This is a genomic window from Mesorhizobium montanum (assembly GCF_033977145.1).
Taxonomy (GTDB): domain Bacteria; phylum Pseudomonadota; class Alphaproteobacteria; order Rhizobiales; family Rhizobiaceae; genus Mesorhizobium; species Mesorhizobium montanum.
Genome location: NZ_JAVIJF010000005.1, coordinates 1 through 115,343, shown reverse-complemented (window position 1 = coordinate 115,343; position 115,343 = coordinate 1). Strand labels below are relative to the sequence as shown.

At 63.2% G+C, this 115,343-nt stretch carries 101 protein-coding genes, 1 tRNA gene and 1 riboswitch (1 of these 103 running past the window's edge); of the genes, 43 read left to right on the top strand and 59 right to left on the bottom strand.

Going from position 1 to position 115,343, the window contains the following annotated elements:
* The 9 genes from glgX to RFM68_RS08365 form a co-directional block, all read right to left on the bottom strand.
* A protein-coding gene (gene glgX / locus RFM68_RS08405) for a glycogen debranching protein GlgX (protein WP_320232258.1) crosses the window boundary here: on the bottom strand, window positions 1-1,275 show its 5' portion. Its footprint begins 726 nt before the window's first position; only the first 1,275 of its 2,001 coding nucleotides appear in the window; its start codon is at window positions 1,273-1,275; its stop codon lies beyond the left edge, outside the window.
* A 199-nt stretch (window positions 1,276-1,474) separates the two neighbouring features.
* Window positions 1,475-3,103: an alpha-D-glucose phosphate-specific phosphoglucomutase gene (locus RFM68_RS08400; RefSeq protein ID WP_320232257.1), complete on the bottom strand. Its 1,629-nt coding sequence runs from the start codon at window positions 3,101-3,103 to the stop codon at window positions 1,475-1,477.
* Window positions 3,104-3,106: 3 nt separating this feature from the next.
* Window positions 3,107-4,552, bottom strand: coding sequence for a glycogen synthase GlgA (gene glgA / locus RFM68_RS08395; protein WP_320232256.1), 1,446 nt, complete (start codon window positions 4,550-4,552; stop codon window positions 3,107-3,109).
* Window positions 4,553-4,609: 57 nt separating this feature from the next.
* Window positions 4,610-5,875, bottom strand: coding sequence for a glucose-1-phosphate adenylyltransferase (gene glgC / locus RFM68_RS08390; RefSeq protein ID WP_320232255.1), 1,266 nt, complete (start codon window positions 5,873-5,875; stop codon window positions 4,610-4,612).
* A gap of 63 nt (window positions 5,876-5,938) precedes the next feature.
* Window positions 5,939-8,152, bottom strand: coding sequence for a 1,4-alpha-glucan branching protein GlgB (gene glgB, locus RFM68_RS08385; RefSeq protein WP_320232254.1), 2,214 nt, complete (start codon window positions 8,150-8,152; stop codon window positions 5,939-5,941).
* 108 nt (window positions 8,153-8,260) lie between these two features.
* Window positions 8,261-10,723, bottom strand: a complete 2,463-nt coding sequence (locus tag RFM68_RS08380) for a glycogen/starch/alpha-glucan phosphorylase (RefSeq protein ID WP_320232253.1) — start codon at window positions 10,721-10,723, stop codon at window positions 8,261-8,263.
* A gap of 132 nt (window positions 10,724-10,855) precedes the next feature.
* Complete coding sequence (locus RFM68_RS08375; protein ID WP_320232252.1) at window positions 10,856-11,650, bottom strand: ATP-binding cassette domain-containing protein; 795 nt, start codon at window positions 11,648-11,650, stop codon at window positions 10,856-10,858.
* On the bottom strand, window positions 11,647-12,723 hold the full coding sequence (locus RFM68_RS08370) for an ABC transporter permease (RefSeq protein ID WP_320232251.1): 1,077 nt from the start codon (window positions 12,721-12,723) through the stop codon (window positions 11,647-11,649). The genes RFM68_RS08375 and RFM68_RS08370 overlap by 4 nt, the downstream gene beginning before the upstream one ends.
* Before the next feature lie 192 nt (window positions 12,724-12,915).
* On the bottom strand, window positions 12,916-13,944 hold the full coding sequence (locus RFM68_RS08365) for a sugar ABC transporter substrate-binding protein (protein ID WP_320232250.1): 1,029 nt from the start codon (window positions 13,942-13,944) through the stop codon (window positions 12,916-12,918).
* Between the two features lie 211 nt (window positions 13,945-14,155).
* Between RFM68_RS08365 and RFM68_RS08360 the strand changes: the two genes are divergently transcribed.
* From RFM68_RS08360 to RFM68_RS08345, 4 genes are all read left to right on the top strand, one after another.
* Window positions 14,156-15,379, top strand: coding sequence for an ROK family transcriptional regulator (locus RFM68_RS08360; RefSeq protein ID WP_320232249.1), 1,224 nt, complete (start codon window positions 14,156-14,158; stop codon window positions 15,377-15,379).
* A gap of 2 nt (window positions 15,380-15,381) precedes the next feature.
* Complete coding sequence (locus tag RFM68_RS08355; protein WP_320232248.1) at window positions 15,382-15,828, top strand: RbsD/FucU family protein; 447 nt, start codon at window positions 15,382-15,384, stop codon at window positions 15,826-15,828.
* Window positions 15,825-16,748: a carbohydrate kinase family protein gene (locus RFM68_RS08350; protein WP_320232247.1), complete on the top strand. Its 924-nt coding sequence runs from the start codon at window positions 15,825-15,827 to the stop codon at window positions 16,746-16,748. The genes RFM68_RS08355 and RFM68_RS08350 overlap by 4 nt, the downstream gene beginning before the upstream one ends.
* Window positions 16,749-17,054: 306 nt before the next feature.
* On the top strand, window positions 17,055-18,224 hold the full coding sequence (locus RFM68_RS08345; RefSeq protein WP_320232246.1) for a DegT/DnrJ/EryC1/StrS family aminotransferase: 1,170 nt from the start codon (window positions 17,055-17,057) through the stop codon (window positions 18,222-18,224).
* A gap of 209 nt (window positions 18,225-18,433) precedes the next feature.
* On the opposite strand, the gene cysQ is transcribed toward RFM68_RS08345, so the two are convergent.
* From cysQ to cysD, 3 genes are read right to left on the bottom strand one after another with little or no spacing between them, the layout of a single operon-like run.
* A complete protein-coding gene (gene cysQ, locus RFM68_RS08340) occupies window positions 18,434-19,216 on the bottom strand; it encodes a 3'(2'),5'-bisphosphate nucleotidase CysQ (RefSeq protein WP_320232457.1) in 783 nt (260 codons plus the stop codon).
* A gap of 10 nt (window positions 19,217-19,226) precedes the next feature.
* Window positions 19,227-21,164 carry a sulfate adenylyltransferase subunit CysN gene (gene cysN, locus RFM68_RS08335; protein ID WP_320232245.1) on the bottom strand — a complete coding sequence of 646 codons (1,938 nt, stop codon included), beginning with the start codon at window positions 21,162-21,164 and terminating at the stop codon, window positions 19,227-19,229.
* A 2-nt stretch (window positions 21,165-21,166) separates the two neighbouring features.
* Complete coding sequence (gene cysD, locus RFM68_RS08330) at window positions 21,167-22,072, bottom strand: sulfate adenylyltransferase subunit CysD (protein WP_320232244.1); 906 nt, start codon at window positions 22,070-22,072, stop codon at window positions 21,167-21,169.
* Between the two features lie 467 nt (window positions 22,073-22,539).
* Here cysD and RFM68_RS08325 point away from each other — a divergent pair, with 467 nt between their 5' ends.
* Window positions 22,540-23,832, top strand: a complete 1,293-nt coding sequence (locus RFM68_RS08325; protein WP_320232243.1) for an O-antigen ligase family protein — start codon at window positions 22,540-22,542, stop codon at window positions 23,830-23,832.
* Window positions 23,829-24,758 carry an NAD-dependent epimerase/dehydratase family protein gene (locus RFM68_RS08320; RefSeq protein ID WP_320232242.1) on the top strand — a complete coding sequence of 310 codons (930 nt, stop codon included), beginning with the start codon at window positions 23,829-23,831 and terminating at the stop codon, window positions 24,756-24,758. The genes RFM68_RS08325 and RFM68_RS08320 overlap by 4 nt, the downstream gene beginning before the upstream one ends.
* Before the next feature lie 121 nt (window positions 24,759-24,879).
* Here RFM68_RS08320 and RFM68_RS08315 read toward each other — a convergent pair whose 3' ends face one another.
* The 8 genes from RFM68_RS08315 to RFM68_RS08280 all read right to left on the bottom strand — a co-directional run bounded on the left by RFM68_RS08315 (window position 24,880) and on the right by RFM68_RS08280 (window position 33,118).
* A complete protein-coding gene (locus tag RFM68_RS08315) occupies window positions 24,880-25,416 on the bottom strand; it encodes a sugar transferase (protein ID WP_430694831.1) in 537 nt (178 codons plus the stop codon).
* Window positions 25,417-25,418: 2 nt separating this feature from the next.
* Window positions 25,419-26,330, bottom strand: a complete 912-nt coding sequence (locus RFM68_RS08310) for a glycosyltransferase family 2 protein (RefSeq protein ID WP_320232241.1) — start codon at window positions 26,328-26,330, stop codon at window positions 25,419-25,421.
* 191 nt (window positions 26,331-26,521) lie between these two features.
* On the bottom strand, window positions 26,522-28,540 hold the full coding sequence (locus RFM68_RS08305; RefSeq protein ID WP_320232240.1) for a UDP-N-acetylglucosamine 4,6-dehydratase: 2,019 nt from the start codon (window positions 28,538-28,540) through the stop codon (window positions 26,522-26,524).
* A gap of 342 nt (window positions 28,541-28,882) precedes the next feature.
* A complete protein-coding gene (rfbD, locus tag RFM68_RS08300) occupies window positions 28,883-29,776 on the bottom strand; it encodes a dTDP-4-dehydrorhamnose reductase (RefSeq protein WP_320232239.1) in 894 nt (297 codons plus the stop codon).
* The gene (rfbB, locus tag RFM68_RS08295) at window positions 29,773-30,855 is read right to left on the bottom strand and encodes a dTDP-glucose 4,6-dehydratase (RefSeq protein WP_320232455.1); all 1,083 of its coding nucleotides are present in this window, start codon (window positions 30,853-30,855) and stop codon (window positions 29,773-29,775) included. Before rfbB ends, rfbD begins: the two co-directional genes overlap by 4 nt.
* 14 nt (window positions 30,856-30,869) lie before the next feature.
* Window positions 30,870-31,424, bottom strand: coding sequence for a dTDP-4-dehydrorhamnose 3,5-epimerase (gene rfbC / locus RFM68_RS08290; RefSeq protein WP_320232238.1), 555 nt, complete (start codon window positions 31,422-31,424; stop codon window positions 30,870-30,872).
* A complete protein-coding gene (gene rfbA / locus RFM68_RS08285) occupies window positions 31,417-32,307 on the bottom strand; it encodes a glucose-1-phosphate thymidylyltransferase RfbA (protein WP_320232237.1) in 891 nt (296 codons plus the stop codon). The genes rfbC and rfbA overlap by 8 nt, the downstream gene beginning before the upstream one ends.
* Before the next feature lie 220 nt (window positions 32,308-32,527).
* Entirely contained in the window at window positions 32,528-33,118 is a 591-nt protein-coding gene (locus tag RFM68_RS08280) for a biotin transporter BioY (protein WP_320232236.1), read from the bottom strand.
* Between the two features lie 221 nt (window positions 33,119-33,339).
* On the opposite strand from RFM68_RS08280, the gene RFM68_RS08275 reads away from it, so the two are divergent.
* The gene (locus RFM68_RS08275; protein ID WP_320232235.1) at window positions 33,340-34,248 is read left to right on the top strand and encodes an MBL fold metallo-hydrolase; all 909 of its coding nucleotides are present in this window, start codon (window positions 33,340-33,342) and stop codon (window positions 34,246-34,248) included.
* On the opposite strand, the gene RFM68_RS08270 is transcribed toward RFM68_RS08275, so the two are convergent.
* The gene (locus RFM68_RS08270) at window positions 34,249-35,034 is read right to left on the bottom strand and encodes a DUF1499 domain-containing protein (RefSeq protein WP_320232234.1); all 786 of its coding nucleotides are present in this window, start codon (window positions 35,032-35,034) and stop codon (window positions 34,249-34,251) included. It abuts the gene before it with no gap.
* 82 nt (window positions 35,035-35,116) lie between these two features.
* Window positions 35,117-36,745 (bottom strand): fatty-acid--CoA ligase, encoded by a 1,629-nt coding sequence (locus RFM68_RS08265; RefSeq protein ID WP_320232233.1) that lies wholly within the window; start codon window positions 36,743-36,745, stop codon window positions 35,117-35,119.
* A gap of 190 nt (window positions 36,746-36,935) precedes the next feature.
* Between RFM68_RS08265 and RFM68_RS08260 the strand changes: the two genes are divergently transcribed.
* Window positions 36,936-37,292: a hypothetical protein gene (locus tag RFM68_RS08260; RefSeq protein ID WP_320232232.1), complete on the top strand. Its 357-nt coding sequence runs from the start codon at window positions 36,936-36,938 to the stop codon at window positions 37,290-37,292.
* Between the two features lie 106 nt (window positions 37,293-37,398).
* Window positions 37,399-37,788, top strand: coding sequence for a DUF427 domain-containing protein (locus tag RFM68_RS08255; RefSeq protein ID WP_320232231.1), 390 nt, complete (start codon window positions 37,399-37,401; stop codon window positions 37,786-37,788).
* Window positions 37,789-37,860: 72 nt separating this feature from the next.
* Here RFM68_RS08255 and RFM68_RS08250 read toward each other — a convergent pair whose 3' ends face one another.
* From RFM68_RS08250 to ppdK, 4 genes are all read right to left on the bottom strand, one after another.
* Window positions 37,861-38,598 (bottom strand): polysaccharide deacetylase family protein, encoded by a 738-nt coding sequence (locus tag RFM68_RS08250; RefSeq protein WP_320232230.1) that lies wholly within the window; start codon window positions 38,596-38,598, stop codon window positions 37,861-37,863.
* Window positions 38,599-38,717: 119 nt separating this feature from the next.
* On the bottom strand, window positions 38,718-39,869 hold the full coding sequence (locus tag RFM68_RS08245) for a glycosyltransferase family 9 protein (RefSeq protein ID WP_320232229.1): 1,152 nt from the start codon (window positions 39,867-39,869) through the stop codon (window positions 38,718-38,720).
* A gap of 133 nt (window positions 39,870-40,002) precedes the next feature.
* Window positions 40,003-41,106 carry a glycosyltransferase family 9 protein gene (locus RFM68_RS08240; RefSeq protein ID WP_320232228.1) on the bottom strand — a complete coding sequence of 368 codons (1,104 nt, stop codon included), beginning with the start codon at window positions 41,104-41,106 and terminating at the stop codon, window positions 40,003-40,005.
* 134 nt (window positions 41,107-41,240) lie between these two features.
* A complete protein-coding gene (ppdK, locus tag RFM68_RS08235) occupies window positions 41,241-43,925 on the bottom strand; it encodes a pyruvate, phosphate dikinase (protein ID WP_320232227.1) in 2,685 nt (894 codons plus the stop codon).
* Between the two features lie 252 nt (window positions 43,926-44,177).
* On the opposite strand from ppdK, the gene RFM68_RS08230 reads away from it, so the two are divergent.
* The 10 genes from RFM68_RS08230 to RFM68_RS08185 all read left to right on the top strand — a co-directional run bounded on the left by RFM68_RS08230 (window position 44,178) and on the right by RFM68_RS08185 (window position 55,481).
* Entirely contained in the window at window positions 44,178-44,522 is a 345-nt protein-coding gene (locus tag RFM68_RS08230; protein WP_320232454.1) for a VOC family protein, read from the top strand.
* A gap of 91 nt (window positions 44,523-44,613) precedes the next feature.
* On the top strand, window positions 44,614-46,041 hold the full coding sequence (locus tag RFM68_RS08225) for a phosphomannomutase (protein WP_320232226.1): 1,428 nt from the start codon (window positions 44,614-44,616) through the stop codon (window positions 46,039-46,041).
* The gene (locus tag RFM68_RS08220) at window positions 46,038-47,453 is read left to right on the top strand and encodes a mannose-1-phosphate guanylyltransferase/mannose-6-phosphate isomerase (protein WP_320232225.1); all 1,416 of its coding nucleotides are present in this window, start codon (window positions 46,038-46,040) and stop codon (window positions 47,451-47,453) included. Before RFM68_RS08225 ends, RFM68_RS08220 begins: the two co-directional genes overlap by 4 nt.
* A gap of 80 nt (window positions 47,454-47,533) precedes the next feature.
* Window positions 47,534-48,517 (top strand): GDP-mannose 4,6-dehydratase, encoded by a 984-nt coding sequence (gmd, locus tag RFM68_RS08215; protein ID WP_320232224.1) that lies wholly within the window; start codon window positions 47,534-47,536, stop codon window positions 48,515-48,517.
* Window positions 48,518-48,692: 175 nt separating this feature from the next.
* Window positions 48,693-49,667 (top strand): NAD-dependent epimerase/dehydratase family protein, encoded by a 975-nt coding sequence (locus tag RFM68_RS08210; protein ID WP_320232223.1) that lies wholly within the window; start codon window positions 48,693-48,695, stop codon window positions 49,665-49,667.
* Between the two features lie 42 nt (window positions 49,668-49,709).
* Entirely contained in the window at window positions 49,710-50,954 is a 1,245-nt protein-coding gene (locus RFM68_RS08205) for a class I SAM-dependent methyltransferase (protein ID WP_320232222.1), read from the top strand.
* 54 nt (window positions 50,955-51,008) lie between these two features.
* Window positions 51,009-51,701, top strand: coding sequence for a hypothetical protein (locus RFM68_RS08200; protein ID WP_320232221.1), 693 nt, complete (start codon window positions 51,009-51,011; stop codon window positions 51,699-51,701).
* 94 nt (window positions 51,702-51,795) lie between these two features.
* On the top strand, window positions 51,796-52,605 hold the full coding sequence (locus RFM68_RS08195; protein WP_320232220.1) for an ABC transporter permease: 810 nt from the start codon (window positions 51,796-51,798) through the stop codon (window positions 52,603-52,605).
* An 8-nt stretch (window positions 52,606-52,613) separates the two neighbouring features.
* Window positions 52,614-53,354: an ABC transporter ATP-binding protein gene (locus RFM68_RS08190; protein ID WP_320232219.1), complete on the top strand. Its 741-nt coding sequence runs from the start codon at window positions 52,614-52,616 to the stop codon at window positions 53,352-53,354.
* Window positions 53,355-53,810: 456 nt separating this feature from the next.
* Entirely contained in the window at window positions 53,811-55,481 is a 1,671-nt protein-coding gene (locus RFM68_RS08185) for an FkbM family methyltransferase (RefSeq protein WP_320232218.1), read from the top strand.
* Here the strand turns inward: RFM68_RS08185 and RFM68_RS08180 are convergent.
* On the bottom strand, window positions 55,478-56,656 hold the full coding sequence (locus RFM68_RS08180; protein ID WP_320232217.1) for a glycosyltransferase: 1,179 nt from the start codon (window positions 56,654-56,656) through the stop codon (window positions 55,478-55,480). The two genes, RFM68_RS08185 and RFM68_RS08180, sit on opposite strands and share 4 nt — an antisense overlap.
* Entirely contained in the window at window positions 56,625-58,964 is a 2,340-nt protein-coding gene (locus RFM68_RS08175; protein WP_320232216.1) for a glycosyltransferase, read from the bottom strand. Before RFM68_RS08175 ends, RFM68_RS08180 begins: the two co-directional genes overlap by 32 nt.
* Window positions 58,965-59,091: 127 nt before the next feature.
* Between RFM68_RS08175 and RFM68_RS08170 the strand changes: the two genes are divergently transcribed.
* The 4 genes from RFM68_RS08170 (at window position 59,092) to RFM68_RS08155 (ending at window position 64,152) form a co-directional block, all read left to right on the top strand.
* Window positions 59,092-61,572 (top strand): glycosyltransferase family 4 protein, encoded by a 2,481-nt coding sequence (locus tag RFM68_RS08170; protein ID WP_320232215.1) that lies wholly within the window; start codon window positions 59,092-59,094, stop codon window positions 61,570-61,572.
* Window positions 61,573-61,736: 164 nt separating this feature from the next.
* On the top strand, window positions 61,737-62,861 hold the full coding sequence (locus tag RFM68_RS08165; RefSeq protein ID WP_320232214.1) for a glycosyltransferase family 4 protein: 1,125 nt from the start codon (window positions 61,737-61,739) through the stop codon (window positions 62,859-62,861).
* Entirely contained in the window at window positions 62,858-63,976 is a 1,119-nt protein-coding gene (locus RFM68_RS08160; RefSeq protein ID WP_320232213.1) for a glycosyltransferase family 4 protein, read from the top strand. The genes RFM68_RS08165 and RFM68_RS08160 overlap by 4 nt, the downstream gene beginning before the upstream one ends.
* 101 nt (window positions 63,977-64,077) lie before the next feature.
* Window positions 64,078-64,152, top strand: a tRNA-Gln gene (locus RFM68_RS08155).
* Window positions 64,153-64,238: 86 nt separating this feature from the next.
* On the opposite strand, the gene RFM68_RS08150 is transcribed toward RFM68_RS08155, so the two are convergent.
* On the bottom strand, window positions 64,239-64,748 hold the full coding sequence (locus RFM68_RS08150; RefSeq protein WP_320232212.1) for an anthrone oxygenase family protein: 510 nt from the start codon (window positions 64,746-64,748) through the stop codon (window positions 64,239-64,241).
* A 258-nt stretch (window positions 64,749-65,006) separates the two neighbouring features.
* Between RFM68_RS08150 and RFM68_RS08145 the strand changes: the two genes are divergently transcribed.
* Window positions 65,007-66,719, top strand: coding sequence for an HAD family hydrolase (locus tag RFM68_RS08145; protein WP_320232453.1), 1,713 nt, complete (start codon window positions 65,007-65,009; stop codon window positions 66,717-66,719).
* Window positions 66,720-66,723: 4 nt separating this feature from the next.
* Here the strand turns inward: RFM68_RS08145 and smc are convergent, their stop codons facing one another.
* The 3 genes from smc to RFM68_RS08130 form a co-directional block, all read right to left on the bottom strand.
* Window positions 66,724-70,182 (bottom strand): chromosome segregation protein SMC, encoded by a 3,459-nt coding sequence (smc, locus tag RFM68_RS08140; protein WP_320232211.1) that lies wholly within the window; start codon window positions 70,180-70,182, stop codon window positions 66,724-66,726.
* Window positions 70,183-70,245: 63 nt separating this feature from the next.
* Window positions 70,246-70,992: a DsbA family protein gene (locus tag RFM68_RS08135; protein ID WP_320232210.1), complete on the bottom strand. Its 747-nt coding sequence runs from the start codon at window positions 70,990-70,992 to the stop codon at window positions 70,246-70,248.
* A 154-nt stretch (window positions 70,993-71,146) separates the two neighbouring features.
* The gene (locus RFM68_RS08130; RefSeq protein ID WP_320232209.1) at window positions 71,147-71,656 is read right to left on the bottom strand and encodes a DUF721 domain-containing protein; all 510 of its coding nucleotides are present in this window, start codon (window positions 71,654-71,656) and stop codon (window positions 71,147-71,149) included.
* Between the two features lie 32 nt (window positions 71,657-71,688).
* Here RFM68_RS08130 and mutY point away from each other — a divergent pair, with 32 nt between their 5' ends.
* Together mutY and RFM68_RS08120 are read left to right on the top strand one after the other, a co-directional pair.
* Window positions 71,689-72,843: an A/G-specific adenine glycosylase gene (gene mutY / locus RFM68_RS08125; protein ID WP_320232208.1), complete on the top strand. Its 1,155-nt coding sequence runs from the start codon at window positions 71,689-71,691 to the stop codon at window positions 72,841-72,843.
* A 10-nt stretch (window positions 72,844-72,853) separates the two neighbouring features.
* Window positions 72,854-73,465, top strand: a complete 612-nt coding sequence (locus RFM68_RS08120) for an HAD family hydrolase (protein ID WP_320232207.1) — start codon at window positions 72,854-72,856, stop codon at window positions 73,463-73,465.
* Window positions 73,466-73,501: 36 nt separating this feature from the next.
* On the opposite strand, the gene RFM68_RS08115 is transcribed toward RFM68_RS08120, so the two are convergent.
* The gene (locus tag RFM68_RS08115; RefSeq protein ID WP_320232206.1) at window positions 73,502-74,635 is read right to left on the bottom strand and encodes a site-specific DNA-methyltransferase; all 1,134 of its coding nucleotides are present in this window, start codon (window positions 74,633-74,635) and stop codon (window positions 73,502-73,504) included.
* Window positions 74,636-74,744: 109 nt separating this feature from the next.
* Window positions 74,745-75,044: a DUF6678 family protein gene (locus tag RFM68_RS08110; RefSeq protein WP_320232452.1), complete on the bottom strand. Its 300-nt coding sequence runs from the start codon at window positions 75,042-75,044 to the stop codon at window positions 74,745-74,747.
* A 97-nt stretch (window positions 75,045-75,141) separates the two neighbouring features.
* Here RFM68_RS08110 and RFM68_RS08105 point away from each other — a divergent pair, with 97 nt between their 5' ends.
* The gene (locus RFM68_RS08105) at window positions 75,142-75,402 is read left to right on the top strand and encodes a hypothetical protein (RefSeq protein WP_320232205.1); all 261 of its coding nucleotides are present in this window, start codon (window positions 75,142-75,144) and stop codon (window positions 75,400-75,402) included.
* A gap of 177 nt (window positions 75,403-75,579) precedes the next feature.
* Window positions 75,580-76,269, top strand: coding sequence for an HAD family hydrolase (locus RFM68_RS08100; protein WP_320232204.1), 690 nt, complete (start codon window positions 75,580-75,582; stop codon window positions 76,267-76,269).
* 17 nt (window positions 76,270-76,286) lie between these two features.
* On the opposite strand, the gene RFM68_RS08095 is transcribed toward RFM68_RS08100, so the two are convergent.
* Entirely contained in the window at window positions 76,287-76,748 is a 462-nt protein-coding gene (locus RFM68_RS08095; RefSeq protein ID WP_320232203.1) for a cupin domain-containing protein, read from the bottom strand.
* Between the two features lie 109 nt (window positions 76,749-76,857).
* Between RFM68_RS08095 and RFM68_RS08090 the strand changes: the two genes are divergently transcribed.
* The gene (locus tag RFM68_RS08090; RefSeq protein ID WP_320232202.1) at window positions 76,858-78,420 is read left to right on the top strand and encodes a winged helix-turn-helix domain-containing protein; all 1,563 of its coding nucleotides are present in this window, start codon (window positions 76,858-76,860) and stop codon (window positions 78,418-78,420) included.
* Between the two features lie 51 nt (window positions 78,421-78,471).
* Here the strand turns inward: RFM68_RS08090 and RFM68_RS08085 are convergent, their stop codons facing one another.
* Window positions 78,472-79,224: a hypothetical protein gene (locus RFM68_RS08085; RefSeq protein WP_320232201.1), complete on the bottom strand. Its 753-nt coding sequence runs from the start codon at window positions 79,222-79,224 to the stop codon at window positions 78,472-78,474.
* Window positions 79,225-79,352: 128 nt separating this feature from the next.
* Here RFM68_RS08085 and thrC point away from each other — a divergent pair, with 128 nt between their 5' ends.
* From thrC to RFM68_RS08065, 4 genes are all read left to right on the top strand, one after another.
* A complete protein-coding gene (gene thrC / locus RFM68_RS08080) occupies window positions 79,353-80,750 on the top strand; it encodes a threonine synthase (protein ID WP_320232200.1) in 1,398 nt (465 codons plus the stop codon).
* Window positions 80,751-80,764: 14 nt separating this feature from the next.
* Window positions 80,765-82,057: a M16 family metallopeptidase gene (locus RFM68_RS08075; RefSeq protein ID WP_320232199.1), complete on the top strand. Its 1,293-nt coding sequence runs from the start codon at window positions 80,765-80,767 to the stop codon at window positions 82,055-82,057.
* 118 nt (window positions 82,058-82,175) lie between these two features.
* Window positions 82,176-82,772 carry a GNAT family N-acetyltransferase gene (locus tag RFM68_RS08070; protein WP_320232198.1) on the top strand — a complete coding sequence of 199 codons (597 nt, stop codon included), beginning with the start codon at window positions 82,176-82,178 and terminating at the stop codon, window positions 82,770-82,772.
* A 2-nt stretch (window positions 82,773-82,774) separates the two neighbouring features.
* Entirely contained in the window at window positions 82,775-85,663 is a 2,889-nt protein-coding gene (locus tag RFM68_RS08065) for an EAL domain-containing protein (protein WP_320232197.1), read from the top strand.
* A gap of 274 nt (window positions 85,664-85,937) precedes the next feature.
* Here RFM68_RS08065 and RFM68_RS08060 read toward each other — a convergent pair whose 3' ends face one another.
* Complete coding sequence (locus RFM68_RS08060; protein ID WP_320232196.1) at window positions 85,938-86,546, bottom strand: YqgE/AlgH family protein; 609 nt, start codon at window positions 86,544-86,546, stop codon at window positions 85,938-85,940.
* 127 nt (window positions 86,547-86,673) lie between these two features.
* Between RFM68_RS08060 and RFM68_RS08055 the strand changes: the two genes are divergently transcribed.
* From RFM68_RS08055 to RFM68_RS08045, 3 genes are all read left to right on the top strand, one after another.
* Window positions 86,674-87,480: a protein-disulfide reductase DsbD domain-containing protein gene (locus tag RFM68_RS08055; protein ID WP_320232195.1), complete on the top strand. Its 807-nt coding sequence runs from the start codon at window positions 86,674-86,676 to the stop codon at window positions 87,478-87,480.
* A gap of 137 nt (window positions 87,481-87,617) precedes the next feature.
* Window positions 87,618-88,100 (top strand): peroxiredoxin, encoded by a 483-nt coding sequence (locus RFM68_RS08050; protein WP_320232194.1) that lies wholly within the window; start codon window positions 87,618-87,620, stop codon window positions 88,098-88,100.
* Complete coding sequence (locus RFM68_RS08045; RefSeq protein ID WP_320232193.1) at window positions 88,100-88,576, top strand: DUF2938 domain-containing protein; 477 nt, start codon at window positions 88,100-88,102, stop codon at window positions 88,574-88,576. Before RFM68_RS08050 ends, RFM68_RS08045 begins: the two co-directional genes overlap by 1 nt.
* A 212-nt stretch (window positions 88,577-88,788) precedes the next feature.
* Here the strand turns inward: RFM68_RS08045 and rnhA are convergent, their stop codons facing one another.
* The 11 genes from rnhA to coxB form a co-directional block, all read right to left on the bottom strand.
* Window positions 88,789-89,328 (bottom strand): ribonuclease HI, encoded by a 540-nt coding sequence (rnhA, locus tag RFM68_RS08040; RefSeq protein WP_320232192.1) that lies wholly within the window; start codon window positions 89,326-89,328, stop codon window positions 88,789-88,791.
* On the bottom strand, window positions 89,325-90,287 hold the full coding sequence (locus RFM68_RS08035; protein WP_320232191.1) for a homoserine kinase: 963 nt from the start codon (window positions 90,285-90,287) through the stop codon (window positions 89,325-89,327). The genes rnhA and RFM68_RS08035 overlap by 4 nt, the downstream gene beginning before the upstream one ends.
* A 6-nt stretch (window positions 90,288-90,293) precedes the next feature.
* Entirely contained in the window at window positions 90,294-91,298 is a 1,005-nt protein-coding gene (ispH, locus tag RFM68_RS08030; protein WP_320232190.1) for a 4-hydroxy-3-methylbut-2-enyl diphosphate reductase, read from the bottom strand.
* A 240-nt stretch (window positions 91,299-91,538) separates the two neighbouring features.
* The gene (locus RFM68_RS08025; protein ID WP_320232189.1) at window positions 91,539-92,294 is read right to left on the bottom strand and encodes an SURF1 family protein; all 756 of its coding nucleotides are present in this window, start codon (window positions 92,292-92,294) and stop codon (window positions 91,539-91,541) included.
* Entirely contained in the window at window positions 92,291-92,677 is a 387-nt protein-coding gene (locus tag RFM68_RS08020; protein ID WP_320232188.1) for a DUF983 domain-containing protein, read from the bottom strand. Before RFM68_RS08020 ends, RFM68_RS08025 begins: the two co-directional genes overlap by 4 nt.
* A gap of 138 nt (window positions 92,678-92,815) precedes the next feature.
* On the bottom strand, window positions 92,816-93,697 hold the full coding sequence (locus tag RFM68_RS08015) for a cytochrome c oxidase subunit 3 (protein ID WP_320232187.1): 882 nt from the start codon (window positions 93,695-93,697) through the stop codon (window positions 92,816-92,818).
* A 1-nt stretch (window position 93,698) separates the two neighbouring features.
* On the bottom strand, window positions 93,699-94,328 hold the full coding sequence (locus RFM68_RS08010) for a cytochrome c oxidase assembly protein (RefSeq protein WP_320232186.1): 630 nt from the start codon (window positions 94,326-94,328) through the stop codon (window positions 93,699-93,701).
* A gap of 8 nt (window positions 94,329-94,336) precedes the next feature.
* The gene (locus RFM68_RS08005) at window positions 94,337-94,519 is read right to left on the bottom strand and encodes a cytochrome c oxidase system small membrane protein (protein ID WP_320232185.1); all 183 of its coding nucleotides are present in this window, start codon (window positions 94,517-94,519) and stop codon (window positions 94,337-94,339) included.
* Window positions 94,516-95,460 carry a heme o synthase gene (locus RFM68_RS08000; RefSeq protein ID WP_320232184.1) on the bottom strand — a complete coding sequence of 315 codons (945 nt, stop codon included), beginning with the start codon at window positions 95,458-95,460 and terminating at the stop codon, window positions 94,516-94,518. Before RFM68_RS08000 ends, RFM68_RS08005 begins: the two co-directional genes overlap by 4 nt.
* A gap of 75 nt (window positions 95,461-95,535) precedes the next feature.
* On the bottom strand, window positions 95,536-97,188 hold the full coding sequence (gene ctaD / locus RFM68_RS07995) for a cytochrome c oxidase subunit I (RefSeq protein WP_320232183.1): 1,653 nt from the start codon (window positions 97,186-97,188) through the stop codon (window positions 95,536-95,538).
* Window positions 97,189-97,226: 38 nt separating this feature from the next.
* Window positions 97,227-98,111 (bottom strand): cytochrome c oxidase subunit II, encoded by an 885-nt coding sequence (gene coxB / locus RFM68_RS07990; RefSeq protein WP_320232182.1) that lies wholly within the window; start codon window positions 98,109-98,111, stop codon window positions 97,227-97,229.
* A gap of 327 nt (window positions 98,112-98,438) precedes the next feature.
* On the opposite strand from coxB, the gene RFM68_RS07985 reads away from it, so the two are divergent.
* From RFM68_RS07985 to RFM68_RS07970, 4 genes are all read left to right on the top strand, one after another.
* Entirely contained in the window at window positions 98,439-98,978 is a 540-nt protein-coding gene (locus RFM68_RS07985; protein ID WP_320232181.1) for an invasion associated locus B family protein, read from the top strand.
* A gap of 77 nt (window positions 98,979-99,055) precedes the next feature.
* Window positions 99,056-99,523 (top strand): YbjN domain-containing protein, encoded by a 468-nt coding sequence (locus RFM68_RS07980; RefSeq protein WP_320232180.1) that lies wholly within the window; start codon window positions 99,056-99,058, stop codon window positions 99,521-99,523.
* Between the two features lie 124 nt (window positions 99,524-99,647).
* Window positions 99,648-101,060 carry a metalloprotease TldD gene (gene tldD / locus RFM68_RS07975; RefSeq protein WP_320232179.1) on the top strand — a complete coding sequence of 471 codons (1,413 nt, stop codon included), beginning with the start codon at window positions 99,648-99,650 and terminating at the stop codon, window positions 101,058-101,060.
* Between the two features lie 360 nt (window positions 101,061-101,420).
* Window positions 101,421-102,095, top strand: a complete 675-nt coding sequence (locus RFM68_RS07970) for a transglutaminase-like cysteine peptidase (RefSeq protein WP_320232178.1) — start codon at window positions 101,421-101,423, stop codon at window positions 102,093-102,095.
* A 146-nt stretch (window positions 102,096-102,241) separates the two neighbouring features.
* On the opposite strand, the gene RFM68_RS07965 is transcribed toward RFM68_RS07970, so the two are convergent.
* From RFM68_RS07965 to RFM68_RS07955, 3 genes are all read right to left on the bottom strand, one after another.
* Window positions 102,242-104,719, bottom strand: a complete 2,478-nt coding sequence (locus RFM68_RS07965; protein WP_320232177.1) for a caspase family protein — start codon at window positions 104,717-104,719, stop codon at window positions 102,242-102,244.
* 166 nt (window positions 104,720-104,885) lie between these two features.
* Window positions 104,886-106,130 (bottom strand): class I SAM-dependent RNA methyltransferase, encoded by a 1,245-nt coding sequence (locus tag RFM68_RS07960; RefSeq protein WP_320232176.1) that lies wholly within the window; start codon window positions 106,128-106,130, stop codon window positions 104,886-104,888.
* The gene (locus RFM68_RS07955) at window positions 106,127-106,900 is read right to left on the bottom strand and encodes a TlyA family RNA methyltransferase (RefSeq protein WP_320232175.1); all 774 of its coding nucleotides are present in this window, start codon (window positions 106,898-106,900) and stop codon (window positions 106,127-106,129) included. Before RFM68_RS07955 ends, RFM68_RS07960 begins: the two co-directional genes overlap by 4 nt.
* 108 nt (window positions 106,901-107,008) lie before the next feature.
* Between RFM68_RS07955 and RFM68_RS07950 the strand changes: the two genes are divergently transcribed.
* Complete coding sequence (locus RFM68_RS07950; protein ID WP_320232174.1) at window positions 107,009-107,410, top strand: GFA family protein; 402 nt, start codon at window positions 107,009-107,011, stop codon at window positions 107,408-107,410.
* On the opposite strand, the gene RFM68_RS07945 is transcribed toward RFM68_RS07950, so the two are convergent.
* From RFM68_RS07945 to RFM68_RS07920, 6 genes are all read right to left on the bottom strand, one after another.
* A complete protein-coding gene (locus RFM68_RS07945) occupies window positions 107,407-107,694 on the bottom strand; it encodes a hypothetical protein (protein WP_320232173.1) in 288 nt (95 codons plus the stop codon). The two genes, RFM68_RS07950 and RFM68_RS07945, sit on opposite strands and share 4 nt — an antisense overlap.
* Before the next feature lie 150 nt (window positions 107,695-107,844).
* Window positions 107,845-109,815, bottom strand: coding sequence for a 1-deoxy-D-xylulose-5-phosphate synthase (gene dxs, locus RFM68_RS07940; protein WP_320232172.1), 1,971 nt, complete (start codon window positions 109,813-109,815; stop codon window positions 107,845-107,847).
* A 64-nt stretch (window positions 109,816-109,879) separates the two neighbouring features.
* On the bottom strand, window positions 109,880-110,800 hold the full coding sequence (locus RFM68_RS07935) for a pirin family protein (protein WP_320232171.1): 921 nt from the start codon (window positions 110,798-110,800) through the stop codon (window positions 109,880-109,882).
* A gap of 9 nt (window positions 110,801-110,809) precedes the next feature.
* Window positions 110,810-111,076 (bottom strand): DUF2277 domain-containing protein, encoded by a 267-nt coding sequence (locus RFM68_RS07930; protein ID WP_320232170.1) that lies wholly within the window; start codon window positions 111,074-111,076, stop codon window positions 110,810-110,812.
* A 37-nt stretch (window positions 111,077-111,113) separates the two neighbouring features.
* Window positions 111,114-111,365: an exodeoxyribonuclease VII small subunit gene (locus RFM68_RS07925; RefSeq protein WP_071035501.1), complete on the bottom strand. Its 252-nt coding sequence runs from the start codon at window positions 111,363-111,365 to the stop codon at window positions 111,114-111,116.
* 3 nt (window positions 111,366-111,368) lie between these two features.
* The gene (locus RFM68_RS07920) at window positions 111,369-112,295 is read right to left on the bottom strand and encodes a histone deacetylase family protein (protein ID WP_320232169.1); all 927 of its coding nucleotides are present in this window, start codon (window positions 112,293-112,295) and stop codon (window positions 111,369-111,371) included.
* A 116-nt stretch (window positions 112,296-112,411) separates the two neighbouring features.
* A riboswitch (cobalamin riboswitch) is annotated at window positions 112,412-112,588 on the top strand.
* 43 nt (window positions 112,589-112,631) lie between these two features.
* Here RFM68_RS07920 and bluB point away from each other — a divergent pair.
* Window positions 112,632-113,363 carry a 5,6-dimethylbenzimidazole synthase gene (gene bluB, locus RFM68_RS07915; RefSeq protein WP_320232168.1) on the top strand — a complete coding sequence of 244 codons (732 nt, stop codon included), beginning with the start codon at window positions 112,632-112,634 and terminating at the stop codon, window positions 113,361-113,363.
* A gap of 31 nt (window positions 113,364-113,394) precedes the next feature.
* On the opposite strand, the gene RFM68_RS07910 is transcribed toward bluB, so the two are convergent.
* Entirely contained in the window at window positions 113,395-114,378 is a 984-nt protein-coding gene (locus tag RFM68_RS07910) for a hypothetical protein (RefSeq protein ID WP_320232167.1), read from the bottom strand.
* Between the two features lie 205 nt (window positions 114,379-114,583).
* Window positions 114,584-114,889, bottom strand: a complete 306-nt coding sequence (locus tag RFM68_RS07905; protein WP_320232166.1) for a LexA family protein — start codon at window positions 114,887-114,889, stop codon at window positions 114,584-114,586.
* Between the two features lie 44 nt (window positions 114,890-114,933).
* Between RFM68_RS07905 and RFM68_RS07900 the strand changes: the two genes are divergently transcribed.
* Window positions 114,934-115,343: helix-turn-helix domain-containing protein (locus tag RFM68_RS07900; RefSeq protein WP_320232165.1), on the top strand; the 410-nt coding region annotated here is incomplete at its 3' end.

The window sequence follows — 115,343 nt, the reverse complement described above, 5'->3', positions numbered from 1 at the left end:
ATTGACCGTGCGGCTCGTCGGCTGGCCGTCCCTGCCGAAGACATCGGAGGACCCGGCAAGCCGCGTCGCAAGCGCACCGATCGTACCGGTATCGCCGCGCCAGAAGCGCCTGACATCGTCGCGGCAGCGGTCGTTCCACTCCAGGTATGGCGGGCGGAAATTGCCGAGCTGGTAGCCGTTCGGGCCGATGTCCCAAGGCTCTACGATCAACACCCGGTCGGCGAGAACAGGATCGCCGGCGATGGCCTGGAGCAGCGGCGCATCCGGATCGAAGGCTCCGTCGACCCGTCCGAGCACTGGCGCCAGATCGAAGCGGAAGCCGTCGACGCCGGCGAAGCGGACGAAATGGCGCAGCGTGTCGAGCACCATCTCGCGCATCACCTGATGGTCGCAGGCGATCGTGTTGCCGGTTCCGGTGTCGTTGACCAGCCTGCCGTCGGGCTGATGCCGGTAATAGGCCTGCGCGTCGAGGCCGCGCAGCGACAGCGTCGGGCCGAGCCGGTCGCTCTCGCCGGTGTGGTTGAAGACGAGGTCGAGGATGGTGCCGATGCCCGCCTTGCGCAGCGCGGCGACGGCATCACGCAATTCCTCGAGGCCGCCGGGCGCCAGGCGCGGGTCGAGCGCCATGAAGGTGACGGGATTGTAGCCCCACGCATTGGTCAGGCCCAGCGGCGGCAGGTGCCGCTCGTCGATCGACGCCGTGACCGGCATCAGCTCAACGGCGGAGACGCCGAGACGTTTCAGGTGCTCGACGACGGCAGGATGAGCGAGCGCCGCGATGGTTCCGCGCTGCGTTTCCGGCACGTCCGGATGCAGCTTGGTGAAGGAGCGGACATTGAGCTCGTAGATCAGGCCGCCTGGCTGAAAGAGAGGTGGCTTGGCCGGCACTGGCTTGGGCAGGGACCGGGCTATCGCCTTCGGCATCAACAAAGCAGTGTCGGCGCCTTCATTGCGTTTGGCGGCAAGCCGCCAGTGATATTGGTAGGGACGATCGATCTCGACGGCATAGGGGTCGGTGAGCAGCTTGTCCGGGTCGAACCACAGCCCGCGGTCCGGCGCATAATCACCGTCGCCGCGAAAGCCGTAGCGCGTGCCCGATGCAGGGCCGGAGACCAAGAGCGCGTGCACGCCGTCGCCTTCGGAATTGAGCTCCAAACGGTCGAGTTCGCGCGCGCCGCTGTCGTCGAAAAGCGAGACCCACAGGCGCCTCGCCGATGACGACCAGACGGCGAAGCGGATGCCTTCGGGGGTGATGGTGGCACCGAGCTGGGTCATGGGCGCGCCTCACCTTCTCCCCTTGTGGGAGAAGGTGGATCGGCGCGGAGCGCCGAGACGGATGAGGGGTGTTGGAAGGAATGAGGCGCCGGTGTTCTGGGCGCCGGTTTGCGCCAAGCTGGAGCACCCCTCATCCGTCCGAGCTTCGCTCGGCCACCTTCTCCCACAAGGGGAGAAGGGAAAGCCTCCTCTTGCACCCTCAAGTAATCACGCTTGGCTTGTTGCGGCCGGTGTGGCCCTTGATGCCGGCGATGTCGTCCGCCGCGGCGATGAGGTCGGCGAGGGCTTCCTGGGTGTCGAGATCGTGCCTGGCCTTGTCCGGCTCGTAGCGCTCGATATAGACCCGCAGCGTCGCGCCCGACGTGCCGGTGCCGGAGAGGCGCAGGACGACGCGCGAGCCGCCCTCGAACAGAATCCTGATGCCCTGGTTCTTGCTCACCGAGCCGTCGACCGGATCGTGATAGGCAAAATCGTCGGCCTTGGCGATCTTGAGGCCGCGCACGCTTGTGCCGGGCAGCGAGCCGAGCTTGGCGCGCAATTCGTCGACCAGTGCGTTGGCGCGATCGCTCTCCACCTCCTCATAGTCGTGGCGCGAATAGTAATTGCGGCCGTAGGTCGCCCAGTGCTCGGTGACGATGTCCTTGCAGCTCTCTGCGCGCACCGCGAGGATGTTGAGCCACAGAAGCACGGCCCACAGCCCGTCCTTCTCGCGCACATGGTTAGAGCCCGTGCCGGCGCTTTCCTCGCCGCAGATCGTCGCCATGCCGGCGTCGAGCAGGTTGCCGAAGAACTTCCAGCCGGTCGGCGTCTCGTAGATGCCGATACCAAGCTTTTCGGCGACGCGGTCGGCGGCGCCGCTGGTCGGCATCGAGCGCGCGATGCCTTTCAAACCTTCCTTGTAGCCCGGCGCCAGGCTAGCATTGGCGGCAAGCATCGCCACCGAATCGGACGGCGTGACGAAGATGCCCTTGCCGATGATCAGGTTGCGGTCGCCGTCGCCGTCGGAGGCGGCGCCGAAATCCGGCGCGTCGGGGCCCATCATCTCGTCATAGAGATGCTTTGCGTGCACCAGGTTCGGATCCGGATGATGACCGCCGAAATCCGGCAGCGGTTTGAAGTTGCGGCAGGTGCCGTTGGGCGCGCCGAGGCGGCGCTCGAAGATCTCCTTGGCGTAAGGACCGGTCACCGCATGCATGGCGTCGAAGCGCAGGCGGAAGCCATATTTGAAGTTGGCGCGGATGGCGTCGAAGTCGAACAGGCTTTCCATCAGCTCGGCATAGTCCTTGACCGGGTCGAATATCTCGACGGTCATGTCGCCGGCCTTGGCGGTGCCGATGGTGTCGATGTCGATGGCGCCGATATCGGCGATCTTAAAGCTCTTGATCTCCTTCGACTTGGCAAAGATCGCGTCGGTGATCCTTTCCGGCGCCGGGCCGCCATTGCCGGCGTTGTACTTGATGCCGAAATCCTCGTGCGGGCCGCCGGGATTGTGGCTGGCCGAGAGGATGATGCCGCCGAAGGTCTTGTATTTGCGGATGATGTTGGAGGCGGCCGGCGTCGACAAGATGCCGCCCTGGCCGACCATCACCTTGCCGAAGCCGTTGCCGGCGGCGATGGCAATGGCCTTCTGGATGACTTCCCGATTGTAGAAGCGGCCGTCGCCGCCGATCACCAGCGTCTTGCCCTGGAAACCGTCCAGCGCATCGAAGATCGACTGGATGAAGTTCTCGGCATAGTGCTCCTGCTGGAACACGGGCACCTTCTTGCGCAGGCCGGACGTGCCGGGCTTCTGGTCGGTGTAGGGTTTGGTCGGGACGGTTCTGATCATGCCTCAGGCAGCCCTTTTCGAAAGCAGCAAGCGATAGAGTTCGACGTATTTTTCGGCGCTCTTGTCCCAGGAGACATCGGCCTTCATGCCCTGGCGCTGGATCGATGCCCAGACAGCCGGCCTGGCGTGGACCTCGACCAGACGCTGGATGGCATGCAGCATCGCGCCGCCATTGTTGGGCGCGAACTGGAAGCCGGTGGCGACACCGGCTGTCAATGCAGCTTCATTGGCGTCGATGATGGTGTCGGCAAGGCCGCCGGTACGGGCGACCACCGGCACGCAGCCATAGCGCAGGCCATAAAGCTGGGTCAGCCCGCAGGGCTCGAAGCGCGACGGGATAACGATGGCGTCGCAGCCACCCTGCATGGTGTGCGAAAGCCCCTCGTCATAACCGACGACGACGCCGACACGGCCGCGATGGCGGGCAGCGGCGGCGAGCAGCGTGCCTTCGAGGCCGGCGTCGCCCGAGCCCAGGATCGCCAACCGCGCGCCGGCGGCGACGATGCCGTCGACGACCGCGGCCAGAATATCCATGCCCTTCTGCCAGGTCAGCCGGCTGACGACACAGACGATCGGGCTGCCGTCCGCCTCCAGGCCGAAACGCTCTTCGACCGCCTTGCGGTTCTTGGCGCGCGCTGCCAGCGTATCGGCGGAATAATTGGCAACCAGATGCTTGTCGGTCTCGGGATTCCAGATGTCGACATCGATGCCGTTGACGATGCCGTGGAGATCGGTGGCGCGCATATTGATCAGCCCGTCGAGGCCCATGCCGAATTCCGGCGAGCGGATTTCCTGCGCATAGGTCGGGCTCACCGTTGTGATCGCCCAGGCGGCCTGGAGGCCGGCCTTCAGATAACCGACGCCGCCATAATATTCGACGCCGTCGAGCTGCATGGCCACGGCCGGCAGGCCGAGCTCGCCGAAGATGCCGGCGCCGAACTGACCCTGGAAGGCAAGGTTGTGCACGGTGATCAGCGACGGCACGCCGACCGCCTTGCCGTAGCGCATGTAAGCGAGCGTCATCGCCGACTGCCAGTCATGGGCATGGACAATGTCGGGCTGGTAGCCGGAGATCGCGCCGCCGGCGATGTCGCCGCCGGCCTGGCTGAGCGCCGCGAAGCGCCGCCAATTGTCGGGCCAGTCGGCGCCGGAAGCGGTGCCGTAAGGGCCGCCCTGGCGACCGAAGAGATGCGGTGCGTCAAGCACGAAGAGGTCGAGATCGCCGATCTTGACGGCATGGATCGAGGCTTTGCCGCCCTGCAGCAGCGGGTATTGGTAGACGGCCTTCTTCTTGGCGAAGGCTGCCATCACCACGGGATAGCCGGGAACCAGCGTGCGGATCGCCACGCCCTTGGGGCCAAGCGCGATCGGCAAGGCGCCGGTCACGTCGGCAAGCCCGCCGGTCTTGATCAGCGGAAAGATTTCGGGCGTGACCGAGAGAACCTGCATTCGCCTACGATCCACTGCTAAAGTGACAACTTGGTGATCAAACTGACAGCTTGCGGATCAGAGAGAAAGCTTGTTGATCATGTCCTGGGTGATCAGGCTGATCCCCTTTTCCGAGACGCGAAAGCGCTTGGCGTCGAGCGCCGGGTCCTCGCCTACCACCAGTCCCTCCGGGATTTGCACGCCGTGGTCGATGACGACGCGCTTGAGACGCGCGTTGCGGCCGACCTGGACGTCGGGCAGCATCACCACTTCCTCGAGCTTGGAATAGGAATTGATGCGGGCGCCGGTGAAGATCAGGCTGCGGCGCAGCGAGGCGCCGGAGACGATGCAGTCGCCCGACACCAGCGAAGAGATGGCCTCGCCGCGGCGGCCGTCCTCGTCATGCACGAATTTCGCCGGCGGCTTCAATTCGGCATAGGTCCAGATCGGCCAGTCGCGGTCGTAGAGGTCGAGCTCGGGGGTGATGTCGGTGAGGTCGATATTGGCTTCCCAATAGGCATCCACCGTTCCGACGTCGCGCCAGTATGGCTCGGACTCATGCGAGGAGCGCACGCAGGACTTGGCGAAGCGGTGGGCGATCGCCTTGCCGTGCTGGACGATGTAGGGGATGATGTCCTTGCCGAAGTCGCGGCTGGAGCCGGGCTCGGCGGCGTCGCGGCGCAGCTGCTCCATCAGGAACTTGGTCTTGAACACGTAGATGCCCATCGATGCGAGCGCGATTTCCGGTTTGTCGGGGATGCCCGGCGGATCGGCCGGCTTTTCGACGAAAGCGATGATGTTGTCCTTCTTGTCGACATGCATGATGCCGAATCCGGTCGCCTCCATGCGAGGCACTTCGAGGCAGCCGACGGTGACGTCGGCGCCGGCATCGACGTGCTGGCGCAGCATCAGCTCGTAGTCCATCTTGTAGATGTGGTCGCCGGCGAGGATGACCATGTATTCCGGACCATAGGCCTCGATGATGTCTATGTTCTGGTAGACGGCGTCCGCCGTGCCTTCGTACCACTGCGTTTCCGAAACGCGCTGCGAGGCGGGCAGGATGTCGAAGCTTTCGTTTCGCTCGGGCCGCAGGAAGTTCCAGCCGCGCTGCAGGTGGCGGATCAGCGAATGCGCCTTGTACTGGGTGGCGACGCCGAGGCGGCGAATGCCGGAATTCAGTGCGTTGGAGAGGGCGAAGTCGATGATGCGCGTCTTGCCGCCGAAATAGACGGCGGGCTTGGCGCGCCGGTCGGTCAGCTCCCTGAGGCGGCTGCCGCGGCCGCCGGCCAGCACATAGGCCATGGCATCGCGTGCCAGCGGCTGGGTTCTTTTGATCTCTGCCATTTTGTTACCCTCCCAAACAAGCTGCCCGGACCAAACCTCTAGCAAGGTGAGTTATCATCTGCTTCAGTCCGCGACGAATTCCAGCATGATCGTCGACAGCGGCGGCAGAAGCATCGTCGCCGATACGCCGCCCCCTTCCCCGCTCGCCTCGACCGTGCCGCCATTGCCCATGCCGGAGCCGCCATAGTCGGCGGCGTCCGTATTGATGATTTCGCGCCACTTTCCCGCCTTCGGCAGCGGCACGCGATAGTTCTCGCGCGGCACCGGCGTGAAATTGGAGATAACGGCGATCGGGTTGCCGTCCGGCGCGCTGCGCAGCCAGGCGAAAACCGAATTGTCGCGGTCGTCGACGATCAGCCAGGAGAAGCCGTCCGGCTCGCAGTCGCGCGCATGCAGCGCCGGGCGCGAACGGTAGAGGTAGTTCAAGTCCCGCACGGTCTGCCAGACGCCGCGATGCGGCGCGAATTCCAGCAGGTTCCAGTCGAGCGCGCGTTCCTCGCTCCATTCGCGACGCTGGGCGAATTCCTGGCCCATGAACAGCAGCTTCTTGCCGGGATAACCCCACATGAAGGCGTAATAGGCGCGCAGCGTCGCAAACTTCTGCCAGTCGTCGCCGGCCATCTTGTTGAGCAGCGTGCCTTTGCCGTGCACGACCTCGTCATGCGAGAGCGGCAGCACGAAATTTTCGGAGAAGGCGTAGGTCAGGCCGAAGGTGATGTCGTTGTGGTGGTGCTTGCGGAAGATCGGCTCCTTGGAGAGATACTCCAGCGTGTCGTGCATGAAGCCCATGTTCCACTTGAAGCCGAAGCCGAGGCCGCCTTCGTGCACGGGACGCGACACTTTCGGCCATGAGGTCGATTCCTCGGCGATCGTCATCACGCCGGGATGGTGGCCGTAGAGCTCCTTGTTCATCTTCTGCAGGAAACTGACGGCCTGCAGATTCTCGCGCCCGCCCTTCTCGTTGGGGATCCACTCACCGGCCTTGCGCGAATAATCGAGGTAGAGCATCGAGGCGACCGCGTCGACGCGCAAGCCGTCGACATGGTATTTCTCGGCCCAGAACAGCGCATTGTTGACGAGGAACGACACCACCTCGCGGCGGCCGAAATTGTAGATCGCGGTGTTCCAGTCGGGGTGAAAACCCTGGCGCGGATCGGCATGCTCGTAGAGCGCGGTGCCGTCGAAATGGACAAGGCCGTGCTCGTCGACCGGGAAATGCGCCGGCACCCAGTCGAGGATGACGCCGACGCCGGCGCGGTGCGCGCCGTCGACGAAGCGGGCGAAGCCATCCGGATCGCCGAAACGGGCGGTCGGCGCATAGAGGCCGGTGGTCTGGTAGCCCCAGGATGGATCGTAGGGGTGCTCGGAGATCGGCAGGAACTCGATATGGGTGAAGCCGGTGTCGACCACATAAGGGATGAGCCGCGCTGCGAGTTCGTCCCAGGACAAGAACGTGCCGTCGTCGCGGCGCTGCCAGGAGCCGGCGTGGACCTCGTAGATCGACATCGCCTCGCGCCGAGGGTCGGCCTTGCGCCAGTAGCTGCGATGCGCCTCGTCGCCCCACTCATGCGCCAGCGGCGGCGCCGTCACCGAGGCAGTCGCCGGGCGCAGCTCGGATTCGAAGGCGAAGGGATCGGCCTTGAGCGGCAACCTTACGCCATCCGGCGCAATGATCTCGAATTTGTAGGGCTGGCCGCCGCCGATATCGGGAATGAACAATTCCCAGATACCGGTGTCGCGGCGGTCGCGCATGGTGTGGCGGCGGCCGTCCCAGTCGTTGAAGGCGCCGACCACCGACACGCGCCTGGCGTTCGGCGCCCAAACGGCGAAATGCACCCCGGTAGCGCCCTCGTGGTCGATAATGTGGGCGCCGAGCTTGTCGAAGAGCCGCAGATGCGAGCCTTCGGCGATGTAGTAATCGTCCAGCGGACCGAGCACCGGCCCGAAGGAATAAGGATCGGTCAGCCACCAGTCGCCGCTGGCATTTTTTGCGTGATAACGCAGCGGCTGGCGCTTGCGGATCGAAACCTTACCCTCGAAGAAACCGGCATCGTCACGGCGGGAGAGCTCGCCGGCTTCCTTGCCGGTCAACGTGTAGGCGGTGACGAATTCTGCATTCGGCACGAAGCAGCGGGTGACGAAACCTTTGCCGGCTTCATGCACGCCCAGAACCGCGAAGGGATCGCCATGCGTTCCTGCGACAATCGCCGCGACATCACCGGCTGGCGCCAGTCCGTCCGGCCCGCTTGTCGCAGCGGTCGCGCGCGGCTTCCTCATCAGGCGGTGTTCCCTCCCCGGGCAACTATCTCATTTGCGCATGCCGTTGCCCCAAAACCGCTACGCACTTTTGGGCGACCACATTGTTCGTGACCTCATGCAATCACATCAGACAGGCACGTTCCAGATTTCTTTCGCATATTGGCGGATGGTGCGATCGGACGAGAACCAGCCCATGCGGGCAACGTTTCGGATGGCGCGCGCGTTCCAGTCGGGGCTGTCGCGCCACACCGCATCGACTTCGCGTTGACAGTCGGCGTAGGAATCGAAATCCGCTGCAACCATGAACCAGTCGCTCTGGTAGAGGCCGTTCATCAGGTCGCGGTAGCGGCCCGGATCGTCGGGCGAGAAGACGCCGGACGAAATCGCCGCGACAGCCTGCGCCAGTTCAGGGGACGCCTCGATAACCGCACGCGGATCATAGCCATTGTTGCGCCTTTCGGCGACTTGCGACGTGGTGAGGCCGAAGATGAAGATGTTGTCGTCGCCGACATGTTCCTTCATCTCGACATTGGCGCCGTCGAGCGTGCCGATGGTGAGCGCGCCATTCATCGCGAACTTCATGTTGCCGGTACCCGACGCCTCCATGCCGGCGGTCGAGATCTGCTCGGAGAGGTCGGCGGCCGGCATCAGCACCTCGGCCAGGCTGACATTGTAGTTCGGCACGAACACCACTTTCAGCAGGCCGCGCACCGACGGATCGCCGTTGATGACTTTTGCGACGTCGTTGGCCAGTTTGATGATCAGCTTGGCGTTGTGATAGCTGGGCGCCGCCTTGCCGCCGAAGAATTTCACTCGCGGCATCCAGTCGCGCTCGGGATGCGAGCGTATCTGGTCGTAGAGCGCGATCGCCTCCAGGATATTGAGCAGCTGGCGCTTGTATTCGTGGATGCGCTTGACCTGGATATCGAACAGCGCCGACGGGTCGAGCCTGATACCGAGCCGGTCGGCGACGAGGTTGGCGAGCCTGGCCTTGTTCTGCCGCTTCACGGCGGCGAATTTTTCGCGGAAAGCGGCATCATCGGCGAGAGGATCGAGCTCTTTGATGGCTTCGATGTCGTCCATGAAGCGATCGCCGATCGCCTCGCGGGCAAGCGAGGTCAGCCCCGGATTGCACTGGATCAGCCAGCGCCTGGGCGTGATGCCGTTGGTCTTGTTGTTGATGCGGTCGGGATAGAGCTTGTGGAGATCGGCGAACACCGTCTCCTTCATCAGCTCAGTGTGCAAGGCCGAGACGCCGTTGATCGAATGCGAGCCGACGAAAGCCAGATTGCCCATGCGCACGCGGCGATCGCCATTTTCCTGGATCAGCGAAATCCGGGCGATCTGCTCACCCGAGAACTGGTTGGTCGCGCGGGCCTCGAGCAGCACCTGTGCATTGATGGCATAGACGATCTGCATGTGGCGCGGCAGCAAGCGTTCGAACAGCGGAACCGGCCAGCTTTCCAGCGCCTCGGGAAGCAGCGTATGGTTGGTGTAGCCGAAGGTGCGCTTGGTGACGTCCCAGGCCTGGTCGAAGTCCATGCCGTGGACATCCATCAAAAGCCGCATCAGCTCCGGCACGGCGACCGCGGGATGGGTGTCGTTGAGATGAATCGCTGCCTTGTCGGGCAGCGACTTGAGGTCGCCATACTGGCTCAAATGACGCTGGACGATGTCCTGCAGCGAAGCGGTCGAGAAGAAATATTCCTGCCTCAGCCTCAGCTCCTGCCCGGCCATATGGGAATCGGCCGGATAGAGCACGCGCGACAGCGCGTCGGCCTTGTTGCTTTCGGCAAGCGCGCCGATGTGGTCGCCGGCATTGAACTTGTCGAGCAGGATAGGGTCGATCGCCATGCCGGACCACAGCCGCAGCGTGTTGACGCGGTTGGCGCGCCAGCCCGCCACCGGCGTGTCGTAGGCAACGGCCAGCACATGCTCGGTCGGTTTCCAGACATGGCGTTCGAGCCGGCCGTCCTTGGAGGTGACCGATTCCACCGAGCCGCCGAAGCCGACCTCGAAGGAGCGCTCGCGCCGCTCGAACTCCCACGGATTGCCGTGGTCGAGCCAGGTCTCCGGCAGTTCGACCTGCCAGCCGCCGTGGATTTCCTGGCGGAACATGCCGTTGGCGTAGCGAATGCCGTAGCCATGGGCCGGGATATCGACGGTCGCCATGCTCTCCATGAAGCAGGCGGCAAGCCGGCCGAGACCGCCATTGCCGAGCGCTGCGTCCGGTTCCAGGGTCGCTATCAGGTCGAGGTCGACGCCGAGCGAGGACAGCGCCTCGCGCATGTTCTCCATCAGGCCGAGATTGGAGAAGGCGTCGCGCATCAGGCGGCCGATGAGGAATTCGAGCGAGAGATAATAGACCCGCTTTTCCTGCTGGTCGTAGGCTTCCTTGGTCGCCTCCATCCAGTGGTCGACGATGCGGTCGCGCACCACCTTGATCGAAGCGGTCAGCCAGTCATAGGGGGTGGCAACGGCGGTGTCCTTGCCGACCCGGTATTTGAGCGACATCAAGACTTCTTCGGCAAGCGTCTTGGGATCGGAATTTTCGAGAGCGGGAACTTCGGTCGTCATAGCGCGCGTCATGTTGCCTCTCGTTCAATTGGCCTGATCATACCGGCTTTCACCATTCCTCCCAGCCCTATCCTAGTGCATCGCAGCATATCTTCAATCGATTTAGGCGACTGCGACTGCGTCTGCCGCGGCATTAGGGCGCGACTATGCCGCCAGCACCTCCGGCGGCGACTTCGCGCCGGTCATGAAGGCGACGGCGTCGGACATTGTATATTGCTTCGGATCGATGACGGCGAGGCGACGACCCAGGCGATGGATATGGATGCGGTCGGCCACCTCGAAGACATGCGGCATGTTGTGCGAGATGAGCACGATTGGCAGGCCGCGTTTCTTGACATCGAGCATCAATTCCAGCACGCGGCGGCTTTCCTTGACGCCAAGCGCCGCCGTCGGCTCGTCCATGATGACGACGCGGCTGCCGAAGGCCGCGGCACGCGCCACCGCGACGCCCTGGCGCTGGCCGCCCGACAGCGTTTCGACCGACTGGTTGATGTTCTGGATGGTCATCAGCCCGAGTTCGGACAGCTTTTCGCGGGCGATGCGCGCCATGGCCGAGCGGTCGAGCCGGCGCAGCCATTGCCCGGCAAACCCGGGTTTGCGCAGCTCGCGGCCGAGGAACATGTTGTCGGCGATCGACAGCGCCGGCGACAGAGCCAGGTTCTGGTAGACGGTCTCGATGCCGGCCATGCGCGCCTCGATCGGCGAGCGGAAATGCACCGGCTGGCCGTTGAGCTCGATCGTGCCGGAGTCCGGGATGACAGCTCCGCAGAGCGCCTTGACCATCGTCGACTTGCCGGCGCCGTTGTCGCCGATGACGGCGAGGATCTCGCCCGGCATCAGGTCGAAATCGGCATTGTCGAGCGCGACGACCCGGCCGTAGCGCTTGTTGAGGCCTTTCCCTTGAAGGATGGGGACCTGAGGAATGGACTGGGTGCTCATGCCGAAATCTTCCTGATCCACTGATCGATCGTGACGGCGAGGATGATGAGGATGCCCACGGTGAACTCCTGCCACAGCGAATCGACGCCGGCGAGCGCCAGACCGTTGCGGAAGACGCCGACGATGAGCGCCCCGAACAGCGTGCCGACGATCGAGCCGCGGCCGCCGAACAGCGAGGTGCCGCCGATCACCACGGCGGTGATGGCATCGAGATTGGCGGTCTGGTTGCCGAGCGGGCTCGCCGCACCGATGCGGCCGATAAGCGCCCAGGCGGCAATAGCGCAGATGAAGCCGGCAAGCGTGTAGACGGCAATGAACACGCCGCGCGTGTTGATGCCGGCCAGGCGAGCGGCCTCGTCGTCGTCACCAGTGGCGTATACATGGCGGCCGAAGGCCGTGCGGTTCAGCACATACCAGATGATGATTGCTGTCAGGATCATGGCGATGGCGCCGTAGGTCAACACGGCACCGCCGCCCAACCTGATCGTGTGTCCCAGCCACTGCAGCAGCGGTCCGGCCGCCTCGATGTCCTGGGCGCGCACGGTTTCGGAATGCGAGACGTAGATGACCATCGCGCCGTAGACGCTCCAGGTGCCGAGCGTGACGATGAACGGCGGCAGCTTGATCACCGCCACCAGCACGCCGTTGATCAGGCCGCAGACAAGACCCGTAAGCAGGCCCAGCACAAAACTCAATTCGACCGGCACGCCGTAAGTGACGGTCAGCCTGCCCATGACGATGGACGACAGCACCATCATGGCGCCGACCGAAAGATCGATGCCGGCTGTCAGGATGACCAGCGTCTGGGCGATGCCCAGGAAGGCGATGATGGTGACCTGTTGCAGCACAAGCGAAAGATTGAACGGCGCAAAGAACCGTCCGCCCGCGGCAACCGAAAAAATCAAAATGCCGATGACCAGCACGATGAAGGGAATGGCCGTAGGATATTCATGCAGGAAGCGTTGGACGTTCTTCAGGGCCGAGCCCCGGTCTTCGTCGAAGCTCGCCACGGAATGGTCGCTGCCGTGAAGGCCGCGCTCGGCGGAGACCGAGCCGGTTGCGTCGTCGCTCATTTCTATCCCTCCCAAGGGTCCCGTTTCGGGAAAGGGCGGCCGGAGCCGCCCTTTCAGTGAGTTTAGTCCGTTATTGCGGGTGAGATCAGGACGAAATTTGGTTGAATTGTCATCCTGATCTAACTCATTGTTGGAGCATGATCTTTTCCGAAAACCGGTTCCCACTTTTCGGGATCATGCTCTGGGAAGGCATCAGCCCCAGCAAAGTTCCGCGCCCTTCTTGCTGTCGATCGACTCGACCCCCTTGACGGGCTTGTCGGTGATCAGCGTGGCGCCGGTGTCGAAGAACTCCTTGCCGGGGGTCGGCTTCGGCTTCTCGCCGGTCTTGGCGAATTTCTCGATCGCTTCCATGGCCATGGCGGCCATCTTCAGCGGATATTGCTGCGAGGTCGCGCCGATGACACCGGCCGCGACGTTCTTGACGCCCGGGCAACCGCCGTCGATCGAAACCACCAGCACCGAGCCGTCATCCTTGCCGGCCGCCTTGAGCGCCTGGTAGCCGCCGGCCGCCGCCGGCTCGTTGATCGTGTACATCACGCTCACGTCCGGGCATTTCTGCAGCAGCGTTTCCATGGCGGTGCGGCCGCCGTCCTCGGCGCCGCCGGTCATCTCATGGCCACAAATGCGCGCATCGCTCTCGTCGCCGTATTTCTTCGGATCCTTGATGTCGATGCCGAAGCCCTTCATGAAGCCCTGGTCGCGCAGGTAGTCGACGGTCGGCTGGTTGGTGGCGAGATCGAGGAAGGCGATCTTGGCACTCGAGGCCTTGTCGCCCAGCGTGCCCTTGGCCCACTGTCCGATCAGCTCGCCGGCCTTGAAATTGTCGGTGGCGAAAGTCGCGTCGGCGGCATCGATCGGATCGAGCGGCGTATCGAGCACGATGACCAGAAGGCCGGCGTCGCGCGCCTTCTTGATGGTCGGCACGATGGCGCTGGAATCGCTCGGCACGATGGCGAAGCCCTTGGCGCCGGCCGAGATCAGGTTCTCGATTGCGGCGACCTGGCTGTCATTGTCGCCGTCGAATTTGCCGGCAAAGGTCTGCAGCGTGAGGCCGAGTTCCTTGGCCTTGGCCTGCGCGCCCTCTCGCATCTTGACGAAGAACGGGTTGCCTTCGGTCTTGGTGATCAGGCCGACGATGTCGGCGGCATACGAGGCCGTGGCCATCGCGCCATAAAAGGCAAGGCCGGCAACGGCTGCCTTCAGGATAGTCCATTTACGCATGATTTCCTCCCAGTGAAACACTCCAGCGCCGGCCAACCGGCGCCTGCGGAGCGCTCACCGAATTTTTCCCAGCGTGAGCGCAATGTCAAAACAATACCAGTCCGCAACATCTGTCAATAATTAAATCACTCTTATTTATTATTGACACTCTTGCGCTGTTCACTCATTCTGAACGAAAAGCATCGAAGGGGAAACCGACGGGAGGAACAGGGTGGAGACCGGCATTGCGAGGCGCGGTTCGCCCAAGGCTTTGGAAAGCCGGCTGCATCGCGGCACCAACCAGAGCGGCATGCGCGACCACAATGAGCGGCTCGTGCTATCCCTGGTGCGCCAGCATGGCAGCCTGGCCAAATCCGACATTGCGCGCATGACCGGCCTGTCGGCCCAGACGGTGTCAGTCATCATGCGCGAGCTCGAGGAAGACAAGCTGCTCGTGCGCCAGGCGCCGCTGCGCGGCAAGATCGGCCAGCCTTCGATCCCGATGGCGCTCAACCCGGAAGGTGCCTTTTTCATCGGCCTCAAGATCGGCCGCCGCAGCGCCGAGCTGGTGCTGATCGACTTTCTCGGCAATGTGCGCGCCATGCTGCAGAATTCCTATCGCTATCCAGCACCGCGCGAGACCGTCGAGTTCGTCACCGATGGGATCAAAAAGATGCGTGGCGAACTGACGCCGGCGCAGGACAAGCGCATTGCGGGTCTCGGCATCGCCATGCCGTTCGAGCTGTGGAACTGGGCCGATACGGCCGGCGCGCCGCGCGACATCATGGACGAATGGCGCCATCGCGACATCCGCACCGACATCCAGGCGCAGTGCGACTTTCCCGTCTACCTGCAGAACGACGCGACTTCGGCCTGTGGCGCCGAGCTCGTCTTCGGCCAGGCGGGTGCGGCGCGCGACTTCGTCTATTTCTACATCGGCGCCTTTGCCGGCGGCGGCATCGTGCTCAACGGCCGCCTTTACAGCGGACCGAAAGGCAATGCCGGCGCGCTGGGCTCGATGCCGGTCCCGGGGCCGGACGGCAAGCCGGCGCAGCTCATCGACGTCGCCTCGATCGCGATGCTGGAGAAGGCGCTTTCCGCCAAGGGCATCGACGGCTCCTATCTGTGGACCTCGCCGCAGGAATGGGGCGAGATCGGCGCCGAGCTCGACGCGTGGATCGCCAGCGCCTCGCGGGCGCTTGCCTATGCTATCGTCGCGGCCTCGTCGGTCATCGATTTCGAAGCGGCGGTGATCGACGGCTGGATGCCGCTCGATGTTCGGCGCCGGCTCGTCGAGGCAATCAGGCAGGCCATTGCCGGCATCGACGCCGAGGGGCTGAAGCTGCCCTTCGTGCGCGAGGGAACCGTCGGTATCCACGCGCGGGCGCTCGGCGGCGCCAGCCTGCCGCTTTCCGAACGCTTCCTGATCGGACCGAACACGTCCGGGGGCGCCTGACCATGCTGATCGGCATCCCGCCGCTGCTTGGCCCCCAGTTCCTGGCGACGCTGCGGGCAATGGGCCATGGCGACGAGATCGCCATCGTCGACGGCAATTATCCGGCCGAGGAACAGGCGCGGCGGCTGATCCGCGTGGACGGCCACCATGTCATTGCCGTCCTTGACGCCGTGCTCAGCGTGCTGCCGGTGGATGAGGCGGTGCCGGAGGCTTTGTTCCGCGCCTCGGTGAAGGGCGACCCGGCGCTGGCCGACCCCGTGCATCGCGAGATGGAAGCGGTTTGCGCCAAACGCGCGCCGGGCCATAAGGTGGTTGCGCTGGCCGGGCCCGACTTCTATGCACGCGTCAAGGCTGCGCACGCAATCGTTGCGACCAGCGAACCCAGGCTGTTTGCCAACATCATCATCCGCAAGGGCGTGATCCATCCGCCGGAGACCAAGACGACATGATCCTTTGCTGTGGCGAAGCCCTGATCGACATGCTGCCGCGCATAACGACGGAAGGCGAAGCGGCCTTCGCGCCTTATGTCGGCGGTGCCGTGTTCAATTCGGCGATCGCGCTCGGCCGGCTCGGCGCTCCCGCAGGCTTCTTCTCCGGCCTCTCCGCCGACCTGTTCGGCGGCCAGTTCCGCGAGGCGCTCGGCGCGAGCAAGGTGAGTTCCACCTATGCGCATACCTCGCCGCGTCCGACGACGCTCGCCTTCGTGCGGCTTACCAACGGCCAGGCGACCTATACTTTTTATGACGAGAATACCGCCGGGCGTATGCTGACCATCGAGGATCTGCCGAAACTAGGCACCGAAATCGAGGCGATGCTGTTCGGCGCCATCAGCCTGATCTCGGAGCCGGCGGGATCGGCCTATGAGGAGTTCATGCGGCGCGAATACGAGAACCGGGTGATGATGCTCGACCCCAACATCCGGCCGGACTTCATCCCGGACAAGGCCAAGCATCTGCGGCGCATCCGCGAGATGATGGCGATGGCCGACATCGTCAAGCTGTCCGACGAGGACCTCAAATGGTTCGATGAAGCGGGCTCGCATGAGGACGTCGTCCGCAACTGGCTCGATCGCGGGCCGAAGCTGATCGTCGTCACCCATGGCAGCGAAGGCGCCGTCGGCTACAGCCAGGAGCACAAGGTCACGGTCGTGCCGCAGAAGGTCAAGGTGGTCGACACGGTCGGCGCCGGCGACACGTTCAATGCCGGCATCCTCGCCTCGCTGCACGAGCAGGGCCTGCTCAACAAGGCGGCGATCGGCAACCTGCCTGAGGACGCGATCCGCAAGGCGCTGGAACTCGGCGCCAAGGCGGCCGCGGTGACGGTGTCGCGGGCGGGCGCCAACCCGCCGTGGCGGCATGAAATCGCCTGATCCGGCATCGGGATGGGCGTGAAACCGCCCTCCCCGACCGATCACTTTATGTTTCCCAACAACGGAACGCTGCTATTAAGAGAGCCCGCAAGCGCCTCGCAAAGCTCGGATTTCCGGCTTTTTCAAGCATTGCGCCGGCAAGATCGGTAACAGGCTGCGGCGCATAAGTAATTTGCCCCGGACCCGGTCGGCTTTCTCAGCCGCGCCAAGTCTGTTACCAGCGGGCCGTTTTATTGGAGCGACGTGCGTCCGACCGGCCGCACGGAAGTGACGCTCCAAGACTTTGTGAACCCATTCGAGGCCAACATGCAGTTCATCGATCTTGGCGCGCAGCGCGAACGAATCCGCGACCGGCTGAAAGCCGCTATCGACCACGTCGTCGAGGACGGCCGCTATATCCTGGGGCCGCAGGTCACCGAATTCGAGAACAAGCTCGCGGCCTATATCGGCGTCAAGCATGTCGTCGCCTGCGCCAACGGCACTGATGCGCTGCTTCTGCCGCTGTTTGCCGCCGGCATCGGTCCGGGCGACGCGGTGTTCGTGCCGAGCTTCACCTTTGCCGCGACGGCAGAGGTGGTGGCGCTGGCCAAAGCCGAGCCGGTCTTCGTCGACGTCGACCGCGACACCTACAACATCGACATCGCCAGCCTCGAGGCAGCGATCGAGATGATCAAGAAGGAAGACCGGCTGAAGCCGAAGGCGATCATCCCGGTCGACCTGTTCGGCCTCTCCGCCGACTATGAGGCGATCATGGCGATCGCCAAGCGCGAGAACCTCCTGGTGATCGAGGACGCCGCGCAGTCGATGGGCGGTTCGGCCGACGTCCAGGCGATCGGCGGTTCCGCCGACGCCAAGATGTGCGGCGCCTTCGGCCATGTCGGCTCGACCAGTTTTTACCCTGCCAAGCCGCTCGGCTGCTATGGCGACGGCGGCGCGATGTTCACCAATGACGGTGCGCTGGCCGACAAGCTCAGGTCCTTCGCCTTCCACGGCAAGGGCGAGACGCAGTACGACAATGTCCGCGTCGGCATCAATTCGCGCCTCGACACGCTGCAGGCGGCGATCCTGATCGAGAAGCTCGCCATCCTCGAGGACGAGATGGTGGCGCGCCAGGCGGTCGCCGACCGCTATGCCAACGGCCTCGGCGACATCGTCAAGGCGTCGCGCAATCTGGGCCACGGCCGCTCGGCCTGGGCGCAATACGCCATCGAGACGCCGAAGCGCGACGGGCTGAAGGCGCATCTCGGCGAAAAAGGCATTCCGTCGGTGATCTATTACGTGAAGCCGCTGCATGAGCAGGTGGCCTATCGCGATTATCCGCGCACGCCGACCGGGCTTGCCATCTCGGAGGAGTTGCCGAAGCAGATCCTCTGCCTGCCGATGCACGCCTATCTCAGCGAAGCCGACCAGGACCGTATCATCGAGACGATCCGCAATTACATTGGGTCGAACTCGGCGCATGAAGCGGCGGCTTAAAGAGCGGCCGCGCACCCTTCCTTCGTCATCCTCGGGCTGACCCGAGGATCCATGGCGTGACCTACATGCAGCGCGCGGCGGAGCAGAATTCTATAACCATTGCAACGCCTTAGCGTCACGGCATGGATCCTAGGGTCTGCGCGCGTCGCTTCGCTCCTTGCTTCGCCCTAGGATGACGAAGCGATGGTAGGCTGCCGTTCGCAGGCGCTTTAAGCAGCACTCTTCCCCATCGCGATAAAATGCGGATTGGCGAAATCGCTGTCGCTCGCCTGGTTGCGCTTGCCGTAGACGAGCGGCTCGCCGTCCAACGTGCGCGTCATGCCGCCAGCGGCGCGCAGCACCGCGTCACCCGCGGCCGTATCCCATTCCATGGTGCGGCCGAAGCGCGGATAGACATCGGCTTCGGCGGCGGCAAGCAGGCAGAACTTCAGCGACGAGCCGATTGAGACGATCTCGGCGGCGCCGAGATCGCGGATGAAGGCTTCGGTTTCCGGCGTGTTGTGCGAGCGGCTGGCGACGACGGCGAGCGGCGTGGCTCCTTCCCGCACGCTGATCGACCGGCGACCGGCAATGCGATAGTCGCCGTCGATTTCCAGCGCCTCGGCCTTGCCCGGCCGTCCGCTGAAGAAGCGCCGCGTGCACGGCGCGAAGACGACGCCGACTTCCGGCACGCCATGGCGGACCAGCGCGATGTTGACGGTGAAGTCGGTGCGGCGGTTGACGAATTCCTTGGTGCCGTCGAGCGGATCGATCAGGAAGAAAGCACCATCGAGATCGGGCGTGGCGATGCCCGCCGCCACCTCCTCCTCGGCCACGCAAGGGATATCTGGATAGGCGGCGCGCAGGCCGGCAAGGATGATCTTCTCGCTTTCGCGATCGGCTTCCGTGACCGGCGAGGAATCGGCCTTGCTGTCGACGGCGCATCCTTCATGGAAGACGCGCATCACCTCGCGCCCGGCTTCGAGTGCCAGGCGCTCGAAGAGGCCGAGCATCATTTCGTCGTCAGATACCGCCGCCATTGTCATACTGCTCTTCGGCAATGTCTCGCTCGGTCAGCCAGTGTTCCAGGGCTTCCGCCATCTCCTGCGGGCTCCGGCCGAGCGTCTTGAGGTGGATTTCGGGTTTCTCCGGCGCTTCATAGGGTGAATCGACGCCGGTGAAATTCTTGATCTCGCCGCTCAAGGCGCGGGCGTAAAGGCCTTTCGGATCGCGCCTTGCGCATTCCTCGAACGGCGTGTCGACGAACACTTCGACGAACTCGCCCTCGGCCATCAGCTCGCGCGCCATGCGCCGCTCGGCGCTGAAGGGCGAGATGAAGGAGACAATGACGATCAGCCCGGCATCGGCCATCAGCTTGGCCACTTCGGCGACGCGGCGGATGTTTTCCACGCGGTCGGCGTCGGTGAAGCCGAGATCGCGGTTGAGGCCGTGGCGGACATTGTCGCCATCGAGGATATAAGTGTGGCGTCCCGATGCGAACAGCTTCTTCTCGAACAGGTTGGCGATGGTCGACTTGCCGGAACCGGACAGCCCGGTGAACCAGAACACGGCCGGGCGCTGGTTCTTCAGATCGGAGCGACCGCGCTTGCCGACATCGAGCGACTGCCAGTGGATGTTTTCAGCGCGGCGCAGCGAATGCAGGATCATGCCGGCGCCGACAGTGGCGTTGGTGATCCGGTCGATAAGGATGAAAGCGCCGGTGGTGCGGTTCTCCGCGAAGGGATCGAAAGCGATCGGCGCCCTGGTCGAAAGGTTGCAGACGCCGACCTCGTTCATGTCGAGCGACTTTGCCGCTTCATGCGCGAAATCGTTGACGTTGACCCGGTATTTCAGATCCGTGACGGTGGCGCTGATCTGGTCGGTCTCGGTGCGCAGGATGTAGGAGCGGCCGGGCAGCAAGGCCTGCTCGTCGAACCAGACGATGTTGGCGGCGAACTGGTCTGCGACCTGCGGACGTGCCGCCGGCGAGACCAGCAGATTGCCGCGCGACACCTCGACCTCGTCTTCGAGAACGAGCGTGATCGCCTGGCCGGCAACCGCCTGCTCGAGGTCGCCGCCATGCGCGACGATGCGCTTGACCCGGGACGCCTTGCCCGACTTGGCGACGACAACCTCGTCTCCTTCAGAGACCGTGCCCGAGGCGATGGTGCCGGCAAAGCCGCGGAAGTCGAGGTTCGGGCGGTTCACATACTGGACGGGGAAGCGGAACGGCAGTTCGACCGCGACCTCGTCGACCGACACGGTTTCGAGATGCTCGATCAGCGACGGCCCCGAATACCAGGGCGTGCGCTCCGAGCGGCTGGTGACATTGTCGCCGAAGCGCGCCGACATCGGGATCGGCACAATGCTGACGAAGCCCAGCTCCTGGGCGAACGCGCCGTAGTCGGCGACGATCTGGTCGAACACGGCCTTGTCGAAGTCGACAAGGTCGATCTTGTTGACCGCAAGCACGATGTGGCGGATGCCGAGCAGCGAGGCGATGATGGAATGGCGCCGGGTCTGGCGCAGCACACCCTGGCGCGCGTCGATCAGCACGATGGCGAGATCCGCGGTCGAGGCACCGGTCGCCATATTGCGCGTATACTGCTCGTGGCCGGGCGTGTCGGCGACGATGAACTTGCGCTTCGGCGTGGCGAAGAAGCGGTAAGCGACGTCAATGGTGATGCCCTGCTCGCGCTCGGCCTCCAACCCGTCGACCAAAAGCGCGAAGTCGATGTCGTCGCCGGTGGTGCCGTGCTTGCGCGAGTCCTTCTCGAGCGCGGCAAGCTGGTCCTCGAAAATCTGCTTGGTGTCGGAAAGCAGCCGGCCGATCAGCGTCGACTTGCCGTCGTCGACCGAGCCGCAAGTTAGAAAGCGCAGCAGCGACTTCTTCTCCTGCGTGGCCATGTAGTCGCGGATCGAGTCGGTCTGGGCGAGGCTCTTGGCCATGATGTGGCGCATTATCAGAAATAACCCTCGCGCTTCTTCTTTTCCATCGAACCTGTCTCGTCGCGGTCGATGAGGCGGCCCTGGCGCTCGGAGGTGCGGGCGGTCAGCATCTCGCCGACGATTGCTTCCAGCGTGTCGGCGTCCGATTCGATGGCGCCGGTCAGCGGGTAGCAGCCCAGCGTGCGGAAGCGCACCAGACGGTTCTCGACCGCCTCGTCGGGGCGCAGTTGCATGCGGTCGTCGTCCTTCAGGATCAGCATGCCGTCGCGTTCGACAACCGGCCGCTCCTTGGCGAAATAGAGCGGCACGATCGGGATGTTCTCCTGCAGGATGTACTGCCAGATGTCGAGTTCGGTCCAGTTGGACAGCGGGAACACGCGGATCGACTCGCCCGGCGCGACGCGGGTGTTGAATATCTTCCACATTTCCGGCCGCTGGTTCTTCGGGTCCCAGGCGTGCTGGGCATTGCGGAAGGAAAAGATGCGCTCCTTGGCGCGCGACTTCTCCTCGTCGCGGCGGGCGCCGCCGAAAGCCGCGTCAAAGCCGTATTTGTCGAGCGCCTGGCGCAGCGCCACCGTCTTCATCACATGGGTGTGGGTGTTGGAACCATGGTCGAAGGGATTGATGCCGTCGCGAACGCCATCCTCGTTGACATGGACCAGGAGGTCGAAGCCGAGCTTCTGCGCCATCTGGTCGCGAAAGGCGATCATCTCGCGGAACTTCCAGGTGGTGTCGACATGCAGGAACGGAAAGGGCGGCTTGGCCGGATAGAAGGCTTTCATCGCCAGATGCATCAGCACCGAGGAATCCTTGCCGACCGAGTAAAGCATCACCGGCTTGGAGAAAGAGGCCGCGACCTCGCGGAAGATGTGGATGGATTCGGCCTCGAGCCGCTGCAGATGCGTGAGCGCGATATTCATGGACTGTCGAGCGTTCTCTCGTGCCGTCGGGCTGAAATCTTGCATTGCAGGCGCGATTTTATGCCGCCCGGGCGCAAATTTCACTTTGGACAAACTGTTTCGTGCGGGCGTTTTAACAGATCGGCGCCGCCGATAACAATGCAAGGCGCGCCCGGCGTGAGGTGATTAGGGAACGAATTTTCCAAGCGAGGCCGGCAACGCGGAAAATCCTGCCAGAGCCATCGGAAAGCGGAGGTGAGGAAGAAAACCATGGCTTGGAAATCGTAGCTTCCGGGAATCCCGGCTGCCCGGTCTTTGCCAGGGCCGAGGATTTTTGTCGGAACATCATCAACCGCCCTATCGTGGGACGGCGCCAGCGGCTATACGGGCTCGGGGACCGGGCAAGGCGCGGCAAACGGAGTTCATGAGGCGCCTTTCGGCTGGCTCCTTGGATCCGGGCGCAAGCTGGAAATTGCGAAGCAAAGCATTTGAACCCGTTTACAACGCTCCGGCGCCACCTCACGCCCGCACAGATCAACGTCTATTTCTCGATCGTCTGCTTTTTTTCGCCGCCGGTGCTCGGGTCGCTGGTCAGCATCGCCTTCAATGCCGGCGGAGTGTGGTCCGCGATCCTGCTCGCCACGAAACGGCGGCGGTTCAACATCGACCGGCCGATGCTCGCCTTGACGGCGGCGATCTATGCCTATTGCGCGGCCATGTTCCTCGCTTCGATCGTCAACGGCACGCTGGCAGCCGATCTGCGATTGTTCCTGCCTTTGATCACCTTGCTGCTCTTTCCCATCTCCTATTCGACCTGGAGCATCACCGAGAAGACCACGCTGGCACGCATCGCCATCCTGGCAAGCGCCGCGGCCTGCTTCGGCGCGCTGGTGATCGCCGTCATCCAGTATCACTGGCTCGGCGTGAGGGCCGAGGGCGGCGCTGGAAACGCGATCGTCTTTGCGACCGTCACCTGCCTTGCCGTCATGATATGCCTTGCCGGCGCCCTGTCAGGCATCGAGAAACGCTGGAAGCTGATGGTCCTGGCGGCGATAGCCGGAGCGATGGCGGTCGTCTATTCGGCGTCGCGCATGATCTGGGTGGCCGTGCCGATTGCCGGCATCGTCGTCCTTCTCATCAATCGTCGCCGGTTCACCAGCGCCAGCGTGGCGCGCTTCGCGGTGATTGGCGTCGCGGTCGCCCTGGTGATTGCCGCTATCGGCTCTCGCGTCATCCTTGATCGAACCGACTTCCTGGTCAGCGACTGGGATGCGCTGAATGCCAATGGCGACCATTCGACGGCGCTCGGCCTGCGCGTGGCGATGTGGGAAATGGGCTTCAGCGCATTTCGCGAAATGCCGATTTTCGGCCACGGCATCTCGGCAAGCCGAGCGCTGATGAAACAGGGCTTTCAGGACCAGTTCGGCCTGAACCAGGGTTTCAGCCATTTCCATAACGGCTTCCTGACGGCGCTGGTCGAGGCCGGCTTGCTTGGGGGGCTGGCCCTGGCGTCGATCTTCGTCATTGCCGTCTCGAACGCGGCAAGGACGCTGCGCGTCAGCGCCGATCCGGTCGAGTGGTTCGGCGCCACGGTGGTCCTTGTCGCGGTCATTACCTATCTCACCGGCGGAATGACCGGCATCCTCATCGGTCACGATATCCTCGACTCGACGCTAATGGTGTTCCTGATTTCGGGAACCTACCTTGCGTCGGGACGAACGATAGCGCCGACCGGGAAAAGCGCGCCTGCCACGGCGCCGGGCGCCAGCCCGCAACCATGAAGGTCCTGGTCACCGGCGCGACGGGTTTTATCGGACGCCGGGTTGTCAGCCGGTTGCGCGAGGCCGGATTTGACATAAGGGTCGCCTTCCACGCGCCGCAACCACCGGCGGGCGCAAACGATGCCGTCGCGCTGCCCGGCTCCGACGCGCCGGAGGAAGCCTTTCTGGCGCTGATGCGCGATGTGGCGCATGTCGTGCACTGCGCGGCGCTCAACAATGATCGCAGCGCCGGCGAGGCCGACTTCCGAGCCGTCAATGCGACGCTGACCGGACGGCTTGCGCAGGCAGCCGCAACGCGCACCGCCGGGCGCTTCATCTATCTCTCCTCGATCCGCGCGGTCGTCGGACCGGGTTTCAGCGACACCATCGACGAGACCACGCCCCCCGCCCCGCAATGCGCCTACGGGCGCTCCAAGCGGGAGGGCGAGATCGAAATGCTGGAGGCTTTCGCAACGGCCGGCCGCGACGGCGCGACGGCGCTGCGGCTGCCGCCGGTCTATGGCGAAGGCATGAAAGGAAATTTGCGCAGGCTGATGCGGCTAGCAGCCACCGGCTTGCCACTGCCCACAGCCGCTTTGACAGCGGTTCGTTCGCTCATATCGCATGACGCGGTGGCCGGCGCCGTCACGCATCTCCTGACCCGTCCGACGCCGCCGCGTCCGACCTACGTCCTGGGCGATGCCTCCCCGGTTGCGATGTCTGAAATCGTCGCAGCATTCCGGCGCGGATACGGCCGGCCGGCCCGGCTTCTCCCCATGCCGGCCCGGCCATTCCGGCTTCTGGCCACGCTGCTCGGCAGACAGGCGTCGTGGCAGGCTTTGGTGGCGACGCAGATCTGTGATCCGTCGCTGCTGGCCTCGGAAGGCTGGACGCCGGAAGCGGGCACACTCGGCCGGCTTGAGGACCTGGCGCGACAGGCCGGCTAGCGCAATGCCAAGCAAATTGTGAGCGTCAGGCTCGACGCCTTCGCCGTAGCCTTCCGTTCCGGAATTGCGTCAAAACAGAGAGATAAAGCGGTTCGCCGTTTCCGTGAAACGGTGAACCGTTCTATGCGCGGTAGAACGTGCCCAGCAATATCTTGAGATCCAGACCGGTGGAGGCAGCCTCGAGGTAGGCCGCATCGGTCTCGGCGCAGAGTTTTGGATCCGACATGTCGATCCCCTTGATCTGCGCGAGCCCCGTGATGCCCGGCAGCGCGGCTAGCACGCCCAGTTGCCGGCGCCTTTCGACCAGCTCCGTCTGCGTCGGCAGGCATGGACGCGGCCCCACAAGGCTCATCTCGCCCTTGAGCACGTTCCAGAGCTGCGGCAGCTCGTCGATCTTGGTTGCACGCAGCGTCTTGCCGATTGCCGTGACAGAACTCGCCTGCGCCTCGTGGGTGGGCAATGACGGCGTTTCGCGATGCATCGTGCGTAGCTTGTGGCAGGCAAAGAGGGCGCCTTGCCGCCCGACGCGGATTTGCGAGAAGATGGCAGGGCCGGGCGAGGTCGCCCGGATCGCCAGCATCGCCACCAGCAGGAAGGGTGCCGCCAGCACCAGCATCGGAGCGGCGACCGCGAGGTCGAGCGCGCGCTTGGCCGTCATGATCAAATCCAGCGCCGCAGAACGGCGAGATAGAGCCCTAACGTTCCCAGGAAGGTCTGCCGATAGACCCCGCTCTTGCGCAACAGGCTGAAGCGCTCGAAGACATTGCCCTTGCGTGCCTCGATGAACGTCTCAAGGCAATGCTCGGCATCGCGTGTCAGCAGATCCCGGTTGACGACCAGGCCGCTGAGATTGCTGTCGGTCCAGGCGGCGAACTGGCCGCTGCGCAGCCGCGCGATCCTGATGAACCTTGCCCTCCACGAGACATTGGCGCCAACGAGATTTGCCCCGTGCTGCCGGTATCTGACCAGCGGCCTCGGCTCGTAGCGGATCGCGCCCCCGCCGGCGGCGACGATGAGATAGGCCCACCAGTCGTGGCTGACGAACTCGGTCCTTGCCGATGCCTTCGCCAAAAGGTCGCGCGCCTTGCGGTTGAGCAGCATGGTGTTGCCGCCGGCGATGCTTTGCACCAGCGCGTTGCGAAACGAGGGCGGACGCGGGAAAAGCGGCGAATGGCCGGCCGCCTGGCCGGTCTCGGAAACGGTCGTCGTACGCGAGCAGAACAAGAGTGGCGCATCCGGATCCTGGGATCCCATCCATCGGATGGCGCTCTCCAGCCTGTCCCGCTCCCAGACGTCGTCCTGGTCGCAAAAGGCGTAATAGTCCGCCTGGATGCGCGGATCGATGATCATCGAACGGAAATTGGCGGCAAAGCCCTGCCGTGGGCCGTCCATGAACATGACGCAGCCCTTGGCCCAGCGGGTCCGCCATGCCTCGATGATGGATGCGGTGCCGTCGGTCGAGCCGTCATCGGAAACCCAGAGATCGACGCGGGGCCAGGACTGCGCAGCCAAGGACTCCAATTGCTGATTGATGAATGCCGCGCCGTCCTTCGTGCCCAGAAGAACGGCCACGCGCTGATCTTGTCGAGTCACAATTTGAAATCGCCCACCACCGATATTCGGGCAGGCTAAAATAATAGCTACACAGGGGCAAGACAGGCTGGAGCGGTTCACCGGGTCACGAAAACGGTGAACCGCTGCAGCTCCTTGTTTTGACCCGGTTTCGAACGAAAAACCGCTCACGACTTTTTCTGGGATCGTTTCTAGGCTATCTGGCCAGCCGCTTTCGGCACAATTCGATCCGGCGTGTCCAGCGCTTCATGCAATCCCGTCAGCACCGCGAGCGCCGCTGCCTTGTCCTGATCACGAATGGCAGCCTGCAACGCCGTCAGCCCGGCCTGGATTTTCGGCCAGCCCACCACTTCGGTCCTGAGACCGAAGATCTTGGCGATATCGAGCTTGACCACCTCCTCGTTCTCGCCGTGCAGCGTCTCATGCAGCTTCTCGCCCGGCCTGACGCCGGTGAAGCGTATCTGAATGTCGGTATAGGGGCTTTTGCCGGCCATGCGGATCATCGTTTCCGCTACTTCGAGAATCGGCACCGGCTTGCCCATGTCGAGCATGTAGATGGCGTAGTCATCCGTGCCCTGGCGCCGCTCGGCATCGGCGGCCGACATGATGACGAGGTCGACGGCCTCGGCCAGGGTCATAAAATAGCGGGTCATGCGACGGTCGGTGATGGTGAGCGGACCGCCGGCCTCGATCTGCGCCTGGAAGATCGTCGCCACCGAGCCGTTGGAGCCGAAGACATTGCCGAAGCGTACGGCGATGAATTTGGTGCCTGGATGACGGCCGACGGCGTCATGGCCGTTCAGCCGGCCGCCATTCGATGCGGACGGGCGCGCGGCGTGCATCTCATGCAGCGAGGCGACGATCTGCTCGGCCGCCCGCTTGGTGATGCCAAGCACCGATGTCGGATCCACCGCCTTGTCGCTGGAGACGAGCAGAAACTGCGGGACACCGCATTTGGCGGCGACTTCGGCGCAGGCAAGCGTGCCGAAAACGTTGGTCTCGATCGCCGCTTCCCAGTTCTCTTCAAGGATCGGCACATGTTTCAGCGCCGCGGCGTGGAAAATGATCGCGGGCTCGAACTCCCTGACGAGGCGCATCATCTGGCGCCGGTCGGTGACGTCGACGATGCGGCTGGTCAGCCGGTCGCGCTCGCTATCCTCGACCAGCTGATCGAGCTGGAAAATGCCGAACTCGGAATTGTCGGCCACCAGAACGGCCTTGGCCCCTAGCTCCAGCGAGCGCTTGACAAGCACCCGGCCGATGGAGCCGGCGCCGCCCGTCACCAGCACGCGCTTGCCCTCGACAAAAGCGCCGATGCGCTCGAGGTCCGTGGCAACGGCCGAACGGCGCATGATCGTTTCCATCTCGACCGCATCGAGAACCAGCTTGCCGCCCTGCCCCAGTTCGGAAAGTCCGGAAAACTGGACGACGGTGATGCCGCTGTGGCGGGCAACGCGCACCAGCTCGGCATAGTCCTCGATCTCGCGCTCGACGCCCTTGCCGAAGATGACGAAGTCGAGATTCTTCGTTCCTCTGACATATTCTTCCAGAACATCAACCAGGCGCGGGCGGACCGCCACCACGGGAACGCCCTGGATCTGCGTGCCGAGCGGCGCATCGCTTTCGGTCGCCATGATGCCGGCGATGGCATATTCCGCCGGCATGGCCGTGCGGGTGAAGCGTACGATCACGTCAGCCTCGCTCAGCCGGCCGATGAAGAGCGCTTGCCTGACCGGCGCGTCGCCGGCGGCACGGCGCAGGATGCGCCAACTCGCGCCGTCTCGAAGGAAGCGGTAGTAAAGTCTCGGCGCGGAAATAATGGTGAAGGAGACGAGGAAAAAGACAATGAACTGGCGCTCGTTGAGGCCGGCGACAGGCTGGAAAGAGAAGCGGAAGGCGAGCGAGGTCAAATAGAGGACCACCGTCAGTATTCCGCAACCCTTCAGAATGTTGAAGAAATCGGGCGTGGAAGCAAAGCGCCAGACGGTGTTGTAGAGACCGCAATAACGGAACAGCAGATGGGCGACGAGCACGATCACCGTCCAGCAGGTCAGTCCGCCATAGGACAGCGCGTCGAACGAAAGCCGCGACTGCGACAGGATCAGGCTCAACGCCACGGCGACCAGAACCATGATGAGATCCTGGATCATGATGATGGCGCGCCGCATCTTCGGTCGGAGTCCCGATACGGCTTCTACATAGAACGTCATAGGGTGGCACTGAACTCCAGGCGCGGGACAAAACCACCCGAATAGCGCCGGATCAAATAGCGTCCGCCGCGACTCTAGATTGCAAGTCCTGACCCCCTTACCCCGCTACCGCAATAGCGCGGAGTCGGGCATATCGCCAGAGTTTTTTTGTTCACATCGCGTCATTTTGCCGACGTTCGACCACCGCGCGGCGGTCAGAGGCAGCGAATATTTGCAACCGCCTTGCACAGGTTGAAAGCGTTCGGAGCGGCGTGGTCATTCGCCAGCTTGGTCGAATCTTTCAGACCTTGAATTTCAAGCTTGTGCCTGACCAATTCCCCTCAATCGCGGCAAGGCTCGCGACTAGCGTCCCGGGACCGGATGGTCGGCGACGATACGACCCACGACAACTGCGGCCGACTCCCGCCAATCCGGCGCGACCCAGCCGAACGCGGCCATGAACTTTGCGCTCGACAGCCGCGAATTGGCCGGCCGCCTTGCTTTCGTCGGGTAGTCGGCGGTCGCGATGTCGCGGATCCGGGCATGCGGACCGCCAAGCGCCCGGCTGGTGTCCAGGATGTGACGGGCAAAGCCGCTCCAGTTGGTCTCGCCGCTGGCGGCCAGATGATAGACGCCGAAGGCATTGCCCTTGTCCCGGCTAAGGACGGCGGCCGCATGCAGGATCGCGTCGGCAATGTCGAGCGCCGACGTCGGATTGCCCCACTGATCGGCGACGACCGATATCTCGTCGCGGGCGGCGGCGAGCCTCAGCATCGTCCTGACGAAATTCTTCCCGAACGGGCTGTAGACCCAGGCGGTGCGCAGGATGAGGTGATGCGGATTGGCCGCGGCGACAGCCTGTTCGCCGGCGAGCTTGGAGGCGCCGTAGACGCTGAGCGGCGCGGTTATGTCCGTTTCCACATAGGCGCTGTCCTTGGCGCCGTCGAAGACATAGTCGGTCGACAGATGAATGACGGGTACGCCCATCCTTGCCGCCGTCTCGGCGACCTTGCCCGCGCCCGCGGCGTTGACAGTGAAGGCCAGGTCCTTTTCATCCTCAGCCTGATCGACGGCGGTGTAGGCCGCTGCGGAAACGATGATATCCGGTCTTGCCGCCTCCAGGGCCGAAAACACCGTGTCGGGGCGCGCCAGGTCCAATGACGGTCGGCCTACGGCAACGACCTCGACCTCACCTCGTGCCGACTCGACAAGGCTGGCTGCAACCTGGCCGTCTCGTCCGGTGACGGCAAGCCTCACGCAGTTTCCTTCCTGTCATCGGCCTGGCCTCCGCCCAACCGCTCGCCGGCGTAACGCTGCTCGCGAATCGGACCCCACCACCATTTGTTGTCGACATACCAGTCGACAGTCCTTGCCAGGCCGCTGTCAAAATTCTCCCGCGGCGTCCAGCCCAGATCGCGTGCGATCTTGGAAGCGTCGATGGCGTAGCGGCGGTCATGGCCGGGGCGATCGGTGACGAAGGCGATCAGCTGGCGATGGCTCTTGCCGCCGGCGCGCGGCCGCCTCAAGTCGAGCAGGTCGCATATCGTCTCGACAACGGTGAGATTGGTCCGCTCGGAATTGCCGCCGACATTATAGCTCTCGCCCGGCTGCCCTTTGGTCGCGACCAGCTCCAGCGCGCGCGCATGGTCCTCGACGAACAGCCAGTCGCGGACATTGGCGCCGGCGCCGTAGACCGGCAGCGACCTCTCGTCGAGCGCGTTGAGGATAACCAGCGGGATCAGCTTTTCCGGGAAATGATAAGGCCCGTAATTGTTCGAGCAGTTGGAAAGCACGACCGGCAGGCCATAGGTCTCGTGCCAGGCCCGCACCAGATGGTCGGAGGCCGCCTTCGACGCCGAATAGGGCGAGGACGGCGCATAGGGCGTCTCCTCGACGAACATGCCGCCGTCGAAAGGAAGATCGCCGAAGACCTCGTCGGTCGAGACGTGGTGGAAGCGAAAGCCTGCCTTGCGGCCCTCCGGCAACCCGCGCCAGTATTCCAGCGCGGCATTCAGGATGCGGTAGGTGCCGACGATATTGGTCTCGATGAAGGCGCCGGGTCCGTCGATCGAACGGTCGACATGGCTTTCTGCGGCGAGGTTCATGACGATGTCGATATCGTCGCGGCGCAATATTTCGAGCACCGCGCGCTCGTCGCGGATGTCGGCCTGCTCGAAGCGGTAATTGTGGGCATTCTCGATCGGCCGCAGCGACGCGAGGTTGCCGGCATAGGTGAGCTTGTCGAGATTGGTGACGCGGTGGGCCGGATTGGCGCACAGATGCCGGCACACGGCCGAGCCGATGAAGCCGGCGCCGCCCGTCACCAGAAAGTTCAGCCCGCCCTCTTCCCTCACGCGAAAACCTCCGCCTCGCTGAGCAATGGTGCCTTGCGATCCTTGTCCGAGAGCTGGAAGTCGCCGGCAAGCGACGGCCACGCAATGCCGATGGCGGGATCGTCGAAACGGATCGACCGGTCGTGCTCCGGCGAATAGGTATCGGTGACCTTATACAGAATCTCGGTGTCCGGCACGAGCGTTACGAAGCCGTGCGCATATCCCTTCGGCACAAGGATCTGGTTTCCCCTCTCGGCCGAGACCTCCAATGCCGACCATCTTCCGAAGGTCGGCGAAGAACGGCGGATGTCGACGACGACATCGAAGACACCGCCCCGCACGACGCGCAGCAGCTTGTCCTGGGCGCGTGGCGGCAATTGATAATGCAGGCCGCGCAAGACACCCGCAGCCGCGGAATAGGAATGATTGTCCTGCACGAAGGTCAGGTCGATGCCTGCTTGCGCAAAACGCTCCGCGTTCCAGGTCTCGCAGAAATAGCCGCGCGCGTCGCCGTGCCGCTTCGGCACGATCTCCAGCACTCCCTCCAGGTCGAGCGCCCTGACCTCAAGCATCGTGATCCTCCATCAGATCGGCGACGCGCCTGCGCAGATAGGCGGCATATTCATTCTTGCCGAGGCGCGCCGCGCGATCGAGAACCTTGTCGGCGTTGAGCCAGCCTTGCTCGAAAGCGATTTCCTCGGGGCAAGCGACCTTGATACCCTGGCGATGTTCGATGGTGCGCACGAAGAACGACGCTTCGTGCAGGCTGTCATGCGTGCCGGTATCGAGCCAGGCATAGCCGCGGCCGAGCCGGTGGACGTGCAGTTCTCCGCGCTCGAGATAGGCGTTGTTGACCGCCGTGATCTCGAGCTCGCCACGCGCCGAGGGCCGGATCGTGGAGGCGATGTCGACAACCCTGTTGTCGTAGAAATAGAGGCCGGTGACGGCCCAGTTGGATTTCGGCTTGAGCGGCTTTTCCTCGATCGTCAATGCCTTGCCGGTTGCCTTGTCGAACGAGACCACGCCGTAGCGCTCGGGGTCCTCGACATGGTAGGCGAAGACCGAAGCCCCGCTTTCGCGCGACGCCGCCGTCCGGCAGAGCTTGGATAACCCGTCGCCGAAATAGATGTTGTCGCCGAGGATCATCGAAACATTGTCCTTACCGATGAAATCGCGTCCGATGATGAAAGCTTCGGCGAGGCCGTTGGGCTGCGGTTGCTCGGCATAGGAAAGCTCAAGCCCGAATTCCGAGCCGTCGCCGAGCAGAGCCTGAAAAACCGGCAGGTCGCGCGGCGTCGAGATGACCATAATTTGGCGTATTCCCGCCAGCATCAGCACGCTCAGCGGGTAATAGATCATCGGCTTGTCATAGATCGGCAGGATCTGCTTGGAAACCGCTATTGTCAGCGGATAGAGGCGTGTTCCACTCCCTCCGGCCAGGATTATTCCCTTCAACAGGCTCTCCGTCGAGCTGCCGGGGCATGCTCAAATATCGAGCTGCCCGCGGTCGAGTTTCATGTGTCGGCTCGTTCGTTTATGCCCTAGCATGTACTAATATCGGATTTAATGCTGCCACTTGCAGTCGCGTCGGCCCGAGGGGCGATTCGATTGGGCGCGCGGACACGAAAAAGCCGGCGGGTTCTTCAGCCCGCCGGCTTTCTTCTTGTCCTTCGGCTCAGCCGCGCTTGAGCAGCGCCCACACGGCCGGCACCAGGCTGGCGGCCAAAGCCACCTTGATCAGGTCGCCGACGATGAAGGGCAGAACGCCGAACTGCCAGGACTTCTCCGGTCCGATGAGCATCGCCAGCCAGGCAAAGCCCATGGCCATCATGACGACCTCGGCGGTCAGCATGGCGCCGAACAGCTTGAAGGGATTGCGGTCCCAACCGCGATCGGCGGCCCAGCCGGCGATCGCCGCCATGACCACGAAGCCGGCAAGATAGCCGCCCGTCGAGCCCAGCATATAGGCAATGCCGATGCCCTTTTCCGGCGTGCCCTGGAAGACGGGCAAACCAAAAGCGCCCTCGGCGAGGTAGAGAAGCAGCGTCGCGACCGCCAGCCGCAGGCCGAAGGCCGAGGCGATCAGCAGCACGGCGAGCGTCTGCAGGGAAATGTCGACCGGGCCGAGCACCACTTTCGTCTTGGCCGAAAGCGTGAGCAGCAGGGTTCCGGCGAGCGCCATAAAGAGCTGGGTCGCGAGCCGGGCAGCGCCTCGATCCGGCAGGGTGAGAGAAACAAGCGGACGCATCGTGGTTGCAGTTGCCATGGTCTTCCCCGTTCTGGCTGATCTATTGGATGGCTGATTTGCTGGCTTTTAAAGCGCATCGCGCAGAAACGGATTCAGGCGACGCGCTTTAAAAAATTGTCTTGATGCATATCGTTCTCCCAAAACCGCTGCGCACTTTTGGCCGACATGCATTGATTTTCCTATATTGGCTTCCGTATCGGGCGGCAATCATTTTGCCGCATTACAACGGAGCGGTCGGCATGGCCCTTGAATTCGACACCAGCTTCGATCCCGCCTATGGCCGGGCGGTTACGGTCGCGCCGGATGTGCTGCGCATCACCGCCAGAAATCCGAGCCCATTCACCTTCCGCGGCACCAACAGCTATCTCGTCGGCCGCGATACGCTGGCGGTGATCGACCCAGGGCCGGAAGACGACGCCCATCTCGAAATGCTGCTGGCGGCGATCGGCGGCCGGCCGGTCAGCCACATCTTCGTCAGCCACACCCACCGCGACCATTCGCCCTTGGCGGCGCGGCTGAAAGAGCATACCGGCGCGCCAACGCTTGCCGAAGGCCCGCATCGGCCGGCGCGGCCCTTGCGCATCGGCGAGGTCAATCCGCTCGACGCCAGCGCCGACCTGGATTTCGTTCCCGACGTCGCGCTGGGCGACAACGCGCTGACCCAGGGCGACGGCTGGACAATCCGCACCGTGCTTACACCCGGCCACACCGCCAATCATGCCGTGTTTGCCCTCGAAGGCACCGAAACCCTGTTTTCAGCCGACCATGTCATGGCCTGGTCGACCTCGATCGTTGCGCCGCCGGACGGCGCCATGGCCGACTATATGGGCTCCCTCGACAAGCTGCTGGCGCGCGACGATCGTTTGCTGCTGCCGGGCCATGGCGGACCTGTGACCGCACCCGGCAGGTTCATGCGCGGCCTGAAGGCGCATCGCAAGATGCGCGAAAGGGCGATCCTGGAACGCATCCGCGCCGGAGACCGGACGATCAAGGACATGGTCGCGGCGATCTATCGCGACACCGACTCACGGCTGCATGGCGCCGCAGGCCTGTCGGTGCTTGCCCATATCGAGGATCTCGTCGCGCGCGGCCTGGTCGCCACCGACGGCCAGCCGGCAATCGACGGTATTTTCAGTCCCGCCGGCTGATCACTCGGCCGGCGCCGCGCCCACCTGCCCGGCGACCTCCTGGTCGAGCTCACCAAGGAAAGCGGTGATGCGGGCAGCGTTGTCACCGAGATCATAGCGACCGTAGCGCGAGGCCGAGCGCATGTCGACGATCACCGAATCGCCATCGTCGGTGACGCGGATAGCGACGTCGGCCGGCAGTCCGAGCACGAAGCCCTTGGCCAGCGCATTGATCGTCGCCTCGCTCTGCCCGTTGATATCGGGATAAGGCGCCGTCAGTTGCCAGTCGCGGCGGTCGAGCACGGTTTCGACCGCGTCGACGACGGTTTCGAAAGGCAAATTGTAGCTGTGCCCGCTGACCAGCGGATAGGCGTCGGCCTGCAGGCGCTGTTCGCCCGGCGTCGGCGGTGACAGATCGTTCATGTCGCCGGTGCGGTCGCTGGTGTCGAGCGTCGGTGGATCGTCGAGATCGGTCGAGATGTCGCGCAACGGCGGATAGATCGTCGTCCAGTAGGCGGCGACGCCGTAGGGTGTGAGCACCAGAAGCGCCAGCAGTGCGCCGATGCTGAGATCGCGGCCGCCGCGATCGCCGAAACTCCAGACCCTCGACAGGCCGAGGCCTGCCAGCAACAGGGCGAGCGCCGCCAGCAGCGCCACGATCGCGAGCACCCACAGGAAAGGCGGCGTCTCGACGAGACCGAGCCGGTAAGCGGCAACGACGGTGAGCAAGAGGACGAGAGAAAATGCCCCGATCCGCCGCGACCAGCCGGCCGCCCTCGACGTCTGCCGTTCAGAAATAGGTGCCATTGTTTGCCGTATCGTCCCAACCCGGGCCGAGAGTTAGCGGTTTTTGGCGCGGGCTTGAAGCCGAAAGATTGAACATTTTTCGTCAATCCGTCGGCAGGCGATAATCCTTGAACTGCTGGCGCAAGGTCGTCTTCTGGATCTTGCCGGTGGCGGTGTGCGGAATTTCGCCGACGAAAGCAATGTCGTCGGGCATCCACCATTTGGCCAGCTTGCCGTTCATGAAGGTCAGGATGTCGCCTTTGCTCGGCTCCCTGCCGGGCTTGCGCACCACGACAAGCAGAGGCCGCTCGCCCCATTTGGAATGAGGCACACCGATCGCCGCCGCCTCGGCCACGTCGGGATGGCCGACTGCCAGATTCTCGAGGTCGATGGTCGATATCCATTCGCCGCCGGATTTGATGACGTCCTTGGCGCGATCTGTGATCTGCATGTAGCCGCTGGCGTCGATATGCGCCACGTCGCCGGTGTCGAACCAGCCGTCCGCGTCGAACTGCTCGGCGCCCGTGCCACCATAATAAGCGCGGGCGATTGAGGGGCCGCGCACCTTGAGATGGCCGAAGGTCTTGCCGTCCCAGGGCAGAGCGTTGCCGTCGTCGTCGGTCACCTTCATTTCGACGCCGAATGGCGCAAAACCCTGCTTGCCCTGCACATCCAGCCGAGCATCGCCGGTAAGCGCTTCGAAGGCGGGCTTCATGGTGCAGAGGGTGCCCAGCGGCGACATCTCGGTCATGCCCCAGGCGTGGACGACCTGGACGTCATAATTGTCCTGGAACTTGGCGGTGATGGCGCGCGGGCAGGATGCGCCGCCAATGACCACCTTCTTCAGATAGGGTAGTTTCTTGCCGGTCTCCTCCAGATATTGCAAAAGCATCATCCAGACTGTTGGCACGGCGGCGCTGAACGTCACCTTCTCGGTGTCGAGCAGTTCGTAGATCGAGGCGCCGTCCATCTTGCAGCCGGGCATCACCAGCTTGGAGCCGATCATCGGGCCGCTCTGGCCAAGGCCCCAGGCATTGGCATGGAACATCGGCACGACAGGCAAAATCACGTCCCGCGTGGACATGCCCATGGCGTCGGGCATGGCTGCCATCATGGCGTGGAGAACGTTCGAACGATGGCTGTAGAGAACGCCTTTAGGGTCGCCCGTCGTGCCCGAGGTGTAACACATGCCGGCGGCGGTGTTCTCGTCGAACGTCTTCCAGGCGAAGGCGCCATCGGCCTCGGCCAGCCATTCCTCGTAGGCGACGGCATTCGCCAGCGACGTTTGCGGCATATGTGCCCGGTCGGTCAGCACGATCACCTTTCTCAGCGACCCGACCGCGCCGGCGATCTTTTCCACCAGCGGCACGAAGGTCAAATCGACGAAGATCGCCTTGTCCTCGGCATTGTTCATGATCCAGGCGATCTGCTCGGGGAAAAGCCTCGGATTGAGCGTGTGGTAGATCGCGCCGATGCCCATGATGCCGTACCAGGCCTCGATATGGCGGGCCGTGTTCCAGGCAAGCGTGGCGATGCGGTCGCCGAGCCCGAAGCCGTCACGCTCCAGCCGCTGCGCCACCTTCAGCGCCCGGTGATGGATTTCGGCATAGGTGGTGCGCACGATCGGGCCTTCGATCGAACGCGAAACGACCTCCCGGCTGCCGTGCTGGCGTTCGGCATGGTCGATCAGCTTGTGGCATAGCAGCGGCCATTGCTGCATCAATCCGAGCATCTGTTCCTCCCCTTTGCGCTTTCGCGTCGTTGTTCCACGCATTGTGAAACGATCCGGCGGATTGTCCAGCGGCCATAAGTTCAAGGCGGTGGATGTATCTAAGGACCAGGGGAAACCGCCATAATCCGGCCATCGTCGCCGTTAAGGTTCATTAACGGGCTGGGTGAGATTGGCGAATGGAGTGGTTCGCATGGACGCGCAGCTCGACGAAAAAGCCCTCGAAAGCACGCTTGCCGAAAGTCTGGACGATCTGACGCCGGACACCAAGGCCGTTTCCGAAGATGAGTTTGCCGAAGTCGTCGGCGGCGCGCTGGAGGCCGTCGGCGGGACGTTGCTGTTCAAAATGCGCGTTGACAACGGCGCCGCGGGCGAACATGTCGCGGCCGCCTGCATCGGCGACGGCGGCAACCGCCAGTTCCTGCTGCTCACGCTGCCGGCCTCCGGCGGCGCGCTGAAGGTCGAGACAGCGGCAAGAAGCACCAATCCGGTGGCAGGCATTGCCGCCGCTTATGCCGGCCTAATGGATGCTTTCAAGACGGCCGCCTGACAGCTGGATTACAGACGTTCAATGAATGGTGATGACGCCTCGCGCCGCGCGAGCTTGCGCGAGGCACTTGCCCGACACATGTAAATCTCCCGCAAGGAGACCACTCATGGACAAGCTCGCCAATCCAGCCCCCGGCTTTCAGCGCAATCCCGACAAGGTGATCACCGTCGAACCCTATCGCGGCACTGTGACCGTACGCACGGGCGACATCGTCATCGCCAGATCGACCCGGGCCAGGGTGCTGTCGGAACCGCCATATCCGGCCGCCTTCTACATCCCGTTCGACGATATCGATTTCAGCAAGCTCGCCAGCACCGAGCACTCGACGCATTGCCCGTACAAGGGCGATGCCAGCTACTGGAGCGTCCAGCCGGCGAGCGAAGCCGGCAAAAATGCGATGTGGGCTTACGAACACCCGTTCGATGAAATGACCGAGATCCGCAATCACGGCGCGTTCTACACGAACAAAGTGACGGTCGAGGCCAAGCCGGACTGAGGCTATGTCGATATTCAGGTGATGCCGGCCCGACCTGAATCTCAAAACAGCCTAGCGATGCATGAAATCCGGTCAATCGGTCGTGCCGTCGTTGCCTACGGCATCGTCCAGGCGCACGAAGGTCATGCCTTTCTGCTTCAAGGCGAGCAGCCCCTGAACCACGCCCTCGCCGGCCGCATGGGTCGGCTGGTTGATGTGGGCGATGATGACGTCGCCGTCCTTGGCGCCGCCGATGCGGCGCGCCGTTTCCTTGACGCCGAGCAGCGAGCCGCCGTCGCCATTGATCGAGAAACCGGCGATCTTGAAGCCGAGCTTGCGGATCATGGCGATCGCCGTGGGGCTGTATTCGGCGGTGGCGCCGCGAAACCATTTCGGCGCCGGCCCGCCTGCGCTGGCCAGGGCTGCGGCGCCGGATTCAACCTCGGCCTGCACGGCGCCCGGACTGCCGGCGCTGCGGATGCCGTAGATCTTGCGCGGCGTATCGACCGCAGGAATGTGGCGTCCACCGTGGTTTTCCAATTCGAACAGATCAGGATGCGCCCGCATGATCTCGACGGCTTCGGCATTGCGCTTCAGCCAGATGCCGGTAACGAAAATCGTCGCCGGTATCCTGTTGTCGACAAGCGCTGAAAGGATCCTTGTGTCGGTCTTTCCGCCGCAGGCATCGAGCGTCAGGGCGACGCGGCCGACGCCTTCAACGCCCTGCGGCTTCACATGCAGCGTCGGCTCGAGCAACGCAGCGGCATTGCCCGCCGACGCCGTGAACAGCGACAGCGCCATCGCGCAAAAAAAGTTTCGAAGCACGCGCATCCCTTATTTCAAGTCCGTCATATCGAACAGTTTACCGCATGATAACCGTGCCAAGATGACCGGCATCAAGGCGAAAATCGGGATGCGCCAACAGCCGAGCGCAGAATTTTCCCGCAATATCAGACCGTGCGCTCCAAGGCCACCTCCGTCCGCGACAGAAGCTCGCGCACTGCATCGGCGACCGTGTCCACTTCGAGGCGCCAGACGCAGCATGCCTTGCTTGGATTGGTCCGGTGACACAGATCGCCGCCCACGCAGTCGCAAGGCAGGGAAGGTCGCACCGAAATGCTGGGCACGCCGACTGCCCCCCAGCGGATCGGGTTGGTCAGCCCAAACAAACCAACGACCGGCGTGCCGGCTGCCGCCGCCATATGCATCGGCCCGCTTTCGTTGCCGAGAAACAGCCGCGCCTGCCTGAGCAGCGCCAGCAATGTCTCGAGCGACAGTGCCCCGACAAGATTGACGACCGGCGTCCTGACCGTGGCCATTATCTGGTCGTTCGCCTCAGCCTCATCAGGACCGCCGACCAAAGCGACGGCGAGACCGGTTTCGGTCGATATCGTGTCGATGACCGCGGCGAAGCGCTCGGGCAGCCACCGCCGCCCCGGGAAGCTTGCGCCGGCATGTACTACAAGGAAGGCATTGCGCCGAAGACCGAACTTGTCCAGCAGGGCCAAGGCGCGATCGGTTTCCAACGGCAGCGGATGGATTGAGGGAGCCTTCACTCGCAGGTCCACGCCAAGCGCCTCCAGCGGTGAAAGATAGCGGTAGAGAAAATGACTCTCGCCGTAACCGAACGGCTTGGCCCGGACATTGGCGGATTGGCGCTCGAAACGACGCAGCGGCTGTTCGCTCGGAAAGTAGCCGACCCGGATCTTCGCATTAACGACCATGGCGATGAAATGCGATGTTCTCGAATCGGCAAGGTCGATGGTCATATCGAAGCCGAACCGGCGTAGCTTGCGGACTGCTCGCCAGAGTTCCAGGCCGCGTTGCAAAATAGTGCCGCGCGCGCTGGCGCGCCGGAAAGTGACGGTGTCGGACGCGATTCCGTGTGCGGTCAGGAAGCTTGCGAAACCGGCCTCGCAAAGGAAGACAATCCTGGCGTCCGGATATGCGACCTGTAGGTTCTTCGCCAGCGCGGAGGTAAGAATGAGATCGCCGATGTATTTCGTTTGCAGGATCAGGATCGAGCGCACGGCGCCGGAGGCAAGCTGTAGCCGGGCACCGGATGGATCGGGGGCCACGAAGCTGGGTTGAGACGTCGACATCTGGAGCCATCACGCGCATTTCAAGGGGGGTCCCATATACAAGACGACAAGGTCGTGGACCAGAGTAACCTTGTGCACGCGCCTCGAAAGGCGCGACGCCGCCGACGGGCGGCACCGAATTTTCCCGCAAATGTCAGACCGCGGCTTCCAGGACCATCTCGGTGCGCGCCAGGAGCTCCAGCACCGCGTCCACCACCGGATCGACCTCCAGGCGCCAGACGCAGCATGCCTTGCTCGGGTCGGTCCGGCGGCACAGGTCGCCGCCGACGCAGTCGCAAGGCATGGACGGCCGCAACGAAATGCTGGGCACGCCGACCGGCCCCCAGCGGATCGGGCTGGTCAGGCCGAACAGGCCGACGACCGGCGTGCCGGCGGCGGCCGCCATATGCATCGGGCCGCTTTCGTTGCCGAGAAACAGCCGCGCCTCCTTGAGCAGCGCAAGCAGCGTCTCCAGCCGCAGCGTCCCCGCCAGGTTGACGACCGGCGTCTTCGTCGCGGCCAGGATCCTATCGGTCGCTTCGTTTTCGTCGGGGCCGCCGACCAGAACCACACGCAGGCCGGTTTCACCGGCAATCCTGTCGATTGCCTCGGCAAAGCGCTCCGGCTGCCAGCGGCGCCCGACGAAGCTCGCTCCGGCATGAACCGCGACAAAGGCGTTGGGCCGGACATGGTGCCTGGCCAGCAGGGCCAGGGCGCGCGCCGTCTCGAAGGCCAGCGGTCGAATGGCCGGCACCCTGACGCGCAGGTCGACGCCAAGCGCCTCCAACGGAGACAGATAGCGGTAGAGATGGTGCCTTTTGCCAAATCCGAAGGGCTTCATCCGGACATTGGCGGGCTGGCGCTCATGCCAGCTCAGAGGCCGCTCCGTCGGGAAATAGCCGACCCTGACCGGGGCATTGACCAGTCCGGAAATGATCCGCGAGGTCTTGGAGTCGGTGATGTCGATGGTCATGTCGAAGCGGTGCTGCCGCAATGTGCGCACCATGCGGAAGAGTTCGCGTCCCCGCTCGAGCGGCGAGCCGCGCATCATGGCACGGCTGAAGGGGATGGCCTCGGCGGCAATACCGTGAGCGGTCAGGAAGCCGGCGAAATGCGCCTCGCAAAGAAACGTGATCCTTATGCCCGGATATTGAAGCTGCAGGTTCTTCGCCAGCGCCGAGGCAAGCACGATATCGCCGATAAACTTGGTCTGCAGGATCAGGATCGACCGGAAAGCGGTTGGGGAAATCTGCAACATGGGTTTCTGACACCAATAAATTCGGTGTCGGAAATTTCCACGAAACGATGTCGAGATTCGGGGTCGTCACGCGCACGTTCGCGTGACATTCCATACAAAAACGTAAGGTATCCGCAGCCGGTCGTCGAATGTCCTCAGGCGCGTTTGGCACCGCCCTTCGCCGCCGCCACGGCCGCCTGCGCGGCTGCAAGCCTGGCGATCGGCACACGGTAGGGCGAGCACGACACATAATCGAGGCCAACCTCCTCGCAGAAGCGGATCGAGGCCGGATCGCCGCCATGCTCGCCGCAGATGCCAAGCTTGATCTGCGGCCGCGTCGCCCTGCCCTTTTCGGCCGCGATCCGCACCAGCTCACCGACGCCGTCGACATCGATCGACACGAACGGATCCTGCTCGATGATGCCCTTTCGCCGGTAGGTTTCGAGGAAGGACGCAGCATCGTCGCGCGAGATGCCGAATGTGGTCTGGGTCAGGTCGTTGGTGCCGAAGGAGAAGAATTCGGCCGCTTCGGCGATGACATGGGCGCGGATTGCCGCGCGCGGCAATTCGATCATCGTGCCGGTGAGATAGTCGATCTTGGTGCCTGTCTCCTGCATGACGCTTTGCGCGACCGCATCGATGCGCGCCTTGACATATTCCAGCTCCCTCACCAGCCCGACCAGCGGCACCATGATTTCGGGCACCACCAGCGCGCCGGCCTCGCGGCCTGCCTCGACCGCCGCCTCGAAGATGGCGCGCGCCTGCATCTCGGCGATCTCCGGATAGGAGACGGCGAGCCGGCAGCCGCGATGACCAAGCATCGGGTTGAATTCGTGCAGCGCGTCGGTGCGCTGCCGGAGCTTGTCTGCCGATACGTTCATGGCCGAGGCGACCTCAGCGAGCTCGGCCTCGGTCTTGGGCAGGAATTCATGCAGCGGCGGGTCGAGCAGGCGGATCGTCACCGGCAGGCCGGCCATGATCTCGAACAGTTCGAGGAAGTCCGAGCGCTGCATCGGCAGAAGCTTGGCGAGTGCTGTGCGCCTGTCCTTCTCGGTGTCGGCCAGGATCATCTCGCGCATGGCTACGATGCGGTCGCCGTCGAAGAACATGTGCTCGGTGCGGCAAAGTCCGATGCCCTCGGCGCCGAAGGAACGCGCCATGCGGGCGTCGAGCGGCGTCTCGGCATTGGTGCGCACCTTCATGCGGCGCGCGGCGTCCGCCCATTCCATGATCGCGGCGAAGTCGCCCGACAGCTCCGGCTGCAGCATGGCGACCGCGCCCTTCAGCACCTGGCCGTTGCCGCCGTCGATGGTGATGACGTCGCCCTTGCGGAAGGTCTGGCCCATCGAGAGCAGCGTGCCGGCCTTGTAGTCGACCCGCAGCGAGCCGGCGCCCGAAACGCAGGGCTTGCCCATGCCGCGCGCAACGACCGCCGCATGGCTGGTCATGCCGCCGCGAGTGGTGAGGATGCCTTCGGCGGCGTGCATGCCGTGGATGTCCTCGGGGCTGGTCTCGATGCGCACCAGGATCGCCTTGCGGCCTTGCGCCTTGGCGTCCTCGGCATCGCCCGATGAGAAGACGATCTCGCCTGTGGCAGCGCCGGGCGAGGCCGGCAGGCCCATGCCTATGACATCACGCGCGGCCTTCGGATCGATGGTCGGATGCAGGAGCTGGTCGAGCGAGGCTGCATCGATGCGGGCGACCGCCTCATCCTTGGTGATCAGCCCATCCTTCGCCATCTCGACGGCGATCTTCAGCGCAGCCTTTGCGGTACGCTTGCCGGAGCGGGTCTGCAGCATCCACAATTTGCCGCGCTCGATGGTGAATTCGAGGTCCTGCATGTCGCGGTAGTGCTTCTCCAGCCGATCGGAGATGTCGACGAAGGCCTGGAAGGCGTCGGGCATCAGCTTCTGCAGCGACGGCTTGTCGGAGCCGGCGGCGATGCGCGCCGCCTCGGTGATGTTCTGCGGCGTGCGGATGCCGGCGACCACATCCTCGCCCTGGGCGTTGACCAGGAACTCGCCGTAGAGCTGCCTGTCGCCGGTCGAGGGATTGCGCGTGAAAGCGACGCCGGTTGCGGACGTGTCGCCCATGTTGCCGAACACCATGGCCTGGACATTAACCGCCGTGCCCCAGCTTTCCGGGATGTCGTGCAGGCGCCGATAGGTGATGGCGCGGTTGTTCATCCAGCTCGAGAACACGGCACCGATCGCGCCCCAGAGCTGCTCCTGGGGATCCTGCGGGAACGGCTTGCCGAGCTCTTCCTCGACCTTGGCCTTGTAGAGCGCGATCACGCCTTGCCATTCGATGGCCGTCAGCTCGGTGTCGAGCTCGTGACCGAGGCTTGCCTTCTGGTCCTCGAGGATCTCCTCGAACACTTCGTGGTCGAGGCCCATGACGACATCGGAATACATCTGGATGAAACGGCGGTAGCTGTCATAGGCGAAGCGCGCATCGCCGGAATCGGCAGCCAAGGCCTCGACCGTCTCGTCGTTGAGGCCGAGATTGAGCACCGTATCCATCATGCCGGGCATGGAGGCGCGGGCACCGGAACGCACGGAGACCAGAAGCAGCTTCGACGGATCGCCGAAGCGGCGGCCGGTGATCCGGCCGATATCGTCGAGCGCGGAGACGACATCCGCCTCAAGCGCGCCAGGATAGGTGCGGCCGTTGGCATAATAGGCGTTGCAGACTTCGGTGGTGATGGTGAAACCGGGCGGCACCGGCAGCCCGAGGCTGCACATCTCGGCCAGGTTGGCACCCTTGCCGCCGAGAAGGTTGCGGTCGCCGGCACGGCCTTCGGCGGCGCCGTCGCCGAAGGTGTAAACCCACTTGGTCATGCTTGCCCTCCAGTTCGTGGAAGATAGAAACATCCGGACCAAGGCCCGGTTCCCCGCCTTCGCGATCCGAGCGATAGGATGCTGCAGTGCGAAAGGCAAGGCACCCGCAAAGCAAGCGCCACCGCTACAATCGATTAAGCAAAAGCTGCGTCAAAAAGACTTGCCGGCGATTAAGCAAAAGCCGCGTCAAAAAGACTTGCCGGCCCCTGCCCGACAATATAGAACATAACAGGAACATAGCGGAGTAGCATGATGAAACTCAACGGAAAACTCGACTATCTGGAATTGCCGGCAACAGGTGGCAGGCTGGACAGCGTCAAGTCGTTCTACAGCGCCGCCTTTTCCTGGTCGTTCACCGATTACGGCCCGACCTATTCGTCCTTTGCCGAGGGCCTCGACGGCGGCTTCCAGGCCGATACCGGCGAGGCACCGGCCAGACCGCTGCCGGTGCTCTACTCGGAAAATCTCGAGGAAGCGCTGGACGCGGTGGAGAGTGCCGGCGGGACCATCGTCAAGGCGATCTTTGCCTTCCCCGGCGGCAGGCGGTTTCATTTCACCGATCCGGCCGGCAACGAACTGGCCGTCTGGGGATATTAGGAAAGACGCGGATTTCGAGGTGTTTTTTGCTGTTGACAGCCGGGCTCACTCCAATAAGTAGCGGCGAACTTCCAACAGCAAAAGCAGACTGATGAAATTCGGGTCAAGCGGCGTTCGGGGTTTGGCTTCCGAATTGATTGGAAGGCCAAGCGGACTTTATACCGAGGGTTTTGCCCGGCGCTTGCGGTCGACCGGATTTCAGGAAGGCAAGGTCTTCGTGGGGCGCGACTTGCGCGACAGCAGTCAAACGATTGCCGAAGATTGCATGGCCGCACTGGCCGCGGCCGGGTTCCAGCCGGTCGATTGCGGTCCGATCCCCACCCCCGCTCTTGCCTTTTACGCCCGCCGGCACGACGCCGCGGCGCTTATGGTGACCGGCTCGCATATTCCCGCCGATCGCAACGGCATCAAGTTCTATGGGCCGAAGGGCGAGATCGACAAGGCGGATGAGGCCGCGATAACCAGCCATGTCGCTGTACTGTCCGACCAATATCCGTGGCCGCCGGCCCGCACGGACCGGCAAGCCGGCCATGAACAGGCGCTCGCGGCCTTTCGAGACCGTGTCGACGCTATTCTTGCCCCTCGCGCTCTTTCCGGAATGAGGCTCGGCGTCTACCAGCACAGTACAGTCGCGGCGGAGCTGCTGGTCGAGATCCTGCGATCCTGCGGCGCGGAAGTGATCCCCGTCGGGAAAACGGACACTTTCGTGCCCATCGATACGGAGGCCGTCGGCCAGGAAACGATGGCGAAGTTGAAGGACTGGGTGCGCGAACTCAAATTCGACGCTGTCCTCTCGGCCGATGCCGATGCCGATCGCCCTCTCATCGTCGACGAAGAAGGCGAGCTGTTCCGCGGCGACCTGATCGGGCTGGCCACGGCCCTGTTCCTGCGGGCCGACATCGTGGTGACGCCGATCACCTCCAATTCAGGCATCTCCGAGGCTTTCGGATTCAGTGTCAAGAGAACCAAGGTCGGGTCTCCCTTCGTCATAGAGGCAATGGACGCCGCGCGGCAGGCAGGCGGCATCGTTGTCGGCTTCGAAGCCAATGGCGGGGTTCTTTTGGGGTCGGACTGCCCGGTGAACGGCAGGGTTTTGTCCGCGCTGCCGACACGGGATTCATTTCTGCCGATGCTGGCGGTGCTGGGCACCGTGGCATCGACGGGAAAATCGCTGTCCAGCTTGCGCGAAACCTGGAATCTTCCGGTCTGCGCCAGCGAGCGGCTCGAGAACTTCCCTGTCGAGAAATCGCGCGGCTTGATGCGCAAGCTCATCGACCGCGACGCGCTCCGGCAATTCCTTGCCCCCTTCGGCACCGTCGCGGACGTCGATGAGACCGATGGTCTCAGGGCGCGAATGACCAGCGGCGAGATCATCCATCTGCGGCCTTCCGGCAACGCTCCTGAATTTCGTTGCTATGCCGAGGCCGCCAGCCAGGACAGGGCGACTGAAATTGTGGCAATAGCCCTCGAACGCGCGCGGGACACCAGACTGGCGGACGAGCGAGAGGCCGTTGAATGAAAGTGGTTCCCGTCATCATCAGCGGCGGCGCCGGGTCGCGGCTATGGCCGGCGTCCAGGCAATCGCACCCGAAACCCTTCCTCAAAGTTGCGGATGGGCGCTCGCTGATCCAGCACACCGTGCTGCGGGCTGTCTCGCTGAAGGACGTTGCGGAGCTCGTCGCGGTAACGTCGAAGGATCATCTTTTCCTGACAAAAGACGACTTCGACGAACTTTCCCCGGCGGTTCCCACGCATACTTTCCTTCTTGAGCCCGAAGGGCGCGACACTGCCGCCGCGGTTGCCGCGGCTGTCATCCACACCAACGCAACGCAGGGTCCGGACGCAATTTTGTGCGTTTTCCCGGCGGACCACATGATCGGCGACCTGCCCGCGTTCACAAATGTCATGGGCCGGGCCATCGAGCATGCGCGGCAAGGGCTGATCGCTACGCTTGGCATCAGGCCCAGCCGTCCGGACACCGCCTTCGGCTATATCGAGGCCGATGGCGAAAAGGTCGTCCGTTTCGTGGAGAAGCCGGACCTCGAGACGGCCAAGACCTACCTCGCGTCGGAGCGTTTCTTCTGGAACGCCGGCATCTTCTGCTTCAAGGCGCGGACCATGCTCGATGCAATGGCCGCGCACTGCCCTGCCGTCCTCGAGGCGGTTGCCGCAAGCTATGAGCACGGCCTGTCCGACAACATCGGGAACTCCGACAGGATCGAACTTTCTCCTGAGCATTTCACGCTGGCGCCGCGCATCTCGCTCGATCACGCGGTGATGGAGAAGACGCGCAATCTCGCGGTGGTTCCCTGCCAGATGGAGTGGAACGACATCGGATCGTGGAATGCCATGGCGGAACTGACCCCGGCGGATGGTCGCGGGAACAGGATACGCGGAGACGTTCACACGGTGGACACGGCCGGCAGCTACATCAGTTCGGACAAGCGCGTCATCGGCACTGTCGGCGTGAGCGACCTGGTGATCGTGGATTCGCCGGACGCGTTGCTGGTAGCGTCCCGCGACCGGGTCCAGGACGTCAAGAAACTGTTCGAAGGGCTCAAGGCTTCAGGACATGAGGCGCATCTGCTTCACTCGACCGTGCACCGGCCATGGGGCACCTACACTGTTCTGGAAGAAGGCGACCGCTTCAAGATCAAGCGCATCGAAGTAAAGCCCGGGCGGCGCCTGAGCCTGCAGATGCACCACCATCGTTCGGAGCACTGGGTCGTGGTCAGCGGCTCGGCGAAAGTGGTCAACGGCGATCAGGAACTGTTCCTGGCGACAAACCAATCGACCTACATCCCTTGCGGCCACAAGCACCGGCTGGAGAATCCGGGCAAGATCAACCTGGTGATCATCGAAGTTCAGAGCGGTGACTATCTCGGCGAGGATGACATAGTGCGCTTCGACGACGTATACGGTCGCGCATAGCGATTCATTGGTCCGCAGGCTGGGGCGGGCAACTACACAGGGGCTTGGGGAGAAATTATCAAAACATACTGAGAGCATTGATGACAAAGACAGCATTGATAACCGGCATTACCGGGCAGGACGGCGCTTATCTGGCTGAGCTCCTGCTCTCGAAGGGCTATGAGGTCCACGGACTTGCGCGGCGGTCGAGCACAGCCGACGTCAACACCACGCGCCTGAAATGGCTGGGCATTGAGAAAGACGTGCGGATCGTGGATGGCAACCTGACGGACCTGTCGGGCCTGGCGCGCACCATGCGCGTAATAAGGCCGGACGAGGTCTACAACCTTGCCGCACAGTCTTTCGTCAAATCCTCGTGGCAGCAGCCGATATTGACGGGCAACGTCACCGGTATCGGCGTCACCAATGTGCTGGAGGCGCTGCGTCTCGAAATCCCCGAGGCGCGTTTCTATCAGGCTTCGTCGTCGGAGATGTATGGCCTTATCCAGGAGCCGATGCAGTCGGAGACCACGCCTTTCTACCCTCGCTCGCCTTACGCCGTGGCGAAGCTCTACGGTCACTGGATCACCGTCAACTATCGCGAAAGCTTCGGCCTCCACGCCTCGAGCGGCATCCTGTTCAATCACGAATCGCCACTTCGCGGCATCGAATTCGTGACCCGCAAAGTCACGGACGCAGTCGCGCGCATCAAGAAGGGCCTGGCAAAGGAACTGCGCCTGGGCAACATTGACGCCAAGCGCGACTGGGGCCACTCCAAAGACTATGTCCGCGCCATGTGGCTGATGTTGCAGCAGGATCAGCCCGACGACTATGTCGTCGCGACGGGCAGGACGACGACGGTGCGCGACATGTGCCGGATCGCCTTTGAGCATGTCGGGCTGAAGATGGACGACCATCTTGTCATCGATCCCGACCTGTTCAGGCCGGCGGAAGTCGAAATCCTGCTTGGCAACCCCGGCAAGGCAAAGGCAAAGCTCGGATGGGAAGCGACGATTTCGCTGGAAGAGATGATCAAGGAGATGGTGGATGCCGATCTTGCACGTCATTCCGCCGGTCGCATGTAGGCAGAGGAAACCCCGAGTTCATGGTCGGTAGCTTGACGCATCGTGCTCTGATCACCGGCCCGGTCGGCCGGCGGATAGCCTTTGCCCGGGCCCAGCACGCCACCCCTGCGAGCCGTCGGCAAGGTCAGCCTTGCCCTGCAATGCATCCGGCAACTGCGCCCGTTAGCAACGCGTCATGGGCAGCGAGGTCGGCATGCGGGTTTTGATTACCGGTGCGCGGGGGTTCGTCGGCCCTTATGTTTGCGATGCGCTGCGCAACATTTGCGGCCGCGATTGTGTCGTTGTCGCAACCTCCAAGGACGGTGGTCCGCATCCGGCATTCGGCCAGATCGAAGCGCTGGACGTCACCGACACGGCCGCCGTGCATGACGCCATTGCCCGTCATCGGCCCACGCATGTCATTCACTTGGCGGCGGTCGCGGCCCTCGGCGCCGCCCAGGCCGATCCTCAGAACACCTGGCGCATTCACGTGGGCGGCGCGCTCAACGTGGCCAATGCGGTCCTCGACAAGGCACCGGACTGCTGGCTGGTCCATGTCGGATCGGGCCTGGTCTATGGCGAAAGCGCGAAAGCCGGACGACCGCTCGACGAAAGCACGCTGCTTGCTCCGCTCGACGACTATGCCGTAACGAAGGCCGCGGCCGATCTTGCCTTGGGCGCGCTGGCGCGCCACGGGCTGAAATGTGTCCGGATGCGGCCCTTCAACCATACGGGACCGGGCCAGACAGACGCATTTGCCGTGCCGGCCTTCGCCATGCAGATTGCGCGGATTGAAGCAGGCCTGGCTGAACCGGTCATCCGCGTCGGCAATCTGGACGCAAAGCGCGACTTCCTGGATGCGCGCGACGTCGCCAATGCCTATGCGCGCGTGGTCTCGAGCAGCCACGACCTTGCGCCGAACACTATTTTTAACGTTGCATCCGGCGTTTCATGGCGGATGGGAGACATTCTCGATCTCTTGTTGGCGCAAAGCAGCGCCAGGATCGTCACGGAGCAGGATCCCTTGCGGCTGCGGCCGAGCGACCTGCCATGCATCGTGGGCGACGCGACCCGCGCCCGAACCCTACTTGGCTGGGCGCCCGAGCATCGCTTCGAAGATACGCTTGCGGCGGTTCTGGCGGATTGCCGCGCACGCGTGGCCAAGGCGTAAGCAAGGCCACCCCTTCCAACACCAACCGAGAGTACAGAAATCATGACCGAGGTAAGATACCACGCCATCGAGGCCTGCCGTGTCGGCAAGGAAAAGGACCTTGTCTCTGTCCTCAATCTCGGTGAACAGGCGCTCACGGGGGTGTTCCCGAAATCCGCCGCTGAGCCCGTAACCAAAGGGCCGCTCGAACTGGTCTGGTCTCCTTCAAGCGGGCTTTTGCAGCTGAAGCATTCCTATGAGCCGAGCGAGATGTATGGCGACAATTACGGCTATCGCTCGGGCCTGAACCAGTCGATGGTCGATCATCTGACGCACAAGGTCCGGTTCCTGGAACGGCTGGCTTCTCCGCGCGGCGGCGACGTCGTCCTCGATATCGGCAGCAACGACTGCACGACGCTCAAGGCCTATTCAATTCCTGGGTTGACGCGAGTAGGCATCGATCCGACGGCCAAGAAGTTCGCGCAGTATTATCCGGACGACGTCAAGCTGGTGCCGGACTTTTTCTCCGCCGAAGCATATCGCGGAGTCTCGCAGAAGCGGGCGAAGGTCGTGACGTCCATTGCAATGTTCTACGATCTTGAAGACCCCATCGCCTTTGCGCGTCAGGTGGCCGAAGTGCTTGCCGAGGACGGCATCTGGCATTTCGAACAGAGCTACATGCCGTCCATGCTTCGCCTGAACTCGTATGACACGATCTGTCACGAGCATGTCGAATATTACTCCCTGGGAGTCGTGACGAAGATCCTGGACGCGGCCGGGCTGAAGGTCGTCAATGTCGTCATGAACAACATCAATGGCGGCAGTTTCGCCGTCACCGCCGCCCACAAGGGCAACGAAAGCGTCAAGACCGATCAAGCGGTCATCGATTGGCTGCTCGAGCAGGAGGATCGCATGGGGCTATCCACGCCGCGGCCCTTCCGCGACTTCGAGGAGCGCGTGTTCAGGCACAGGCAGGATTTGTCGCGCCTCATTCAGGCACTCGTCGCCGACGGCAAGAAGGTGCTGGGTTACGGTGCTTCCACCAAGGGCAATGTCGTCCTGCAATTTTGCAACCTCACCGCTGCCGAAATCCCTGCCATCGCCGAAGTCAACCCGGAGAAATTCGGCCGCATGACGCCTGGAACGCACATACCAATCGTCTCCGAAGCGGAAGCGCGGGCGATGAAGCCGGACTATTTTCTGGTCCTGCCCTGGCACTTCAAGGATGGAATCCTGCGCCGGGAACGCGAATATCTGGCGGATGGCGGCAAGTTCATCTTCCCGTTCCCGGAGATCGAGATCATCTAGATCGATCCTTTCGAGGTATATGGCGCTATGCTCGGCAGCTCGGTGACCCCATAAATGCTTGTCTTCGTCTCCGGGATGCCTCGCAGCGGGTCGACCTATTCCTATAATGTGATCAAGCAAGCACTGTCCCGCAGAGGCGGCGTTGCGTCCGTCCTTTCAGACAGGCGCGCGCAGTTCACGTCTGGGCAGACCGCTCACGCGATCTACAAGGCGCATGATGCCGATGATGAGCTGATCGCCTTTGTGCGAAACGGCTCCGTCAAATCGGTCTGCACGATCAGAAAGCCGGAAAACGCTGTTTTGTCGTGGCTCACCATGTTCGACGGAGAACCTGCACAAGTCATCGACGCTGTCATGCTGCCGTGGCTGCGTCTCTACGAACGTATTGCGGCGCACTCGCTTGTGGTCAGCATGGATGAAATCGAAGGCCGAAGACTTCGCTCGACATGGAAAATCGGTCGTTATGTCTGCCCCGACTACAGCCCCATCGAGTGGGCGAAGGATTGCCGGGATTTGAGCAAACGGCGCATTTCGGACCTCCTGAAGGATGTCGAGGACAGGAAGCGCAAGATTGTCGATGGCGGTTGGACCTACTACGACGAGGAGACGTTTTTCCACCGCCGACACATTTCAGACCGCAGCAAGTTCGATACCCGGCCCGAGGTTTTGGCCGATATCCGCAATCGCCTGGCCCCATGGCTGGACCAAAACGGCAATCTCATACGCCTCGAACGAAAGACGCTTTGAAAAGGCGGCTCATCAAACTTGATGTCGCCAGGCCAATAATGTATCGCACCTTTCGCGTACAGTCGGGCCTGGGCAGAACAAACGAACGGGATATATGCTGCCGACCAGAACAGGCTTCCTTACAGATGCATTCGCCGATATCGGCGTTGCGCTCCACAAACACCACCTTGCGACGACTTTCAGTTGGCAGGACGTGGCCCAGCGCTACCGCCGTTCGCGGGTCGGAGCGTTTTGGCTGACGATCAACATGGGCGTCCTGATCGGTGCGCTCGGGTTTGTCTTCGGCACGCTCTTCCGCACGCCGATGCAAGAGTACCTGCCCTACATTTGCGTCAGCCTGATCTTCTGGGGGTTCATTTCGACATCGATCAACGAGGGCTGCACCGCCTTCATCGGGGCCGAGGGCATTATCCTTCAGGTGCGCATGCCGCTGTTTACCCATGTGCTCAGGACATTGTACCGCAACGCCATCATTCTCGGCCACAACATCCTGATATACCCTCTCGTCCTGCTGGCTGTCGGGCGCATGCCGACATGGGATATTTTCCTGGCGCTGCCCGGCTTTGTCATTTTGACGCTCAATTTGCTTTGGATCATGCTGATCCTGGCCGTACTCTGCGCCCGCTACCGCGACATGACGCAAGTAGTGCAGAATATGCTGCAGGTCGTCTTGTATCTGACCCCGGTGATGTGGATGCCCCGGACACTACCAGAAGGCATTTCGCGGCTGTTGCTTGATCTTAACCCCTTTTATCATCTGATCAGTGTCGTGCGGGACCCGCTGTTGGGCAACCTCCCCTCGGCAACCAACTGGATGGCGTGCATTGGGTTTGCGGTCTTCGGCTGGACGGCGGCGCTGTTGCTCTTTAGCCGTTATCGCCATCGCGTTCCCTATTGGCTTTGAGCATTCCCATGGCTTCCATCACATTGGCCGGCGTCTCGGTCGAATTTCCGGTGTTCAACGCGGCAAGCCGCTCGCTCAAGAACAGGGTCCTCAGTGTCGCGACAGGCGGTGCGATCGACCGGCGTACCGACGGCCATGTCATCGTGCGCGGCCTCGAGGACGTGAGTTGCGCCATCAAGGAGGGGGACCGCATCGGCCTTGTCGGTCACAATGGTTCCGGCAAGACGACGCTGCTTCGCGTGATGTCGGGCATCTACAAGCCGACCAACGGATCCGCGGCAATCGATGGTGAGTGCGTGTCTCTCATCAACATCTCGCTGGGCATCGACCCGGAGGCAACCGGGCGCGAGAACATCCGGCTCCGCGCGGCGATGATGGGCATGCGCCCGGACGAGTTGCGCAAGCAATTCGACGAGATCGCCGAGTTCAGCGGACTGGGCGATTTTCTCGACATGCCGTTCCGAACCTATTCGTCCGGCATGCAGCTGCGCCTTGCATTCTCGACATCGACGGCGATCCGACCGGAAATACTGGTCATGGACGAGTGGCTTTCGACCGGTGACGAGGATTTCAAGCAGAAGGCCGACAAGCGACTGCGCGAGATCGTCAGCACGACCAAAATCCTTGTCCTTGCCAGCCACTCGCGCGAGCTGTTGCAGAAAAACTGCAATCGCGTTCTATGGATGGATCATGGTCGCGTGCGCATGGACGGATCCGCCAGCGAGGTCCTGCCGGCCTATTTCGGCTGAGAATTCTTCCGACTGAAACGGAAAATTTCGGTTAGGGTGGACAAGGGATGCCTTGGAACGCCTTCGCCACGAACGAATTGCAACGAGGAAAGTATCGGGGCGGGTCCGATCGAGGTTCAGCTCGTGTCGATGGGTTCACCAACCGGTGCGAGGCGCATTCGTGGCTAGCAGCGATCCAGATCGCACGGCGCTGCCGCCAACCCTATAACTCATCGACGCTGTTTGGATCGCCGAATTCCTCGACAAAGCGGCGGTTACGACGGCCGGCACCCAACCTGGGCTAGCGCAAAACCAAGACTTTTGCACTGCGCCGGCGGTTGCCAGCGAGGTGATACCGGCATATTCCCGTTGAGAGTTTCGCAACCAACGTCAACGGCCTTTGGTCTGGTAAGGTAGACAACCAAATAGCGGGATCAACGGAGCTCTTCGATTCGAAATGCAAGGCACGAAGAAACCATGAGCGTCGAGGCAGCACCTCCACGCGCCGCGCTTGCAATGATCAGCTTCGCCCAAAATCGTGAAGACGTTTTACTCGATCGCGTTTTCAAAGATGCGGCGACCGGTTTCTATATCGACATCGGCGCCTATCATCCGACGATAGGCTCGGTCACCAAGACCTTCTACGACCGCGGATGGTCCGGCATAAATGTCGAACCCGGAGCGGTGTTCGACGATCTGGCGCGTGAACGGCCGCGCGACATAAACGTAAGGGCCGTGGTCGTAGACCGCGAGGGCGAAGTCGATTTCTTCGAAAATTCATCGGATCCCGGCATGTCCAAGGTGGCCGAAGGGCCGGTCACGGCGGATCGCGAAGGGAGGATGCTTCGAGTCCGGGCTGTGACGCTGGACAGCCTCATCGCCCAGCATGCCACCGGACAAGAGATCAATTTTCTGAAGATCGATGCGGAAGGGTCCGAGGCTGCAATCATCGGAGCCGCGAATTGGAAATTGGTTCGACCGCAGGTGCTGGTGATTGAAGCAACCGCGCCATGGTCGAACGAGCTCGTCAATCAGAATTGGGAACCGACGCTGCTCGCGAACGGGTTCTTGCGCGCGTATTTCGACGGCGTCAACGTCTTCTATGTACGGGCCGAGAGCGAAGGACTGCTTCGCCACTTCCAGGCGCCGGTGAATGTTCTCGATAACTATGTGCCGTTCGAACAATGGAACTTAAACGCAGCTGTGGAGCAGTTGGCGGCCGAACGAACCCAGATCATTGCCGAACGGGATCAATTTTTCACGGAATGCGACGCTCAACGCCAAAAGAGCGCAGAGCTTCAAGAGCGATCAGTTGAGCTCACCGCGGCAATCGAGCAGGCGGAAGCCGAAGGCGAGCGTCTGACGGCCCAAGCGGCGGTCCTGTCCGCGCAACTTGCCCAAGAGCGGGAGCTGGCACAGGCCGAAGCCAAACGTCTGGTGGCAGCGCTGTCCGAACAGCTTATGCAACAGCAAGAGCACGCGGGCGCCGAAGCCAAACGCCTGGCAGACCTCGTGGTGGCACTGTCCGAACAACTTGCACAAGAGCGGGAATTGGCGGAGGCCGAGGGCAAGCGCCTGGCGGATAATACCGCGGCGCTGTCCAAACAGCTTGCCCAGCAACATAGCTCCCTCGCGTTGGCAACCTCCCGCGCCTCACGTTACGATCGTCTTGTCCTCGAACTTCGCGATGACGACGGCCCGCGAGCCTTAAGGTCAGTGCTGCCATTGGCACGGAATGTCCGCCGGTTTCATCATGTTGTCGGCCGCGACAACTCCATCCGCTCCACTCCAGCGTCGAGTTCCGTGGCTCCACCGACCGGCGTGTCGCCGCCGTCCTCAAGTTCGACTCAAAGCGGCTTGCGACCGATCGTGAAGAAGGGCGTTTTCGGCATCTACAAGGCGCTGTTCAGGCCTATCGTGCGGCCGGCCATGTGGCGGGTCAGAACATTTCTGCTACAACCGCTCTTCGAGCGGCTGGATAGGCAACGCTCCGGTGAGATAGGTGCATTGCAGGGTTCAGCTGATATCGGAGTGCTGCCACAGGGTTCGGCCAGCATTGACGCGTTGCGACATGAGCAGGCCCAGCTCGTAAAAAGCTTGGAAACGCTCGCTCTCACCATAGCATCAAACGCGCAGCGAGAGCGCTAATTCGCCTCGTGCAGCCATGACGCGAGCCTTTGCACGAATTCGTCCCAAGTCGGTATTCGCAGGCTCGCTGCCTCTCCCCACAGCTTTTCCGCAAACTCGTCGTCGAGCAGTTGGCGGACCGCGCCGGCGATAGCGCCGGGGCCTATTTCGTGGAGAATGATGCGGCCGCCGGGCGAAAGCACGTCGAGACTTGGCAAATTCGCGGATGCAATCACCGGGATGCCGCTTGCCAGGCTTTCATAGGGCGGAATGCCAAAGCCCTCCAGCGAACTCACGAACAGGGTTGCCCTGGTCTTTTGCAGAGCTTGCCTCATCGCGTCATCGCTTGCATGACCAAGATATCTGAATCGAGGCTCGGGCTTGAGGCGCTCAAGGATCGGCGGCTCGCGGGTCGATCGGTTTTCTATCCGGCCGATGACAGTCAATTCGACGTCGACATCCTGCTGCCAAAGCATCTCGAAGGCCTCGAGAATATCGGCCACGTTTTTTCTCGGCTCGATCGTCCCGACATATGTGAACACCCGCCGTCGGCGATCGAATCTTTGGCGCGACAGGGCGAGGCCGTCGCCTCCAAGAGGGATCACCGGACCCGCGCGCCCAGGATCCCGGATGATACGATGCAGGTAGTCATTGCGGGTCTGTTCGCTGATGAACGCAGCACGCGGTATTTCGCGAAGCGTACGCACGTAATGCATCAGGCGCTCCGTCGTCCGCGGCTCCCAGCCCTGCGGATGGAGAAAGGGCAAGAAATCATAGACAAGCCAACTGACCGAAGCGGTGCCGTCGCGGCACAGCGCCCTGTATGCTTCGGCGCGCCGCTGCTCGTAAAAGACTTCAGGATTGTGCAGGCCGGCCTCGATATCGTCCTGTGAGACCGGCGTCCCCTTTTCAAGGTGACTCAGGAGCCGTTCCTTGTCATCTTCCACGGTGTGATTGCTGTCTTCCGTAAGTATTTCCACCACCGCGTCCGGCAACGCAAAAAACCCCAGCTTCTCGGCATCGAAGCGGCACGGCACAAGCGCCCTTGGGCCCCGCCAGCGGCTCAAAATCTCACGCTCCACCCGCTGGATCCCGGTGCGCAAAGGTTGGGTCGTCAATTCGGTCAAATCGACAAAGATCGGAGCTGGCGGCAATGTGCTTCCCTTATGGGCTTCGATGACCGGTGCCGATCTCAAAACCTAGTCCCTCATACAGCTTGCGCGCATAATTTTCGAAACTGTGAACTTCGGAATAATCTCGCCGTGCCTCATCGAATTGAGACCGATCGGCGCCTTTCCGGCTAATCTCGGCAAGTGACTCCGCGACAAGGACGGGACTGGGGTGATCGGGCACGGAAGAGAGATATGGCGGCCCCTCCATCGCCATCGCCAAATCTTCGTTCGTAACAGTCGGCAGCCCGACGGCTATGCAGTCGAGCAGCGCTCCAGACAGACCTCCGAAGAAATGCGTTCGCAATTGAACCGCCGCGTCGGCCGCGAGCAAATAATCGCGATACTGTGCCTCGCCGACAAATCCCGATGAGAACGATACATGATCCGCTAGATCCAGATAGGACACCAGATTTCTAAATCGGCATTCGTCATCGGCGAATCCGCCAATGAAATAGAGCTTCGCAGGTATCTTCCAACTGCGCAGAAGATCGACGGCCCAAATACACTCCTCGACTGCTTTGTTGGAATGAACGAGGCCTAGGGATATGACTGCAAATTCCTGCTGATCGATGCCGAGCCTCGTTCTGGCGGCAAGTTTCAACCCGCGATCCGTGGGATCGATCTGCCATTGTCGATAGATCGAAAAAGGCAAATAAATCGCCGCCTTTGAAAAGCGCTCCTGAACGATCTGGGCCGTCACACGCGAGTGCACGAACATCGGCGAAGCCCATTCGGCGACTTCCCCGAGAAACGTGGCCTTGAGCCGTGACTCGTCCTGCAACCAGGAGCCGATTTCCTCCTCCATCACAGGCCGTCCGAGCTCGCGCTCCGCAAGCGCCCGGGCGCGCGCCGAGCCCATAAGAATTCTATAGAAGCCAAGCAGGCGGTTGTCGTGCTCGATGCAGGCTCCGCCGTATCTTTCAAGGAGGTGGAACACCTCCAGGTGAAAATGTGAGTTCCCTATCACCCCAATCACTCGATCAAAGCCCGAGGACAAACACGGCAGAGCCGTGATTTGCCGAGCCGATGCAGCTCCCTCAGGCGTGGCGACGGGCGGGTGTTTTGAAAATACGTGAACATCGGCCAATTTTCCGAGTTCCTTGATTGTCGCTGCCGAATAGTCGGCGACGCCGGACTGGTCGGGCGGCATGGGACTGAGAAATGCAATTCGTGGCCGCGTACCTCTGAGGACGCCACTGTGCTTTGGCCGGCGATGCGCAACCAGATCGCTCACCTTCGCCCAAAATTCACCGGCAATCTTGTCGGCTCGATATCGCTGCCACCGCGTCGATTGGTCCCGAATGATTTCAGCGCGCTTGCCAGGATCGCGAACGAACGCTTCGACTTTCCGTCCGACATTCTCGACGTCGCCAGGCGGGAACATCAAATCTTCCCGACCAACCAGCTCCTTGTGAGCAGGGATGGAAGACGCGATTACCGGCGAACCAGCGGCCATAGCCTCGACGACCGGCATCGAGAACCCTTCCATCTCCGCCGCAACGACTACACATCGGGCACCACGATAGATCGATACGAGCTCATCCTCGTCGACAAAGCCGGGAAAAATCAGAAGCTCGGCTTTGCCGCCGTTGCCCCTATAGAGGTCGCGCAAGCCCGCCTGCCAACCCGGCGGGTAGTTTCCGGTGACCACGAGCTGGACGCCCGCATCCTGCAATTCGCGGCTTCGCGCGTGGGCAAGGATCGGACATTCGACATTTTTGCGAGGCTCGGCTCCGCCGCAAACCAGAACATAGTGCTCCGAAAGCCTTGCCGGCTGTTTGGACGTGTCGATGCGCTCAAATGCGCTCCCTATCGGGGCTCCTGTGTTGGTAATGTGCCGCGGATTTACATTGAGGATGCGCCGGAGCTCGTCGGACGTGTGTTGCGAGATGGGAAAAAAGTGGTCGTAGCGAGAAAGCCAGACGAGCTGCGTATGATAGTCAAGCCTGCTGGACGCAGTTGGCAGATAACGTTCCGGTTTCATCAGCGGAATGAAGTCGTAGACGACCGCAAGTTTCAGGATATCCGGGTCATTAACGATGCGACCCGGAAACAACGGGTCGTGAGTCATGGGAGACAATTCGACAAACACCGTCGAACGCTCTTTGACGCCGAGATAAGCGTTGCTTTGGACCTGATCGACCAGGCGGCGGAAACGGTCCTCCAACGGCGGCAGACCCGGATCAACCAGACCGAGAGTCAACGTTTCAATTTTGCTGCGGAAGCAGCCTACGTGCCTGACTAGATTCGCCGATAGCTTGCCGACGCCGCGATCCTTGTAGGAAGGGTCCTGCAGGCATCTCATATCAAACACAATTTCGCAGTCTGCCATACCTCAACCTAGTCCTTAACGACCAGCTTCCTACCCATTGCAAACGGACAATGGCAAGCGGGAACTCTTGTTTGACAATCGATAGTGCACTGCAATACGAGACACCGCCCCCTAGAGTCGTAAGCGGATGAATACCAAGAAACGCATTTTTTGGCTGGGCATGCATCAAGTGCTCTCGCAGACGGAACTCCCGCATTTGCGGAGCCTCGGCTATGAGGTGTTCAATCCGCCATATCTAAGCAACATCTACGATCAGTCTGCGGTCTATGACTGGTCTCCGCCAGACTCAAGCCTGCCGAAGGAGGCTCTTAGGATCCTGGCAGGGACCAACTTCTTCTATGACGAGATTCCGCCGGATGCAGCCGAGGTTCTCAATGCCTATTTTGAAGCCGCGATCGTAACCATCAATCCGCTATGGCTCGTGCATTTCCTCAAGGCCTATCGCGGGCGCGTCATCTACCGCACCTATGGCCAGCCGTACAGCCTGGCGAATGAACTCATCAATATAGGCGGGCTGCCGCTGATCACGGAGCGGAACGATTTCTGGTTCATGCCGCATTCCGAAAAAGTGGCCGGGATAGAAGACGAGTGGCTGCGGTCGCGCATGATGGTCGTTCCCTACTGCCTCACAAAGGATGTGACCGATCTGCGGGACACATGGAACACCGAAGCCGCGGTGCCGGAACTGGCTTTGCTCTGCCCGAGGGTGGCGGACATTCCATATTACAGCAACAACTTCCGTCTCTTGAAACGCCATTTCCCGGCCAGAGGCTATAGAATCTTCGGTGCACAAAGTATACCCGTCGACGACGTGCAGGTCGTAGGCACCGTTGAGCGGTCCGAACTCCTCAGGCAATTCGCCCGGATGCGCGGCTTTGCGTATCACTATGAAGAGCCGACCGTCTGCTATCTGCCGCCGATAGAGTTCATGACGCTTGGCGGCCCGGTGCTGTTCAAGAACGGATCCCTGCTTTCACGCTATTTCCCGGCCGAGGCGCCCGGCAGGGCCGGCAGCATGGAAGACCTGGTGAAGCGCTCGGAGCAATTGAGGAAAGGCGACGGCTCGCTTTCGCGCGAAATCATCGAAAGCCAGGCCGAGGTGCGCAAGCTCTATCAGCCGGAATTTGTCTGGCCGCTGTTCGACGCGGCGATGACAAGGGCGCTGGGCGAAGAGGGTGCAAACCGCGCGCCGGGATTGATCTACACGCCCACGGCGACGACGACGGCACCGGCCGCACAGACCGTGCTCGTCGCCTTCCATGGCTTCGGACCGCTGATCGTGCATCGCGACGGCAAATATCACTGCGCGGAGGGGATAGCGCGCGTCGTGCGCCAGATCGTTCGCGGGCTCTCCGATCTCGGCTTCAAAATCGTCGCCACAAGCCGCAGGGAAGATGCCGGTCGCGTCCACGGCTTCCTCGCGCCCGCCGCAAGCTCCGATCTGAAAATCATGTTCGTCGACGATGACATTTCCGGCAGCGGGAAGCCCATGACGGCAATGAGACGTCTGCGCGAGATCGCATCGACGCGGCCATTCTCGGCCAATGTCGATCACCTGAAGGCGCTCTACCGGTCGAAAAATTTCAAGGGCATGCCGCGCGCGCTGGTATCGACGGCCGCCGTGGCGGCCTTCAAGGTTCTCCGCAAGGCGCAACAGCGGCTCGCCAGCGTCAAGCTCGCGATCGGTGTCGTGCCGCATGAGAAATATGTCGATCTGATCAATGCGGACGCGGGCATCGATCACGTCCTGATACCGCACTACTACATGTTTCCCGAGCTTTCCCGTTTGAAGGACAAGGACGTCGTTCTCTATCTTCCCGACTATATGCCGCATTTCTACAAGCGTTCGGCGGAGATGGGAGCCACGCGGCAATCCGCCCTGATCGGCAAAAACCTGGCCGGCATGGCGCGGCGTGTTCTGACGAACTCGGCGTTCACGGCCTCTTATCTGCCGGAGACGGAACTGGCCGTGCGGGCGCAAGACATCGCCCATATTCCCTTGCCGTTCCTCAACGACGGCTCACTCAGCGCCGAAACGCCCGAGACGTCCGGTCAGCTCGCAAAGCTGCCGAGACATTACGTGTTTTATCCGACCCGGAGCCGACCCTCGAAGCGGCTTGCCGACTTCGCAAGAACGGTGGCCATCGTAAACGAGCGACTGGAGAAGGCGGGAAGCAAGGACCGGCTCTTCGGACTTTTGACCACGCCCTTGAGCGGCAAATCGGCGGGCGGCGCGGAAAGCCATCTGGTCTCGCTGCCGGAGCTCACGGACGCCGAGCTCGGCTATCTCTACAGCAACGCGCTCTGCCTGCTGTTCACGTCGGAGATGGAAGGAAATTTTCCGACGCAGATAACCGAGGCACTGCATCTCGGCGTACCGGTGGTCGCCACGAACATCCCTCTGATTACCCTGGAGCTCGGCGATGTATCGGCCTGTCTCGAGCTGGTTGACGTCGGCGACGTCGACGGGTTCGCCGACCGCGTCATGGCGATCCTCGGGGACCGCGCCACGGCGGTGCGCAGGCAGAAGGAAGCCAGGGAGGCCGCATCGCGGCAGTTCGCCTATGACAATTTCAAACACGGCCTGTCCGAACTGTTCAGGCGATAGCTGTTGTCAGGCGGGCTCGGCGGATTCTTGATTCATCCGGATGAACCGTGGCGTTGCATGAGCAAAGCCGGCCGACTCAGTTATTCTCAGGCGCCGGCGAAGTGCCGGCTGCTCGGGCCAGGCCTGTCTTTCGACATCCCCCTGCCCCGCTCCCGGAGAACCCATTGAAAATCGGCATCGACGGCAGGAACCTGAGATCGGCCACGGATGGAATCGGCCGGTTCGTCCATAAGTCGATCAAGGCGCTGTCGGCGCTCGGCGCCGAGGTCTGCGTCTACGTTCCCGCCCCGATTAATGCCGACTACCAGTTGCCGCGCGCCGTCGCCTTGCGGACGGGCGGATACCGGTCGCTTCCGGGGCGGGCATTGTGGGGGCAAGCCGTCCTGCCTGCCGCGGCCGCTCGTGACGAGGTCGAGGTTTTCTGGGGGCCGTCCCACCGCCTGCCACTCGTTCTGGACAGCCGGATCGCGCGGGTAGTGACCGTCCACGACCTTGTCTGGGTGCACGCGCCCGAAACCATGCGCATGCGGACCTTGCTCGGCGAGCGCCTGCTGATGAAACCGGCGTTGCGAAGGGCCGATGTCGTGGCGGCCGATTCCAGCGCCACGGCAGCTGCGTTGAAGGCAGAGTTTTCATGGCTGAAGGCGCCGGTCCGCACGGTCGCGCCCGGCACCACGCCACTCCCCGCACCGGGCGGTTTTTCCAGCCTCGAACCTCTCGGCATCGCGAGGCCTTACGCGCTTTTTGTCGGCACGCTGGAGCCCAGGAAGAATCTCGGCAATCTTATCAAGGCCTATGGGCTGCTGCCTGAAGATGTTCGCTCGGGTTGCGATCTCGTCATCGTCGGCGGCAGCGGCTGGAAACAAACAGGCCTGGCGGACGAGGTGCGCCGAGGCGGGCTCGAGGAGAAAATCATTTTCACCGGCTTCGTCGACGACACCTTGCTCGCGACGCTCTACGCGAACTGCCTCTTTCTGGCCATGCCATCTCTCTACGAGGGCTTCGGCTTCCCGATCGTGGAAGCACAATCGTTCGGCAAACCCGTGCTGACATCGAACACATCGTCAATGCCGGAAGTGGCCGGCGAAAGCGCCGTTCTCGTCGATCCGCACAATGCCGAGGCGATCGCCAGCGGCTTTCGTCATCTTTGCCTCGATGCGCAATTGCGCCAAAAGCTTGCCTCCGGCGCACGCGGCAACGCGGAGCGCTTTACCTGGGAGAACCACGCCAAAGGCATGCTCAAGATCTTCGGGCAGGCCATCCGGCAAAGACGAAAGACGCCTGTTTGAAGGTCCTGCATTTCTTCAAGACATACTGGCCGGACAGCTTCGGCGGCGTGGAGCGCACCATCCATGCCATCGCCGAGAGCACCGCCAGCCACGGCGTCGAAACGCAAGTTCTTTCGCTGAGCAGCACGCCGGAGGAAAACACCAGGCGCATCGGCGGCCACATGGCCGTGAAAGCCAGGCTGGATTTCGAGCTGGCCTCGACAGGGTTTTCCCGCGACGTCTTTCGCAAATTCGATACGCTCGCCCGGCAATCCGACCTGGTGCACTACCATTTTCCGTGGCCGGTCATGGACATCGCGCATCTCAGATCGCGCCACGGCAAGCCGGCCGTCGTCACCTACCATTCCGACATCGTCAAGCAGCGCCTGCTGCTGCCGTTCTACAACCCGCTGATGCAGCGCTTCCTGCGCGATGTCGACGCGATCGTCGCGACATCGCCCGACTATCTGAGATCGAGCACGGTGCTCAGGCGGTTCACGGCCAAATCGACGGTCATTCCGATCGGCATAGACGAAAGCGCCTATCCCGTGCCGACAGAGACGGACATCAACTGGCGCCAATCGATGGTGTCGGAGCCTTTCGTCCTCTTCGTCGGCGTGCTGCGTTACTACAAGGGGTTGGATATCCTTATCAATGCGGCGGACCGGGCACGGTGCAAGATCGTCGTTGCCGGATCGGGACCGATCGAGCAGCAGTTGAAGCTCCAGGCCAAAATGCTCGACCGCGACAACATCATCTTCCTCGGCGAGGTGTCCGAGCCACGGAAGATGGCCCTGCTTCATGCCTGCAGCGGTTTCGTCTTCCCCTCGAACCAGCGGTCCGAGGCCTATGGCGTCTCGCTGGCGGAGGCGGCGATGTGCGGCAAGCCGATGATCTCGTGCGAGATCGGGACCGGAACCTCCTATGTGAACAAGGCCGGCGTCACCGGCCTTGTGGTCCCGCCTTCCGATCCGGCTCGGTTGGCCGAAGCCATTAACCGCCTGCTCGATTCCCCCGAGGAAGCGGAGAAATGGGGACGGGCCGCGCGCGAACGGTTCTACGATCTCTTCACCGCCGAAAAAATGGGGCAGGCCTATGCCGATCTCTATTTCCGGCTGCGCAATCGCGGCGTTTAGCCTGTACCCTGTGATTGCCGTTGCCTTTCATGCGCTCGCGGCATTGAGCTTTGCTCAGCCTCGTCCTATAAGGCCGCGCGCAGCGGGCATCTCCCGCCTGCTGGGGCGTCGCCAAGTGGTAAGGCATCGGTTTTTGGTACCGACATTCCCAGGTTCGAATCCTGGCGCCCCAGCCAACCTCTAAGAAAATGCCAACCTCGACCGGACGACCGCGCACGCCCTCTCGAAGCCTCGCACGGGGTGATGGAAGCCCCGCCGGCCCTCAGGCACTGTGGATGGCGATCGCGGTGGTCAGCAGGATGAGGCTCAGCAGCGCCAACGCCGCTCGGACAACGTGCGAGAGTTCCCAGCGATTACGAAGCACTGTCCATTCTTGCGTTGGCCGGAGCCGGGCTCCGGCGTTGCCCTCGGTTGCGAAGAAGCGCTTCGCCGGCGAGGTCAATTCCACGTCCTGCAGCCAGTGTTTGTTGATCGGCTGGGTCATGAGCCAGAAGACAAGCTGCATGATGAGAAGCGCAACCAGCGCGCCGGCGATGAGCCAGGACCGGACGGGGCCGCTCGATGTCAGCACCAGCGCAAACGTTGCAATGATCCCGCCAACCTCGGCGATGCCGCCTCCGATCGTGAAACCCGGATAGTAGATCCGCTGAACGACAAAATACTCTTGCCGGCCGAGCCGCAATTTGCCCGGCAACTCCAGCGCGTGTGCGAGAGCCATGGCCATCGCGCTCGCCACGAGGATGACGGTCAGGACCTGCAGGAAAACATACATCGGATGGCTCCGGCCAGCTTCGATGATTCGAGCGACGCTTCGGAGTCGAACGTGACCGTGCGGACAGGGTTCCGCCGCGGCAGGGTTTACCGGCCGGCAATGACGGATGCGGCTCGCCACAGCCGGCGCGATGATGCGCTTTGTGCCGGACGAGATGCGCGATCGCAGCGGAGCGAAGCGTCGGCCTAAACCTTTTCCGCCGACAGGCGTTGTTCGTCCATACGGACCGGAATGACAGCCAGCGGAGAGGCTCAACCGATGTATTTCATGGCATTGGCCACCGACTATGATGGCACGCTGGCGCATGACGGGCTGGTCACCGCAAGCACCATCTCGGCGCTGGAAAAGCTGAAGAAATCCGGACGCAAGCTTATCCTCGTCACGGGCCGCGAGTTGCCTGATCTGCAAGAGGTGTTTCCAGAACTCGGCCTGTTCGACAAGGTCGTCGCCGAAAACGGCGCGCTGATCTACACGCCGGCCAGCGAGGAAGAGCGGACGATCTCCCCTGCCCCCTCCGCCGACTTGGTCGACAGGCTCAAGAAGCGCGGCGTCAAGCCGCTCTCGGTCGGCCGCTCGATCGTCGCCACCTGGGAGCCGCACCAGGCGACGGCGCTCGACGTCATCAAGAAGCTCGGGCTGGAGTTGGAGATCATCTTCAACAAGGGCGCGGTGATGATCCTGCCCTCAGGCATCAACAAGGCGACCGGACTGGCGGCCGCGCTCGGAGACCTGAAGCTGTCGCCGCACAATGTCGTCGCCGTCGGCGACGCAGAAAACGACCATGCTTTCCTCAGGGCCTCGGGTTGCAGCGTGGCCGTGGCCAACGCGCTTCCCGCCGTCAAGGAAACCGCCGATCTCGTCACCGGCGAGACGCGCGGGAAGGGCGTCGAGGAACTGATCCGCAAGCTGATCAAGCGCGATCATCTGATTGCCAGAAAGCGCGCGCGCGGCGTCCTGCTTGGAACCTCCCGCGGCAAGGAGATTTATCTGTCACCGACGGAGACGGTTTTGATCGCCGGAAGCTCGGGCATCGGCAAATCGACTCTAGCCACCGCGCTTACCGAGCGGCTCGTCGAGAAGGGACTGCAGTTCTGCATTTTCGATCCCGAAGGCGACTATGACGGGCTGAAGGGCGCGGTGCCGCTCGGCAACGGCTCGACCGCGCCGAACAAGGAGCAGTTGCTGGAACTGATCGACAAGCCCGAGACCAACGTCGTGGTCAACGGGCTGGCGCTGAAGGTCGACGAGCGTCCCGATTTCTTCGCCGAATTGCTGCCCGGCCTCGGCAACGTCCGTTACCGCACGGCAAGACCGCATTGGCTGATCATCGACGAGGCGCATCATTTGATGCCCAAGCGGCGCGGGGATACGCGCGCCGTGCTTTCGGCCGAGCTGCCCGGCACGGTGCTGATCACTGTCCATCCGGAAGCGATCTCCACCGATGCGCTGCGCCTGGTGACCAATGTGATCGCGCTCGGCCCACAGGCGAAAGACGTCATCAGGACCTTCTGCAAGGAAACCGGACTGCCGGCGCCGAAGAACCTTGCCTCGCCGAAGGGTGACCGCGTGCTGTTCTGGCGGCCGCACGACGACAGGAAGCCGGTCACGGTGAAGGCTATCGAGCCCAAGCAATCGCTGAAGCGGCACAGCCGCAAATATGCCGAAGGCGAGCTCGACGAGGCCGGCAGCTTCTATTTCACCGGACCGAAGAAGGCGATGAACCTTCGGGCCCACAACCTCATCATCTTCGCCCAGATGGCGGAAGGCATCGACGACAGGACCTGGGAATACCATCTGCGCGCCGGCGACTATTCCAGATGGTTCCGCCACCAGATCAGGGACAAGGAGCTCGCCCGCGAAACCGCCGAGGCCGAGAAGGACAAGACGCTATCGGCGGACGAAAGCCGCAAGCTGGTGCTCGACGCCGTGCGCCGCCGCTACACGGCGCCAGCGTCTGCTCCGGAGAAATAGGAACTCAGCTCGCCTCGCGCATCGATTCGGCTGCCTGCAGGTCGACCGAGACCAGCTGGCTGACGCCCTGCTCGGCCATGGTGACGCCGAACAGCCGGTCCATGCGCGCCATGGTGATGGGATTGTGGGTGATGATGACGAAGCGCGTCTCCGTCGTCTTCGACATCTCGTCCATCAAATTGCAGAAGCGCTCGACATTGTGATCGTCGAGCGGCGCGTCGACCTCGTCTAGCACGCAGATCGGCGCCGGATTGGTGAGAAAGACAGCGAAGATCAGCGACATCGCCGTCAGCGCCTGCTCGCCGCCGGAAAGCAGCGTCATGGTCTGCGGCTTCTTGCCGGGCGGACGGGCAAGGATTTCGAGCCCCGCCTCCAGCGGGTCTTCGGACTCGATGAGCTGCAATTCGGCGGTGCCGCCGCCGAACAGATGCGCAAACAGTCGCTGGAAATGGCTGTTGACCACCTCGAAGGCGGCCAGAAGCCGTTCGCGGCCCTCGCGATTGAGGCTCTGGATCGCCTGGCGCAGCTTGCGGATCGCCTCGATGATGTCCTCGCGCTCGGAAACAATGGTTTCCAGACGCTCCGACAATTCCTTCTGCTCTTCCTCGGCGCGCAGATTGACGGCGCCGAGCCGCTCGCGCTCGATCTTCAGCCGATCGAGCTGACGTTCGATCTCGACCATATCGGGCATCGGGTCGTCGGCTTCGAGGCCGGTGTGCTTGATGACGAGATGCGGCGGCGTGTTCAGCGCTTCCTGGATGCGCGCCTCGACTTCGGCGCGGCGCTCATCGGCCGCGGTCAATCGCTCCTCGGTGCGGACACGGGTTTCACGCGCTTCGGCGAGCGACTGGATCGCGGCGGTCGCCGCCTTGTCGAGCTCGGCCTGCTTGTTCTCCGCCTCCTGCAGGCGGTCGCCGGCAGCCTGGCGCAGCGCCTCGGCCTCGGAAAGCTGCGACAGCAGGGCGCGGCGCTTGGCGTCGATCTCGTCCGGCGCATCGGCCAGCCTCTCGCGCTCGGCTTTGGCCTCGGCCTTGCGCTCGCCGAGGGCGGCGATCTGCGTCGAGGCGTTCTCGGCGCGCTCCAGCCAGTTCTTGCGCTCGGCGCCGATGGCAGCGAGCCGGCGCATGCGCGCCTCGGCCTCGCGCCGCAGCCCTTCATGCACGGCGCGCGCGTCGGCGAGTGTGGCGCGGTCGCGCGAGACATTGGCGGAAGCCTGTTCGAGCTGCAATTGCAGATCGCCGAGATCGGGCGCGTCCGTCAGCATTTCCTCGGCTTCGAGGAAGGCGGCCTGCGTCTCTTCATGGCTGTCGACGATGCGTGCGCGGGCGTCATCCAAGGCAGCACGCCGGCTCACCAGCTCGCCGCCGGCCTTCTCGGCCTCGGCCAGCGCGTTGCGGGCGGCATCCAGCGCATGCTGGGCATCGCGGCCGGCCTGGCGCGCATTGCGCTCGGCTTCGCTTGCCTGGCGCATGGCCTGCTCGGCGCGCGCCAGCGCTTCCTCGGCCTCACGCACGACGCGCGTCGCCTGCACGGCCTCGGCATCGAGTTCGGCCAGACGGTTCTTCTGCGCCAGCCGCTGCGCGGCGGCGGTCGGGGCATCGGCGCTTGCCGTCAAGCCGTCCCAACGCCACAGCGCGCCGTCGCGGCTGACCAGCCGCTGGCCGGGCGCGAGCTGCGCCTGAACCCGGCGGCCGTCGGCGGCCTCGACGATGCCGATCTGCGCCAGCCGGCGGGCCAGTTGCGCCGGCGCGCGCACCACGCTGGCGAGGCTCTTCACGCCTTCGGGCAGCGCCGCATCGCCCGGCTGGACCGCGCTTTCGCCCCAATGCACCGGGGCGCTGCGGTCGAGCGGGACGTCGAGATCCTCGCCAAGAGCTGCGCCAAGCGCCGTCTCATAGCCGCGCTCGACGCTGATCTGCTCCAGCACCGACGGAAAGAGATCGCCGCTCGCGGCGTTGAGGATCTTCGCCAGCGTGCGCGCTTCGGTCTCGATGCGCGCCAGTTCGGCCCTTGCATCCTGCAGCGGAGGCCTTGCGGCGCTTTCGGCGGCGCGGGCCTCGGCGACCGCCTGCTCGGCGGCAATGGCGCCAGCCTCGCCCTCTTCCAGCCGAGCCAGCGCGTCCTCGACCAGCAGGCGCTTCTCGGCCGGATCGGGCAGGCCGGAAATGCGCGCGACGATATCGGAAAGCTCGCGGTCGACCTCAGCCAACTGGCGGGCGAAGCGATCGCGGCGCTCGGCGGTCTCGCGCAGCGTGCGCTCGATCTGATTGCGCGAGGCGGCCGCCTCGGCGCGCTCGGCGGTCAGCGTGGCAAGTTTTGCCTCGCTCTGCGACAGCGTCGCGCCGGCCTGCTCGAAGGCGGCGCGCGTGCTTGCCTCGCGCTCGGCGGCACCCGCATCGTCCGAGTTGAGTTCGGCTTCCTCGGCGCGCAGGCGCTCGAGAATGTCGGCATTGTCGCGCACCATCCGCTCCTCGCGGGCGATGTCGGCGTCGAGCTGCTGCAGGCGGCGTTCGAGCTCAGTCTGGCGGGCACGGATGCGACCGGCCTCTTCCTCGATCTGCGTCTTGGCGATCGACAGGCGCTGGAAGGCGGCAGCAGCCGCGGCTTCCGCGTCGCGCAGGTCCGGCAAGCGATGCGCGGCGATGCCCTGCTCCCGGGCGGCCGCCATCTGGGCGGCGGCGCGGTCGCCGACCAGCGTGGTGGCGACCGCAAGGGCGGAACGCGCCTCGCCTTCCTGGGTTTTGGCCAGAGTCCAGCGCAGATGCAGCAGCGTCGCTTCGGCTTTACGGATATCGGCCGACAGGTTCTTGAAACGCGAGGCCTGGCGCGCCTGGCGCTTCAGGCTCTCGATCTGGCCTTCCAACTCGCCGACGACGTCGTCCAGCCGCTCAAGGTTCTGTTCGGCCCCCTTCAGCCTCAATTCCGCTTCATGCCGGCGCGTGTGCAGGCCGGAAATGCCGGCGGCCTCCTCGAGCAGCGCGCGGCGCGCCTGGGGCTTTGCCTGGATCAGCTCGCCGATGCGGCCCTGGCCGACCATGGAGGGCGAGCGGGCGCCGGTCGACTGGTCGGCGAAGAGCAACTGCACGTCCTTGGCGCGGGCGTCCTTGCCGTTGATGCGATAGAGCGAACCGGCCTCGCGCTCGATGCGGCGCGACACCTGCAGTTCATCGGCGTCGTTGAAGGCGGAAGGCGCGGTGCGGTCGCTGTTGTCGAGGAAAAGCGTGACTTCGGCGGTGTTGCGCGCCGGGCGCGCGCCAGAGCCTGAGAAGATCACGTCGTCCATACCGGACGCGCGCATGTTCTTGTAGGAGCTTTCGCCCATCACCCAACGCAGCGCTTCGACGAGGTTCGATTTGCCGCAGCCGTTCGGCCCGACAATGCCGGTCAGTCCGCGTTCGATGACGAACTCGCCGGGCTCGACGAAGGATTTGAAACCGAGGAGGCGAAGGCGCGAAAATTTCATTCGCGCCGCCCCACACTACAGGCCAAGGCGCCGAAGCCGGACCGCTTCGGCGCGGCCTGGATGTCAGAGCAGAGGGTCGATGATGGCCGACATTTCCTCAATCGACATCGCCCCTTTGTAGGTCTTTCCGTTGATGAAGAAGGTCGGCGTCGAGTCGACCTTGAACTCGTCCGCTCCGCGTTTCTGAACAGCTCTCACATCGTCCAGAAGTTTCTGGTCCGTCAAGCAGGACTCAAAGGACTCCTGTGTAAAACCGGCCAGCTTGGAAATCTGCAGCAGCGCTTCCTTGGTGTTGTTGACGCCAACCCAGCTCGGCTGCTGCTTGAACAGCACATCGACCATGGCGAAATAGTTGTCCTTGGAGCAGCGCGCCAGCATGAAGCCGGCCTCGGCGCTCGGGTCGAACGGGAATTCGCGCAGGATGTAACGCGCCTTGCCGGTGTCGATATATTTGGTCTTCAACTCAGGGAAGGTGGTCATCGCGAAGTGCGCGCAATGCGGGCAAGTCATCGACGCATATTCGACGATGGTGACCTTGGCGTCATCCTTGCCAAGCTGCTTGTCCGGCAGCGCGCCGGGCTTCAGCAGTTGCGCCATGTCGACCGTGCCTTGCGCCTCAGGCACCTGGGCCGCCGCAGGCGTGGCTGCCGGCTTGGCAGGCGTCGACGGGTTGGCCGGCTTTACATCGGCGGCCTTCGCCTCCTCGCCGGAATCGCTGCATGCGGCAAGTAGCGCCACCGCAGGAATAGCGGCCAGCGTGGTCAGAAGGTTTCTGCGGGACAAGCTTTTGCCAAACGGGGCACGGTTCATGCGAATCACCTGATATCGGTTGGATTTTGCAATGCAAGGGCTAGAAAAGGCGAGAGTTGGCGCGAATTAAGGCATCGCGATCCCCAATCCAATCGCGAAACTTGATCATCGGCATCACGAATGCGCGAGATTGGTGACGCATTCATGACGCTTCTTACGACCCTTTGGGCTTCCTTTCACCCATAATTGTGGCGCCGAGTCGCTCCAGCGAAGCGCGCAAGCCGTCATCCTCGATCTTGCCCACCATGCGCGAAAGCTTCGATTTCTCGGCCTCGCTCAAGGGACGCGGCGCCGGCTTCGGCGGGGCCTTTTGCGAAAGCACCGGTTTCTGTAGAATCTTGATGCGGCCGATCGCGTTGAAGCCAAGGAAGGCGTTGACGCGGTTGATGACCTCGCCGGCCTCGTGCTGCAGATGCAGCGCCGCCATGCCTTCGCAGGCAATGATCAACGTCGCCGGCTCGAACGGATCGTCCTCATGCAGGCGGCGCGGCCACTGGATCTTTTCCGGCCGCGAGTGGCTGGCCAGGCGCGGTCCGGCGATCTCCTCCCAGGACTGCACCAGCCCGATCGAGATGCCGGCGCGCTTCTTCAGCACCGGATCGAGTATCGCGGTCGCGAGATCGCTCACCGGAACGGGATTGCCGAAGGGCCTTTTCCCTGCCATGTGCGTTCTCCAGTCCCCAGCTCATCCGATCAATGACACCGCTCGATCAGACCCGCAAGGCATCACAGCAGGCCGCACCCGGCGACATCGGATCCGGAGATACCAGCAAAGCTGGATCCCAGGATATCGCGTCCCGCCTGCTTGCCTGGTATGACGCCCATCACCGCGATCTGCCTTGGCGCGTCGCGCCCGGGGCGTTTGCGCGCGGCGCAAGGGCCGATCCCTATCGCGTCTGGCTGTCCGAGGTGATGCTGCAGCAGACCACGGTCGAGGCGGTAAAAGCTTATTTCCGCAACTTCGTCGAGAAATGGCCGACGGTCGAGGCGCTGGCAGCGGCGCCAGCCGAGGACGTGATGAAAGCCTGGGCCGGGCTTGGCTATTATTCCCGGGCACGCAATCTGAAAGCCTGCGCAGACCTAGTGGCGCTCCGGGGCGGCCGTTTTCCCGACACCGAGGCCGGCTTGCGCGAATTGCCGGGGATCGGCGCCTACACGGCGGCGGCAATCGCGGCAATCGCCTTCGAACGGCCGGCCGCAGTCGTCGACGGTAATGTCGAGCGGGTCGTGACCCGGCTCCGTTCGATCGAGACGCCGCTCAGCGAAGCCAAGCCGCAAATCCGCGCGCTGGTCGAGAAGCTGGTGCCCCGGACGCGGCCCGGCGATTTCGCCCAGGCGACGATGGACCTCGGCGCGACGATCTGCACGCCGAAGCGGCCGCGCTGCATGCTCTGCCCGGTCCGCGAGGATTGCAGCGCCGTTCTTAGCGGCGATCCGGAACACTTCCCGGTCCGCCCGCCGAAAGACGACAAGCCGCTTCGCAAGGGCGCTGCCTTCGTCGCCGAGCGCGACGACGGCGCCATCCTTTTGCGCAAGCGGCCGAACAAGGGCCTGCTCGGTGGCATGACCGAGGTGCCGACCACGAGTTGGACCGCCCGGATAGACGGGGCCACGACGGCCGAGGCCGCGCCCTTTCCCGCCGATTGGCGGCGCGCTGGGCGGATCGGGCATGTCTTCACCCATTTCGCGCTCGAACTCGAAATCTTCCATGCCCAGATTGAAGGCGATGCGCCCGCAGGCCATTTCTGGTCGCTGGCCCATGAAATATCCGGAGAAGCGCTGCCCACCGTCATGAAAAAGGTAATCGAGGCGGCGATACCGGGCGCGACCAAGACCCAACGCCCGCAGTGAAAGGCATGCAATGACCGAAATCCGCCATATCGTGTTCGACATCGGCAAGGTGCTGATCCATTACGATCCGAATATCCCGTTCAGCCGCCTGATCCCGGATGCCGAAGAGCGAAAGTGGTTCTTCGACAATGTCTGCACGCATGACTGGAACATCGAACAGGACCGCGGCCGGACATGGCAGGAGGCGGAGGCGCTGCTGGTTGCCGAGCATCCCGACCATGCCGAGAACATCCGTAACTTCCGCCGCTACTGGCACGAGATGGTGCCGCACGCCTATGAGGACAGCGTCGCCATCATGGTCGGCCTGATCGAGAGTGGCCACGACGTGACCATGCTGACCAACTTCGCCGCCGACACGCTTGCCGAAGCACGGCAGCGTTTCGACTTTCTCAACCGGCCGCGCGGCGTGACCGTGTCGGCCGATGTTCGTCAGATCAAACCCGACCGCGCCATCTACGATCATCACGTGGCCGCTTTCGGCCTCGAGCCCGCCGCCACGCTGTTCATCGACGACAGCCAGAAGAATGTCGACGGCGCCAAGGCCGCAGGCTGGCAGGCGGTGCTGTTCACCGATGCCAGGACGCTTAAAGCGGACCTTGAACGGTTCGGGATTACGGCTTGAACTGAATCGCTTGCGGCGATCGGTTGAAGTCTTGATTCAGGCCCCTGCCCGCTCCATGCCGAGGCGGGCGATGCGGCGCAGCTCGTCGATCGGGGTCAGGCCGCCGCTTCGCTCATAGTGCCAGAAGGTCCAGCCGTTGCAGGCGTCGAGACCCTGCACTTCGGCGCCGATCTTGTGGATCGAGCCGGCGCTGTCGCCGATCGCCAGCGTGCCGTCGGCGCGCACCTTTGCTGCCCAGCGCTTCTTGGCGTCGTAGAGCGTGGCGCCGGGCGTCACCAGGCCGTTGTCGATCAGGCTGATGAAGGCGACGCGCGGTTCGGCGCGCTTACCGGAAAGCACGGTGAGATCGGCGTTTTCCAGCGGGCGCACCGCGGCGATGCGCTCATTGGCGGCGTCGATATAAGCCTGCTCACGCTCGATGCCGACGAAGTGACGGCCGAGGCGCTTGGCGACCGCACCGGTGGTGCCGGAGCCGAAGAAGGGATCGAGCACGACGTCGCCCGGCTTGGTCGAGGCCATCATGATGCGGGCAAGCAACGCCTCCGGCTTCTGCGTCGGATGCAGCTTGTTGCCGTTTTCGTCCTTCAGGCGCTCGCCGCCGGTGCAGATCGGGAACAGCCAGTCGGAGCGCATCTGCAGATCGTCGTTCGAAGCCTTCAGCGCTTCATAATTGAACGTGTAGCCCTTGGCCTTCTGGTCGCGCGAGGCCCAGATCATCGTCTCATGCGCGTTCTGGAAACGGCGGCCGCGGAAATTGGGCATCGGGTTGGTCTTGCGCCAGACGACGTCGTTGAGGATCCAGAAGCCCAGATCCTGCATGCGGGCGCCGACGCGGAAAATGTTGTGGTAGGAACCGATGACCCAGATGGTGCCGCTGGGCTTCAATACGCGGCGCGCCGCGAGCAGCCAGGCGCGGGTGAAGGCGTCATAGGCCTCGAAGCTCTCGAACTGGTCCCAGTCGTCGTCGACGGCGTCGACCTTGGATTGGTCGGGTCGGTGCAGGTCGCCGTCGAGCTGCAAATTATAGGGCGGGTCGGCGAAGATGATGTCGATCGACTTTTCCGGCAGCCTGTCGAGAGCGGCGACGCAATCGCCCTTCAGGATCGTGTCCAGCCATTCGGACTGCTGGGCAGCGTGGGAAAGCTCGTCGAGAAGACGCACAGCAGACATCAAAACACCCAAAAATACGCGTTACGGTTTACTGGCTGTTATGGTTACCGATCAGCGTAAACATTCGGTGAAGGCCTGAGGCCCGGGCCGACGGCGTCTCAGTTTGAATTTAGATGAAGTCAACGGCCTGACCGTCCGCCGGATAACCGAACACGCGAAATCCGTAGGGAGTTTCCTCGCCAGGCACATGTACCTTCTTGAGAGCCGACCGGACAAGCTCTCGCTGGGCGGACGTCTCGACCTGAATGTCTAAGTGAAGGATCGATTCGTACCCTCCATCCTTAAAGTGGTAGAACCATTCACGATCTGGCTTCGAACGGTAGCCGCTTGTGGAAAGCGCGCTCCATACGGGAGGTGGATCGAGCGCGTACAATTCCATTCGAAGCTCATCCCATTTTGTGTTGCTCATCACAGGATTAAGCACTTACTTCCCCTCGCTCTGGCTGTTGACACCCGCGCCACCCCCGTCAATACAAGCGGATCTTTTGGATTGGTTGGGGCGATTCATGGCAGAATTGAGCGGTTATTTATGGATGGGAGGACTGGCTCTCATATTCGGTAGCCTGTATTGGGCAGCGACGTCTCGCCAAAGGAAAAGATTCAATGAGTACATTAGCAGATCCGACGCAGCGATAGAGAGAACAGACGCCTTGTTGAAGGCAAATAATGCGTCAATCGAGGCGGCTCAAACCAACACCAAGGCGATCGAAGAAAACACGACGGCAATTCGCGATCTGATCTCCAAGATGCAGGCGGAGCAGAAGTAGGTAGCGACAAGATAGCTTAGGCCGCGCGCATGTTGTAGGGACGGCCCTTCCCGGCCTCGGCGCAACGTCGTCAACTGAGACATTCCCCCGGACCACGCAGTTTGCGAAGGCCGGCCCATTGGTGTATGCCGCGCCGCTTGAGCCAGTCAGGCCCTCCCCCAACGTTTCCGGATTGCCATGCCCCAGCCAGATCTTGTCATTTTCGATTGCGACGGCGTGCTCGTCGATTCCGAAATCATCGCCGCGCGGGTCGAGGCCGAGCTGCTGACGTCGGCCGGGTTCGAGATCACGGCCGAAGAGCTTGCCGAGACCTATGCCGGCCTGACCTTCAAGGACATCATGCTGCGGGTCGAGGAAAAGTCGCAGATCCCGTTCCAGGCCTCACTGATCGACCGCGCCGAGGAGTTGGTCGACCGCAAGCTGCGCGCGGACGTGCGCATCATCGACGGCGCCCGCGAAGCGGTCGCCGCCGTCACCGCGCCGCGCGCCGTCTGCTCCAATTCGCGCACCGAGCGGGTCGAGTTCATGCTGGAGAAGGTGCGGCTGCTGCCGTTCTTCGCCGGCCGCATCTTTTCGGGGCTGGATATCCCCAGCAAGAAGACGAAGCCGGCGCCGGACGTGTTCCTCCATGCCGCCGAAAAGCTCGGCGCCAACCCGAAGAACACCTTCGTCATCGAGGATTCCGTGCATGGCATCGCCGGCGCCAGGGCGGCCGGCATGCGCGTCATCGGCTTCACCGGCGCGGGGCACAGCTATCCCGGCCATGCCGATGCGCTGACCGAGGCCGGCGCCGAAACGGTCATCCGGCGCTGGGCGGAACTCAACAGCACAATCGCCGCGCTGTCCGAGTGGTCCGAGGACGCCTAGAAGACTTGGGACGACGCCTACGCGCGCGTTGTCAGCGTCGAGAGTTGGTCGGTATCGTAGCGGTTTCGCAGATCGGCGAGCGCTTTTGGATCGGGCGCGCCCTGCGCCGCGAGTTTGGTGAGCTCTTCGAAATAATGCTCGTGGCCAGGCGGAGAAACGGTCATCAGGACGCGTGCCGGTTTCCCGCTGACATTCGTGATGTTGTGCGGCACTCCGGGCGGAATGAACAGAAAAGTTCCGGGCGTTGCGCGGATCGTCTTGTCGCCGACATGCCATACACACTCGCCCTCGAGCAGGTAGAATGTCTCCTCCTGCACCCGGTGAACATGCCGCCCGGTGGCGAACTCCGGTGGGATCGTCCAGTCGAACATGCTCGTGTGCTCGGTATTTTCGCCGGTCACGAGGAAAGCCATAGGATGACCACGCAGCATGATGCCCTTCTTCTCGTCGGGCATGCGGATGACGGCATCAGCGCTCATTTGATCCTCCTCTGACTGGGCGCTTACTTCTGGCAAGCATTCGTTCAACATCGGCCGTCCATGCCGGAAAGTCGTGAATCCGTTGCCAAAAATTTGCTAAAAGACTCGAATGACAGTGAGGGGCGACCTCTATCAGTTCGGCCCGTTCCGCCTCGATCCGGAGGCGGGCATTCTCTTTTACGGAGCCGAGCCAACGATGCTCGGGCAACGCGCCGTTGCGCTGCTGCGGCTGCTGATCCAGAACGCGGGCGTACCCGTGTCCAAGGACGCGCTGATCGAGGCCGGCTGGGGCGGATCGGCGGTTGCCGATAACAATCTGACGGTTCAGATCGCAGCCTTGCGCCGGGTACTGGCTGACGCGGCGAATGCCGCGAACTGGATCGAGACACTGCCGCGCCGCGGCTATCGCTATGTCGGACCGGCTGTCGCCCCGAACGTTCCCGATGCCTCGACTGCGGCCCGCGCCGAGTCGGCACCGAACTTGCCTGAAAAGCCCTCCGTCGCGGTCCTGCCGTTCTCGAACTTAAGCGGCGATCCGCAGCAGGAGTACTTTGCCGATGGGATGGTCGACGACATCATCACAGGCCTGGCACGCATCAAGTGGCTGTTCGTCATCGCACGAAACTCGACCTTCACATACAAGGGTCGCGCCGTAGACGTGAAGCAGGTCGGTCGCGAGCTTGGCGTTCGCTATGTCCTTGAAGGCAGTGTGCGCAAAGCCGGCGGTAGCGTGCGTGTTGCCGTGCAGATGATCGATGCGTCGACTGGTGTGCATATCTGGGCCGAGCGCTACGACCGCAGTTCCGACGACATCTTTGCGCTTCAAGACGAGATCGCGCTGGCAGCGGTGGGCGCGATTGCGCCAAGCGTGCGCAGAGCCGAAATCGAACGTGTCAGGCGCAAGCGTCCTGACAGTCTCGATGCCTACGATCTCGTGCTGCAGGCTCAGCCTGACGTGGATTCAGGGATGCCGGAGCAAGTGACCAGGGCGCTGGTGCTCCTCGAGCGCGCGATCGCACTCGAGCCCGCCTATGCGCTGGCGCATGGCAATGCCGCGATGTGCCACCATTGCCTGTTCCTTCGCGCCGGCCTGCAGGAGATAAACCGTGCGTCTTCGATTCGCCACGCTCGGGCGGCCCTTGTCCATGGACAAGATGATGCACTCGCCCTGACGTGGGCGGGCTTTTCCATCGGAATGGATGCGCACGATCGCGCCGCTGCGTTCGCGGCCTTGGAAGCCGCCCTCGCCATCAGCCCCTCATCGGCGCTGACCTACATCCTTGGCAGTGTCATTCTCGGATGGGGCGGCGAAGCGGAGCGCGCAATAGAATGGAGCGAGCAGGGTATGCGGCTAAGCCCGTTCGATTCGTGGGCGTGGGCTGCATTTGACGCGCAAGCAATGAGCCATTTGCTGCGCGGCCGCTACGAACAAGCTTGCCGTGCGGCCTACAAGTCTGTGCAAGCCAATCCGGCACATAGCATCACTTATGTGCAATTGACCGCCGCGCTGGCCAACCTTGGCCGATTGGACGAAGCGAAGGCGGCCGCCGCTCGCGTGATCGAGCTTCAGCCTGCCTTTCGCTACAGCCGTCAGTTTGCAGGCGTGAATTGCGCGCCCGCACTCGCGGAGGCGCTTGGCAGCGCGCTACAAGAGGCCGGATTGCCAGAGTAGCCTACGAACTGCAGGTTGGCCCAGCGATGCGCCGTTGTTTCCTGGCCCGCCTCAGTTCGTCACCGGAGCGCGTTTCTTCCTCTTGCCCTTGGACTTTTCGGCGGCCGGCGCCGGCGTGTTCTCGTCATAGCCGGCATAGGCCTGGTAGTCGGTCGCGCTGGGCTCCGGCACCACGACATTGGCATCGGTGAAGACGAACTGGGTTGCGGCCGAGGGATCGGTGACCTGCACCTGATATTGATGAAGCTGCGAATAAAGCACATCGTTGCCATGCTGGACGGCGATGCGGATCGGCATGGTGACGGTGCCGGGCGAGAACATCGGGCCCGGCACGACCTTGCCGGCAACGGCGATCTTCATCGTCAGTTGGCCGTTGGCGTGGGTGCAATCGCGCGTCGTGTCGGTGATCGAGGCCTGGTAGATGATCTTGGTCGGATCGTGATCGGGATCGACGGGCTGGCCGTTGGGGCCGGTCTGCGCGGCAGCGGCGGCAGCTGCCTCGGCCTCTGCATCGGCCGCGGTCTCGCCCTTCTTTTTCTTCGGCTTCGGCTTCGCCGTCGTGCCCTTGGCATAGGTGTTGAAGTAGGCGGTGCCGTCGCGCAGCGTCACCTTCGGGCAATAGGCGCGCAGTTGGCTGGCGAGTATCTTGGGATCCTGGGGCGGTGGCGGCGCGGTCGGATCCTTCTTGCCGAAACCGAGGTTCAGGATGCCATTGTCGCTCGATTGGCAGCCTGCGGCGGCAAGCATAAAGCCGGCGAGCGCCAGACCCGCGACAAGACGACGGTTGACCGAATAAAACGCCATGAAACTGCACTTCCCTCTCATAAAGCCGGTGACGTATAGCAACCGCGCGGCAAAAATGCGACTGATCCGGCTCGGAAAATTAACCAATTGCCGTGGATGACGCGACCGGCAGCAATGGGCCTTTTGCAATGGATTATGTGAGTACCCGCGGGGATGCCCCCGCGCTTGGATTCTCAGACGCGGTGCTGGCCGGCCTGGCGCGCGACGGCGGGCTTTACGTGCCGCGCGAATGGCCGCAGTTCTCGGCCGCCGAGATCCGCGCCATGCGCGGGCTTGCCTATCCCGACCTTGCCATTCGCGTCTTGACGCCGTTCCTCGGCGGCGAAATCGCGGCGCCCGTCTTCGAACGGCTGGTGCGCGAGGCCTACGCCACATTTCGGCATGAGGCCGTCTGCCCGCTGGTGCAGACCGGGAAAAACACCTTCATCCTCGAGCTTTTCCACGGCCCGACGCTGGCCTTCAAGGATGTGGCGATGCAGCTGCTCGCCCGTCTGATGGACCATACACTCGCCGAACGCGGCCAGCGCGCCACCATCGTCGGCGCCACCTCGGGCGATACCGGCGGAGCCGCAATCGACGCTTTCGCCGGCCGCGACCGCACCGACATCTTCATCCTTTTCCCGCACGGCAAGGTCTCGCCGGTGCAGCAGCGCCAGATGACGACGTCAAGCGCCGCCAATGTCCATGCGCTGTCGGTCGAAGGCAATTTCGACGATTGCCAGGGCCTGGTGAAGGACATGTTCAACGACCACGCTTTTCGCGACAAGGTGTCGCTGTCAGGCGTCAATTCGATCAACTGGGCCCGCATCATGGCCCAGATCGTCTATTATTTCTCGTCGGCGCTATCGCTCGGCGCGCCGGACCGGCCGGTCTCCTTCACCGTGCCGACGGGCAATTTCGGCGACATTTTCGCCGGTTACGCCGCCAAGCGCATGGGCCTGCCGATCGAGCGGCTGATCATCGCCACCAACGACAACGACATCCTGGCGCGCACATTGTCGAGCGGCGAATACCGTACCAAGGGCGTGTTCGCCACGACCTCACCGTCGATGGACATCCAGGTGTCGTCGAATTTCGAACGGCTGCTGTTCGAGGCGGCCGGCCGCAATGCCGAGACGGTGCGGCGCTACATGAACGGGCTGAAGCAGTCCGGCGCCTTCACCATCGAGGCCGGTGAATTGAAGCGCATCCGCGCCGAATTCGACGCCGGCCGCGCTACCGTCGACGAGGTCGCCTTGACCATCCGCGCGACGCTCGAAGCGAGCAATTACCTGCTCGACCCGCACACGGCCGCCGCTGTGCACGTGGCTGCCGCCCACGCTTCCGGTGCGGTGCCCATGGTGGTGCTCGGCACCGCGCATCCGGCGAAATTCCCGGCGGCCGTCGAGACCGCCAGCGGCATCGATCCTGTCCTGCCCGCTTGGCTCGACGGCTTGATGACAGCCGACGAAAAATACACGATACTTCCCTCCGACTTGAAAATGGTGGAAGATTACGTGAGCCGCCGCACGCGGGCGGCGCGTTAGGGAGTACTTGCCATATGGGTGTTGAGGTAAGCCGTCTGTCGAACGGCCTGACAGTCGCCACCGAAACCCTTCCAAGCATCGAATCGGTTGCCCTTGGTACCTGGGTGAAGTCGGGCGCCCGCAATGAGCGCGACGAAGAGCATGGCATGGCCCATCTGCTCGAACACATGGCGTTCAAAGGCACGAAGCGCCGCAGCGCCTTCGAGATTGCTTCGGAAATCGAGAATGTCGGCGGCGAGATCAACGCCGCCACCAGCGTCGAGACGACCTCCTACTATGCCAGGGTGCTTTCCGACGACGTGCCGCTGGCGGTCGATATCCTGGCCGACATCCTGCAGGAGTCCGAATTCGATTCGGAGGAGTTGGAGCGCGAGCAGCATGTGATCCTGCAGGAGATCGGCGCCGCGCACGACACGCCCGACGACATCGTCTTCGACCGCTTCACCGAGACAGCCTTCCGCCACCAGACCATCGGCCGTTCGATCCTGGGCACGCCGGAGACGGTCAAATCCTTCACCTCCAAACAGCTGCACGACTTCATCGAGCGCCAATACGACGCCGAGCGGATGGTGATCGTGGCGGCAGGCGACGTCAAACACGACAATTTCGTACGCGAGGTCGAGAAGCGCCTCGGCGGCTTCCGCGCCAAGGCGGCGGGCAATATCCCGCAATATGCGCAATATGTCGGCGGCGACTTCCGCGAGAACCGCGACCTGATGGATGCGCAGATCGTGCTCGGCTTCGAGGGCCGCGCCTACCATGTGCGTGATTTCTACGCCTCGCAGGTGCTGTCGATGATCCTTGGCGGCGGCATGTCGTCGAGGCTGTTCCAGGAAGTGCGCGAAAAGCGTGGCCTCTGTTACTCGGTCTATGCCTTCCACTGGGGTTTTTCCGACACGGGGATTTTCGGCGTGCATGCCGCGACCGGGCAAAGCGATATAGCCAAGCTGGTGCCGGTGATCATCGACGAATTGCAGAAGGCCGGCGAAAGCATTCTGCAGGAAGAGGTCGATCGCGCTCGGGCGCAGTACCGCGCCGGCCTCATCATGTCGGCCGAAAGCCCGGCCAGCCGTGCCTCGCAGATCGCCCGGCAACTGCTTTTGTTCGGACGGCCGATCGCCAAGGAGGAATTGATGGAGCGGCTTTCGGCGCTGACCGTCGAGCGGCTGACCGACCTATCCTCACGGCTGTTTTCGACCAAGCCGACACTTACCGCGGTCGGCCCCGTGGGCACGCTTGCGCCCTACGAGGCGATCCTCGAATCGCTCGCGGGTCCGCAGACGACGGCCCGCCGGCTGGCCGTCTGATCCTAAGCAGGTTCCGCAAAAGTGTCCCACGGTTTTGCGATCGAAACCTGCGAGAAACCAGGGAATCTAGGCAGATATTCGTGGGGCATCCCACGAATATCTGCCTAGAACAAGCGTCGTGTTCGCGCTCCCTTTCTTTCGCCGCGACCTGCCGGCACTGAAAGGTGAAAAGGTCACGCTGCGCGTGCCTTTGACCAACGACTACCGCGAATGGTCGGCCGTGCGCGGCGAAAGCCGCGCTTTCCTGGAACCCTGGGAGCCGCGCTGGCAGCCGGACGAACTCGACCGAGCCGCCTGGCGGTTGCGCATCGGCCGCTACCGCGAGGATTACGCGCAGGGCACGGCCATCGCCTTCTTCATCTTCGAAAAATCGAGCGGCAAGCTTGCAGGCGGCATCACGCTCGGCAACATCCGCCACGGCGTTGCGCAGAGCGGCCATATCGGCTACTGGATCGGCGAACGCTTCGGCGGCCGCGGCCTGATGACTGAGGCGGTCAAGCTGGTATCGCGGTTTGCCTTCGATACGCTGCGGTTGCACCGGATCGAAGCTGCCTGTATTCCCGAAAACGCCCGATCGATCCGCGTGCTTGAAAAAGCCGGATTCCGGCGCGAAGGACTGCTGCGATCCTATCTCAGGATCAACGGCATCTGGCAGGATCACTACCTCTACGCCCGGATCGCGGACGATCTGCCGGGCGATGGAACGAAGGGCTGATTGTGACGAATTTTTCGCGATTAGCGTCGCTGTTCGCCCTCATACTGGCGGTTATCATCACGTTTTCGGTGGCCATGCCGGCTTTCGCCGTCGAGCCGATCAAGATCGCGCGCGACGACAAGGCGCTGGACCTCTCCCGCGCCTTCGACCTCTACCCGAATCAGGGCGAGAATTTCCAGGTGTCGACCGCGCCCGGACCCGACGGCATCGTGCGGCGCATCGAGGTGGAAGCCAAGGACACGCGCTCGAGCGGCGACTGGGCCGTCTTCGCGCTCGCCAACACCACCGACCAGCAACTCGACCGGCTGATCGTCGCGCCGCATTTCCGCCTGGTGAATTCCGGAATCTTCTGGCCCGATCTCGGCTCGACGCGCATCGCCGCGATCACGCCCAGCGAGGGCTTCGCGCTCGACCGCCAGACAAGCCCCGACGCCGACGTCTTCCGGGTGACGCTGAACCCCGGAACGGTGGTGACCTTCATCGCCGAACTCGCCTCGCCGAAGCTGCCGCAGGTCTATCTTTGGGAACCGGATTCCTACAAGGATTCGGTCAATTCCTACACGCTGTTCCGCGGCATCGTCATCGGCATCTCCGGACTTCTGGCGCTGTTCCTGACGATCCTGTTCGTGGTCAAGGGGACCTCGATGTTCCCGGCGACAGCGGCACTTGCCTGGGCGGTGCTGGCCTATATCTGCGTCGACTTCGGCTTCCTCAACAAGATCATAGAGATATCGCCCGGCAACGAGCAGATATGGCGGGCGGGCACGGAGGTGGCACTTGCCGCAACCTTCGTGGTGTTCCTGTTCGCCTATCTCAACCTCAACCGGTGGCATGGCCATTTCAGCTATGGCGCGCTGGTCTGGATCCTCGGACTGCTGTTGATCGCGGGCGTGGCCATCGTCGATCCGGCGGTCGCGGCCGGCATTGCCCGCATCTCGTTTGCCGCCACCGCGCTCACCGGCCTCGGCCTCATCATCTTCCTCGGCATTCGCGGCTATGACCGGGCGATCATGCTGGTGCCGAGCTGGGTCATGGTTCTGTTATGGCTGTGCGGATCTTGGATGGCGATCACCGGCATGCTGGACAACGACATCGCACAGCCGGCGCTGGGCGGCGGGCTGATCCTGATCATCCTCTTGATCGGCTTCACGGTCATGCAGCACGCCTTTGCCGGCGGCGCGCTGCACCAGGGCCTGTTCTCCGATCTCGAGCGGCAGGCGCTCGCCGTTGCGGGCTCGGGCGACACCGTCTGGGACTGGGACGTGCTGCGCGACCGCGTGGTGACCAAGCCGGACATCAGCCTGCAGCTCGGCCTGGCGCCCAACAGCCTTGGCGGTGCAGCCCGCAACTGGCTGCCGGTGCTGCATGCCGACGATCGCGACACCTTCCGCACCACGCTCGACGTGGTGCTGGAGCACCGGCGCGGCAAGGTCTCGCAGAACTTCCGCCTGCGCGGCGCCGACGGCCACTATCACTGGTTCTCGCTGCGCGCCCGCCCGGTGATCGGCTCCGACGGCGAAGTGATCCGCTGCGTCGGCACCATGGTCGACGTCACCGAGCAGAAGAAATCGGAAGAAAGGCTGCTGCACGATGCCGTGCACGACAATCTGACCGGCCTGCCGAACCGCGAATTGTACATGAACCGGCTGGAGGCGATCATCTCGATCGCCCGCACCGAGGACAAGGTGCGCCCGACGGTCTTCATCATCGACATCGATCGCTTCAAGCAGGTCAATGACGGCCTTGGTATTTCCGCCGGCGACACCATTCTTCTGACCGTCGCGCGCCGGCTGCACCGGCTGCTCAAGCCGAAGGATTCGCTGTCGCGCTTTGCCGGCGACCAGTTCGCGCTGATGCTGCTTTCGGAGCAGGACCCTGCCCGCATCGCGGCAATCGCCGACGCCATCAAGCACGCGATCAACAATCCGATCACCTTCGCCAAGCGCGAGATCGTGCTGACCGCCTCGATCGGCCTGATCACCTGGACCACGGCGCAGACCTCGGCCGAGGACATGGTCAAGGACGCCGAGCTTGCCATGCACCAGGCCAAGCGCTTCGGCGGCGACAGGATCGAGCCGTTCCGGCCCGCCTTCCGCACCGTCGGCACCGACCGGCTGCAATTCGAATCCGACCTTCGCCGCGCCATCGAGCGGCGAGAGTTCACGCTTGCCTACCAGCCGATCGTGCGACTGGAGGACGGCAGCGTCGCCGGCTTCGAGGCGCTGCTGCGGTGGGACCATCCGCGCCGCGGCATGATCCCGCCGGGGGATTTCATCCCGGTCGCCGAGAATTGCGGTCTGATCGTGCAGCTTGGCCTGTTCGCCATGCAGCAGGCGGCCGAGGACCTTGCCGGCTGGCAGAAGCAGATCGGCGACGCGCCGCTGTCGGTCTCGGTCAACCTGTCCAGCCGCCAGCTCATCCGTCGCGATCTGGTGAGCGACGTCCGCTCCGTCATCGCGCGCGCCAATCTGAAGCCGCGCTGCTTCCGGCTCGAGCTCACCGAATCCCTGGTGATGGACAATCCCGAGCAGACCGCGCATGTGCTGGCCAAACTGAAGCAGCTCGGCATCGGGCTGTCGCTCGACGATTTCGGCACCGGCTATTCCTCGCTCTCCTATCTGACGCGCTTCCCCTTCGACACGATCAAGATCGACAAGAGCTTCGTCGACGATGCGACGCCGAAGCGCGCCGTGCTGCTCAAATCCATGGTCAACATGGCGCATGAGCTCGGGCTTTCGGTGGTGGCGGAAGGCATTTCGGACGAGAGCGATGCGCTGGAGCTGCGCCAGATGGGCTGCGAATATGTCCAGAGCTTCATGTTCGGCGCGCCGATGCCCGGCGACCAGGTGCTGAAGACGCTGCGAGAGCAGTATCCGCTGACGCAGGCCTGATCAGGTACGCCTGATGAGGGCGTCATTCTGATGGAGAAAGCAGAGCCCTCGGCGATTTGGCCGTGACATCCATCGCGTCGTCATCCTCGGGCTTGACCCGAGGATCCATTCCGTGACCTCCGTCATGGGACGCAACGGCGCAGAATTTGTAATCGTTGCAACGCCTTAGCGTCACGGCATGGATCCTAGGGTCTGCGCGCGTCGCTTCGCTCCTTGCTCCGCCCCAGGATGACGAAGGTGACGGCGGCCCCCGGCAAATTTCCAGCCGCTGATCTCACGCGTGCCCGGCGGCGGCGCTCAAATGGGCGAGGTCGATGCCGATCGAGGCGAGGATACGGTCGTATTTGCGCTCGATGTCGGTGTCGAACAGAAGCTCGGGCGTCGCCGGACAGGTGAGCCAGCCGTTCTCGGAAATCTCGGTTTCGAGCTGCCCGGCGCCCCAGCCGGAATAGCCGAGCGCCATCAGCGCATGACGTGGACCACGGCCGGTCGAGATGGCGCGCAGGATGTCGACGGTTGCGGTCAGGCAGATGTCGTCGGAGACGTTGAGCGAGGATTCCACACGATAGTCGCCGGAATGCAGCACGAAGCCGCGGCTGCGATCGACCGGGCCGCCATTGCGCACGACGAAATCGCGCGTATGCGCCGGCAGGCGGATCGCTTCCTGCTCGTTCATGATGCCGAGCTGCACAAGCAGGTCCGGAAACAGCATCTGCTGCGTCTGGTTGATGATGAGGCCCATCGCGCCCTCGTCGCTGTGGGCGCAGATATAGATGACGGAGCGCGCGAAGCGGTCGTCCTTCATGCCCGGCATGGCAATGAGGAACTGGTCGTCGAGGAAGCCGCGTCCGGCGGCCGCTTTCTTGTGTCGCAGCAAGTCCATGGGGGTGAGCGTAACGCGTTTCGGCAGCGCCGAAAAGATGGTGCCAGTGCCCGATGTAACGCAAATATGATACCGGGAGAGCGACGAAGTCATTGCGCGGCCAAGAACGGACGGTCAAATCACCGCCATGCGATACATGAAAATATTGGTTCTCGGCGTCGTTTTCGGATGGGCTACAGGCCTCCCGGCCGAGGCTTCCTCCTCGAACTGGTACAACTCAGAAGGCGGCAAGGTGCGGCTGGTGACCACCGGCAAGCCCGACGAGGCCGGCAAGATCCACGGCGTGCTCGACATCGCGTTGAAGCCCGGCTGGAAGACCTATTGGCGCGATCCGGGCGATGCCGGCGTGCCGCCGCAACTCGACATATCGGGCAGCACCAATATCGCCGACGCCCAATTGTCGTTCCCGCCGCCGCAGCGGCATGACGACGGCTATGGCAAATGGGCCGGCTACGATCGCCCGGTGTCGCTGCCGGTGACCTTCACGCTGTCTTCGCCCGACCAGCCGGCGACCATCGACGCCAATATTTTCCTCGGCATTTGCGAGACGATCTGCATTCCGGTGCAGACCCGGCTCAGCGTCGATCCCGCATCCGACCCGGACAACGCAACCGACGCGGCGCTGGTGAAAACAGCGCTTGCGACGCTGCCCTCTCCGGCCCGGTCCGATTTCGGCATCAGCGTGCTGTCCCGCGACCACGAGACGCTTGTCGTCCAGGCGCAGTCGCCCGCCGATCCGGCGTCCGTCGATTTCTTTATCGCCGGCGAGCGCGACTACATGCTCGGCGCGCCGGTGCGCAGCGAGAAGGACGGCAAGCTGCTGTTCACCGTGCCGATCCTCGACCGGCCATCGGCGACGCCGACCGATGGAGGACTGTACTACACGCTGACCAGCGCCGAGGGTTCGGTGGACGGGCGGCTGCCTTTCCCTTGATCCAGCGTCCCTTTGGGCCGCAATTCCAGACGGAAAACCGCCGCACACTTTCCTGGAATTGCTCTGAAAGGTTGCGGGAAACCGTCCGGTCCGGTATCGCAGGTATCGATCCTTCCCATCTCCCAAGCGAGGAACTCATGACCATTTCGGTTGGCGAAAAACTGCCCGAAGCGACCTTCAAGATGATGACCGCCGACGGCGCAAAGCCGATCACGGGAGATGAGATCTTCGCCGGCAAGAAGGTCGTACTGTTCGGCGTCCCCGGCGCCTTCACGCCGACCTGCTCCAACAACCACCTGCCGGGCTACCTCGAGAACCATGACGCCATCCTGGCGCGCGGTGTCGACACGATCGCCGTCGTTTCGGTCAACGACGTGCATGTCATGGGCGCCTGGGCGCGGTTCACCGGCGGCGAAGGCAAGATCCTTTATCTCGCCGACGGCAGCGGCGACTTCGCCAAGTCGGTCGGGCTCGACAACGATCTCTCCGCAACCGGCATGGGGCTGCGCTCGAAGCGCTTCTCGATGATCGTCGACGACGGCAAGGTCGTCGCGCTCAATGTCGAAACCAAGCCGGGCGTCGATGAAAGCGGCGCGGCAAAAATCCTCGAGCAACTCTGATGCTCGACACCCTCTGGCGCGCGGTGGCGATCGGCATCGGCGCCACGGTGTTCATGGATGTCTGGGCGATCGTCCTCAACAGGGCAATCGGCCAGCCGCTGCCCAAGTGGGGCATGGTCGGGCGCTGGGTCCGGCATCTGCCTGAAAGGGTCTTCCATGACGATATCGGCAAGACCGAGCCCTATGCGCATGAAACGGCGCTCGGCTGGGCCTTCCACTACCTGGTCGGCATCCTTTACGGCGTGATCCTGGTGGCGCTCGCGGGCGCAGGCTGGCTGGCGGCGCCGACATTCCTGCCGGCTTTCATCCTCGGCATCGTCACGGTCGGGGCCGGCTGGTTCCTGCTGGCGCCGGGCATGGGCGCAGGCTGGGCGGCATCCAAGCTCCCCAATCCGATGAAGGTGCGCGCGCTCAACCTTATGGCGCACACGGTGTTCGCGTTCGGCCTGTTTTCAACGGCGCTGCTGATCCGATAAGTCGTCAAAACAGACGGCTCCCGTTCACAAGCAAACGGCCGTTCGGCGCCGCTTCCGTCAACTTCTTCCGAGCCTTGCTTCGCAGGACGTGAAAATCCAAAGACTCTGGTTTCCCGCTAGCCTTACCTTCATCCCAGAGTCGCTGCAGCGGGTGCACGCCTTCTTGATCTAGTTCGCGCTTACCTAACCAACTTGGCGTCGGTACGCGCATGTCAGTAGCTCTGCGTCGAGCGGCGAGGCGCAGGCTTCCTGGGCGGAGCGCCTTCCGGCTTCGGCGCTGCTGCGGGCTTCGGCGCAGCTGACACCGCCGTGCCCTTCTTGAATGGTGCCATCCCTTCGCGCGCGAGTTCATCGGCGCGTTCGTTCTCAAGATGGCCGGCATGGCCCTTGACCCAGTTCCAGGTCACCTTGTGACGCCGGTTGGCCTCATCCAGCGCCTGCCACAATTCGCCATTCTTCACCGGCTTCTTGTCGGCGGTCTTCCAGCCGTTCTTCTTCCAGCCGTGGATCCATTTGGAAATGCCGTCCATGACGTATTTGCTGTCGGTGTGCAATTCGACCGCGCAAGGCTCTTTCAACGCGTTCAGCGCCGAGATGGCCGCCAGCAGCTCCATGCGGTTGTTGGTGGTCTCGGCCTCGCCGCCCGACAGTTCCTTGGTCTTGCCGTTGAAACGCAGGATGGCGCCCCAGCCGCCCGGCCCGGGATTGCCCGAGCAGGCGCCGTCGGTGAAGATTTCAACCTGCTTGGTCATGTCAGCCCGTATTCGGATGGCGATCTGATCGCGCGATGGAAGCGCATGCGGCGGATATATTCGGTCGGATCGCGCTTCATCACCAGCCCGCCGTCGGGAACAGTCAGCCAGTCATAAAGCCTTGTCAGCATGAAGCGCAGCGCCGAGCCGCGTGCCAGCATCGGCAGCGCCGCCTTCTCGTTGCCCGTGAGCGGCCGCACCGACTGGTAGCCGGCGAGCAGCGCCGCGCCCTTGGTCAAGTTGAAGGAAAAGTCCTTCTCGAAGCACCAGGCGTTGAGGCAAGTGGCGACATCATAGGCGTAGAGGTCGTCACAGGCGAAATAGAAATCGATCAGCCCCGACAATTTCTCACCGAGGAAGAAGACATTGTCCGGGAAGAGATCGGCGTGGATGATGCCCCGCGGCAGGTCGGCCGGCCAGTTGCGCTCGAGATCGCGGAAATCGGCATCGACCTCGGCCGCCAAACCCGGCTCGACCTCGTCGGCACGATCGCGGGAGGCGTCCCATAGCTTGCGCCAGCCGTCGATGGACAGCGCGTTCGGCCTTCTCATCTGAAAATCCTGGCCGGCGAGATGGAGGCTGGCGAGCGCCTTGCCGACTTCTGCGCAATGCGCGGCCGTCGGCCGCCTGAGCGACAGGCCCTCGAGGAAGGTGATGATGACGGCGGGCCGGCCGGCGAGCGTGCCGATGACGGTACCGTCATGCGCAGTGACCGGCAGCGGGCAGGAAATGCCTTTGCGGGCGAGATGCCCCATCAGGCCGAGAAAGAACGGCAGGTCGGCCTTGTCGACGCGCTTCTCATAGAGCGTCAGGATGTAGGAACCGGTCGAAGCGTGGACGAGGAAATTGGAGTTCTCGGTGCCTTCGGCGATGCCCTTGTAGGACAGCAGCTCGCCGACCGGATAGGCTTTCAGGAACGCGCCGAGCTCACCCTCGGTAACATCGGTGTAGACGGCCATCTGGCTTCACGCCGCTCCATTGACGAAGGCCATGTCGGCCGCCGTCAGTTCGACATCGCGCAGCACCCGCATCACCGGAAAATCCTCCGTTTCCGTGGCCGTGATGGCCAGATCGATGGTGACGTCGAAGCGCTGCCGGAACCCGTCGATGATCTCATCGACGATGATCTCCGGCGCCGAGGCGCCGGCCGACAGGCCGAGCGTCGAAATCCCGGCGATCTCATCCCACGGAATTTCTGCGGCGCGCTGCACGAGAAGCGACATCGCGGCACCGGCGCGCTCCGCTACTTCGACAAGACGGCGCGAGTTGGACGAATTGGGAGCGCCGACAACGAGGAAAAGATCGGCGCCGACCGCCGTCTCCTTCACCGCTTCCTGGCGGTTGGTGGTGGCGTAGCAGATCGATTCGGCGGCCGGCGCATGCAGTTCCGGGAACCGCTCGTCGAGCGCCCGGATGATGCCGGCGGTGTCCTCGACCGACAATGTCGTCTGGGTCACGAAACCCAGCGCCGAAGCGTCGACCGGCTTGAAGCACGCCGCGTCGGCCTCGGTCTCGATCAAGGTCACGGCGCCTTCCGGCAATTGGCCCATCGTGCCGATCACTTCCGGGTGCCCGGCATGGCCGATCAACAGCACATGGCGGCCGAGCCGCTGGTGGCGCATCGCCTGCTTGTGCACTTTGGAGACCAGCGGGCACGTGGCGTCGAGATAGAAGAGATTGCGCGCCTGAGCATCCGCCGGCACCGACTTCGGAACGCCATGCGCGGAAAAGACCACGGGCGACTGACGATGCTCCGGCGGAATCTCGGACAGTTCCTCGATGAACATGGCGCCGAGGCTCTGCAGCCCCTCGACGACATAACGGTTGTGCACGATCTCGTGGCGGACATAGACCGGCGCGCCGTATTTCTTCAGCGCCAGCACAACGATCTGGATGGCACGGTCGACGCCGGCGCAGAAGCCGCGCGGCTGGCAGAGCCTGATCGTCAGCGGTGGCTTTTTCTCAATCATGAATGCGGTGCCGGTTCAGTCGGATTCAAGAGCATGATGCCGAAAAGTGTGAAGCGGTTTTCGGACGACATCATGCTCTATCTCTTTGATCTAAAGCGCGTCGCGATGAAACGGATTCAGGCGACGCGCTTTAAGTCTTGTTTGATGCATGTCGTTATCCCAAAACCGCTGCGCACTTTTGGGCGACATGCATTAGGCGAAATGAGGTGCGTACCCCTGCCCTGTCAAGAGCGGCCGGCTTCACGCTGCCTTCGCCGGGCGGCGCAACCTGAGGATCAGCACGGCGGCGAGAGCCGCGGCCAGCCCGTACCAGGTGACGGCATATTGCAGGTGACTGTTCGGCAGATCGATGATGGTGACGCCGCCGACCGGCAGGCCGCCGGGATTCGGTGCCTTGTCGGCATCGATGAAGAACGGCACCAGCGCCGCTCCCGCCGGCAGTCCGGCGCTGGCGGCCATGACGTCGCGGTCCTTCCAGAAGAAGATATTCTTGGCGACATCGTTGTCGGGAAGCATCATCGAAGGCTTTGCGGGCAGCGGATTGCGGGCGAGCCCGGTCACCGTCACCTTGCCGGCAACCTCGCCCTGCTGGCGCCTGGCCGGATCCTTGAGGTCGTAGGGAACGAAGCCGCGGTTGACGAGCACGAAGCGGCCGTCCTCGAGTCGCAGGGGCGCATAGACGTTGAACCCGCTGTCGCCTTGCCAGGTGGAAAAGAAATGCCGCTCGCCCCGGTGCAGGAAAGTGCCTGTCACCGTCACCGGCGTGTAATCGACATCATGGGAAGCGGCGAATTCCTTCTCGACGTCGGCTAGAGCCAGCGGTGCGGAATGGGTGCGCTTGTCGATGGTCGCGAGCAGATCTTCCTTCCAGTGCAGGCGCTGGACCTGCCAGGTGCCGAGCCCGATCAGGATGACGAACAGGACAAGGCCGAGGCCGAGCAGCAGCGCCGAGCGCGGCCGCGAACGGCCGGCAACCAAACCGGGCGCCTCGTTCATTGGTTGGAATCCAGCCTGCCCTCAGCGGCTTTCCTCGAGTACTGCAAGGTGATCAGCACGCCCTTGATCAGGCGCAGCGCCGTCAGGCAGAGCACCAGCGCCAGCGGTATCCACAACATAAAGTGCAGCCAGAGCGGCGGGCTGAACGTAACCTCCATCCACAATGCAAGGCCAACGACGACGAAGCCGACGATCAGGATGACGAACACCGCCGGCCCGTCACCGGCATCGGCAAAGGAATAGTCGAGCCCGCAATTGTAGCAGCGCTTGCCGACGGTGAGGAAACCCGAGAACAGCTTGCCCTCGCCGCAGCGCGGACAGCTGCCGTGAAGGCCGGCCGAGATGGGATCGATGGGTGGCCAGATCGCCTTGTCTTCGCTCATGCAGGCATCCTAAAGCATTCTGAACAAAAGATAAGGCGGCCACGTCGCCGCAGCCGCCTTCGAAATTCCGGAAACCTTTATTCGTCCGACGCAATTGCTGGCGGAAAACCGCTACGCGCTTTCCTGGAATTGACCTGCTCAGTGGCCTTCGATCAGCGCGCCGTTCGAAGCCCAGACGTAGATCGCGCTGAACAGGAAGAGCCAGACCACGTCGACGAAGTGCCAGTACCAGGCAGCCGCCTCGAAGCCGAAATGCTGCTTCGGGGTGAACTCACCGCGCATCGCGCGCACCAGGCAGACCAGAAGAAAGATCGTGCCGATGATGACGTGGAAGCCGTGAAAGCCGGTCGCCATGAAGAAGGTGGCGCCATAGATCGAATCCTTGAACGCGAACGGAGCGTGCATGTATTCGTAGGCCTGCACCATAGTGAACAGCATGCCGAGGGCGACGGTCAGCACAAGGCCGTTGATCAGGCCCTTGCGGTCGCCGTGCAGCAGCGCGTGGTGCGCCCAGGTCACCGTCGTGCCCGATAAAAGCAGGATGATGGTGTTGTAGAGCGGCAGGTGGAAGGGGTCGAGGACCTCGAGGCCCTTCGGCGGCCAGACGCCGCCGGTGAAAGCGGTGCGGGCATATTGGTTTGCCTCGCCCGGGAACAGGCTGGCGTCGAAGAAGGCCCAGAACCAAGCGACGAAGAACATCACCTCGGAGGCGATGAACATGATCATGCCGTAACGCAGGTGCAGCGACACGACGCGCGTGTGGTGGCCCTCATGCGCTTCCTTGATGGTGTCCGACCACCAGGCGAACATCGTGTAGAGCACGATGATCAGGCCGATGAAGAACAGCCACGGATTGGCGATGTTGTGGCCGAAGACCGGGAAGTTGCCGGCCTTCAGGTACTGCATCAGGCAGACGCCGCCGATGGCGGTAATCAGCGCGCCGATCGAACCCAGGAAAGGCCAGGGACTCGGGTTGACGAGATGGTAGTCGTGTTGTGGTTTTGCGTGCGCGTCTGCCATATCAACCCCCGAGGCTTGCGTCGGAATCTGGAACTTTGTTGGTGCTGCCGCCGGCGGCCGGCGTGGACGAGGCGACCGGCTGTTTCTTTTCGACCGGAAACATCGTGTAGGACAAGGTGATTGTCTTCAAATCCTTGAGTTCCGGCACGTTGACGATGTCCGGATCGACATAGAACACAACCGGCATGTCCAGCGTCTCGCCGGGCTTCAGCGTCGTGTCGGTGAAGCAGAAGCACTCCACCTTGTTGAAATAGGCACCCGCCATTTCCGGCTGCACGTTGAACGAGGCGCGGCCGGTGATGGGCTGTTCGAACTTATTGGTGGCGCTGTAATGCGCCTGCGTCGTCTCGCCGATTTTCATCGTCACCGAGCGGGCGACGGGCTCGAACCGCCATGGAATGCCGTTGGTGTTGGCGTCGAAGCGGACGGTGATCTCGCGGTCCAGCACGCGGCCGGCATACTGTTTCTCGGCGCGCTGCGTCGTGCCGCCATACCCGGTGACCTGGCAGAACATCTTGTAGAGCGGCACCGCCGCGTAGGCCATGCCGACCATGCCGCTGAAGAAGGCAATGCAGACAGCCGCCACGATGCCGTTGTTCACCTTGCGGGGTTTGCTGCCGTCGCCGCTCATCGCCCGCCTCACATCAAACCCGAGCCGGTCAGGCTCGAACCATGGTGGCCGAAGCGCACGATGGTGGCGATGTAGAAGATGATGACAAGCGCCGCCAGCGCCACGCCGATGGCGATCGAGCGATTGCGGCGCGCCTTGCGCTGGCTCTCGGTCAGCGTGACCAGTTCGAGCTTCTTGTCGGCCACGATCATGCACCCCCCATCATGAAGGCGCGTCCGATCACGCAGTCGACGAGATAGACAGCGAAGATGGCGAAGAGATAGAGCAGCGAATAGCCGAACAGCGCCTTGGCCGGCTTCATCGCGCGGTCGTCATCGGCCATGCCCAGCACCTTCCAGGCATACCAGACGAAACCAGCGCCGAGCACGGCGGAAACCACGCCATAGCCGGCCGTGGTGTAACCGAGCGCCCAAGGCAGAACGCCGACCGGCGCCAGGATCAGCGCGTAGGCAAAGATCTGCCGGCGGGTCGAGGCTTGGCCGGCGACGTTCGGCATCATCGGAATCCCGGCACGGGCGTAGTCATCGGACTTGAACAGCGCCAGCGCCCAGAAATGCGGCGGCGTCCACAGGAAGATGATCAGGAACAGGATCAGGCTTTCGAGGCTGACCGACCCGGTCACCGCCGCCCAGCCGATCACAGGCGGGATGGCGCCGGCGGCACCGCCGATAACGATGTTCTGCGGCGTCCAGCGCTTCAGCCACATCGTGTATATGACGGCGTAGAAGAAGATGGTGAAGGCAAGAAGCGCCGCCGACAGCCAGTTGATCAGCACGCCCAGCGTCATCACCGACAGCACCGAGAGCACGAGGCCGAAGCTCAGTGCCTCGCCTGGCGTGACGCGGCCGGCCGGTACCGGGCGACTGGCGGTCCTGGTCATCACCGCGTCGATGTCGGCGTCATACCACATGTTGAGCGCGCCCGAGGCGCCGGCGCCGATGGCGATCGAAAGGATGGCGATCATCGCCAGGAGAGGATTGATGGCGACGGGTGCGGCGACAAGGCCGACAAAGGCTGTGAAGACCACCAGCGACATGACGCGCGGCTTCAACAGGGCGAAGAAATCGCCCGCGGTCGCTTCCGACATGCGAAAACCCGCTTCCTCCATCAATCTGTCTTCGGCAAGGGCCATGCGTACTTAAAGTCCATCATTCCGTTGGCCAAGACCGCCGGGCAAGCCGGCGGCCTCGTATTGTCGCGATACCGCCTACTTGATCCTCGGCAGCTGTTCCCACTGGTGGAAGGGCGGCGGCGAAGGCAGCTGCCATTCGAGTGTCGTGGCACCCTCGCCCCATGGGTTGGCGCCGGCCACCCGCTTCTTCTGGAAGGCCTCGAACACGCCGTAGAGGAAGATCGCAACCCCGACGGCCGAGATGTAGGAACCGTAGGACGAGATCATGTTCCAGCCGGCGAACGCATCTGGATAGTCGATGGTGCGGCGCGGCATGCCGGCGAGACCGAGGAAGTGCTGCGGGAAGAAGATCAGGTTGACGCCGACGAAGGTGACCCAGAAGTGGGTGTTGGCGATGACGGGCGAATACATGTACCCGGTCATCTTCGGGAACCAGTAGTACCAGCCGGCGAAGATGGCGAACACGGCGCCCAGCGATAGCACGTAGTGGAAGTGGGCGATGACGAAATAGGTGTCGTGCAGCGAGCGGTCGAGGCCGGCATTGGCGAGCTGGACGCCGGTGACGCCACCGATCGTGAACAGGAAGATGAAGCCCAGCGCCCACAGCATCGGCGGCTTGAAGGAGATCGAGCCGCCCCACATGGTGGCGATCCAGGAGAAGACCTTCACGCCGGTCGGCACCGCGATGACCATGGTGGCGAACACGAAATAGCGCTGCGTGTCGAGCGACAGGCCGGTCGTGTACATGTGGTGGGCCCAGACGATGAAGCCGACAGCGCCGATCGCGACCATGGCGTAGGCCATGCCGAGATAGCCGAACACTGGCTTCTTCGAGAAGGTCGAGACGATGTGGCTGATGATGCCGAAGCCCGGCAGGATAAGGATGTACACCTCGGGGTGGCCAAAGAACCAGAACAGATGCTGGAAGAGGATCGGATCACCGCCCTGATCCGGCACGAAGAAAGCGGTGCCGAAATTGCGGTCGGTCAACAGCATGGTGATGGCGCCAGCCAGAACCGGCAACGAGAGCAGCAGCAGGAAGGCGGTGATCAGCACCGACCAGGCAAACAGCGGCATCTTGTGCAGCGTCATGCCGGGGGCGCGCATGTTGAAGATTGTGGTGATGAAGTTGATGGCGCCGAGGATCGACGAGGCGCCGGCGATGTGGATCGAGAGAATCGCCAGGTCCATGGCGGGACCTGGCTGGCCCGATGTCGAGAGCGGCGGATAGAGCGTCCAGCCGCCGCCTGCGCCGAAGGCGCCGGGCGCGCTCGGCATGAACATCGAGGCAAGCAGCAGGATGAAGGCCGGCGGCAGCAGCCAGAAGGAGATGTTGTTCATGCGCGGGAACGCCATGTCCGGGGCGCCGATCATGATCGGCACCATCCAGTTGGCGAAGCCGCCGATGAGGGCCGGCATGACCATGAAGAAGATCATGATCAGCGCATGCGCGGTGCCGAAGGCGTTGTACATGCTCTTGCCACCGTCGATGGCGGCATCGCCATTCATGCCGTAGACCATCTGCGCCAGACCGGTGAAGATCTGGATGCCAGGTTCCTGCAGCTCCATGCGGATGACGACCGAGAGCGCGCCGCCAATGATGCCCGCGCAGATCGCGAAGATCAGGTAGAGCGTGCCGATGTCCTTGTGGTTGGTGGAATACACCCACCGGACCCAGCCATGATAGGGCTTGTGGTGGTGGTCGTCGTGAGCTGCAGCCTCTGCCATGTTCCGCTCCGTTCCCTAAATCTTGCTAACCCGCGGCATCAATTGCCGGCGGCCGCCACCTTGTTCGTGCCGTCGACCTCGGCCATCAGCGCCTTGTTGGCGCCGGGCAGGCTGGTCCTGGCGGCCTCCAGCCAGGTCTTGAACTGCGCGTCGGAGACAACGCGGATCGCGATCGGCATGAAGGCGTGATCCTTGCCGCAGAGCTGCGAGCACTGGCCGTAATAGAGGCCTTCCTTCTCGGCTTTGAACCAGGTCTCGTTGGTGCGGCCGGGAACAGCATCCACCTTGATGCCGAAGGACGGCATGGCGAAGGAGTGGATGACGTCGGCGGCCGTGACCAGCACGCGGGTCATGGTGTTGACAGGCACGACGAGCTCGTTGTCGACGGCGAGCAGGCGCGGATAGAGCTTGCGATCTTCCTTGCCGGCCGCGCCGCGGTCACCGTCCTGAAGGATCGCCGAGTTGAAGGTGAGGGCCTTGTCGACCTGGTATTCGTAGTCCCAGTTCCACTGGTTGCCGGTCGCCTTGACCGTGAGCTTGGCTTCTTCCGGCGGCGTGTACTGCGCGGTGAGCAGCCGGAAGGAGGGAATGGCGATGAGCAAGAGCACGATCACCGGCCCGACGGTCCAGATCACTTCGATCAGCGTGTTGTGGCTGGTCTTGGACGGCACGGGGTTGACGCTGGCGCGGAACTTAACGATGCAGGCCAGCAGAAGCACCAGCACGAGGATGGTGATCGGGACGATGAACCACATGGTGTAGTTACCGAACCGCTCGATCTGCCGCATCATGTCGGTCGCCGGCGCCTGGAAGCTCATCTCCCATTCCCGCGGCTGGTCGGCACGGGCGGCCGCACTGGAGAAGAGCACGGCCGAAGCTGCCGCACCTGCCAAGAATTCAGCGCTTGCCAGGAATTTCCTCATCGCCCTCTCGTCTCCACTTCCCGCGATCCGGTCGCACCAATAACGAACGATACCGGGATTGGGAATCCCGGTCTGTCCCTAGGGTGGTTCAAACCATACTCTATTTCCCTCCGCAAGAAAGGAGCGGAGGAAACCGTGCGGCATTTTTGCGCGCAAGCCGAAGGCCGTGTTCGGCGCTCGCCATGCTATATGCGCAACGGTCGCAATTCGGGCGAATTTGCTCTGGAAAAGCGCGCAATTGCCGGTATCGGGGCGGGCCGGCGACGGTCCCGTCCTTTACTTGGCCTTGTGGCGGCTTAAAGTGCCGTGATTCGCAATGGAGCCGTCATGACTTCCTGGCTTTCGAGAACCCTGGCGAAGGTCGTCCTTGCCGTCGCCTTGCTCGGTGTCGGCATAGCCGTGGGCGCCGCCGCCTCGCCGAACAATGCCGCTCCGCCCAGCGGCACGGTCAAGTCGACGCATGGCGCGTGGTCGATCATCTGCGATACGCCGGCGGGTGCTACCTCCGAACAGTGCGTGATGATGCAGAACGTCGTCGCCGAGGATCGTCCTGAAATGGGGCTTTCGGTCGTGGTGCTGCGCACCGCCGACAACAAGGCCGAGATCCTGCGCGTGCTGGCGCCGCTCGGCGTGCTCTTGCCCAACGGCCTCGGCCTCAATGTCGACGGCAAGGATATCGGCCGAGCCTATTTCGTGCGCTGCTTCCAGGACGGATGCTATGCCGAGGTGATCCTCGAAAAGCCGCTGCTCGACACGCTGAAGAGCGGCACTTCGGCCACTTTCATCGTCTTCCAGACGCCGGAAGAAGGCATCGGCATTCCCGTCGATCTCAAGGGCTTTGCGGAAGGCTTCGCCGCCCTACCTTGATCTTCTTGCCCATGCGCCGCCGCCGTTCCCGACGCTGAGGTCCGGTGGCGAATGCGCGCTGGCCGTCAGGAGGTTCAATGCGTGCGTCGCTACCCGTTTTCATCACCGGCCTGGCGCTGGCCGGCGCGGTTTCGGCCGCTCGGGCCGAGGATGCCGAAATCCTCCAGAAGCCTGACCCCACGGCGACCCTCGATATCGCCAGGGGCTTCGGCTCGGCCAAGATGGACAAGGACGACAATGGCGATCCGATGATTTCCGGGCGGATCGACGGCGTCAGATACGCAATCTATTTCTATGGCTGCGAAGACCACGAGAACTGCAAGTCGCTGCAATTCTCGACCGGCTACACCGACCCGCTCACCGCCGAGCAGGCCAATACCTGGAACAGGAAGTACCGCTGGGTGAAGGCCTATTCCGGCGACGGCTCGAATTTCAAGATGGATGTCAGCTTCGCCGGCGGCATCACCAGGGCCAATCTCGAGGAGCAGTTCTCCAACTGGGACTCGATGTCCAACAACATCAAGGATTTTCTCAACGGCAGGTGATGGCGGCAGCGCCGCAATCGCCAGCTTGATCGTGTTGGCGCCAGCTTGATCCTGTTGGCGATTGTCTGACGGCGGCTTCGCGCCTACATCGGTTGGAACGATTTGTTTCACGAATGGACCTGCCATGAACAGCCTGATCGGCCAATTCGACATTTCCGACGATCGCGTCAAAGAGATCGTCACTGAGACCATCAAGGGCGCCGATGACGGCGAACTGTTCCTCGAATACAGCGAGAGCGAAGCGCTGATGTTCGACAATGGCCGGCTGAAGACGGCCAATTTCAACACCGACCAGGGGTTTGGCTTGCGGGCCGTCGCCGGCGAGGCAAGCGGCTATGCGCATTCCAGCGATCTTTCCGAAGCCTCGCTGCTGCGCGCCGCCGATGCCGTCTCGGCGGTCAAGGGCGGCTATTCCGGCCAGCTCACCGGAGCGCCCGCCCGCACCAACCGCCACCTCTATGGAGACGAAAACCCGATCCCCTCGCCGTCCTTCGAAGCCAAGGCCAAGCTGTTGCAGGAGATCGACGGCTGGCTGCGGGCAAAGGATCCGCGCGTGCGCCAGGTAACCGCTTCGCTCGCTGCTTCCTGGCAACATGTCGAGATCGTGCGCGGCGATGGCCAGATCGTGCGCGACGTCCGCCCGCTGGTCCGGATCAACGTCTCGGTCGTGGTCGGCAGCGGCGACCGGCAGGAGAGCGGCTCCTACGGCATGGGCGGCCGCAAGAGCTTTGGCGAGTTCGTCGGCGAGGAAAGCTGGAAGCACGCCGCGGCTGAGGCGCTGCGGCAGGCGCTGGTCAATCTCGAAGCCATCCCCGCGCCCGCCGGCACGTTCGACATCGTGCTGTCCAGCGGCTGGCCGGGCGTGATGCTGCACGAGGCGGTCGGCCATGGGCTCGAAGGCGACTTCAATCGCAAGAAGACATCGGCCTTCGCCGGCCTGATGGGCAGCCAGGTGGCGGCGAAAGGCGTCACAGTGGTCGATGACGGCACGATCCCCGAGCGGCGCGGCTCGCTCACCGTCGACGATGAAGGCACGCCCTCGGCGCGGAACGTCTTGATCGAGGACGGCAGACTGGTCGGCTATATGCAGGACCGCCAGAACGCCCGGCTGATGGGGATGAAGGCGACCGGCAACGGCCGGCGCGAGGGCTATGCGCACCAGCCGATGCCGCGCATGACCAACACCTACATGACCGCGGGCGACATGAACCCTGAAGAGATCATCGCCTCGGTCAAGAACGGCATCTACGCCGTTTCCTTCGGCGGCGGCCAGGTCGACATCACCTCGGGCAAGTTCGTGTTCGGCTGCACCGAGGCCTACATGATCGAGAACGGCAAGGTGACGCAGCCGGTCAAGGGCGCGATGCTGATCGGCAACGGCCCGGACGCCATGCATCGCGTCAGCATGATCGGCAACGACATGAAGCTCGACACCGGCATCGGCATGTGCGGCAAGGCCGGACAGGGCGTGCCGGTCGGCGTCGGCCAACCGCATCTGAGGATGAACCAGATGACGGTGGGCGGCACCAGGGTTTGAGGCGTCGGGGCGTTCTGGTATCAAGCCTGCCAAGACGATATTTTCCGAGCGTGCAGCCATCGTGTCCAAATCCGAGAACGCGCCAGAGGAGGTCCATCTGAAGCCGGTGCCGGCCTTTGCTCCGACGCGGCCGCAGGACGTATTTGGAGTCCTGCAGCGTGCTGGCAGGCCAAAAACATTGGAGGATATGGACCTGGGCGTACGCGCCGAAGCGCAGCAGCGCAATGCTCGTGATTGATGCCAACTGCGGCGCGGCAACCTCTGCCTTATGCGAAACACAATCGTGTTAGGATATTATTAATTGTTTAATTGGCAGGGCTGGCGTTTGCGCATTAGCTTGTCGCCAGTCTCCTCGTTGCGGTGGTGTTGGCAGTGAAGCGATCCCCTCACGTCCTGACCTCTTCCTTCCTCTTTGGCCTTGTTTCGTTGGTTGGTGTTTCGTCGCTCTGTATCAGCCCGGCGGCCGCGCAGTCGACATGGTTCAAGCGACCATCGACGCAACCTGCTGCCGGTGCAAACTCAGCCGCGGTCGGGGCACGCACGAGCGTCCCCTATGGCTGGATCGATTTCTGTCATCGCCGGCCGAAAGAATGCAAAGTGCCTGCTCTGCCGGCCACGAGCGTCAAGCTGACCGCGCAGAACCTGCGCACGCTCAAGCGGATCAACCAGAAGGCAAACCGCTCCATCAAGCCCGTCAGCAACTACGACCACTGGGGCACGATGATGGACCACTGGGACTATCCGGTGGACGGCAAGGGCGACTGCAAGATCTACGCGCTCTACAAGCGCAAGCTCCTCCTGGAAGCAGGCTTCCCCCGGCAGGCGCTGCTGATGACGGTGGTGCGCGATCTCAGCAATGAGGGCCACACAATCCTGACGGTGAAGACCGATAAGGGCGATCTCGTCCTGGACAATCTGGTCGACGGGATCAGACCCTGGAATGCCACCGGCTATTATTTCCTGAAACGGCAGTCGCAGCAGAACCCGAACACCTGGGTTTCGATCAACCAGCGCGGCGGTACGCCAAAAACCTGACGCATGCCGCCAAGCTCGTGGGCTGAGCGGCCGGAGCGATCCGCCTTTGACGGGCTGACGCGCCACAAGTCAGCGATCCCCTCTCTCGCAAGGTCATAGGCAGGGATGTGCGCCCTACGGGGAAGCTGACGCCCGGCGGCGACAGCCTACTGGTTGCAGGCCGGTTCGCCCTGCTGTCCGCAAGACGGCTTCTTCTTGAGCTGCTGCGGCGGCTGCTCCTGCGGGAGACGCCGCTCTTGCGGCTGCGGTCTCGGCTGCGCGCGGAATTCCGGCTTCGGCTCCGATCTCTGCGGCCGGAGCACCTGCTCGTTCGGCCTTTCCTGTCTCAACTGACGCGGCGCATTCTCGTTCGGCCTGATCTTGAGGTTGCGCTGGACGTTAACTTCGGGGCCGGCGGCCCCCCCTTCGCTGTTCTGCAGCCGGCGCAACGTCCTGCCCCTGTCGTTCCTGCTGGCCGAGCCCTGATTCTGGTCGGAGAACACGGTCGGATTGTTCCTCCTGAACCGTTTCTGCACGCCCGGTCCGTTGTCGGTTGGCTCACCGTTGACGGTCGGCAGTCTGCGGACCTTCCTGCTCTTGTCGTTTGCGCCGGCCGGGCCCTGACCCTGGTTGGAGAACACCTCCGGATTGTTCTTCCTGAGCCGCTCCTGCACGCCCGGCCGGTTTTCGGCCGGCGCACCGTTGACGGTCGGCAGCTTGCGCAACTTCCTGCCCTTCTGCTGAGCCGTGCCTTGCTCTCCGGTAACAGCAGCACCGGCATTTCCCGTCGCCTCCTGGTTCCCGCCTACGATGCCTTGCCTGCCAAGCTGCTTCCTGGACTTGTTGCTCGGCAAATTCTCGCCGTTCAGCGCCGGCTTGCCGTTGACGAGCGGCAGCTTTTCACCGTTGGCTCCGGGCAGCGTGTGGTCGGTTCCAAGCTTACCGGTCGGCAGGTTCTTCGACAGCGGAGTCGCGGCACCAGGCTGCTGGCCCTGTATCACACGCTGGCCAGGCTTCGGCGGCAAGCCGCCCTGTTGCTGATTGGATGGGGCCTGACCGGACATGGCCGCCCTCTTCTTCAGCAGCGGCGGCAGCGCGACCCTGGCCGCCAGTGCAGCCGAGCCGGCACCAACGGCGCCTCCGGTCGTCTTCTGGCCTGTAGTGAGGCCACCTTGAGCATTGTGATTGGTGGTCTCGTTTTTGATCGTCGTGTTGATGTTGTTGATGACGGTCGTGTTGTGGATGTTGTTGAAGATGATGTCGTTCGGCGGCCGCACGATGTGACGCGGCGGGTTGATGAACGCGGGTATCGGCACGAACACCGGCGTCGGCAGGACGAAGACGTCGACCGGCGGCGGCGGCGCCACCAGCACCACGAAATCCGGCGGCGGCGGCGGCAGGAAGATCACCGCTATCGGCGGTGGCGGCTCGAAGTCGAAATCGGGATCGTCGAAATACAGCACCGGCCTGTCGACGTAGACGATTTCCTCCTCCGGCGGCGGCGGCACGTCATATTCATAGACGGTAAAATCCTCCGGCGGCTCCAGGGCAGCATCGAAATGCTCGAGGCGACGGCGCGCGTCCCAGGCATGCGGGCCATGCGGATAGCGCTCCAGGTAGGACCAATAGGCATCCGGTGTGTCCTGCAGCCAGGTCTCGCGCCAGGTGATCGCCTCGCGCCGCGCAGCGATGATGGCGCGCACGCGCTTGGCCATCGGATCGTGTGGATAAGCGACGAGGAAATCCTCGTAGCCGCGCATCGTGTCGCGGTCGAGAGCCGCGACATAGGCGTCATGAGCGTTGAAATCGCGGATCGCCCTGGTTCGATTGGACCGGGATTCGGCCTCCGAAACCTTGGGAGCGGGCGCGTCCGCGGCACGGTCGAAGAAGACGAAAGGCTTGGTGATTTTCGAGGCATTCCACGGCACTTCCGCACCTTGCGTCACCTCGTTGACACGCAGTCGTGTGCGGTCGAACACGTCGTCAAGCGACAATCCGCCTTCGCGTATCATCTCGGCGAGCGCCTGGGCATAGGCGCCGTAGGGGCCCTTGCCTTCGGGCGCGACCGTTCCGGGAGCGGCGTTGAAGGCAATCAGCATATTCGGGTCGGGATCGACCAGCGCCAAACCGCCGGCCAGAGGCTGGCTCATCTTCGGGACGGCATTCGGCCGCGCCGCATCCAGCACGACGATGTTGACCTTCGTCGGCAATCCGGCCAGCGACTTGGTGACATCGGAGAGCCGCATCGCCTGAAGCGGCACGTCGGCCGGACTGGCGATCTGGGCATCGACCGGCAAGAAGTAATTCTCGCCTTCGAACTGCACGCCGTGGCCGGCGAGATAAACGAAGACAACCGCGTCGGGACCGGCGGCGGAGACCTTGCCGAGGAAATCGCGCAAAGCGCCGCGCAGCGATTCCTGATCGACATCGCGCGCCCCGACCACATCGAACCCGGCCGCCTGCAAGGTCTGCGCGATCAGGCCCGCATCATTGGCGGCGGTCGCAAGCTCGCCGGACTGATACGCGCCATTGCCGATGACGAACGCCAAGCGCTTTTCACCTTGCGCAAGCGCCCCGGTCGCGGAGCAGACCGCGAAAAAGATAAAAACGACGATGAGGCCGATGAATTTCTGAAGCGTCCGCATTGCAATCCGCTGTCCGTTATCGCCGTCGGTACATTAGTAACGCCGAATATGCCGAAATGTTTCCCGAAGATGCGAAATTAGGAGCCCGCAAAGAGGCGGCTTTAGGGCGCGATTTCGTCCAAAGAACAGAGACTTCAGAGAATTTCTTGCGACCGGCGATCGTGAACTACCGCCGCCGCTTCGGTTTCTCCAGCAGCGCGACTGCCTCGACATGCGGCGACCACAGGAACTGGTCGATCGGCATAACGCTCTTCAGTTGATAACCGCCGTCGAGAAGGATGCGCAAATCCCGCGCCAGCGTCACCGGATTGCAGGAGACGGCGGCGACCAGCGACACGTCGGAGCGGGCGATCTGCTTCGACTGGTCCTCGGCGCCGGCGCGCGGCGGATCGAAGACCAGGCCGTCGAAGGCGTTCAACTCCTTGAAGGTCAGCGGCCGGCGGAACAGATCGCGGCGCTCGCTGGTCACCCGCTTCAGGCCGCTGGCAAAGCGGAAGGCGTGGTCGAGCGCGGCAAGCGCGGGCGCATCGCCTTCGACGGCATGGACCTCGGATTTCGCGCCAAGCCGCAGCGCGAAGCTGCCGCAACCGGCAAACAGGTCCGCGACCTTCTTGGCGCGCGACAGATGCTGGCCGACGAGGCTCGCCATCGTCTGCTCGGCGGCTTCCGTCGCCTGCAGGAAGGCGCCGGGCGGCACGGCGACCGCGACCGAGCCGAACTGCACCACCGGTTTCTTCGGCTCGACAATGATCTCGCCGTCGACGGAAAGCCTCGCCAGTCCCTCGGCCATGACGAAATTGGAGGCGATGCGTCGCTGATTGTCGCCGAGCTTGCCGGCATCCTGAACGGCAATGTCGAAGCCGGAAGCGGTGACGGTCACCGTCATATGAAACGCCTTCGGCGTCGCGCAGACCAATCCGGTCAGGGCGCGCAATTTATCGAGCGCCGAGACAATTGCCGGCAGCGAGATCGGGCATTCCTCGATCGGGATGATCTCGGAGGAGAGCGCGCGCACGAAGCCGAGCAGCATGCCGCCGGCCTCGGTGCGCCTGGCGCTGAAGGTGACGCGGCGGCGCGTGTGCGGCGCGCAAGGCATCAGCGCAGCGATTTCGCCGCCGATGCCCTTGGCCTTCAGCGCCTGCACGACCTTCTCGCGCTTCCATTGCTGGTAGGCTTCGGCCTCGTAATGCTGGAGCGCGCAGCCACCGCATTCGGTGAAATGGCGGCAGGCCGGTTCGATCCTGAGCGACGAGGCTTCCAGCACCGACATCAGCGTGGCGCGGTCCTTCTGGCGCGCGGCGGTGATCGTCTCGCCCGGCAGCGTGAACGGGATGAAGACGTCCCCGCCCTCGGCATTGGCGATGCCATCGCCCTGCGAACCCAACCTGGCGATCGTGAAGCGTGTGCTCATCGCGACACTGCGTCCTTTATGGCTGCGAGCAGGAACTCGCGGTTGCCGTCGCCGCCTTCGATCGGCGACGGGTGAAGCCCGAGCACCCGCCAGCCGGGAATGCCCGCGAGCCAATCGCGCAAGTTGCCGGCAATGCGCTCGGCATCGCCTGGATCCTTGAGCAGGCCGCCCTTGCCAATGGCCTCGCGGCCGGCCTCGAATTGCGGCTTGACCAGAAGAATTGCCCTGGCGCCCTCGTCCGCCAAGTCCAGCGCCGGCGGCAGCGCCAGCTTCAGTGAGATGAAACTGACGTCGCATACCAGGAAGCCGGGAACGCGGCCGCCGAGATCGGCTGCCGTCAAATCGCGGGCGTTCAGCCCTTCAATCGCCGTCACGCGCGGGGCGCCGGCAATGTCTGGGTGCATCTGACCATGGCCGACATCGATCGCCGTGACATGTGCCGCGCCTCGCTCCAGCAGCACCTGGGTGAAGCCGCCGGTTGAGGCGCCGATGTCGAGCCCTTCGCTTCCGGAAGGGTCCAGGCCGAAACGGTCGAGGCCGGCGATCAGCTTCAATGCCGCGCGCGACACATAGGACCGTGCCGGGTCGTCGATTGCGACCAGACATCCCGACGCGACGGGCTGGCCAGGCTTGCGGGCAACGATGCCGTCGACAGTTACCGTGCCGCGCTCGATCGCATCGCGGGCGCGCGAGCGGCTGGCAAACAGACCGCGCCCGACGAGCAATTCGTCGAGCCGCTGGCGCTGGCTGGCTGGCAAAGCGGAATTCATCGGCCTTCATTGGCGAAAGCCGGGCGCGAACGCAATGGGTTGAATACAGGGCAACAGGCTGCAGAATGCCGACAGGAACAGGCCATTCATCAGTAAGTGGAGGTGGCAATGCTGAAGGGTACCTGTCATTGCGGCGCGGCCCACTGGACGCTGGAAGGCGACCCCGGTGGGATCACCGCCTGCAATTGCACGCTTTGCCGCCGCTACGGCACGCTCTGGGCCTATGACTATGTCGACGAGCGCATTCGCGTCGCCGGACCGCTGAAGTCCTACACGCGCGCCGAGGTGGCCGAACCCTCGCTGGAGATCCTGTTCTGTCCGACCTGCGCCTGCGTGGTCGCCTGGCGCGGCCTGCGTTCCGGCAAGAGCGGCCGCACGCGCATCGCGGTCAATGTCCGGCTGGCGCCGCCGGAGGACGTCGCCGACCTGCCGATCGACCACTTCGACGGCCTCGATACCTATGACGACCTGCCGCGCGACGGCCGTTGCGTGCGCGATATGTGGTTTTAAAAAACGGTCCGCGAAACCTGGCGCTCGACGGCCGGCATCAGGCCGTCGTTGCTGGAAGCTTCCTTGCGCGGCGCCTCGACCGGCGCCGGCGCGGCGGGCGCTGCTTCCGGCAGCACGACGAATTGAGGAACCTGCTTGTACGAGAAGGCGCCGCGGATGTTGCCCATCTTGCCGGCGACGATATCCAGCACCGCCTTTTCAAGGTTGCGGTCGTAGCGCGTCTCGGCTGTCGCCGGCGCCGCCATCGCTGCCAAAAGGGCCATGCCGCACAGAAGCGTCTTCATTTTTGCTATCTCCCTGCCTGGCTCGAAGTTTTAGCAGGGCGCCGTTGAAAATCGGCCAAGAGACAGGGTAAGCGAACCGCCAAACGGAAGCGTTAACAAATGGTTGCCATAAAAAGCCGGCAAACCAATTTAAAAAGCCGAGACTTTGATTCAGGCGCGCTGCGCCTGCACGCCGCGGCCGAGCGCGGCGAAGACCGTACGCACGATACCGGCCGAATCCAGGCCGGCGTCGGCATACATTTTTTCGGGCTTGGAGTGGTCGCTGAACACGTCCGGCAGCACCAGCGGGCGCGCCTTGAGGCCGCTTTCCAAGAGGCCTTCATGGGCAAGGAAATGCAGGACCTGGCTGGCGAAGCCGCCGATGGCGCCCTCCTCCACGGTCACCAGCACTTCATGCGAACGGGCGAGGCGCCGGATGAGATCTTCGTCCAGCGGCTTGGCGAAGCGGGCGTCGGCTACGGTGATGGACAGGCCCGCCGCGCCGAGTTCCTCGGCGGCCAAAAGGCAATCCTGCAGCCGTGTGCCGAAGGAAAGCAGCGCGACCTTTGTACCTTCCTTCACGATGCGGCCCTTGCCGATTTCGAGCACCGAGCCACGCTCCGGCATGTCGACGCCGACGCCGTTGCCGCGCGGATAGCGGAAGGCGATCGGCCCGTCATCATAGGACGCCGCAGTGCGCACCATGTGGCGAAGCTCCGCCTCATCGGCTGCGGCCATGACGACGAAGCCCGGCAGCGTGGCCAGGAAGGTCGTGTCGAAAGCGCCGCAATGGGTGGCGCCGTCGGCGCCGACGAAGCCGGCGCGGTCGATCGGGAAGCGCACCGGCAGTTTCTGGATCGCGACGTCATGCACGACCTGGTCGTAGGCGCGCTGCAGGAAGGTGGAATAGATGGCGGCGAAGGGTTTGTAGCCTTCGGTGGCGAGGCCGGCGGCAAAAGTCACCGCATGCTGCTCGGCAATGCCGACATCGAAGGTGCGGGATGGAAACACCTCGCCGAAGAGGTCGAGGCCGGTGCCGCCCGGCATAGCGGCGGTGATGGCGACGATGCGATCGTCTTCGCGCGCTTCCTGGATCAGGCTTTCGGCGAAGACCTTGGTGTAGGCGGGCGCATTGGCCGGCGCCTTGGCCTGCGCGCCGGTGATGACATCGAATTTGTTGACGCCGTGATATTTGTCGGCCGCAGCTTCCGCCGGCGCATAGCCCTTGCCCTTCTGGGTCACGACATGGATCAGCACCGGGCCGTCGCCATGGTCGCGGACATTCCTCAGCACCGGGATGAGATGCTCGAGATTGTGCCCGTCGATGGGGCCGATATGATAGAAGCCGAGCTCCTCGAACAAGGTGCCGCCGGTGACATAGCCGCGCGCATGCTCGACCGCGCGGGTGATGGCACGGTCGGCGCGCTTGCCGAGATAGGATGTCAGCTTCTTGCCGAAATCGCGCAGGCCCAGATAGGCCTTGCCGGAGGCGAGCCTGGCCAGATAGGCGCTCATGGCGCCGGTCGGCGGCGCGATCGACATGTCGTTGTCGTTGAGGATGACGATCAGCCGGGCATCGAGCGCGCCGGCATTGTTCAGCGCCTCGAAAGCCATGCCGGCCGACATCGAGCCATCTCCGATGACGGCAATGACATTGTTGTGGGCGCCCGAAAGCTCGCGGGCCATCGCCATGCCGAGGCCCGCCGAAATCGATGTCGAGGAGTGCGCCGCGCCGAACGGATCGTATTCGCTCTCGGCCCTCCGGGTGAAGCCGGACAAGCCGCCTTCCTGGCGCAGGGTGCGGATACGGTCGCGGCGACCGGTCAGGATCTTGTGCGGATAAGCCTGGTGGCCGACGTCCCAGATCAGCCGGTCTGCCGGCGTGTTGAAGACATAATGCAGGGCAACCGTCAACTCGACCACGCCGAGGCCGGCGCCGAGATGGCCGCCGGTCTGCGATACGGCGTCGATGAGCTCGGCGCGGAGTTCCGCGGCAAGCTGAGGCAGCGCGACGTCATCAAGCGTCCGCAGGTCCGCTGGAATGCGGACCTTGTCGAGCAGCGGCGTGTCTGGCTTCACTCGGGGCGCGTCCTGCCTCAATTGATCGAACTCGGCGCTACCAGCAAATTGCGCCGTAATCATGCGCGGGCATAGGCCGCCGGCGGGCGAATGTAAATGCGCGTCAGTGACACGCAGCCGTGCCGCCCTAGCCTTCCGGCAACGGAATGAACTCTTCCTCATCACCAGGAACGATATCGAAGCGGCCTGTCTTCCATTCCTGCTTGGCCTGTTCGATCCGCTCTTTCGAGGACGAGACGAAATTCCACCAGATATAGCGCTTGGAGCCCAGCGAAGCGCCACCGAACAGCATGAAATGCGCGCCGCGCTCGGAGGAAACGATGATTTCCTCGCCCGGCTTGAACACCAGAAGCCGCTCGGCCGGAAACATATCGCCGGCGATCGAGACTTCGCCTTCCAGCGTGTAGACGGCGCGCTCCTCGGCATCGCCCGGAATTTTCACGCTGGCGCCCGCCGCCAGTCTGAGATCGGCATAAAGCGTGTCCGAAGCGGTCGCGACGGGCGAGCGCAGCCCCGAGAACTCGCCGATGACGATGCGGCCGCTCACGCCCTCGGCATCGATCTCGGGCAGGCGCGTCACCGCAGTGTTCGCGAACACCGGGGCAATTTCCTCCTTGCCGTCCGGCAGCGCCAGCCAGGTCTGCAGGCCGGAAACCGACATCGGTGCGCCGCGCAGTTCCTGCGGCGTGCGCTCGGAATGAACGATGCCACGCCCGGCGGTCATCAAATTCACGTCGCCCGGCGCGATCACCATTTCGGTGCCGAGCGAGTCGCGATGCCTGATCTTGCCATCGAAAAGGTAGGTGACGGTGGACAGCCCGATATGCGGATGCGGGCGCACGTCGAGCGCATGGCCGGCGCGCAGAATGGCTGGGCCCATGCGGTCGAAGAAGATGAACGGCCCGACCAGCCGTCGCTTGGCCGTCGGCAGGGCGCGCCGAACCTCGAAGCCGCCAATATCCTTCGCGTTCGGAACGACCATCAGCTCGATCTGATCGCAGGCAAAGGCATCGCCGGGTTCAGGATCGTTTCCCGGAAAGAAGCTCATGACGGTTCCTCAGGCGAAACGGAGCGCCGACCTGGCCTTCGCCTTGGCAGCTTCTTCCTCGCGATTGCGCGGCTCCTGCGCGGTCTCGAGCGAATCGATGAGCTCGCGCGCGATAGCTGCGATCGCCTCGACCGCGTGGTGGAAGGCATGCTCGTTGCGCTTGGAAGGCTTGGTCGAGCCGCTCAGCTTGCGCACGAATTGAAGCGCGGCATCATGCACTTCATCATTGGTCGCCGGCGGCTCGAAATTGGCCAGAGTCTTGATGTTGCGGCACATGGCTTGAACTCCTTTGTCTGCCCCCTACCCGCTTCACTCACTCGGCGTCGAGCGGCTCGGTTCCCGCTGGCTTGCCGTCGCGCGACAGCCTGATCTTCTCGACCTTGTCCTCGGCCGCTTTCAGCAGCCGGTCGCAATGGGCCTTCAGTGCCTCGCCACGCTCGTAGATCCTGATCGACTGGTCGAGCGGGACATCGCCGCGCTCCAGATCATCGACGATCTTCTCCAGCGCATCGAGCGCCTGTTCGAAGCTCATCGCCTTGACGTCCTCATTGCCTTCCACTGCCATACCCTATCCCTTCATCAGCCGCCCGACATGGGCGGCGACTGAAAATGCCAGTCCCTGCAGATCGTAGCCGCCTTCCAGCAGGCTGACGAGCCTGTTGCCGCTGTGGCGGCCGGCGCGTTCCATCAACTGGCCGGTCGCCCAGTCGAAATCATCCTCGGTCAGGTTGATCTCGGCGAGCGGGTCGCGGTGGTGCGCGTCGAATCCGGCGGAAATAATGATCAGGTCCGGCGCGAACGCGTCGATCGAGGGCAGCACGCGTGACAGGAACGCGTCGCGGAACAAATCGGTGCCGGTCTGCGGCGCAAGCGGTGCATTGACTATATTGCCGGCGCCGGTTTCGGTCTTCGCGCCAGTGCCCGGATAAAGCGGCATCTGATGCGTCGAGCAATAGAGCACCGACGGGTCGTCCCAGAAAATGTCCTGCGTGCCGTTGCCGTGATGGACGTCCCAGTCGACGATGGCGACGCGCTCGGCCTGATGCTTCTTTTGCGCGTAGCGGGCGGCGATCGCCGCCGTGTTGAACAAGCAGAAACCCATAGCCGTGGTCTTTTCGGCATGGTGGCCGGGCGGGCGGGCGGCGACGAAGACGTTGGCGGCACGGCCTTCGAAGACATCGTCGACGGCAGCGTTGGCGCCGCCGATCGCCGTCACCACGGCCTGCCAACTCTTCGGGCTGGCGCTGGTGTCGGCATCGATCGAGACGATGCCGCTCTGAGGGATCGCCGCGCGGACACGCTCGACGAAGTCCTCGGGGTGAGCGTAAAGGATAGTGGCCTCGTCGCCTTCGGGCGCCTTGACACGTTCGAGCGTCGAAAAAGCCTCGTCGTCCAGCACGCGCTCGATGGCGCGCAGACGGTCGGGCCGCTCGGGGTGGCCGGGCGGCGTGATGTGTTCGAGAAAGATCGGGTGCGTGTAGAGACGGGTGGCCATGGCGCCTAATCTAGGCACCCGCGGCGTGGATGACCATGTTTGAGAAGCCGAATGGCTGGGGAAAATTGCGCCAAGCCATGTCGCTCGCGCCATTGGCGCGGCCCAAGCTTCGCGGTAAGGTCGGGTCGCTGCCTGGTGCCCGCGCCGCGGGAGAATCGGGAACACGGTTGAACTCCGTGGCGTGCCCAACGCTGTGAGGGGGACCGCGCCGGCAAAAGCCACTGTCGATGACGGGAAGGCGCCGGAGCGGGATGATCCCGAGCCAGAAGACCGGCCTGGCAGACATGGTTACCCGCTTGGTCAGGCGGGCGACTGCTTGTCGCAAGGGGAAAAGCGATGACGGCAGCAGCGATCGCCGCGAGCGGCGATGACTTTGACCAATTGGCGCGGGACGCGGTCTACCGGGCGATGTTCACCAGGCGTGACGTGCGCAGCCACTTCACGGCCGACGATCTGGACGATGCCGTGCTGGCGCGGCTGCTCACCGCGGCGCATCACGCGCCATCGGTCGGCTTTATGCAGCCGTGGAACTTCATCGTCATCCGCGATGCGGCAAGGCGGCGGCAGGTGCGCGATCTGTTCCTCGCCGCGCGCGAGCAGGAACTGCCCGCAATCGAGGCGGAACGGCAGGCGCTCTACCGTAAGCTGAAGCTCGAAGGCATCTGCGAAAGCGCGCTCAATCTTTGCATCACCTGCGACCGGCAGCGTTCGAAAGACTCGCCGCTCGGGCGCTTGCACAATCCGGAAATGGACCTCTACAGCACCGTCTGCGCGGTACAGAATTTCTGGCTGGCGGCGCGCGCCGAAGGGGTCGGGGTCGGCTGGGTTAGCATCATCGAGACGGAGGCGCTGAAGCAGCTTCTCTCGATCCCGGAGCACGTCACGCCGATCGCCTATCTGTGCGTCGGCCGCGTCTCGGCATTCGCGCCGAGGCCGGATCTCGAAGCGCATGGCTGGGGCAAGCGCCTGCCATTGCCCGAACTGGTGATGAGCGAGACTTTCCGCGGCGCCGGCGAGGCACCGCTCAAATCGGCGATCGCAAGGCTTGGCGGCGCGCAGAAGCCGTGATCAGTCGGTCTTCGTGCGCAGGGGCCGCCGATCAAGCGGCCCGGGGCGTATCCCAGCGCGAGCCGCCGCCGAAGGAGCCTAGCGCCTTGTCGCGCAGTTCCCTGAACTTGGACGAGGCCTCGGCCAGCCGGTGGTCCCATTCGGGGTTGGGCACCTGGCCCTCGATCGCATCGAAATAGACCTGCATCAGCGAGGCGATCGCAAAAGGCTCGATGAAGGCGGCTTTGAAGGCCCAGGCAAAGACGATGGCCAGCACGAAGGCCCAGCCGGCAAGCTGACCCGGCATGACCCACAGGATGGCGGCCGCCGGAGCCAGCATCAAAAGGAAGATGACGAAGGACACGCCCCACATGATCACCGCCAGCCAGACGGCGTTCTTGACCATGTGCTTGCCGTTCTGCGCGTAGAGCACGACGCCTTGCCGGGCGGTTTCGAAAGGCGAGTTCGAATTGATGCGGATGTTGTAGCCGAGGATGATCTCATCGACATAGGTCAGCGACAGGCGGATCACCGTGTTGATGAAGCTGACCAGCCCGCTCAGGCCCGGAATGGGCAGGAAGGCGGCGATGCCGCCGATCAGGCCGGTGATGGCGCGTATGGCGCCCTTGACCAGCTGGTCGACGACGAAAAGGATATTGGCCTCGGCGAAACGCTGGGTGACCACTTCCTTCGCATAGGCGATCTGGCCCTGGCCGTCGGGGACGTCGTGGCCGTCGATCAGATGCACCATGACGGCGATATGGCCGGCCTTCAGTACGTAGAGGATGTATTCGCGGATCCAGTAGACGGCGATCGAGACGACTCCGAAGCCGACCACGCCGCCCCAGAGCGCAAAGGACACCGGGCCGTCGGGGTCGGTCGAGATGTGACCGGCGCCGTAGCCGACGCTGGCGCCCGTGCCGGTCGCCATGATGTAGGCGACCGTGATGCCGAAATAGACGATCATGCGAAAGACGATGAACGGCCAGGTGCGCATCATGATGGACACCGACCTGGCGATGCTGAAGTCCCACATGGCCCGACTCTCCCGCCCCTCGCGCATGACCCCGAAAATCGAAATCGATTTTCGGAAAAGATCATGCGCTGAATCAAAGTTTTACAGCGTCCTTTGCGCGTTCAAAGAACGCGCGGCGCCGTAAGAGAATGGCGCAGGAGGATGCGCTTGCCCCGGCTATTGTCAATCGCGGCAGGGTTGCGCCGGTCTGAAACCGGTGCACAACCTAGTACCTGTGCACAGGGGATTTGACGGTTTCGATGGGTTGTAGCCTGGGCAGGCTGTCGGGGTCGAGGAGCAGTTCAATGCTGCGCGCGACGCCGGGCTGCCTGCGGATCCATCCAGCGCGCTCGAGGGTGATCACCATCTGATGGACGGAAGGCGCGGTGACGGCGAAGAAGCGCTGCATATCGCGTTCGGCCGGCGAGCGAGCGTTGATCAGGCCGTAGGTCCAGATGAAGGCGAGATACTGGCCCTGCTTTTCGGTGAAGCGGGGTCGATCTGGCGGCTTTGCGTCAAGTAATTGATTCATTTTCCGATTCTTCCGGAACCTCCGCACCGAAGGAGGCCATCCGGATGAATGTACGCTACCGCGTCGATCTCGACCAACCCGAACGCGACGAACTCATGAGCATGCTGCGAAGCGGCAAGCATCCGGCGCGCAGGCTCAAGCGTGCCCAGATCCTGCTGGCCGCCGAGACAGGCCTGAGCGACGAGGCGATTGCCGCGACGGTGGTGGTCGGCGGCTCCACGGTCTACCGCACCAAACGCCGCTTCGTGGAGATGGGCCTGGAAGCGGCGCTCAGCGAGGAGCCGCGCCCGGGGGCGGAGCGCAAGCTGAGCGGCAAGGAGGAGGCCTTGCTGGTGGCCACCGCCTGCTCCAGCCCGCCACCGGGCCGCAGCCGCTGGACGTTGGAACTGCTGGCCGACGCGTTCGTCAAGCTGACCGAGCATGAGCAGCTGTCGCGCGAGACGGTGCGTCGGCG

Bases quoted from the DNA above. Each gene is read 5' to 3' on its own strand.
- RFM68_RS08400 (WP_320232257.1), bottom strand. From the start codon at position 3,103: ATGATCAGAACCGTCCCGACCAAACCCTACACCGACCAGAAGCCCGGC.
- glgA (WP_320232256.1), bottom strand. From the start codon at position 4,552: ATGCAGGTTCTCTCGGTCACGCCCGAAATCTTTCCGCTGATCAAGACC.
- glgC (WP_320232255.1), bottom strand. From the start codon at position 5,875: ATGGCAGAGATCAAAAGAACCCAGCCGCTGGCACGCGATGCCATGGCC.
- glgB (WP_320232254.1), bottom strand. From the start codon at position 8,152: ATGAGGAAGCCGCGCGCGACCGCTGCGACAAGCGGGCCGGACGGACTG.
- RFM68_RS08380 (WP_320232253.1), bottom strand. From the start codon at position 10,723: ATGACGCGCGCTATGACGACCGAAGTTCCCGCTCTCGAAAATTCCGAT.
- RFM68_RS08375 (WP_320232252.1), bottom strand. From the start codon at position 11,650: ATGAGCACCCAGTCCATTCCTCAGGTCCCCATCCTTCAAGGGAAAGGC.
- RFM68_RS08370 (WP_320232251.1), bottom strand. From the start codon at position 12,723: ATGAGCGACGACGCAACCGGCTCGGTCTCCGCCGAGCGCGGCCTTCAC.
- RFM68_RS08365 (WP_320232250.1), bottom strand. From the start codon at position 13,944: ATGCGTAAATGGACTATCCTGAAGGCAGCCGTTGCCGGCCTTGCCTTT.
- RFM68_RS08355 (WP_320232248.1), top strand. From the start codon at position 15,382: ATGCTGATCGGCATCCCGCCGCTGCTTGGCCCCCAGTTCCTGGCGACG.
- RFM68_RS08350 (WP_320232247.1), top strand. From the start codon at position 15,825: ATGATCCTTTGCTGTGGCGAAGCCCTGATCGACATGCTGCCGCGCATA.
- RFM68_RS08345 (WP_320232246.1), top strand. From the start codon at position 17,055: ATGCAGTTCATCGATCTTGGCGCGCAGCGCGAACGAATCCGCGACCGG.
- cysQ (WP_320232457.1), bottom strand. From the start codon at position 19,216: ATGCTCGGCCTCTTCGAGCGCCTGGCACTCGAAGCCGGGCGCGAGGTG.
- cysN (WP_320232245.1), bottom strand. From the start codon at position 21,164: ATGCGCCACATCATGGCCAAGAGCCTCGCCCAGACCGACTCGATCCGC.
- cysD (WP_320232244.1), bottom strand. From the start codon at position 22,072: ATGAATATCGCGCTCACGCATCTGCAGCGGCTCGAGGCCGAATCCATC.
- RFM68_RS08320 (WP_320232242.1), top strand. From the start codon at position 23,829: ATGAAGGTCCTGGTCACCGGCGCGACGGGTTTTATCGGACGCCGGGTT.
- RFM68_RS08315 (WP_430694831.1), bottom strand. From the start codon at position 25,416: ATGACGGCCAAGCGCGCGCTCGACCTCGCGGTCGCCGCTCCGATGCTG.
- RFM68_RS08305 (WP_320232240.1), bottom strand. From the start codon at position 28,540: ATGACGTTCTATGTAGAAGCCGTATCGGGACTCCGACCGAAGATGCGG.
- rfbC (WP_320232238.1), bottom strand. From the start codon at position 31,424: ATGCTTGAGGTCAGGGCGCTCGACCTGGAGGGAGTGCTGGAGATCGTG.
- RFM68_RS08280 (WP_320232236.1), bottom strand. From the start codon at position 33,118: ATGGCAACTGCAACCACGATGCGTCCGCTTGTTTCTCTCACCCTGCCG.
- RFM68_RS08275 (WP_320232235.1), top strand. From the start codon at position 33,340: ATGGCCCTTGAATTCGACACCAGCTTCGATCCCGCCTATGGCCGGGCG.
- RFM68_RS08270 (WP_320232234.1), bottom strand. From the start codon at position 35,034: ATGGCACCTATTTCTGAACGGCAGACGTCGAGGGCGGCCGGCTGGTCG.
- RFM68_RS08265 (WP_320232233.1), bottom strand. From the start codon at position 36,745: ATGCTCGGATTGATGCAGCAATGGCCGCTGCTATGCCACAAGCTGATC.
- RFM68_RS08260 (WP_320232232.1), top strand. From the start codon at position 36,936: ATGGACGCGCAGCTCGACGAAAAAGCCCTCGAAAGCACGCTTGCCGAA.
- RFM68_RS08255 (WP_320232231.1), top strand. From the start codon at position 37,399: ATGGACAAGCTCGCCAATCCAGCCCCCGGCTTTCAGCGCAATCCCGAC.
- RFM68_RS08250 (WP_320232230.1), bottom strand. From the start codon at position 38,598: ATGCGCGTGCTTCGAAACTTTTTTTGCGCGATGGCGCTGTCGCTGTTC.
- RFM68_RS08245 (WP_320232229.1), bottom strand. From the start codon at position 39,869: ATGTCGACGTCTCAACCCAGCTTCGTGGCCCCCGATCCATCCGGTGCC.
- RFM68_RS08240 (WP_320232228.1), bottom strand. From the start codon at position 41,106: ATGTTGCAGATTTCCCCAACCGCTTTCCGGTCGATCCTGATCCTGCAG.
- ppdK (WP_320232227.1), bottom strand. From the start codon at position 43,925: ATGACCAAGTGGGTTTACACCTTCGGCGACGGCGCCGCCGAAGGCCGT.
- RFM68_RS08230 (WP_320232454.1), top strand. From the start codon at position 44,178: ATGAAACTCAACGGAAAACTCGACTATCTGGAATTGCCGGCAACAGGT.
- RFM68_RS08225 (WP_320232226.1), top strand. From the start codon at position 44,614: ATGAAATTCGGGTCAAGCGGCGTTCGGGGTTTGGCTTCCGAATTGATT.
- RFM68_RS08220 (WP_320232225.1), top strand. From the start codon at position 46,038: ATGAAAGTGGTTCCCGTCATCATCAGCGGCGGCGCCGGGTCGCGGCTA.
- gmd (WP_320232224.1), top strand. From the start codon at position 47,534: ATGACAAAGACAGCATTGATAACCGGCATTACCGGGCAGGACGGCGCT.
- RFM68_RS08210 (WP_320232223.1), top strand. From the start codon at position 48,693: ATGGGCAGCGAGGTCGGCATGCGGGTTTTGATTACCGGTGCGCGGGGG.
- RFM68_RS08205 (WP_320232222.1), top strand. From the start codon at position 49,710: ATGACCGAGGTAAGATACCACGCCATCGAGGCCTGCCGTGTCGGCAAG.
- RFM68_RS08200 (WP_320232221.1), top strand. From the start codon at position 51,009: ATGCTTGTCTTCGTCTCCGGGATGCCTCGCAGCGGGTCGACCTATTCC.
- RFM68_RS08195 (WP_320232220.1), top strand. From the start codon at position 51,796: ATGCTGCCGACCAGAACAGGCTTCCTTACAGATGCATTCGCCGATATC.
- RFM68_RS08190 (WP_320232219.1), top strand. From the start codon at position 52,614: ATGGCTTCCATCACATTGGCCGGCGTCTCGGTCGAATTTCCGGTGTTC.
- RFM68_RS08185 (WP_320232218.1), top strand. From the start codon at position 53,811: ATGAGCGTCGAGGCAGCACCTCCACGCGCCGCGCTTGCAATGATCAGC.
- RFM68_RS08175 (WP_320232216.1), bottom strand. From the start codon at position 58,964: ATGGCAGACTGCGAAATTGTGTTTGATATGAGATGCCTGCAGGACCCT.
- RFM68_RS08170 (WP_320232215.1), top strand. From the start codon at position 59,092: ATGAATACCAAGAAACGCATTTTTTGGCTGGGCATGCATCAAGTGCTC.
- RFM68_RS08150 (WP_320232212.1), bottom strand. From the start codon at position 64,748: ATGTATGTTTTCCTGCAGGTCCTGACCGTCATCCTCGTGGCGAGCGCG.
- RFM68_RS08145 (WP_320232453.1), top strand. From the start codon at position 65,007: ATGTATTTCATGGCATTGGCCACCGACTATGATGGCACGCTGGCGCAT.
- smc (WP_320232211.1), bottom strand. From the start codon at position 70,182: ATGAAATTTTCGCGCCTTCGCCTCCTCGGTTTCAAATCCTTCGTCGAG.
- RFM68_RS08135 (WP_320232210.1), bottom strand. From the start codon at position 70,992: ATGAACCGTGCCCCGTTTGGCAAAAGCTTGTCCCGCAGAAACCTTCTG.
- RFM68_RS08130 (WP_320232209.1), bottom strand. From the start codon at position 71,656: ATGGCAGGGAAAAGGCCCTTCGGCAATCCCGTTCCGGTGAGCGATCTC.
- mutY (WP_320232208.1), top strand. From the start codon at position 71,689: ATGACACCGCTCGATCAGACCCGCAAGGCATCACAGCAGGCCGCACCC.
- RFM68_RS08120 (WP_320232207.1), top strand. From the start codon at position 72,854: ATGACCGAAATCCGCCATATCGTGTTCGACATCGGCAAGGTGCTGATC.
- RFM68_RS08115 (WP_320232206.1), bottom strand. From the start codon at position 74,635: ATGTCTGCTGTGCGTCTTCTCGACGAGCTTTCCCACGCTGCCCAGCAG.
- RFM68_RS08110 (WP_320232452.1), bottom strand. From the start codon at position 75,044: ATGAGCAACACAAAATGGGATGAGCTTCGAATGGAATTGTACGCGCTC.
- RFM68_RS08105 (WP_320232205.1), top strand. From the start codon at position 75,142: ATGGCAGAATTGAGCGGTTATTTATGGATGGGAGGACTGGCTCTCATA.
- RFM68_RS08100 (WP_320232204.1), top strand. From the start codon at position 75,580: ATGCCCCAGCCAGATCTTGTCATTTTCGATTGCGACGGCGTGCTCGTC.
- RFM68_RS08095 (WP_320232203.1), bottom strand. From the start codon at position 76,748: ATGAGCGCTGATGCCGTCATCCGCATGCCCGACGAGAAGAAGGGCATC.
- RFM68_RS08090 (WP_320232202.1), top strand. From the start codon at position 76,858: ATGACAGTGAGGGGCGACCTCTATCAGTTCGGCCCGTTCCGCCTCGAT.
- RFM68_RS08085 (WP_320232201.1), bottom strand. From the start codon at position 79,224: ATGGCGTTTTATTCGGTCAACCGTCGTCTTGTCGCGGGTCTGGCGCTC.
- thrC (WP_320232200.1), top strand. From the start codon at position 79,353: ATGGATTATGTGAGTACCCGCGGGGATGCCCCCGCGCTTGGATTCTCA.
- RFM68_RS08075 (WP_320232199.1), top strand. From the start codon at position 80,765: ATGGGTGTTGAGGTAAGCCGTCTGTCGAACGGCCTGACAGTCGCCACC.
- RFM68_RS08060 (WP_320232196.1), bottom strand. From the start codon at position 86,546: ATGGACTTGCTGCGACACAAGAAAGCGGCCGCCGGACGCGGCTTCCTC.
- RFM68_RS08055 (WP_320232195.1), top strand. From the start codon at position 86,674: ATGCGATACATGAAAATATTGGTTCTCGGCGTCGTTTTCGGATGGGCT.
- RFM68_RS08050 (WP_320232194.1), top strand. From the start codon at position 87,618: ATGACCATTTCGGTTGGCGAAAAACTGCCCGAAGCGACCTTCAAGATG.
- RFM68_RS08045 (WP_320232193.1), top strand. From the start codon at position 88,100: ATGCTCGACACCCTCTGGCGCGCGGTGGCGATCGGCATCGGCGCCACG.
- rnhA (WP_320232192.1), bottom strand. From the start codon at position 89,328: ATGACCAAGCAGGTTGAAATCTTCACCGACGGCGCCTGCTCGGGCAAT.
- RFM68_RS08035 (WP_320232191.1), bottom strand. From the start codon at position 90,287: ATGGCCGTCTACACCGATGTTACCGAGGGTGAGCTCGGCGCGTTCCTG.
- ispH (WP_320232190.1), bottom strand. From the start codon at position 91,298: ATGATTGAGAAAAAGCCACCGCTGACGATCAGGCTCTGCCAGCCGCGC.
- RFM68_RS08025 (WP_320232189.1), bottom strand. From the start codon at position 92,294: ATGAACGAGGCGCCCGGTTTGGTTGCCGGCCGTTCGCGGCCGCGCTCG.
- RFM68_RS08020 (WP_320232188.1), bottom strand. From the start codon at position 92,677: ATGAGCGAAGACAAGGCGATCTGGCCACCCATCGATCCCATCTCGGCC.
- RFM68_RS08015 (WP_320232187.1), bottom strand. From the start codon at position 93,697: ATGGCAGACGCGCACGCAAAACCACAACACGACTACCATCTCGTCAAC.
- RFM68_RS08010 (WP_320232186.1), bottom strand. From the start codon at position 94,328: ATGAGCGGCGACGGCAGCAAACCCCGCAAGGTGAACAACGGCATCGTG.
- RFM68_RS08005 (WP_320232185.1), bottom strand. From the start codon at position 94,519: ATGATCGTGGCCGACAAGAAGCTCGAACTGGTCACGCTGACCGAGAGC.
- RFM68_RS08000 (WP_320232184.1), bottom strand. From the start codon at position 95,460: ATGGCCCTTGCCGAAGACAGATTGATGGAGGAAGCGGGTTTTCGCATG.
- ctaD (WP_320232183.1), bottom strand. From the start codon at position 97,188: ATGGCAGAGGCTGCAGCTCACGACGACCACCACCACAAGCCCTATCAT.
- coxB (WP_320232182.1), bottom strand. From the start codon at position 98,111: ATGAGGAAATTCCTGGCAAGCGCTGAATTCTTGGCAGGTGCGGCAGCT.
- RFM68_RS07985 (WP_320232181.1), top strand. From the start codon at position 98,439: ATGACTTCCTGGCTTTCGAGAACCCTGGCGAAGGTCGTCCTTGCCGTC.
- RFM68_RS07980 (WP_320232180.1), top strand. From the start codon at position 99,056: ATGCGTGCGTCGCTACCCGTTTTCATCACCGGCCTGGCGCTGGCCGGC.
- tldD (WP_320232179.1), top strand. From the start codon at position 99,648: ATGAACAGCCTGATCGGCCAATTCGACATTTCCGACGATCGCGTCAAA.
- RFM68_RS07965 (WP_320232177.1), bottom strand. From the start codon at position 104,719: ATGCGGACGCTTCAGAAATTCATCGGCCTCATCGTCGTTTTTATCTTT.
- RFM68_RS07960 (WP_320232176.1), bottom strand. From the start codon at position 106,130: ATGAGCACACGCTTCACGATCGCCAGGTTGGGTTCGCAGGGCGATGGC.
- RFM68_RS07955 (WP_320232175.1), bottom strand. From the start codon at position 106,900: ATGAATTCCGCTTTGCCAGCCAGCCAGCGCCAGCGGCTCGACGAATTG.
- RFM68_RS07950 (WP_320232174.1), top strand. From the start codon at position 107,009: ATGCTGAAGGGTACCTGTCATTGCGGCGCGGCCCACTGGACGCTGGAA.
- RFM68_RS07945 (WP_320232173.1), bottom strand. From the start codon at position 107,694: ATGAAGACGCTTCTGTGCGGCATGGCCCTTTTGGCAGCGATGGCGGCG.
- dxs (WP_320232172.1), bottom strand. From the start codon at position 109,815: ATGATTACGGCGCAATTTGCTGGTAGCGCCGAGTTCGATCAATTGAGG.
- RFM68_RS07935 (WP_320232171.1), bottom strand. From the start codon at position 110,800: ATGAGCTTCTTTCCGGGAAACGATCCTGAACCCGGCGATGCCTTTGCC.
- RFM68_RS07930 (WP_320232170.1), bottom strand. From the start codon at position 111,076: ATGTGCCGCAACATCAAGACTCTGGCCAATTTCGAGCCGCCGGCGACC.
- RFM68_RS07925 (WP_071035501.1), bottom strand. From the start codon at position 111,365: ATGGCAGTGGAAGGCAATGAGGACGTCAAGGCGATGAGCTTCGAACAG.
- RFM68_RS07920 (WP_320232169.1), bottom strand. From the start codon at position 112,295: ATGGCCACCCGTCTCTACACGCACCCGATCTTTCTCGAACACATCACG.
- bluB (WP_320232168.1), top strand. From the start codon at position 112,632: ATGACGGCAGCAGCGATCGCCGCGAGCGGCGATGACTTTGACCAATTG.
- RFM68_RS07910 (WP_320232167.1), bottom strand. From the start codon at position 114,378: ATGTGGGACTTCAGCATCGCCAGGTCGGTGTCCATCATGATGCGCACC.
- RFM68_RS07905 (WP_320232166.1), bottom strand. From the start codon at position 114,889: ATGAATCAATTACTTGACGCAAAGCCGCCAGATCGACCCCGCTTCACC.